The following is a 111,660-nucleotide window of genomic DNA, read 5'->3' on the forward strand; positions in this document are numbered from 1 at the left end:
CGAGGCCGCGTAGCGGTAGTCGAGGCTGACCGGGGTGATGATCCGGCTGACCTCCTCGGCATCGGGCTCCGTCGGTCGGTCGGCAGAAGTCGTGCCGTCGTCGGGCACGAAGACCAGGTCGGTGACCGCGCCGGTGCGCTCGGCCGCCCACCGCGCGCGGACCCGCATCCCGGTCGAGATGTCGTCGGGGGAGGCGACGTCGACGGCGTGGAGCCAGGGGGTGTCGGCCCCGTCGATGGTGATCAGGGCGTACGCGAAGGCGGACTCCGACGGCTGACCGGCGACGGGCTCGCTGACCCAGGTCCACGAGGTCACCGTCCCGGTGTCCGGGAGCTCGACGAACTCGGTCACGGCCTGATGGCTGACCGGGTCGTACTCCGGTGGTGGGACGGCCACTCGACCGTCGCTGAGGCGACCGCCGACGATGGTGGCCTGCTTGAGTCCGGTGAGGAAACGGCCGATCACCGGGCCCGTGGATCTGGTGTAGTCGAAAGCGACTGTCACAGGTGCCTGAAGGGTGCGACTCATGACAGAAAGTGAAACACGTTCTAGTATTGCTCACAACCCGTACATGGCGACGACATGGCGACGAAGGAGTCGATGAGAGTGAAGTTGGGGCTACAGCTGGGCTACTGGGGAGCACAGCCGCCGAGCGGGGTCGGCGAGCTCGTCGCCGCCGCCGAGGAGGCAGGGTTCGACGCGATCTTCACCGCCGAGGCGTGGGGGAGCGATGCGTTCACGCCCCTGGCCTGGTGGGGCAAGGAGACCTCCCGGGTACGTCTCGGCACCTCGATCGTGCAGATGTCGGGGCGCGCCCCGACCTCGATCGCGATGCACGCGCTGACCCTCGACCACCTCTCCGGCGGCCGGTTCGTCCTCGGCCTCGGCGTGAGCGGGCCGCAGGTCGTCGAGGGCTGGTACGGCCAGCCGTTCGGCAAGCCGCTGGCCCGCACCCGTGAGGTCGTCTCGATCATCCGGAAGGTGCTCGCCCGCGAGGCGCCGGTGACCAACGACGGCCCGCACTACCCGCTGCCGTTCACCGGTGAAGGCTCGGTCGGCCTCGGCAAGCCGCTCAGGCCGATTGTGCACCCGCTGCGCTCCGACATCCCGATCTGGCTCGGCGCGGAGGGTCCGAAGAACGTCGCTCAGACCGCTGAGATCGCCGACGGCTGGATCCCGATCTTCTACACCCCCAGGTCCGCCCCGATGTACGCGGAGTGGCTGGCCGAGGGCTTCGCGCGACCGGGCGCGCGGCGTACCGCCGACGACTTCGAGATCGCCGCGACCTGCCACCTGCAGATCGTCGCGAACGCCGCGGAGAAGCAGGCGGCGCTCGATGCGATGAAGCCGTTCGCGGCGCTCTACATGGGTGGCATGGGGGCCAAGGAGCAGAACTTCCACAACCAGGTCTTCGAGCGGATGGGCTACGCCGAGCTCGCCGGGCAGGTCCAGGCGCTCTACCTGACCGGCGAGAAGGAGAAGGCGACTGCGCTCATCCCCGACGAGCTCGTCGACGACCTGCACATCATCGGCACCGAGGACGAGGTGCGCGACAAGGTCGCCCAGTGGGAGGAGACCGGCGTGACCACGCTGCTCCTCAGCCTCGGCTCGGCCGCCGACGTGCACCGCATCGCCGAGGTCGTCGGCACGAGCGGGGCTCGCTGATGGGCGTCTACGCCGTGACCGGCTCCGCCTCCGGGATGGGCGCCGCCGTGGTGCAGCGCCTGATCGACGCCGGCCACCGGGTCATCACCGTCGACATCGCGCAGGCCGACGTCGTCGCCGACCTCTCCACCGCGGGCGGCCGCCGCGACGCCGCCGAGAAGGTGCTCGCCGCCTGCGGCGGGCGCCTCGACGGCGCGGTGCTCGCGGCCGGGCTCGGCCCCTCACCGGGCCGTGACCGCCCCCGGCTGATCACCCAGGTCAACTACTTCGGTGTCGTCGACCTGCTCGAGGGCTGGCGCGAGGCGCTCGCGGCAACCGGGAACGCCAAGGTCGTGGTCTTCTCCAGCAACTCCACGACGACCATGCCGATGGTCCCGAACCGGGCGATCGCCGCGCTGCTCGACGGCGACGCGGAGCGGGCGCTGAGGGCGTACCGGCCGTTCGCGAAGATGGCGCCGACCATGGCCTACGGCGCCTCGAAGGTCGCGGTCACCCACTGGATGCGCCGCCGTTCGGTGGAGCCGGAGTGGGTGAGGGCCGGGATCCGGCTCAACGCGATCGCGCCCGGCGCGGTGCTGACCCCGCTCCTGGAGAAGCAGCTGGCCACGCCGGGGGAGGCGAGAGCGATCAAGTCGTTCCCGGTGCCCGCCGGCGGCTACGGCGACGCGGGGCTGCTCGCCGACTGGGTCGTCCACATGCTCGGGCCGGCCGCCGACTTCATGGTCGGCAGCGTCGTGATCGTCGACGGCGGCAGCGACGCCTGGTTCCGCGCCGACGACTGGCCCCGCCCCGTCCCCGGCCGCCGGCTGGTGGGCTACCTACGCAGGATGCGAGAGTTCAAGAAGGTGCGTTCATGACAGGCTCGACGACCGACCCGCTCGCCCCCGTCACGCTCGGACCGGTGACGCTGCGCAACCGGGTGATCAAGGCCGCCACCTTCGAGGGCGCCTCACCCGGCGCGCTCGTCTCGGACCGGCTGATCGACTACCATCTCGCTGTCGCCGAGGGCGGCGTCGGGATGACCACGGTCGCCTACCTCGCGGTCGCCCCGGAGGGACGTACGCACTCCGACTGCATCTACTGGCGCCCCGAGGCCCTGCCCGGGCTGAGGCGGCTGACCGAGGAGGTGCACCGCACCGGCGCAAAGGTCTCGGCCCAGATCGGCCACGCCGGCCCGGTCGCCAACGCCAAGTCCAACGGCGCTCCCTCGCTGGCGCCGGCGCGCTCGTTCAACGCGCTCGGGATGGCCTTCAACAAGGCCGCGACGGCGGAGGACCTCGCCCGGGTCGTCGAGCAGCACGCGGCCGCGGCCCGGATGGCGGTCGAGTCGGGCTTCGACGCGATCGAGGTCCACCTCGGCCACAACTACCTCCCGAGCTCGTTCCTCAGCCCGAGGCTCAACACCCGCAAGGACGAGTTCGGCGGCTCGCTGGCCAACCGCTCGGCGTTCCCGCGCCGGCTCCTCGAGGCGGTGCGCGGTGCGGTCGGTGACCAGGTCGCGGTGCTCGCGAAGATGAACATGCGCGACGGCTACCGCGGCGGTTTCGACATGCCCGAGTCGGTCGAGTTCGCCCGGCTGCTGGAGTCCGACGGCCATCTCGACGCGCTCGAGCTCACCGGCGGCTCCTCGTTCATGAACCCGATGTACCTCTTCCGCGGCGACGCCCCCTACAAGGAGATGGCCGCCAGGATGCCGCTGCACCCGGTGATCCGGATGGGGATGAGGATGGTGGGGAAGGGCTTCTTCAAGCAGTACCCCTACAAGCCGCTCTACTTCCTCGACAACGCCCGCGAGTTCCGCCGCGCCCTGAAGATGCCGCTGGTGCTCCTCGGCGGGGTCACCGACCTCGCCGGGATGCGCACCGCGATGGACGAGGGCTTCGAGTACGTCGCGATGGCCCGCGCGCTGCTGCGCGAGCCCGACCTGATCAACCGCCTGCAGGACGACCCGTCGACCCTGTCGCAGTGCATCCACTGCAACCTGTGCATGTCGACCATCTACCCGGGGACCCACTGCCACCTCGACACCGAGCACGTCTACGGTGAGGCTCATCCGATCCTCGCCGGTCCCGCACCGGCCGACACACCTGAGACGAGGACATGAATGTCCATGCACTACGGCCGCGCGCGTGACCTCGAGACCCCGCCCGGCTACGTCCACGACGAGCTCACCGCGGCCGAGGTCGCCGAGCGCGAGGCCTCGCTGGTGCCGCTGACCGACTCGGTCCGTGGCCTCGTCGACGCCGTGGTGCGCACCCAGGTCGAGGCCAAGGAGCTCGAGAGCGTACGCGACCTGGTCGACGAGCTGACCCAGCGGCTGCTCGCCGACGCCCTGCCCGGACCGCACGGCGTGCGCTTCGGCAGCGACGGCGGCTACCGCAACTACGGCAACCCGGTCGTCGGCCGCGGCAACGCTTTCGCGCCGCCGCTCGACGTGCAGCGCGAGGACGGCGGAGTCTGGGCCGAGTTCGAGCTCGGTCCGGCGTACGAAGGCCCTCCCGGTCTGGTCCACGGCGGCGTCTCGGCGATGGTGCTCGACCAGCTCCTCGGCGAGGCCGCCTCGGCCGGCGGCAAGCCGGGGATGACCGGCACCCTGACCGTCCGCTACCGCCAGGGCACCCCGCTCGGGCCGCTGCGCGGCGAAGCCAAGCTCCACTCCGAGGAGGGCGTGAAGTCGATCATCCGTGGTCGGCTGCTCACCCGCCCGAGTGACGGCTCCGACCCGCAGGTCTGCGTCGAGGCCGAGGGCATCTTCATCCTGCCCCGCTGGGCGCGCCAGCAGGTCGACCAGGGGAACAGGGAGCACGTCGGCGACGCCTGAGCCGTCTTCTGTCCACACCCTGCACCCCCTAGAACACGTTCTAGTTTCGCGGTAGGGTGCGGACATGGATACCAGCCGCATCGGTCCCCACAACGGTCATCTGATGGTCTCGGCGCTGGAGCGCCACAAGGACCGTCCGATCCTCCATCTCGGCTCGAGCTCAGACGAGCTGGTCAGCCTGACCGGGGGAGAGGTGGCCGCCCGGATCAGCCAGTACATCCAGGCGTTCGAGGAGCTCGGCGCCGGCACCGGCACGGCGACCGCGCTGCTCGCGCTCAACCGGCCCGAGGTGCTCTTCATCCTCGGCGCCGGCCAGACCCAGGGCTTCCAGCGCACCTCGCTGCACCCGCTGGGGAGCGCCGAGGACCAGGCGTACGTCATCAACGATGCCGGCATCACCGGGCTGGTCATCGACCCCTACTTCGCCGACCGTGCCGTCGAGCTGCTCGAGCTGTGCCCCAAGCTCGAGCGGGTGCTCACCATCGGTCCGGTCCCGCCGCAGCTGGCCGAGGTCGGGGTCGACCTGGTCGCCGCGGCGGAGACCTACGACGTCCAGCCGCTCCAGGCGCGGCTGCTGCCGCCCGACCACATCACCTCGATCACCTACACCGGCGGCACGACCGGGAAGCCGAAGGGCGTGATCGGGCAGGCCGGCTCGTTCGCGACCATGACCCAGGTGCAGCTCTCCGAGTGGGAGTGGCCCGAGTCGCCGCGCTTCTTGATGTGCACGCCGCTCTCGCACGCCGGCGCCGCCTTCTTCGTGCCGGTCGTGATCAAGGGCGGCACCCTGTTCGTGCTGCCGAAGTTCGACCCGGCCGCCGTCCTGGAGACCATCGAGCGCGAGCGGATCTCCTCGCTGATGCTGGTGCCGACGATGCTCTACGCGCTCATGGACCACCCCGACTCCCACACCCGCGACCTGTCCTCGCTCGAGACGGTCTACTACGGGGCCTCCGCGATCAACCCGGTACGGCTGGCGGAGGCGATCGAGCGGTTCGGCCCGATCTTCGCGCAGTACTACGGCCAGTCCGAGGCGCCGATGGCGATCACCTACTTCGCCAAGGGCGACCACGTCGACGCCGATGGCAAGCCGCTCACCCACCGCCTGACCTCCTGCGGGCGCCCGTCCGCGCTGGTGCGTACCGCCCTGCTCGACACCGACGGCAACCCGGTCGCCCCCGGCGAGGCCGGCGAGATCTGTGTCGCCGGCCCGCTGCTCTCGGGCGGCTACTGGCAGCTGCCCGAGGTCACCGCGGAGACCTTCCGAGACGGCTGGATGCACACCGGCGACGTGGCACGCCAGGACGAGGACGGCTTCTGGTACATCGTCGACCGCACCAAGGACATGATCGTCACCGGCGGATTCAACGTCTTCCCGCGCGAGGTCGAGGACGTCGTCGCGACGCATCCAGCCGTCGCCCAGGTGGCGGTCATCGGCACGCCGCACGAGAAGTTCGGCGAGGCGGTGACGGCCGTCGTGGTCGTACGTCCCGACACCACCCTCTCCGACGAAGTCATCGCCGAGATCCAGGCCCTGGTCAAGGAGAAGAAGGGCTCGGTGCAGGCGCCGAAGTCGGTCATCGAGGTCGACTCGATCCCGATGACCGCCCTCGGCAAGCCCGACAAGAAGGCGCTGCGCGCACGCTTCTCGGGCTGAGGCACCTGTTGGGCGATCATCGGTCGTCGAGCCAGTCGAAGATCCTTCCCCGCCCCGCCCGAGGCCCTGGCCGTGGCGGTCGTCGGGACCGGTGACGTACCCGCCCAGCGTCATGGACATGGTCAGCCGGACGGGTGTGCGGGTGGTGGCTGCGGTGCCGGACATGGTTCCACCTGGTGGTGGCGCCACCGGCGGCGACGCTCACCAGTGCCACGAACGGCTGTGTCCCGATCCGACAACCGCTCGGCGCGCTAGGCTCGCCTGTCATGTCAGGCACGCCGGCGAACGGCTACGGAGGCGTCGCCAAGACGCTGCACTGGTCGACCGTGGCCGCGTTCGTGCTCCAGCTCGTGGTCGGCTATGTGATGTCGGCCGATGCCGACTGCGACCCGCCGGGGGAGGACCGCAGCGGTGGCGACACCTCGGAGGCGGAGGAGGAGCGCTTCGAGCGGCTCGAGGACGTCTGCGAGGCGCAGGCGGAGGAGGGCGGCGCGCTGGCGACCGCCTGGGACGACCTGTGGGACGGCCGGATCGGCCTCGACGGCGTCACCCTCCCCGAGCTGCACCTCCTGCTCGGCCTGACGATCCTGCTGCTCGGCGGCCTCCGGGTCGCACGACGACTGATCGCGTCGCTGCCGCCGTGGGACCCACGGCTGACCGCGACCGATCGACGGGTGGCCCACGTGACCGAGCGGACGCTGCTCATGCTGATGTTCGTCGTCCCGCTCACCGGCCTCGCGCTGGTGGCGGTCTCCGACGACCTCGTTCCGCTCCATGTGGCGGCCCACATCGCGTTCTACGTGTCGCTGGCAGCACACGTACTGCTGGTGCTTCGTCGGGGCCTGCTTCCGCGGATGCTGCCCGGCACGCGGGCGGGCCGCCCCTCCGACTAGCGGCCCTGGAACTCCGGCTTGCGCTTCTCCAGGAACGCCTTGGGCCCTTCCTTGGCGTCCTCGGAGGCGAAGACGGCGGCGCCGACCTTGGCGTCGTCGGCCCAGCAGTCCTCCTCGTGCTTGCCCTCGGAGTCGCGCATCGTGCGGAGGATGGCCTGGACGGCGAGCGGGCCGTTGGCCGCGATCATGTCGGCGAGCTCGTGGGCCTTCTCCAAGGCGGTGCCGTCGGGGACGACGTGGCCGATCAGACCGAGCTCCTTGGCCTCGGGGGCCTTCAGCGTACGTCCGGTCAGCAGGAGCTCGGCGGCGACGGTGTAGGGGATCTGGCGGGGGAGCCGGACCGCGGAACCGCCCATCGGGTAGAGCGACCAGCGGGCCTCGGCGACGCCGAACTTCGCCGACTCGCCGGCGACCCGGATGTCGGTGCCCTGCAGGATCTCGGTGCCGCCGGCGATGGCGGGCCCCTCGACGGCGGCGATGAGCGGCTTGGTGAGCCGGAAGCCCTTGAGGAGCCCCTTGATCACCGACGGGTCGAAGCCCTCGTCGAAGGACTCCGAGGGCGGCTTCTCGTCGGCCTTCTTCAGGTCCATCCCGGCACAGAAGTAGCCACCGGCTCCGGTGAGGATGCACACCCGGATCGCCGGGTCGGAGTTCACCCGGTCCCAGGCGTCCTCCATGATCCGCATCATCTCGGCGGAGAGCGCGTTACGGCGCTCGGGACGGTTCAGCGTGACGATGAGCTTGTGGCCGTCCTGCTCGACGATCGCGTGCGGCGCGGCCTCGGGCTCGGCAGCGGATCCGGAAGTTTCTGTGATCGGCATAACACCAGACCCTAGCGGAAAACTGAAACGTGTTCTAGTCTCGCAGTCATGGCGCTGAACCTTGCTGACCTCTTCGAACACGCCGTCGACGCCGCGCCCGAGAAGGTGTCCGTCCAAGTCGGCGACCGCAAAGTGACCTACGCAGAGCTGGAGCGTGAGTCCAACAAGCTGGCCCACTACCTGGCCGGCCAAGGTCTCGGGAAGGGCGACCACGTCGGCCTCTACTCCAAGAACTCCGTGGAGCACGTCGTCGCTCTGCTCGCGATCCTCAAGATCCGGGCGGTCGCGATCAACGTGAACTATCGCTACGTCGCCGGCGAGCTCGAGTACCTCTTCGAGAACGCGGACCTCAAGGCGCTGGTCCACGACCGCGTGTACGCACCGCTGGTCGCCGAGGTCGCGCCGAAGCTGCCGGGCCTGAAGACGTTCGTCTCGGTGCCCGACCCGCTCGACCCGGGTGACGAGTCCGACCTGAGCCCGTTCGGCGGGATCACGCTCGAGGAGGCGCTCTCGGGACAGTCGGACGCCCGCGACTTCGGTGAGCGCAGCGCCGACGACATCCACGTCATCTACACCGGTGGCACGACCGGCTTCCCGAAGGGCGTGATGTGGCGCCACGAGGACTTCTGGCGCGTGCTCGGCGGTGGCATCGACTTCATGACCGGCGAGCCGCTGGAGGAGTACGACCAGTCCAAGCAGGCCGCGGGCGACGGGCTGATCACGCTCCCGCTCAGCCCGCTGATGCACGGCGGCGCGCAGGCCTCGCTGCTCATGCACCTCTTCGCGGGCCAGATCACGATCCTGGAGCCGAAGTTCGACCCGGTACGCACCTGGGAGATCGTCGACCGCGAGAAGGTCCAGATGATGTTCATGACCGGCGACGCGATGGCGGTGCCGCTCATCGACGCCTACGAGGCCGGGCCCGGCGACGGCAACAGCTTCGACGGACAGTCGCTCTTCGCCATCGCCTCCAGCGCCGCGATCTTCTCCAAGTCGGTCAAGGAGCGCTGGATGAGCCACTTCCCGAACGCGGTCTTCACCGACTCGGTCGGCTCGACCGAGACCGGCTTCCAGGGCACCGGTCTCCAGGACGCCTCCGCGCTCTCGACCGACGGCCCGGTGGTCACCGCCGGCGCCCACACCGCGGTCATCGGCGACGACGGCCACCCGCTCGACCTCACCACCGACGTCGGCAAAATCGGCCGCACCGCCCGCAAGGGCCACGTCCCGGTCGGCTACTACAAGGACCCGGAGAAGTCGGCGAAGACCTTCGTCGAGATCGACGGCGAGCGCTACGCGATCCCCGGCGACTACGCCCGCATCGAGACCGACAACCGCCTCACCCTTCTGGGACGAGGCTCCAACTGCATCAACACCGGCGGCGAGAAGGTCTACCCCGAGGAGGTGGAGGCCGCCATCAAGGCCCACCCCGACGTCTACGACACGCTCGTCGTCGGCATCCCGGACGAGCGCTACGGCCAGGCCGTCGCGGCGGTCGTCGAGCCCCGACCGGGCGCGACCGTCGAGCTCGAGGGGCTGCGTACGTTCCTGCGGGCCCACCTGTCCGGCTACAAGCTGCCGCGCGCGCTGACCATCGTCGACGAGGTGCCCCGCAACGCCACGGGCAAGGCCCAGTACCCCAAGGCCAAGGAGATCGCCCTGGCCACCCAGACCACCGCGACCGAGCAGGACTCTGAAGGAGCAAAGGCATGATCCGTACGGCACTGTGCGAGGCATTCGGGATCGACTACCCGATCTTCGCGTTCACCCCCAGCGAGCACGTGGCCGCCGAGGTCTCCAAGGCCGGTGGCCTCGGCGTGCTGGGCTGCGTACGCTTCAACGACGCCGAAGAGCTCGACCGCACCCTGACCTGGATGGACGAGAACACCGACGGCAAGCCGTACGGCGTCGACGTGGTGATGCCGATGAAGGTGCCCACCGAGGGCACCTCGACCGACCTGTCGTCCTACATCCCCGCCGAGCACACCGAGTGGGTCGACAAGACGCTGCTCGCCATGGGGGTGCCGCCGCTGCCGGAGGGGGAGGGGCGCGAAGGCGTCCTCGGCTGGCTGCACTCCACCGCTCGCTCCCACGTCGACGTCGCGCTGCAGCACCGCCCGGTGCTGATCGCCAACGCGCTCGGCACCCCGCCCAACGACGTCATCGCCAAGGCTCACGAGCACGGCGTCAAGGTCGCGGCTCTCGCGGGCGCCCCGAAGCACGCGGTCTCGCACGTCTCCAACGGCGTCGACATCATCGTCGCCCAGGGCTACGAGGCCGGCGGCCACACCGGTGAGATCGCCTCGATGGTGCTCCAGCCCGACATCGTCGACGCGGTCGGCCCCGACGTACCTGTGCTCGGTGCCGGCGGGATCGGCTCCGGCCGGCAGATCGCCGCCTCGCTCGCGCTCGGTGCCCAGGGCGTCTGGACCGGTTCCATCTGGCTCGGCACATCGGAGTACCGCAACCTCAACACCCACGCCGGCTGGGAGCAGGCCTTCACCCGCGCCACCTCCGCCGACACCCGCCGGATGCGCATCTACACCGGCAAGCCGGCCCGCCTGCTGAAGTCGAAGTGGACCGACGCCTGGGAGGCCGACGGCTCCCCGGCCCCGCTGCCGATGCCGCTGCAGAACCTGCTCGTCTCCGACGCCCACAACCGCATCAACGCCGCCGGCGACCCCGATGTCGTCGCCATGCCAGTGGGACAGATCGTCGGCCGGATGAACCAGGTACGCCCCGTCGCCGAGGTCATGGCCGACCTGATCGCCGAGTTCGAGGCGACCGTCAAGAAGCTGGACGCCATCGCCGAGGGATAGCCCTCACTCTCCGGAGGTCGAGCTCGTCGAGACCCCCGCTCGGGAACACCGAGCGGGGGTTTCTCATGCCTCGGTCTCCGCCGCACCTACCGCGTTGCGCTATCGCACACCGTGGTCGCCGACGCCGCTATCGCACAGGACAACCGCCACGAAGGGGCGCGGGACTGACAGGATGGGCGCGTGACGATCTCGAGCTACGTACGTGACGGACTGACCTTCGACGTGATCGACACCGGCCCCGCCGACGGCGACCCGGTGGTGCTGCTGCACGGTTTCCCGGAGCGGGCGACGTGCTGGCGCGAGGTGTCGCCGATCCTGCACGATGCCGGGCTCCGGACGATCGCCCCGGACCAGCGGGGCTACTCGCCGGGCGCGCGGCCGCGTACCCGCTTCGGCTACGGCGCGCGTGACCTGATCGAGGACGTGGTGGCGCTCATCGACGAGGTCGGCCGGCCGGTGCACCTGGCCGGCCACGACTGGGGGAGCGCGGTCGGCTGGGGAGTGGCGGCGAAGCGCCCCGACCTGGTGCGCAGCTGGACGGCGATGTCGGTGCCGCACCCGGTGCCGTTCGCGCGCTCGATGAAGGGGCCGCAGCGGAAGAAGTCGACCTACATGGCGCTCTTCAACATCCCGCTCCTGCCCGAGCTCGTCGCCGGACCGAACGGCCGGATGGAGCGGATGATGCGGGGGAGCGGCTGGAAGGACGCGGACGTCCAGCGTTTCCGCGAGGAGATCGTCGAGTACGGAGCGCTGCCGGGCGGCCTCGGGTGGTACCGCGCCCTCATGCTCGCTCCCAAGGTCGGCCGGGTCTCGGTCCCGACCACCATGCTCTGGAGCAACCGCGACGTCGCCATCGGCCGCACCGCGTTCGAGGGCATCGAGGACTTCGTGACCGGTCCGTTCGAGTTCATCGAGCTCGACGGCGTCAGCCACTGGATCCCCACCAAGGCGCCCGAGGCCGCCGCCTCGGCGATCCTCGGCACCATCGCCAAGGCCGCCTGAGGCACCCGGCAGCGTCAGCCGACGCTGGGGGAGCTGGCCCGAGACGCCGTGTCGCGTGCGGCGATCGCCGCACGCACGTCGCTGATCGCGGTGCTGATCATGTCTCCGTACGCCCCTGATGGGAGCGCCGCCGTGTGCTCCTCGGCAGCGGTGATGTGCTCGGCTGCGGTCTCGAACGCGCCGAGGCGCCGGAGGTCGTCGGCGAGGTTGAGGTGCAGGCTCGGATAGAAGCCTGCGACCTGGAGGCTCGCGTGGTGCTCCTGTGCCCGCTGGTCGGTGAGCGCCACGGCGGCGTCGAGGGCGCGTACGTCCCAGACCAGCGCCGCCGCTGGGTCGGCGTAGAGATCGGCGAGGTGGTGGGCGAGCGTGCACCGGCGGAGCGGGTCTCCGAGCACGCCGATGTCGGCCCAGATCGCGAGCAGGTCCTCGCGTGCTCGAGCGACGTCACCGTCGCGGCCGCGGGTCACGGCGGTAGTGATGGCGGTCATGGTCGGGTCGGTGGCAGGTGTCGTGGGCACGTTCCGAGCCTCGGGCTTCGCCCGGCCTGAAGGTCAAGGTTGAGTACGCAGGCTCATCACGCCGCGCTCCCGCGCCGCAAGACTCGTACGCATGCTCGCTCCCCGCCGCGCGCCCCTGAACCGCTGGCTCCCCGTCATCCCCGTCCTGACCTCGTGCACGGCGCTGCTCGCCATCGCGATCCTGGTCTCGAACTGGCTGGAGGTCTACCTGGTCTTCTTCGGTGAGCAGCCGAAGATCCGCCCCGGCAACATCACCACGTATCGGGTCTGGGCAGCGGTCGCGATCGCAGCCGTCCTAGGAGGAGCCACCACCCATCTCCTCACCGGCAACCGTCGGATCATCGGCACCATCTGGCAGACGTTTCTCGCCCTCGCTGTCGCCGCCTTCGTAGCGCTCGCCTACATCCCCGGCGCCGTCGACCTGCCCACGCCTGGTCCGGCGGGGGACCGGCCGCACGCGCCGCCCTGCTATTCCGGTGGCGACAGCGAGGGGTGTCCGGGCGGATGACGGCCCCAGGGATACCCGGTCGACCGGGTATCCCTGGACTTGACGGGCACTGAAACACCCATCAAGTCCACAAAGTGCCCGTCAAGCAGGCGGAGACATCTCACATGCTGAGCGTCAACCGCCTTGTCGGGAACAGATAGCCCTACGCACTATCGCACAGCCTAGTTGCTCGCCGCGATACTGCACGAACACCAGCCACGACGAGAGGGGCTCCAGCGGAAACCGGAGCCCCTCAGATGTCGGCTGAGGTCAGGAGGCGGCGAGAGCCCGGCCGATACGCAGCGCCTGCTCGCTGGCGCCTCCGAGGACGAACTCGAAGCGCTTCGCGGCGGTGAAGTAGCGGTGCGCCTCTCCGTCGAGGTCGATGCCGACGCCGCCGTGGACGTGGACGGTGGTGTGGGCGAGACGGTGAGCCGCATCGGCTGCCCAAAGCTTGGCGACGGCGACCTGGTCGGCGGCGGGAAGGCCGGAGGAGACCCGCCAGACCGCCTGCCAGAGGGTCAGGCGCTGGGCGAGTACGTCGATGAACCCGTCGGCCAGGCGCTGGGACACCGCCTGGAAGGTGCCGATCGCGCGGCCGAACTGCTCGCGGGTCTTCGCGTACGACGAGGTCAGCGACAGGGCTCCTTCCGTGACGCCGAGGAGCTCCGCCGCCGCGGCGACCGTGAGCAGCTCACCGAAGCGAGCAGCGGTCGCCGCGCCCCCGAGACGCAGCGCCGGCGCGGACGAGAACGTGACCAGCGCGGTGACGTCGCCGTCGCTGGTGTGCTGTGCGCGCCGGTCTACGCCGGACGCGTCGGCCTCGACCAGGTAGACGCCGGCTTCGCCGTCAGGGCCGGACGCGGTCACCAGCAAGGCGTCGGCGATCATCCCGGCCCTGACCAGCGTCTTCACCCCGGTGATCGTCTCGCCGTCAGCGGTGACGGTGGGGGAGTCGGGCAGGTGGGAGTGCTCTTCGGCGGCTGCCGCGGCCAGCAGCCGAGAGCCGTCGGCGACGCCGCTCAGCGCCGACGGGCCGGCCTCGGCAAGCAGCAGCCCGCACGGCCCGTGCACCGCGAGCGGCACCGGCGCCACGCGCCGGCCGGCCTCGACGAGCACGCGGCACAGCTCGACGAGACCGAGCCCGGCGCCGTCGTGCTCCTCGGGGAGATGGAGACCGAGCAGTCCGGCCTCGCCGAGCGCAGACCACAGCGTAGCGTCGAAACGTCCGCGGTCGCCCGCCTCCGCCTCGACCGTACGCAGCCGCTCGACCGAGGTCGCATCGCCGATGATCTTCGCCGCGAGCTCGGCGGCGTCGTCGGATTCGGTGGTGAAGGAGAAGTCCATGAGGTGTCCTCGAGTCGTTGGTCAGCGCTTGGCGGCGGGGAGGCCGAGGCCCACGTAGCCGATGATGTCTCGTTGGATCTCGTTGGTGCCGCCGCCGAACGTCATCACCAGCGAGGAGCGGTGGAACCGCTCGAGCCGGCCGGCGAGCACGGCGCCGGGGGAGTCGGCGGTCACGCCGGCGTGCGGGCCGACGATCTCCATCAGCGTCCGGTAGACCTCGGTGGCGAGCTCGGAGCCGTAGACCTTGGTCGCCGACGCCTCGGCCGGCGAGAGCGCGACCCCGTGGTCGGCGTCGGAGGCCAGCTTCCAGTTGACCAGCGAGAGCGCCTCGATGCGTGCGTGCGCCCGCCCGAGGGCGAGCTGGACCCACTCGGTGTCGATGACGCGGCCACCGCCGGGCACCTCGGTCGCACGTGCCCACTCTGTCACCATCCCGAGCGAGTGCACCAGCGGCGCCGCCGAGGTGAGCGCGACCCGCTCGTGGTTGAGCTGGTTGGTCATCAGCGCCCAGCCGCCGCCGCGCTCGGAGACGAGATTGGAGGCCGGCACGCGCACGTCGGTGTAGTAGGTGGCCGACGTACCGACCCCGGCCACGGTCTGGACCGGTGTGTAGGCGAATCCCGACGCCGACGTCGGCACCAGGATCATCGAGAGACCCTTGTGGCGCGACGCGTCCGGCTCCGTCCGGCAGGCGAGCCAGATCCAGTCCGCATACTGGATCAGTGAGGTCCACATCTTCTGGCCGTTGATGACCCATTCGCCAGCGCCTTCGTCGAGCACCGCTTTCGTCTGCAGCGAGGCCAGATCCGTGCCCGAGCCGGGCTCGGAGTAGCCGATCGAGAAGTGCAGCTCGCCCGCGAGGATCTTCGGCAGGAAGTACGCCTTCTGCTCCTCGGTCCCGAACCGCATGATCGTCGGCCCGACCGTGTTGAGCGTGAGATACGGGATCGGCACCCCGGCCACGGCGGCGGCGTCGGTGAAGATCAGCTGCTCCACCACGGAGCGGTCCTGGCCGCCGTACTCCTTCGGCCACCCGATCCCGAGCCAGCCGTCCGCACCGATCTGCCGGATGGTCGAGAGGTAGACCTCCTTGTCCTCCTCGTCGCCGAACTCGCCGGATGCCCGCGCGAGCGCCGCGCGGCGCTCGGGCGTGACCAACTCGGCGAAATAGGCGTTGAGCTCTGAGCGGAGTTGCTCCTGGGCTGGTGTCAAGGCCACATGCATGTGATAAAACTAGAACAGGTTCTACGTTTTGAACAGGCTCATACCAGCGGAAGGTACGACCATGGCCGACCCCACCACCCAGACCCGCACGCTCGACCACGGCACGCAGCCGGAGCGCTTCGCGCGCGGTTGGCACTGTCTGGGTCTGGCCCGCGACTTCAAGGACGGCAAGCCCCACGCGGTCGAGGCGTTCGGCGGCAAGCTCGTCGTCTGGGAGAACACCAAGGGCGAGCTGGGCGTGCTCGACGGCTACTGCCGCCACATGGGCGGCGATCTCACCCAGGGCACCGTGAAGGGCGACGAGGTCGGCTGCCCGTTCCACGACTGGCGCTGGGGCGCCGACGGCCGCTGCAAGCAGATCCCGTACGCCCGCCGCGTCCCGCTGCGCGCCCGCACCAAGGCGTACGAGACCGTGATCCGCAACGACTCGCTGCTGATCTGGCACGATCCGGAGGGGTCGAAGGCCGACTACGACATCCTGCCGCCGGAGCTGCCCGACGTCAGCAACCGCGAGATCTACACCGACTGGATCTGGAACACGGTCCCGATCAAGGGCAGCCACTGCCGCGAGCTGATCGACAACGTGGTCGACATGGCGCACTTCTACTACGTGCACTTCGCCTTCCCGACCGACTTCCGCAACGTCTTCGAGGACCACACCGCGACGCAGTACATGGCGTCGAAGGGCCGCCCGGACGTCGCCGGCGGCTACGGTGACGCCGACATGTTCCTCAAGTCGGAGGCGACCTACTACGGCCCGGCGTACATGATCAACTGGCTCGAGGTCGACTACAAGGGCTTCATCACCGAGGTGATCCTGATCAACTGCCACATCCCGACGGGCCCCGACTCGTTCCTGCTGCAGTACGGCATCACCGTCAAGAAGCCCGAGGGCCTCGACGACAAGACCGCCAACTTCATCGGCAAGAAGTACGCCGACATGTTCGGCGACGGGTTCCTCCAGGACGTGGCGATCTGGGAGAACAAGGCGCCGGTGCAGAACCCGCTGCTGTGCGAGGAGGACGGCCCGGTCTACCAGCTGCGCCGCTGGTACGAGCAGTTCTACGTCGACGTCGCCGACATCGAGCCCGAGATGCGTGCCCGCTTCGAGTTCGAGGTCGACACCACCAAGGCCAACGAGTTCTGGCAGGAGGAGGTCGCCGACAACCTCCGCCGGATCGAGGCCGAGAAGGAGGCATCGGTGGTCGAGCCTGTCGAGACCTCCGAGGGAGCCAGTTGATGGCCTCCTTCGTCCCCCGCTCCCCGGAGACGCTCGAGGACCAGCGCCTCTACACACAGGCCCGCCTGGTCGAGGTGGAGTGTCTCGACTGCCTCGCCCGCGTCGGAGTGAAGAAGAACAGCGAGCACCAGACCTCCGTCCAGTGGACGGCCGAGGCGCAGGCCCAGTGCCCCGACCTCGTACGCCGCAAGGCGGCCGCCGACGGCGCCCGCCTCGTCCACGCCCGCTGCCCTCGTCTGGCCGCGTCCATCGAAGCAGCCGTCGCCGACGGCCGGATCCAGATCGGAGCCGAGGATGGCTACTGACTCCTTCCTGCTGCCCGTCAGCGACGTGGTCGAGGAGACCGCGGAGGCGCACTCGATCGTCTTCGACCTCCCCGACGACCTGAAGGACGCCTTTCAGCCCAAGCCCGGTCAGTTCCTCACCGTGGCCGTGCCGAGCGACCGCGACGGGCTGGCGGCTCGCTGCTACTCGCTCTCCAGTGCTCCCGGTGACCCGCTCACGGTCACCGTCAAGCGCACCGCCGACGGCTACGCGTCCAACTGGATCTGCGACAACCTGCGTCCGGGCGACACGCTCCGCGTGCTCCCGCCCAGCGGGATCTTCACCCCTGCCGACATCGACGCCGACCTGCTGCTCTTCGCTGGCGGGTCGGGAGTCACCCCGATCATCTCGATCGCCCGCACCGCCCTGCGGGAGGGCAAGGGCAGGATCGTGGTCTTCTACGCCAACCGCGACGAGCGGTCGGTGATCTTCGCCGAGGAGTGGGCGCGGCTCGCCGCCGAGCACCCCGACCGGCTCCAGGTGGTCCACTGGCTCGAGTCGGTCCAGGGGCTGCCGACCCCGGAGCAGCTCAAGGCGTTCGCGGCCGACCGGCTCACGTACGACGCGTTCGTGTGCGGTCCGGCGCCGTTCATGAAGGCGACCGTCGCGGCGCTCAAGGAGCTGGAGTTCCCGCGGGCGCGGCGCCACCAGGAGAAGTTCGCCTCGCTCGGCGGCAACCCGTTCGGCGAGATCGCTCCGGTCGAGGAGGCCGAGGCGGAGGTCGTCGAGGCGCCCGAGGGAGTCGCGAGACAGCCGGTCGAGCTGGAGATCGAGCTCGACGGCACCACCAGCACCTTCGACGACTGGGACCCGGGCACGCCGATGCTCGAGTTCCTCGAGGCGAAGGGTGTCAAAGCGCCGTACTCGTGCCGGGAAGGTGAGTGCTCGGCATGCGCTTTCCGGCTGCTCGAGGGCGAGGTCAAGATGGTCCGCAACGACGTGCTGGAGCAGGAGGATCTCGACGACGGGATCCGGCTCGGCTGCCAGTCGCTGCCGACCACCGACACCGTCCGCGGCACCTACTCCTGAGGGACTCGCAAGAGATACAGATCACCAACCGGTTACCGGGTCACTCGGCCCGGCGCGATACAGTCGCCGCTGCCCGAACCACATCCCGCCGGGTCGCTCGACGTCGACGTACGTCGGTCGCCGGGTGGGCCCAAGCGAGGTTTCCCCCAACGTGTTCAATCGCAACTTCTACGCCGCCCAGGACGACCGACGCTTCGTCGTCGGCTATGCCCTCGACCTCGGATTCCGCGTCTTCGACGCCTACTCCGCCCCTGGCCAGCCGTTGAGCGAGATCACCACGACGGCATCGGCCTCGCTGCTCGCGGCACGGCCGGCGTTCAAGCTCTACGCACCCAACACCGGCCCCGAGCCCGTGATCACCCGGGTCGAGCTGGACGAGGCCGAGTTCGGCCCCTCGGCCTACGAGTACCAGTGCAATGGCTGGGGCCTGATCGGTCTCAACTTCGGCGGTGTCGTCGGTCTCGGCGGCCTCGGCTGGAGCACCCTCAACACGATGGCCGAGGCCCGCGCCGCCCGCTGGCACGCCGTCGAGCCGATCGGCGCCGCTCCCTCCGAGTGGAACTGGCCGGCCGTCGACGAGGCCGCCGCGAAGATGTTCGAGGCGATCGTCTCGATGGCCGGCTCCGCCGTCGGTGACAGCCCGATCCTCGCCGCCGCGGGCCAGCTCATCAAGGACAAGGGCCTGCTCTACGAGTCCGGTGGCGGTCTGCACGCGCGTCCGGGTCTCGGCTGACCCGTCTTCCCTGCCGGCGGACTCGCCGCTGCCGTACGCCACCGGTCGTCTCTCGACGGTTTAACTTTGCGTCGTGACGAACACGAGCGAGCAGGGCCGCGGCGTCGAACGCGCCGTGGCGAAGCTGGACGAGCGGCTGCGTACGACCCAGGCGGTGGGCGGGATCATCCTGCTCGTCGTCTCGTTGACCGCGCCCGTGCTGGTCAGCGTCGACGACTCGGCGGGCAACGACCGCCGCGAAGTCAGGGCGATCTGGGCGGCGCTGTCGTACGGCAAGGTCCTGGTCGGCAACCCGGACGCGAGCTTCGGGAGCCGTGCGTCGCACTTCTGGGTCTTCACCGGCCTGGTCGCGACGGTCGTACTCTGCTTCGTGATGGCGCTGGGCGTCCTGTCCGTGCTGGTGCCGCTGACCCCGGGCCCGCGCCGATTCTGGTCGGCCGTCTGCATCGCGACCGCCGTCGCGCCGGTAGTGACGCTGATCGGCCTCGGTCTCTCCTCAGGAGACGCCGAGCTGCAGGCGACCTGGACAACCCTGGCCCCCACCGCCCTGGGTCTCTGGACACTGACAGGCATCACCGGCCCCCAGGACTGACGCAGCCCTCGGGTACGACGGGGAGTTCGGCAGGGGTTACGCGGCGGTAACCCCTGCCGAACTCCCCGTCGTACCTCTTCGACGGCTCCACCACCTCAGCGCGGCGACCGATCGAGGCCGGTCGTGCTGGCTAGACTGTCGGCGATCTCCCGCCTGCCCGAGGAACGAGCCTTGCCTGACCGACCCGAGATCGTCTGCATCTGCGGTTCGACCCGGTTCGCAGAAGAGATGAACGCAGCGAACCGCGACCTGACCTTCTCCGGTGTCATCGTCCTTGCGCCGGGCGTCTTCCTGAGCACCGCGGAGCGCGAGGCCGGCAGGGCGATCCCGCCGGAGCAGAAGGCGGCGCTGGACGCACTTCATCTGCGCAAGATCGACCTGGCCGACCGGGTTCTGGTCGTCAACCCGGGCGGCTACATCGGGGAGTCCACGAGCCGGGAGATCGCCTACGCCCGCGAGAGCGGCAAGCCGGTCGACTTCACCTACGACGGACCAGGTGAGCGCTGACGTCGCTCGGTGGTGGACCGTCGTGGATGCCGAACCGGCCGGGATTGCGTCAGGACGGCGCCTGCGTGAGCACGTCGAAGACGACCTCGTCCTCCTCGCCGGAGGCAAGACGCCAGACGGCGTCGGCGACCTCGTCCGGATCAAGGGTGCGGTACGAGGTGGCGCCGGCGAGCATCTGATGGATGTCGCCGCGCTCGATGAGCCCACCGACGACGAGCGAGCCGACCCGGACTCCGTCATCGGAGGTGGCAGCAGCCAAGGTCCGCACATAGGTGCGCAGGGCGCCGGAGGCGGGGGCGTACGGGCCGAGGAAAGGCAGGGGGACGAGGGCGCTGAGGCCGGATACGAAGATCAGTGAACCGCTGCCGCGGGAGCGCATGGCAGGCAGGACCAGCGAGGCGACCTCGGCGGCCGGCTCGACCACCTCGGCGACCGCCGCGCGCACATCAGAAGGCCCGGTCTCGAGGATGCCGACCGAGGCCGCGGTCAGGTCCTGGGCGCCGGGGCCGTGGTAGACGACGTCGATCGGGCCGAGCTCTTCGGAGATCGCCTCCAGAGCCCGGAGCACCTCGCCGGGAGCGCGAAGGTCCGCGGCGACCGCGGTGGTGCGTACGCCGTTCGCCGACAGGGCTTCCAGGTAGCCCGGGTGACGGTCGGCGCTGCGCGAGACGAGCCCGACGTCGTACCCCTCCTGCGCGAACCGCTGCGCCACCGACATGCCGAGGCCGGGGCCGGCGCCCAGGACTGCGATCGTGCTCATCGACTTCTCCCTCATGGGTAGGTTGCTGGTGTCAGCAACCCTCGCCGCCGCGCGGCGATCGCGGAAGAAGGCACTTCAATGTCAGATGGGAACACCGATGTGCCCCAGCGCCCCACCCACATCGTCGGGATGGCACGCGAGGCCGGGCTGCCGGAGCAGGTGCCGGCGGAGGAGTACGAGGCGTGCCCGGTCACCCGGACGCTGCAGATGCTCGGTGACAAGTGGACGCTGCTGGTCGTGACGATGCTGGCGCAGCGGCCCCACCGCTACAACGAGCTGCGTCGCCGGGTCGACGGGATCAGCCAGCGCATGCTCACCCGCACCCTGCGCACGCTCGAGGAGGAGGGGATCGTGACGCGTACGGTCTTCCCGACGGTCCCGCCGGGCGTCGAGTACGCACTGAGCGAACGGGGGCAGGAGCTGCTGGTGCCGCTCGGTGGGCTCGCGGACTGGGTGGTTCGAGGGACCGCCGCCTAGAACGCGGACCGCCTAGAACCCGCGCGTCCAGACGACCTGCTCGTGCAGCTTGCGCGAGCGCCAGCCGTCCGACGTACGCACGAACGTGTGCCGGTAGAGGCCGCCGACCTCGACGACCCGCTCGCCGCCGGAGCCGTCGGAGATGACCATCGGGTTGTCGAAGTAGGCCACGATCTCGGCCTCGTCGCCGGAGTCGGCGAACGCATAGGAGATCTGGCCGATGGTGTGCAGCCGCTTGCTGGAGAAAGCCGGGAGCATCTCGGCCAACCAGGCCTTGACCTGCGCGTACGCGTCGACGGTGCCGCCCGACTCGGAGTAGTCGATGACGGCGTCGGGGGTGAAGACGGTGTCGAGGGAGTCCCAGTCGCCGGTGTCGACGGCGAGCGTGTAGCGGGTCAGGGCGTCGGCGATCTCGGCGCGGTCGGCAAGGGTCTGGATGTCCATGGAGGGTTCCTTCAGCGGGGTGAGAGGACGATGACCGGGATCTCCCGGTCGGTCCAGGTCTGGTAGGTCTCGAAGTCGGCGTACGTCTCCAGCAGTCGTGGCCACAGCTCGGCCTTCTCCGCGGGGTCGGCGATCCGGGCGCGGACGAGCACGCGCCCGCGGCGCGGGACGCGGACCGCGACCTCGGGTTGAGCGCGCAGGTTGGCGACCCACTGCGGGTCCTTCGGCAGCCCGCCCTGGGAACCGACCACGACCAGATCGGGGCCGGACCGCATGAACAGCAGGGGAGTGGTGAAGGTGCGGCCGGACTTGCGGCCGACGTGCTCCAGGAGCAGCACGGGGGCGGGCTTGCGCCAGCCGGCCATGATCCGCCACTTCCCGCCGATGCGACCGTTGGTCAGCTTGAAGAGCGCGGTGTTGGCGCGGGCTCCGTACTTGATGATCTTTGCGGTCAGGGGTGAGTCGAGGCCAGGCGGGCGTTCGAGCGATGTGGGCATGGTGTCTCCTTCAGGGGTCTCGACAGGCTCGACCTCCGGGGCTTCAGGGGTCTCGACAGGCTCGACCATCGGGGTAGCACAAACATAGAACACGTTCTACTGTTGGGCCATGCGCTTCACCTATGCCGAGGCAATGACGCAGGCCGACTACTACGCGCCGCTGGCGCAGGCTGCCGAGCGAGCCGGTTATACGAGCATGACCGTCGCCGACAGCCTGATCTACCCGGAGGAGTCCGACTCCACCTACCCCTACACCGACACCGGCGACCGCGAGTTCCTGCAGGGCAAGGACTTCATCGAGGCGTTCATCCTGTGTGCCCACCTCTTCGCGGTGACCGAGACGCTGCGGCTGACGCCGTTCGTGGTGAAGCTGCCGGTGCGTCCGCCGGTGCTGGCCGCCAAGCAGGCCTCGAGCCTCGCCTACCTCTCCGGCAACCGGCTCGGGCTCGGTGTTGGTCTCTCCCCGTGGCCGGAGGACTTCGCCGCCCTCGGTGTCGACTGGAAGCGCCGCGGCAAGCGGATGGACGAGTGCATGGACATCCTGCGCGGGCTCACCGACCCCGGCGGCGACTTCTTCGGGTACGACGGGGAGTTCTACAGCTTCGAGCCGCTCCAGCAGCGCCCTGCGCCGAGCGAGAAGATCCCGCTGCTCGTCGGCGGCCACGCCGACGCCGCCCTGCGCCGGGCGGTGCGCAAGGGCGACGGCTGGATGCACGCCGGCGGTGACGGCGAGGAGCTCGGCCGGCTCCTGGTCCGCCTGGCCGAGATCCGGCGCGAGGAGGGCGACACCCGCGACGACTTCGAGGTCCACGTGATCAGCTACGACGCGTACGACCTCGACGGGATCAAGCGCCTCGAGGACAAGGGCGTCACCGACTGCATCGTCGGCTTCCGCGACCCCTACGTGAAGGGCGCGGACCCGGAGCCGCTGGAGAAGAAGATCAAGCACCTGGAGTGGTACGCGGAGAACATCATCGCCAAGGCCGCCCAGTGACCGAGCACCCAGTGACCGAGCAGAGCGCGGCGTACGGCCTCACCGAGCCGCTCCAGAAGGCGATCGCGGAGGCGGAGGAGCTGATCGCGAACGCGCCGTTCATCCGCACCGAGGCCGACCGGCTCGAGGGGTACGAGTACCTGTCGGGCCGGATCCGGATGGCGATGCAGACCGCGTTCGACTACGACCTCGAGCAGCCGCTATTCGTGAACCCGACCCACCAGTTCTCCAAGCAGGGCCTCGACAACCCCGATGCGATCTACCTCAACGCCTACCTGCGCGAAGGCGTCGAGTACGTCGTCCGCGGTCGTCGCGGCACCAGCGCCGACCTGTCCTTCCAGGTGATGGGCGGCGCCTACACCGCCGAGTCCGCGGCCACCAGCCTGATGGCGTTCGACGACCGCGAGCTGCAGCTCGACGAGGACGGCGGGTTCGAGTTCACCTATGTCGCCGAGCCGGGCGCGAAGACCATGATCGTGCGCGAGGTCTTCAATGACTGGGACACCGAGACCCGCGGCACGATCACCATCGAGCGCCCCGACACCCTCGGCCGCCCGCGCCGCCCGCTGACCCAGGAGCTGCTCCGGAAGAAGTACGAGGTCGCCGCCCGCACGCTGACCGGCTCGATCCAGACCTGGTTCGCCTTCCCCCAGTTCTTCCAGTACAAGGAACCGGTCAACACCCTCACCGTCCCTGCGCGCACCCCCGGCGGGCTCGAGTCGCAGTTCTCCTCGATCGGCCACTACGAGATCGCCGAGGACGAGGCGCTCGTGGTGGAGGTGCCGCGCTGCGACGACTGCTCCTACCAGGCCATCCAGATCGGCTCGGACTGGTATGCCTCGACCGACTACGAGACGCACCAGACCAGCCTCACCAAGGCCCAGGCCGAGACCGACCCCGACGGCGTGATGCGCTTCGTGATCTCCGAGCGCCCGCCGCTGGGCGGCGCGCCGATCGCGAACTGGCTCGAGACCACCGGCCACCGCACCGGGGCGCTGATGCTGCGCTGGCAGCGGCTCGAGCGCGACCTCACCGCCGCCGACGGGCCGACGGTGCGTCGGGTGCCTCTCGGTGACGTACGCGGCCTGCTCCCGCACACCGAGGAGATGAGCCCCGGGGGGTATGCCGAGAGGATCGCCGCACGTCAACGGGCAGTTGCGCGCCGGATGCTCAGCTGAGGAGCGGGCGAGACGTACGGGCGTAGGGCCCCTATGCTTGCGCCCCATGGCCAGCCCCCACCACGAGCCACCGACGATCCCGGGCTTCCGGTTTCGCCGGCTGATCGGCGCGGGCGGATCCTCCACCGTCTTCCTCTACGAGTGGCCGGACGAGGAGGTCGACGTCGCGGTCAAGGTCTGGAACGACCGGCTCAGCGGCGAGACCCAGGACGTCCTGTCGCGGGAGACCAAGGAGGTCGCCGAGCTCGCCGCCCATCCCCATGTGCTGCCCCTGCACGCCGTCGGCGTCACCGACGACGACCGCAGCTTCGTGGTGATGGACCATCGCGCCGGCGGTGATCTCCAGCAGCGCTGGCAACGTGAGCGGCTGCCGGTCGACGAGGCGCTGAGCATCACGATCAAGATCGCGGGTGCGCTCGACGTCGCCGCCAGGCACGGCATCCTCCACGGCGACGTGAAGCCCGCCAACATCCTGATGACCCGAGGCGGCCAGCCGCAGCTGGTCGGCTTCGGCAACCTCTCCTCGGCCGGACGTCCTGGCGGCACCGGAGCGACCTCGCTGCCGTGGATGGCGCCGGAGATGCTCGCCGACCCGCCCGAGCCGAGCGCCTGGGCGGACATCTGGAGCCTCGCAGCGACCTGCTACACCCTGCTGGCCGGCCACACCCCGTTCGAGGCCGACGGCCCCGACACCTCCGACGCGCTCGCCGAGCGGATCCGGGAGTTCGACCCGCGCGCCATCGACCGTGACGACCTCCCGGGCTCCTTCCAGGAGGCGCTGCGCAAGGCGATGTTCAAGCGCCGGGCGGGGAGGCACTGGAGCGCCGCCGACTTCGCCAAGGCGCTGCAGGGGGTCGAGAAGGAGCTGGGGCTTCCCGTCACGCCGCTGGCGGAGATGGTCGATCCCGATCCCGACGCCGGGCCCACCTCAGAGTCCGACCCGCGGCCCGAGCCAGAGCCGGAGCCAGAGCCAGAGCCCATCACGAAGCCACGGTCCGAGCTGGCTCCCGACCCGGCGCCCATCCCGTCGCCGCCAGAGTCACCGGCGTTCGACACCACGCAGGCCTCGGGGGACACCGCCGAGGTGCCGATCGTCATCGACCCCGTGGTCGCCGTGCCGGAGTGGCCCGACGACGACGAGGACGTGCTCGGCCACCGCGCCGACGTCGACCGGGTGGCGCGCCTGCTCGCCTCCGACCACACCCAGCTGCCGCTCTCGGTGGCGATCCAGGGCCAGCCGGGCAGCGGTCGCTCGACCTTCCTGCGGAAGGTCCAGGAGCGTATCGACTGGCTCGGCGAGCACGACGAGGCCTACTCCGCCCGCACCCGCCAGGTACGCCTCGACGCCCGTCGCTTCGCCGAGGGCGACGTCGCCGGTGCGGTGCTCGACGCGGTTCGCGGCGACGGGCGCAGCACCCCGCCGCCGCTGGTCGCCAAGCACCAGGCCGCGCAGCGGCGCACCGCCGAGCTGCGCGCCGCCCTGGCCGGGCTGCCCGAGGAGGACGGGCCCCGCGGCAAGCGCCGGGGCGCACAGCCGATGACCACCACGATGGCGCTCGCTGCGATGGACCGCGAGGTCGCCGCCTACGAGGCCGCCCTGCGCGCAGCCCCACCGGGACCACCGCCGAGCTCGCCGGTGCTGCGCACCATCGTCTACGTCGACGACCTCGACCGGTGCGACCCGGCGACCGCGGCCGGGGTGCTGCGGGCGATCGACGAGCTGGGCACGCAGGAGGGTGTCGCCGTCGTCGCGGCGGTCGACGCTCAGGCGACGCAGCGCTCGATCGCGGGCCGAGTGGCAGAGCCTGCTGCCTACCTGGCGCGCGTCTTCGACGTGCCGTTCGGGCTGCGGGCCTTCGCCGGCGACCCCGCCGTGCGGTTCATGCGCTCGCTGATGCGGCAGGCGGTGCCGTCGTGGCCGTCCGCGCTGGCCGCCGGCGCCGGTGACCAGGGCCCGATCGCCGTCGACAGTCACGAGATGACCCCGGGTGAGGCGCTGTTCATGAGCGAGCTCGCCAGGTTCTGCGCCACGCCCGGAGGCGCGCGCAAGCTGCTGGCGGTCTACCGGCTGGCCCGCACCGCGCCGGTCAAGGGCGGCGCCGACCCGGCCGGCCACCACGCCCTCGGGATCCTGATGGCGATCCTGGTGGGCGCGCCGGCGCAGTCGGTCCACGTGCTCGGGGCGGTCGTCGAGGCGCTCGCCGCGGGCGAGGACGGCGGCACCTTCCGCAAGCTCCTCGAGAAGGTCGCGCGCGAGCACACCGCCGAGTGCGGCCGCGCGACCTGCGGACCGTGCGCCGACTGGTCACGGGTGCTCCGCGCCCATGCCGACCTCGTCCGGGTCCAGGAGGTGCCTCAGGAGGTCGGGGCGTACGCGGAATGGGTCGACGAGGTCGCCAGGTTCAGCTTCCCGACCTGACCGCTGCCACCCCTTCCCGAACAGTGAAACACGTTCTAGTCTAGGCGCCATGACTGGACTCCTGGACGGCAAGGTGGTCGTGCTCTCGGGCGTCGGACCCGGGCTCGGACGCTCGCTCGGCGAGCAGGCCGCGCTGATGGGCGCCGACCTCGTGCTCGCCAGCCGCACCGAGAAGCGGCTGCAGAAGATGGCCGGCGTCATCGAGGAGCACGGGCGCCGTGCGCTCGTGGTGCCGACCGACATCACCGACGAGGACGCGCGCCGACACCTGGTCGACGCGGCGCTGGAGAAGTTCGGCCACGTCGACGTGCTCCTCAACAACGCCTTCGGCATCCCGCCCATGGATCCGCTCACCCAGATCCCGCTCGACGCGCTCCGGCTGGCCCAGGAGTCCAACGTCTACGCCCCGCTGCGGCTCTCCGCGCTCTTCGCCGACGCGCTGGCAGCAACACCCGAGAAGCCCGGCGGCTCGATCGTGATGATCAACTCCGCGGTGCTCTACCAGAGCCAGCCCGAGTTCGCCGGCTACAAGCTCTCCAAGGGCGCGCTCGCCCATCTCGCCTCCTCGCTGGCCACCGAGCTCGGCCCCCGCGGGATCCGGGTCAACTCCGTCGCGCCGTCCTACATCTACGAGGACGTCAACAGGGCTTACTTCGACTGGATCGCCTCGGAGTCGGGGCGCACCCACGAGGAGGTCTACGCCGAGAAGGCCGAGCCGACCGACCTCAAGCGGCTCGCGACCCCTGAGGAGGTCGCCCGCGCGGCGCTGTTCCTCGGCAGCGACCTGGCCTCCGCGGTCACCGGCACCGTGCTCAACGTGGACTGCGGGGAGTTCCATGACTGAGGCGCCGCGCGAGCGCGCGGACGTCGGGACCTACGAGGACATCTGTGCCGCAGCCACTCGCACCACCGGGCTGACGGACTTCGGCGGGACCGGTCACGAGGAGGGGCTGCGGCTGCTTGTCGAGGACCTCGCCTCGCCCGAGGCCGGGCTGACCCCTGTCGGCAACTACTTCCACCGCGCGCAGGTGAAGTCGGCCCTCGTCGGGCGGCTGATGACGCACGCCCGGCTCGCCGAGTTCCCCCAGCACCAGGACGTACGCATCGAGCGGCCGATCTTCGTCACCGGCCTCGTCCGCACCGGCACCACCGCCCTGCACCGGTTGCTGGCCGCCGACCCGGCCCACCAGGGCCTCGAGACCTGGCTGACCGAGTTCCCCCAGCCGCGCCCGCCGCGCGAGACCTGGGACGACGACCCGGTCTTCACCGCCCTCCAGAACGCCTACCGCCAGCACCACGTCACCAACCCCGAGTTCATGGGGATCCACTACATGGACGCCACCAGCGTCGAGGAGTGCTGGCGGGTGCTGCGTCAGAGCGGCAAGTCGATCTCCTTCGAGTCGCTCGCCCACGTCCCGCGCTACTCAGCCTGGCTGGCGAAGCAGGACTGGCGCGACGCGTACGAGCTCCATCGCCGTACCCTCCAGCTGATCGGCCTCAACGACACCGACAGGCGCTGGGTGCTCAAGAACCCCTCCCACCTGGTCGCGCTCGACGCGCTGATGGAGGTCTACCCGGACGCGCTCGTCGTCGTCACCCACCGCGACCCGGTGGTCTCGGTCGCCTCGGGCTGCTCGCTGTCCGCCGAGGCGACGGCGGGGATGTCGACGACGTTCGTCGGGGAGACCATCGGCGAGACCCAGCTCGAGATGCTCTCCCGCTCCTGGCGCTCCTTCGGTGAGGCCCGGAAGAAGTACGACCCGGTGCAGTTCCTCGACGTCGACTACCGCTCGTTCGTCAAGGACCCCGTCGGCACCGTCGAAGGGATCTACACCCACTTCGACATCCCGTGGAGCGAGGCCGCGCGTGCCGAGGTCGCCCGGATCGATGCCGAGTCCCGCTCCGGCAGCGCCCGGCCCAAGCACGACTACAGCCTGGCCGACTACGGGCTCACCGAGGCGCAGGTCCGCGAGGCTTTCGAGCTCTGATCCGGGCCGCTGAGTCTGGGGTCACTGTCGCTCGATCCGAAATTGTCGGTGGCCCCGCGTAGCCTGGGTTTCATGCGTCCAGTCACTGATCTCGAGCGCCGCGTCGCCCCGTTCAAGGTGGTCTCCGACTACCAGCCCTCGGGCGACCAGCCGGCAGCGATCGCGGAGATCTCCAAGCGCATCCAGGACGGCGTCGAGGACGTCGTCCTCCTCGGCGCGACCGGCACCGGAAAGACGGCGACCGTCGCCTGGACGGCGGAGCAGCTGCAGCGTCCGATGCTGGTGCTGCAGCCCAACAAGACGCTCGCCGCCCAGTTCGCCAACGAGCTGCGCCAGCTCTTCCCGGAGAACGCGGTCGAATACTTCGTCTCCTACTACGACTACTACCAGCCCGAGGCCTACGTCCCCCAGACGGACACCTACATCGAGAAGGACTCCTCGATCAACGAGGAGGTCGAGCGGCTGCGCCACTCGGCCACCAACTCGCTGCTGACCCGTCGCGACGTCATCGTGGTCTCCACCGTCTCCTGCATCTACGGCCTCGGCACCCCGCAGGAGTACGTCGACCGGATGATCCGGCTGCGCGTGGGGGAGGAGCACGACCGCGACTCGATCCTGCGCCGCCTCGTGGAGATCCAATACACCCGCAACGACCTCTCCTTCACCCGTGGCACGTTCCGGGTGCGCGGCGACACCCTGGAGATCTTCCCGGTCTACGAGGAGCACGCGGTCCGCATCGAGTTCTTCGGTGACGAGATCGAGCGGCTGATGACGCTGCACGCCGTCACCGGCGAGGTGCTCACCGAGGACCAGGAGCTCTACGTCTTCCCGGCGACCCACTACGTCGCCGGCCCCGAGCGCATGGAGCGTGCGATCAACGGCATCGAGGCCGAGCTCGAGCAGCAGCTGAGCGCCTTCGAGAAGCAGGGCAAGATGTTGGAGGCCCAGCGGCTGCGGATGCGCACCACCTACGACATCGAGATGATGCGACAGGTCGGCTCCTGCTCCGGCATCGAGAACTACTCGATGCACATCGACGGTCGTCTTCCCGGTTCGGCGCCCAACTGTCTGCTCGACTACTTCCCCGAGGACTTCGTCCTCGTCGTCGACGAGTCCCACGTCGCGGTCCCGCAGATCGGCGGGATGTACGAGGGCGACATGTCCCGCAAGCGCAACCTGGTCGAGCACGGCTTCCGGCTGCCGAGCGCCCAGGACAACCGCCCACTGAAGTGGGAGGAGTTCCTGGAGCGGATCGGCCAGACCATCTACCTCTCCGCGACCCCGGGCGACTACGAGCTCGACAAGGTCGGCGGCGACACCGTCGAGCAGATCATCCGCCCGACCGGCCTGGTCGACCCCGAGGTGGTCATCAAGCCGACCAAGGGCCAGATCGATGACCTGATCGGCGAGATCAACGACCGGGTGGCGAAGAACGAGCGCGTCCTGGTCACCACGCTCACCAAGAAGATGTCCGAGGACCTCACCGACTACCTCCTCGACGCCGGCATCCGCACCAGATACCTCCACTCCGAGGTCGACACGCTGAAGCGCATCGAGCTCCTCCGCGACCTACGGCTGGGGGAGTACGACGTCCTCGTCGGCATCAACCTGCTCCGTGAGGGTCTCGACCTCCCCGAGGTCTCCCTGGTCTCCATCCTCGACGCCGACAAGGAAGGCTTCCTGCGCTCGGACAAGTCGCTGATCCAGACCATCGGTCGAGCCGCGCGAAACGTCTCCGGCCAGGTGCACATGTACGCCGACAAGATCACGCCCTCCATGGAGTCGGCGATCGAGGAGACCAACCGCCGCCGCGCGATCCAGATCTCCTACAACGAGGCCAACGGCATCGACCCGCAGCCGCTGCGCAAGAAGATCGCCGACATCACCGACATGCTCGCCCGCGAGGACGAGAGCACCCAGGAGCTGCTCAACACCTGGGCCGGCACCGAGGCGAAGGGCCGCGCCGGCAAGACCGCCGCCAAGTCGCCGACCCCGATGCTCGGCGACGCTGCCCAGGAGGCCCGCGAGCGCGGCCTCGTCGGCCTCCCCTCCTCCGACCTCGCCCAGCTCATCGGCGACCTCACCGAGCAGATGAAGGGCGCCGCCGCCGAGCTCCAGTTCGAGGTCGCCGCCCGGTTGCGTGATGAGATCTCCGATCTCAAAAAGGAACTCCGCCAGATGATGGAAGCGACGAAGTGAGGAGGGGGTCGGCGTAAGCCCCCCCCTCTGCGCCGAAGGCGCCTCCAAAGGGCTTACGCCGACTCCCGACGAGCGAGGAGCTGCGCGCGAGCGCAGCGAGCGCGCTGGCGACGAAGTAGTCGCTCAGCGATCGACCAGCCCCGCGCTCCGGCAGCCCCGTCGGTCGAGCCGCGAGCGCCAGCGAGCGTGTCGAGACCAACACAGTCCTATCGGCGCTCGATAGGAACCGTGTTGGTCTCGACACGCTCGGCCGCAGGCGGCCTCCCGCCTCGACCAGCGAGCGGCAGGATTCAACCTCCGAGCATGCCCTCGATCAGCTCAGCCGCCCGACGCGTCCCGCCCTCGGCGACCGCATCAGCCCGCAGCCGAGCCGACCGCTCGACCCGAGCAGGATCGTCGAGCAGCTCCACGAGAGCACGCCGCAGCGTCTCCGCGGAGACCTCCTCGGCATCGAGTCGTCGAGCGACCCCGAGCTCGACCAGCTTGTCGGCGTTCATGAACTGGTCGACGGCCTGCGGCACCGCGATCATGGGTACGCCGGCCATGAGGCCCTCGCTGCTCCCGCCCATCCCGGCATGGGTGAGGAACGCGTCGGCCCGGGCGAGCACGGCGCGCTGCGGCAGCCAGCCGTGGACCTCGACGTTGGCCGGGAGGTTGCCTAATTCGGCCGGGTCGAGCCGGGTGCCGATCGCCATCACCACGTGCCATCCGGGCAGGAACGCGTACGCCTCGACGCAGGCGCGGAAGAAGCCCGCACCGGCCGCATAGGCCGACCCGAGCGAGACCAGCAGAACGTTCTCGGCGCCCTCGGGCCGGGCCCAGGTCTCCTCGGGGTCGAGTGCGAAGCAGGGCCCCACGAAGGTGACGACGTCCTCGTCGACCCGGTCGGCGTGGGGTTGCATCGCGCGCGGGATCAGGGCGAGGGCACGCTTCGGCGCGCCGACGAACTCCTCCGGGTCGAGCGTCGTTGCCCCGCAGGTCTCGAGCCATCGGGCGAGACCGTCCAGGTAACCGCCGTAGCCGGGCAGCTGCCGCACCTGCGCAGCCATCTCCTCGGCGTACCCGTCCCAGGCGACGAACGTGGGGGAGAGCTGTACGAACGGGCGTCCCTGTTGCTCGGCGAGCGCCCTCGCGGCGTACCCGCCGATGTCATAGAGGTAGAGATCGGCCGGGTCGGCGTCGTAGTGGGCGTGCAGGTGCGGGAGCGCCTGGATCGCGTCGTCGCGGAAGATGCTCATCCCGGCGACCGGGTCCTCCGGCCACAGCCGGTCCTCCACGGGCAGCACCGTCGGCACCGGGATCAGCTCGGCCCCCGTCGGCTTGATCGTGTCGAACATCGAGTCGTGGGTGGCGTACGTGACCCGGTGGCCGCGCGCGACCAGCTCCTTGATCAGCTCGATGCTGGGCAGGACGTGGCTGATCGCAGGAGAGGCGATCATGGCGATGTGACGCGGTGTCGAAGTAGTCATCTCCCGAGGGACGCTATCCGGCGCGCCGATGACGGCGCGAACGAGTTTCGGCGCGTCGCGCACACTCGCTCGTAGCGCGCTGTTCACCGCCCGTGATCCCTCGCCGGGGTATCCCGTCAGATCGGCTGGTTACCGTCGAAGGGTGTCTGTAGCTCGGGTCTCCACCTCCCAGTCCACGATCTGCGTCCTGCTCCTCGGCGTGCTGGGCTTCATGATGAGCGCGCAGGTGGCGATCGCGATGCCGGCGCTGTTCAAGGCCGACGAGCGGGCCCACGCGGCGTACGCGGTGGCACTCTCCCAGGGCACGCTGCCGACGATCGACACCGACATCCCCGACGACCCGGTGCGCTACCCGCAGCTGGCCGACAGCCTCTTCGGCGCCGACGAGGCCCACCGTGACATCTGGGTCGCCAACCACCCGCCGCTCTTCTACGTGATGAGCCTGCCTCTGGTCTGGCTGGGGGACGCGGTCGGGTCGCCGGGCGTGACGCTGCTCGGGATGCGGCTGCTCAACGCTCTCGGGTTCGCGCTGACCACGATCATGGTCGGGTTCGTGGCCCGCGAGCTGGTGCCGCGGCGCCCGGTGGTGCCGGTGATCGCCTCGGCGATGGCCCTCGGCTGCGGTGCGATGACCTTCGTCGGCGGCGGGATCTACAACGACGGCTGGTCCTCGGCCGCGGCCTTCCTCACGCTCTACCTCGGCTTCCGGATGGTACGCCGCGGGGTGACCCGCGAACGTCTGGTCGCCGCGACCGCGGTCGGGGTCGCGGCCGCCGGGTTCCGGTCGACGGGCCTGGTGGCGGTGCTGTTCCTCGGCGCCTGCGTGCTGATGGCGATGTGGCTGCGTGAGCCGTCGCTGCGTACGTTCCTGCGCACCACGCTCTGGCGCGCGGTCGGTCTCGCGGCGTGCGTCGGACTGGCGCCGGTGGTGGTCTTCGGCTGGTTCTACCTGCGCAACATCCGCCTCTACGGCAACCCGACCGCGTCGGGCTTCCTCTTCGAGAAGTTCGGTCGCGAGCCCGACGGCACGACCTTCTCCCAGCTGGTCGACCCGGGCTTCTACGGCCACCTGCTCAGCAGCCTGTGGGCCGACGGCAACATCTCGAACGCCTGGGGCCAGGTCGCCGCTGTCGTCCTCACCCTCACTGCCATCGGTCTCGTGATGGAGGTCGTCGCCAGGTCCGGCCCGCCGGGGGCAGGGTTCCTCCAGCGCACCCGGCTCGCTCCGCAGGCCACGGCCGAGCACCGCCAGGACCGGGTGATCTGGACCCTGCTCGGCTGCTACTGCCTGCTGATCCTGGTCAACGTCGCCGGGTTCGTCGCCGGCGGCGGCTGGATCCATGCCCGGTACGCGGTGCCGTTCCTGCCCTTCCTCGCTGCCGGAGCGGCGCTCGCCGCCCTGCGCCTGGGGCGCCTCGTCCCGCAACGCGCACCGGCTGACGACGAGACGCGCGATTTACGGATCGGCCTGGGCGTCTCGCTCGCCTTCATGGTCGTCGGGCTGATGTGCCACCTCGACACCGAGCAGCACGTCGACGGGCCGGTGAGCAGCACCTTCGCGCTGGCCGCGCTGGTGGCGGCCGACCTGGTGATGTTCGCGGTCGCGGCGTACGTCGCCACCCAGCTGCGCCGCCGGATGCAGCCGAGCGAGTTCGACACCGCACCAGCGCCCGTCGCACCTGTGACAGACATCGCGCGCGACCGCCCACAGGACAGCACTGCCGACGCACGTACCTCGAGGCCAACGTAGCCTCTCTATGTGAGCCACGAAGATCCCCAGTCGTCCGCACGCTCATGGCTCGTGTGGGGCATCGCCGTCGCCGTCTACGGTCTGGCCGTCTTCCACCGCAGCAGCCTCGCGGTCGCCGGTCTGGTGGCCACCGAGCGGTTCGACATCGGCGCCAGCCAGCTGGCCGCGTTCACGATGCTGCAGCTGCTGGTCTACGCGGGCATGCAGGTGCCGGTCGGGCTGCTCGTGGACCGGTACGGCTCGCGTACGGTCCTCTGCGCCGGCGCGCTGATCCTGGCGACCGCCCAGGCGGGCTTCGCGTTCGCCGACTCCTACCCGCTGGCGCTGCTCGCGCGCACCTTCGTCGGGATGGGCGACGCGATGACGTTCATCTGCGTGCTGCGGCTGGTGCCCTCGTGGTTCCCGGCCCGGCGGGTCCCGCTGGTCAGCCAGCTGACCGGCACCATCGGCCAGCTCGGTGCGATCGCCGCAGCCGTCCCGATGACCTGGGCGCTCGGCCACCTCGGCTGGTCCCGCGCCTACCTGACCGCCGCGCTCGTCGGCCCAGTGCTCATCGTCCTGCTGCTGCTCTTCGTCCATGACGTCCCCGGCCAGCGCAACCTCCGCGGCACCGCGCTCGAGCCGCGCGAGGTGGGCCGGAGCCTGAAGGCGTCCTGGTACCAGCCGGGCACCCGACTCGGCTTCTGGATCCACTTCTCCACCCCGTTCAGCTCCCACCTGATGGGGCTGCTGTGGGGCTTCCCGTTCCTGGTCACCTCCGAGGGCCTCTCCGACACCCTGGCCGGCACGCTGCTCTCGGTCACCGTCGTCGCCGCCCTGGCCGCGGGCCCGGTGATGGGCATCATCGCCGGTCGCTTCCCGTGGTACCGGTCGACGGTGGCGCTGACGATGATCGCCGTGATCGCCTCGGTGTGGGCAGTCGTGCTCCTCTGGCCGGGCGCGGCGCCGCTGCCGGTCCTGCTGCTCCTGATGTGCGTGGTCGGCATCGGTGGACCGACCTCGATGATCGGCTTCGACGTCGGCCGCACCAGCAACCCGCCCGCCCGGATGGCCAGCGCCAGCGGGATCATCAACCAGGGTGGCTTCGTGGCGGCGCTGCTGGTGATCGTGCTCGTCGGCTGGATCCTCGACTGGCGTACGCCGGGGGCCTCGACCTCCTACACGCCGGAGGCTTTCCACTGGGCGATGTCGGTGCAGTACCTGTTCTGGGGCCTGGGCGCCGTGCAGATCTGGCGCCACCGGCGCGACGTCCGCCGGCGTACGACTCGCGAGCAGGTCGCCTCCGGTTCCTCGATGGTCGCCGACCTCTAGGAGGGGTCTGCGGGCCGGTCCTTCTCGGGCTGCTCTTCCTCGGCGGGGGACTCCAGGATCGGCTCGGACTTCTCAGGAGCGGCCTCGAGCTCGGCCTTGGCGGCTTTCTTCGCCGCCTTCTTCGCGGCCTTCTTCTCCAGGCGCTGCACCTCGCGCTGCACGATCGCCTCACGCCGTACGCCGGTGCCGACCAGGTTCACGACCAGGAACAGCATCGGGTAGATCGGCCACGGGTGACTGCCGGGACCGCCGGTGAACAGCCAGATGCCCCAGGTGATGAGGCTGACCATCAAGAAGGTGGCGAGCGCCTCCTGGAGCTCCTTGCGGTAGGCCGCCGCACCCTGCTCGCGGAAGCTGGGGGAGGAGGGCAGCCGGGTCTCGAGCTCCGCGGACGGCGGCTCGACGGCGACGAGATCGTCGACGAGCGCGGGCAGCTCACCGAGCGTACGAGCCTCCAGCAGCGTCGAGATGCGCTCGTCGTGCTCCTCGCGGGTCAGGCGTCCGTCGGCGAAGGCGTCGGCGAGGACGGTGCGGACGACCTCCCGATCGGCGTCGGAGGCGCGCATGCGTGCATTGTCGGCCTGTCTCGGGTCCAGACGGAACCGGCTCCAGAATCCCTCCACGCCACCAGCCTAGACGCCATGCCTGACCACCGTCCGTGGAAGCGGCTGCATTAGAGTGGCGCGTGCTGGCTACCTGCTAGTATAGAACACGTTCTAGTTTTTGCTTTTCTGCAGTTTTCGAGGGAGGTGGCGGATGCGGATCGCTCTGCTGTCGTATCGCAGCAAGCCGCACGTCGGCGGTCAAGGCGTCTATATCCGCCATCTGAGCAGGGAGCTCGCCAAGCTCGGGCACACCGTGGAGGTCTTCTCCGGCCAGCCCTACCCGGAGCTCGACCTCGAGGGTGAGGGCGTGACCCTCACCAAGGTGCCGAGCCTGGGTCTCTACGAGGAGCCGAACCCGTTCGGCAACCCCAAGCTCTCCGAGATCCGCGATCTCGTCGACGTCGAGGAGTGGGCGCGGATGCGCACTGGTGCGTTCCCCGAGCCGCTGACCTTCGCCAAGCGCGTCATGAAGGTCCTGAAGGAACGCAAGGACGACTTCGACATCGTCCACGACAACCAGACGCTGGCCACTCCGCTGCTGCGCCTCGAGTCCGGCCTCGGCCTGCCGCTGGTGACCACGATCCACCATCCGATCTCGTTCGACCGCCGCATCGAGCTGGAGAGCGCGAAGGGCTGGAAGAAGAAGTTCGGCGTCTGGCGCTGGTACTCCTTCGTCACGATGCAGGCCAAGGTCGCCGCACAGCTGCGCCACGTGATCACGCCCTCGGACAACTCCAAGCGCGACATCCTCACCGACTTCAACGTCCCCTCCGACCGGGTGGAGACCGTCCACCTCGGCGTGCCCGAGGAGTTCGTCCCGCCGACCGGCCCCCGCGTCCGTGGCCGCATCCTCGCCATGGCCAGCGCCGACGCCCCGCTGAAGGGCATCTCCTTCCTTCTCGAGGCGTTCGCCAAGCTGCGTACCGAGCGCGATCTCGAGCTCGTGCTCGTCTCGAAGCCCAAGAAGGGCGGTCCGACCGAGGAGCTCATCGAGAAGCTCGCGATCGAGGACCACGTACGTTTCGTCAACGGCATCTCCGACGCCGAGCTCGTCGAGCTGATGGGGTCGGCGGAGATCGCCTGCGTGCCCTCGCTCTACGAGGGCTTCTCGCTGCCGACCGCCGAGCTGATGGCCTGCGGCACCCCGCTCGTCGTCTCCCGCGCCGGCGCGATCCCCGAGGTCGTCGGCCCCGACGACCTCTGTGCCACCCAGGTCACCCCCGGCGAGACCGAGGAGCTCGAGCGAGCCATCGCTGCCCTGCTCGACGACCCCGACCGCCGCGCCCGCTACTCGGCCGCCGGGCGAGCCCGCGTCGAGGAGCACTTCTCGTGGCACGCCGTCGCCGAGCGGATGACCGCGCTCTACCAGGACACCATCGACGAGTTCCGGGTCTCGACAGGCTCGACCACCGGATCGACCATCAGCTCGACCAGCTCCATCAGCGAAAGGAAGTGAGCCGTGCTCACCGTTGACTTCGACCGCCTCGGCCTGCAGGCCGGAGAGCGCGTGCTCGACATGGGCGCCGGCGGTGGCCGGCACGCCTTCGAGATGTACCGCCGTGGCGCGGACGTGATCGCGTTCGACCAGGACGCGGAGGAGCTGGCCAAGGTCAGCGAGTGGTTCTTCGCGATGCGCGAGGAGGTCCCGGCCGGGGCCAACGCCGAGGTCAAGGAGGGCGACGCGCTCTCCCTGCCCTTCGCCGACGGCGAGTTCGACCGAGTCGTGGCCGCCGAGGTGCTCGAGCACATCCACCACGACGTCGACGCGATCAAGGAGCTCGTCCGCGTGCTCCGCCCGGGCGGCACCATGGCCATCTCGGTGCCCCGCTGGCTGCCCGAGGTCGTCAACTGGAAGCTCTCCGCCGACTACCACAACACCACCGGCGGCCACATCCGCATCTACACCGACCACGAGCTCATCGACAAGGTCACCAAGGCAGGCCGTCCCAACGACGGCACCCCGGGCGAGGAGATGATCTTCGAGGGCAAGTCCTACGCCCACGGCCTGCACGCGCCCTACTGGTGGCTGAAGTCGGCCGTCGGCGTCGAGAACGACAAGCACCCGCTGGTGAAGGCCTACCACCAGGTCCTGGTCTGGGAGATCATGAAGAACCCGCTCCCGCTGCGCCTGGCCGGCAAGGTCCTCGACCCGGTCATCGGCAAGAGCATGGTCCTCTACTTCCGCAAGCCGGGCCGCGTCGCCTCCGACCCCACCGCGACCGATTGATCCTCGGATGAGAGTGGAGATCCCGTACGTCGACGGGGTGCTGACCCCTGCCCAGATCGCTGCCACGGCCGGGTCGATCGCCCGCGCCCAGGAGTCCTCCGGGGCGATCCCGTGGGTGCCCGGTCAGCACACCGACATCTGGAACCACGTCGAGGCCGCCATGGGCCTGCTCGTCGGTGGTCTGGTCGAGGAGGCCGAGGCCGCCTACGACTGGATCCCGTCGCTGCAGAACGCCGACGGCTCCTGGCCGATGAAGATCGTCGACGGGGTCGCGGTCGAGACGATCGGCGAGTCCAACATGTCGGCCTACTTCGCGGTCGGCCTGTGGCACCACTGGCTGATCCGCCGCGACCGCGCGTTCGTGGAGCGGCTGTGGCCCTCCGTACGCGCCGGGCTCGACTTCGTCGTCGGCCTGCAGCTGCCCTTCGGCGGGATCGCCTGGACCCCGCGCGACCCGTTTGCCCTGCTCACCGGCTCGTCCTCGATCTACCAGGCGCTGCGCGCCGGTGTCGCCCTCGCCGACCTGATCGACGACCCGCAGCCCGAGTGGGAGATCGTCGGCGGCCGGCTCGGCCACGCGCTGCGCCACCACCGCGACGCCTTCGAGGACAAGTCCCACCACTCCATGGACTGGTACTACCCGGTCCTCGGCGGTGCCGTCGTCGGCGCCGCCGGCCACGAGCTGATCGCGTCGCGCTGGGACCACTTCGTACGTCCCGGCCTCGGCGCTCTCTGCGTCGACACCAACCCGTGGGTGACCGGCGCGGAGACCTGCGAGCTGGTGATGGCGCTCGACAACATCGGCGACCATCGTCGCGGACTCCAGCTGCTGACCGAGATGCAGTACATGCGCGCCGAGGACGGCGGCTACTGGACCGGCTGGGTCTACGAGTCGCCCGAATACCCGAACCCCAACCCGAACGCGTTCTGGCCCGAGGAGCACTCCACCTTCACCGCCGCCGCCGTCATCCTGGCCGCGGACGCCCTGGGGGAGCGCTACGGCGGCTCCACCCCGGGGTCGGGGATCATGCGCGGCACCTCGCTCGCGGCTCCGTTCGAGGAGCTGGCGCTGGAGTGCGGCTGCGAGACCTCAGAGGCGTCGCAGCACGCGTAGCGAGCCGACCGCGTCGATCTCCTCGAACTGCTTCGAGGCGAGCGCGGGAAGGTAGATCTCCTCGTACGGCGGCCGGCCGCCGTCGGCCGGGTCCGGGAAGACGTCGTGGACCAGCAGCAGGCCGCCGGGCATCACCTTCGGGGCCCAGCCGCGGTAGTCCTGCCGCGCCGGCTCGACGCCGTGGCCGCCGTCGATGAAAAGGAACGAGACCGGGGTCGTCCACCACCGGCTCACGGTCGTCGAGGCGCCGATCACGGCGACGACCTCGTTCTCGAGGCCGGCCTGCTCGATGGTGCGGCGGAAGGTCGGCAGCGTGTCAAGCCGCCCGGTGCGCTCGTCGACCAGGCTGGTGTCGTGGTGCTCCCACCCCGCCTGGTTCTCCTCGCTGCCGTGGTGGTGGTCGACGGTGAACACCGTGCCGCCGGTCAGCTTCGCGGCCGCACCCAGGTAGACCGAGGACTTCCCGCAGTACGTCCCGATCTCCACCGCCGGCCCGTGCGGCAGCCGCTCCACCGCGTACTCGAACAGCGCGCGACCCTCCTCGGGCGGCATGAACCCGGTGGCATCGAGCGCGTGCTTGAGCAGGTCGGCGGGCATCTCAGGCGTGGACACCCGGGCACCCTAGCCGAGCCGTCAGAAATCGACGCCGAGAGGTCGGATTCTGACGCCGAGACGTCGAAAACCGAGACCGAGACGTCGAATACCCGGTTGCGAGCCGGTGCCCGGGTTCGGTGAGAATCGCACCATGACGACCATCGCCGAGGCGCTGCCCATGCTCGGCCTGCGGATCAATGCTGGGCCGCTGGAAATGCGCGGGATCACCGACGGCCTCCTCGGGCCGCTGGCAGACATCGTCGTGGCGGGGATCCACGACCCCGACGCGATGCCGTTCTACGTGCCCTGGTCGATCGCGCCCGCCGACGGTGAGACCGGCGCCTGGCTGGGGCGTGCGCACCAGGGCAGAGGGATCGGGGCCGCGATGCGACAGGTGCTCTGTGCGTTCGCCTTCGACCACCTCGACGCGACCGAGGTGACCTCCGGTGCCTTCACGGACAACCCCGCCGCGCTCGGCGTCAGCCGCAAGGTCGGCTACCACGACAACGGCCGCGACCGGGTCGAGCGGCGAGAGGGCGAGCTCGCCGTGGTGCAGAAGCTCGCGCTCACGCCGGAGGAGCTCGTCCGTTTCGGGCACCCGCCCGGAATCGACGGCCTGGGCAACTTCCGACGCTCCATCGGCCTGGTGGAGGCGTGAGCCGCGGCCACTCGGTGCTCGTCGTCCCGGTGCCCGAGCTGGAGACGTACGTCCTGGAGCGGACGCACCACTACGACGCCTCGTTCGTCTCGACCGACCCGGCGTTCGTGCACGCGCACATCACTCTGCTCGCGCCGTTCCTGGACGCGCCGACGACGGCGGATCTGGAGCTCGTCGAGAAGATCGCGACAGCGACGGCGGCGTTCGACTTCGTGCTCGAGGACGTACGCGTCTTCGCGGGCGGGACGATCTATCTGCATCCCGAGCCTTCTGGGCCGTTCGCGGCGCTGACCGCCGCCTTGAGCGCGGCGTTCCCGCACTGCCCGCCCTATGCGGGGACGTTCGAGCCGGTGCCGCACCTGACCGTCGACCACACCGCCGGGGGAGTCGACCTGGGCTCGACGCGTACCTCTCTGGCTCCGTTCCTGCCTGCTCGATGTCGTGCCGACCGGATCAGCCTGCAGTGGTACGTCAACGACGACTGCCACGTGATCGCCGAGTGGGCCCTGGGCGGGTGACCCGGACAGGCCGTTGCCGGCCGTGGTGAGGCCACGGCCGGCAACGGGTTGGTTGGTCAGGAACGACGGCGCCGGCGCATGCCGAGCGCCGCGCCGAAGGCGACCATCGCGCCTCCGGCGGTGATCGCGATCCCGAGGCCGGGGAGGCTCTCGTCGATCGGTGCAGGCGCCGAAGCGGCCGCCTGGATGGTGTCGACCGTCTCGACCTGACCGGGATCGGCGATCAGCTCGGCGGTCGTCTTCGCCTCGCTACGTCGTCCCTCGCCCTGGGGTGCGGTGTTCATGCCGGCCGCCTCGAAGACGAGCTCCGGTGCGAAGGCAGTCGCTGCCGCCGACCGCGGGCCGGCGAGCACCGGGCTGGTCGCCACGGGGCCGGCGTCGGAAGGCGTACCGACGCTGTTGCCGCCGAGGGCGACCGGCGCCGCCTCGGTCTGGGGTGCCGCCTCACCGGTCGGGCCGCCACCGGTCTCGGCGTCGTTGCCCGTCTCGGTGTCGGTCTCGATGCCCGTCTCAGCGCCGTTCTCAGCACCCTCGCCGTCCGAACCAGACCCGGTCTCGGACTGCCCGCCAGCCTCAGGCTCAACCTCAGCCTGAGAGTTCCCGTCGGTGGCGGGCGCCTCTTCCGCCGGCGCCGCGACCGTGAAGGTCACGGTCGTCTCGTTGCCGAGGCCGTCGTAGGCCACGAGGGTGTTCTCCCCGGCCTGGACGCCCCACCAGTTGCCGAGCCGGAGGTCGTTGACGTCGGACCAACGGTTCTCCGAGAGCGGGAAGTCCTTCCCGTTGACCCGAACGCCGGCGACCTTCGAGCCGAGCACTCCGTCGTCGAGCTTGAACGAGCGGTTGGTCTCCGAGGAGCCCGGCTTCTCGGTGATCGCCGGGCCGGTGGTGTCGAGGACGAACTCGACCGCCTCGGAGGCGTTACCCGCCTCGTCGTAGGCGATCAGGGTGTTCTTGCCCTCCACGGCGCCGAAGCGGCCGGGCTTCACGTCGTTGACGTCGGACCACGTGTTGTTGGTCAGGTCCTTGACGACGCCGTTGATGGTGACCTTGTCGACGTTGAAGCGGTCGTACAGCTTGAAGGACTTCGACCTCGAGATCGCCGGGGCCTCATCCTTCACCGTGACGGTCGGGCCGGTCTGGTCCAGGATGAACGTGATCTCGGTGGTGTTGCCGAGCTCGTCGTAGGCGACCAGGGTGTTCTCGCCCTCGACCGCGCCGTAGCGTCCCGGCTTGATGTCGTTGACGTCCGACCACACGTTGTTGGTGAGGTCCTTGGTCACGCCGTTGATGGTGACCTTGTCGACACGGCGCGGGTCGTGGAGCTTGAACGACTTGCTCTGTCCGGCCTTGCCGGCGGCGCCCTTGTCGGTGATCTCCGGCCCGGTGGTGTCGAGGATGAACTCGACGGGCGCCGAGGCGTTGCCGGCCTCGTCGTAAGCGACGAGCGTGTTCTTGCCCTCCACGGCGCCGTAGCGGCCGGGCCTGATGTCGTTGATGTCGGACCACACGCTGTTGGTGAGGTCCTTGGTGACCCCGTTGATGGTGACCTTGTCGACGCGGCGGGCGTCGAACAGCTTGAAGGACTTCGACTGCGCCGCCGCACCGGCGGTGCCCTTGTCGGTGACGGTCGGAGCGGTCCCGTCGACCACGAAGTCGTACGTCGAGGTGGTGGCCACGTTGCCGACCGAGTCGAGCCCGTTGTAGCGCAGCGTGTAGGCGCCGTCAGGCAGGTTCGCCGGCACCGAGAGCGAACCACCAGCAGACTGGAACGACTTGAACAGCGCGCCGTCGCGGTAGATGTTGCCGACGGTCTTCGCCACCGCGTGGTCGTCGGTCGTCTGCAGGTCGAAGACGAACCCGGGGCGCACCAGCGGCGTCGGGTTGAGCAGGGTGGTGACCGGCTTGACGAAGTCGCAGACGTAGGCCTCGGGCACGTCGGTGATCGTGCGGGTGTCGACCTTCGTGGGCCAGCCGGTGGGGGCGTACCGCACCCAGGCGGCGTCCTCGGCGCTCGTCGACCCGGCAGGCTTGCCGGTGTAGTAGACGACGGTGTCGGGCTCGTCGTAGGCGGCGACGTCGACGACCTCCTCGTCGTAGGCCGCCTTGTCGACGACGGTGATCATCTTGTCGAGCGAGGGCGTACGGAACCAGCCCTTACCGGGGTTCCAGCTCTCGGAGTCCTTGAACTCGACCTTCCCGGTGGAGCGCTGGGTGAAGGCGTACCCACCCGGCGCCACCTCCTCGTGGGTCTCGGCCTCGTGGTGCACGACGCGGGTGACCGCATCGTGGTGAGCGCCGGGGACGGTCTTGGCGTATCGCGACTCGGTGTGGGTGACCGCGGCGATCGTCTCGACGAGCTTCGGCGAGACGGCGGTGCACTCCGCGGTCGCCGCGTAGCCGGGCGAGAACGCGCTGCCGACGCCGACGATGGCGGTGGTGGAGAGTCCGAGCGCGGCGATGCGCACGATGTGTTGCTTCATGGGCGAGTTCTTCTCTACTGACGACTGGGTCGCAGGCGCACGGTGAGCTTCTTCCCCCGTGTCGAACGCCTGCGGGCCGTCGCCAATGTGAGGTAGAGACCCGCCATGCCGGTTTTACATGCCGGAGCCATCCCTTCTATTGGGGATGCGCCCGATTTCGCCCGCGGAGGGCTCGGTCAGGGTGTTGGAGCCGAGATTCGCTGCATCACGTAGCCGATGACGACCAGCATCGTCAGGCTGCTGATGGCGAGGCCGGCGACCGCGGCCCAGCGGCCGCGACGCTTGTCGTCGGCGGTGCGCGCCAACCCGAAGATGCCGAGGACGAACCCCAGCGGGCTGCACATCAGCACGCTCGCGATCAGCGATGCGACCGATACGCCGTCGAGCGGCACCGAGTAGAGCGACCAGGCGTTGGCCTGTTTCTCGCTCGATGAGGCCGGCTGCTGCTTCGGCGGGGTCTGGGTGCTCTGCTGCTGGGGCACGGACTGGGCAGGAGCGCGCTGAGCGGGAGCGGGCTTGGGCGCGGAGGCCTGCGGTGCAGCCGGCTGAGCGGGAGACGCTGCTGGAGCCGCGGGAGGCGGCTTCGGCGCGCCGCCGCGCTGACGGGAGGACAACGCGGGATTCGCCGCGAGCGTCTGTCGAGCGGCCTGGCGCAGCCGGCTGGCCGAGGGACGTACGCGAGAAGGTGGCGGCACCGAGCCAGGACTGCTGCTGCCGGCCGGAGGGGTGGCCCAGGGCGAGGTCGTGCCCCACTCCGCGCGCCAGCGCCGGTCGCGGCTCAGCGGGGGAGTGCCCGAAGGCGACTCCGGGGCGCTGCCCACGGGCTCGCCGGGGCCGGCCTCGCGGCGGCGCCGGGCGAGCTCTTCGTCGAGGGTCGCCCTGGCGGCCGGGTCGAGCAGGACGTCGCGAGCCCGGTTGATGCGCATCATCAGCTCACCGTCGGCGGCCATACCACCCCGATCCGGGTGATACTGCTTCGCCAGCTCACGATGACGGGCGCGCACGGCCGCGTCGTCCGCGTCCGGTCCGATCTGGAGCACGGCGTAGGCGTCGATGAACTTTCCGCTCACTCAGCGCCCCCCACGCACAGTCCTTCGGTTGTCACCATCTCCACCTGGCGTCCACGCCAGGTGACCAAGAAATCCTAGAGCAGATGCGCCGAGATGATGGCTTCGCCACGGAACAATTCGACTCAGAACGAGTCGAGGGCCGCCCTGAAGGGCGGCCCTCGAAAGTGGAGCGGACGACGAGGCTCGAACTCGCGACCTCAACCTTGGCAAGGTTGCGCTCTACCAACTGAGCTACGTCCGCTTGCGAGAAGAACAGTAGCGGATGTTGCTCGTTCACCTCCAACTGGGGGTACCGCGTGTCACGAACCCTCTTCAGGGGCCTCGGCCGGAGGCGTACGTCGCTCGATCTGCTCCAGCAGCTGAGCGACCTGGGCCTGGTGGGCGGTCTTGAGATCCTCGAGGCGTTCGCGCGCGTGGGCGCGCTCGCGCTCCAGCTCGGCGCGGGTGGCGTCCCGGTCCGCCTTGGCGGCTGCCTCGCTGCCGCGCAGGTCGGCGACCTGCTCCCGAAGCGCATCGATCTGCTCGTCGGCAGAGGCCAGCTGCGTACGCAGCTCGGTGATCGTCGACTCGGCGCCGGCTGCCGCCTTCTCGGCTGCCTTCTTCTCAGCGGACAGCTGCTCCTGCAGCCGGGCCGTCGCCTTCTCGGCGTGGTCGGCGCGGGCAGTCTCGCTGCGGCGGCGCTGCACCGCCGCGTCGCGCTCGGCCTTCGTCTTCTCCAGGGCCTCCGTCAGCGCTGCTCGAGAGGTCGTGATCTCCGCGACCTGCTTCTCGAGTCTCGCGACGGTCGCTTCGGCCCGTTCGGCCGCCGCCGACGCCTCGGCCTGGACCATCTCCAGCTCTGCCTGCGCGGCCTGGCGGGACTCATCGGCCGCCGCGGTCGCCGCCAGCGCCTCCCGCAGCACCTCGGCCGAGCGCTCCGACTCCTCCAATGCCTCCGCGGCAGCGGCATCGGCCTCGTCACGCTCCGCCTCGGCGGCGCGCTGCGCCTGCTCGGCACGCACCGCCCGGGCGCTCGCGGCCGCGATCTGCTCCTGCGCCTCGCTCTGAACGGTGGCGATCTGAGCCTCAGCGGCGGTCAGGTCGCCGAGCGTACGCAGCTCCTCCAGCGCCTTCGGGAGCTGGTCGAGGAACCTGTCGGCGAGCTGGGTCAGCTGGGTCGTGATCTCCGTGGCCCGCTGTTGGGCTGCCTGCACCGGGCGCGACGTCTCCTCGGGGGAGCGGCTCACTGCGAGGCGCTGCAGACGCTTCCGCTCGCGCCACGCCGCTGCGCGGTTGTGGGTGGGGTCGTCGCAGTACTCCGGCGGGCGCCCGCTCCCGTTCTCCGAGGACGCTGCGGGCAGGGGACAGCCAGGGAACCGGCAGGGCTTCTCTTCGGAGGCAACCGTCTGAGTCATTACGTCATCATAGCGTGACGAAAGACGAAACACAGACGGAAAAGATCCCGGAAAGTGATCCCGTCGCGGGCACAACATAACTGGCATTATGATGTGTGCTCGTGAGCGCCATCGAGCACCGTCCCCAGAGCCCCGGCCCGGCCCTCGCGGTGACGGAATCCGTCCGCGAGCTCTTCCTCGAAGACCTGGGGGAGCTACCCCACGAGAAGAGGGCCGAAGCGCTCGCCCGACGGTTCCTGCTGTCGTACGCAGGACACACCCGCGCCGCCTACGGCCGCGACCTCGCCGACTGGTTCGGCTGGTGCGCCGCCCTCGAGATCGACCCCCTCGCCGCGAACCGGGCGATGGTGGACGGTTATGCCCGCCACCTGGAGACCCGCCGGAGCCCCGCCACGATCGCCCGCCGCCTCTCCGCCATCGCCGGGTTCTACCGCTACGGCGTGGCGGAAGGCGTGCTGAGCACCTCCCCGGCCGAGCACGTCAAGCGCCCCAAGACCAGCAACGACTCCCAGACGCTGGGCATGGACAGGGGAGAGGCCAAGGCCTTCCTCGCCGCCGCGCGCGACCACTCCAGCAGGGCGGCCGCTCTGGTCACCCTCCTGCTCCACGACGGTCTGCGCATCTCCGAGGCCCTCGGCGCCGACGTGACCGACCTCAGCCACTCCCGCGGCCATCGCATCCTGACGATCACCCGCAAGGGCGGTGCCCGTCGCGACGTCGTCCTCAACCCGGCCACCTCGCAGGCTCTCGACACCTACCTCGACGCCCGCGCCGACGGCCCCGTCTTCGTGACGAGCACCGGCAACCGCTGGCACCGCTCCGAGGCCTTCCGCCTCATTCGCAAGCTCGGCGCCGCGGCTGGCATCGAGCACAGCGACAAACTCTCCCCGCACAGCCTGCGCCACACGTTCGTCACGCTCGCCCGCGAGGCCGGCGTACCTCTCGAAGACGTCCAGGACGCCGCCGGCCACGCCGACCCTCGCACCACCCGCCGCTATGACCGCGGCCGCCACAACCTGGACCGCCACCCCGCATACGCCCTAGGAGCCTTCCTGTCCGACTGACCCACCCACCGAAACGTCAGAAATCGACGCCGAAACGTCAGAAATCGACCGCGAGACGGCACAAACCGTGACCACTCGCCGTCGATTTCTGACGTCTCGGCCGCAATAACTGACGTCTCGGCGGTAGCCTCGAAAGCCCGGTCCGCGTGGCGAAGGAGATTCGGTCATGAGTCAGGAATTCACCAGCGACTACGTGGTGGTCGGGGCGGGATCGGCGGGGGCCGTGGTCGCGGCGCGGCTGAGCGAGGATCCGAGCGTTCACGTGACGCTCCTCGAGGCCGGGCCTCGCGACAAGAGCATGAAAATCAGCGTCCCGGCGGCGTTCTCGAAGCTCTTCCGCACCGAGCTCGACTGGGACTACCACACCGAGCCGCAGCCGGAGCTCGGTGGCCGACGGATCTACTGGCCCCGTGGCCGGATGCTCGGTGGATGCTCCTCGATGAACGCGATGATGTGGGTCAAGGGGCTCCAGGCCGACTACGAGGAGTGGGGCGTGGCGGCAGGGCCCGAGTGGGGCTGGGATGCGGTCAAGCAGGCCTATCTCGCGCTCGAGGACGTCGAGAACCCCACCGGCCTGGACGGCACCGGCGGCCCGATGCGAGTGGAGCAGCAGCGCAGCCCGCGGCCCTACACCGAGTCCTTCCTCGAGGCCGCCGCACAGGCCGGCTATCCGCGCGGGCGGGCCAACGGCCCCAACCCCGAGGCGTACGTGGAGACGATGGTCACCCAGCGGCGAGGTGCCCGCTGGAGCACTGCCTCTGCCTACCTCAAGCCCGCAGCGAGGCGCGCGAACCTGAAGGTCGTCACCGACGCCCTGGTCTCCCGGGTGGCCTTCGACGGCGACCGTGCCACCGGAGTCGAGGCCGTCGTCGACGGCGAGAAGACCACGATCACGGCGCGCCGCGAGGTGATCCTCTCGGGTGGTGCGATCAACACGCCACAGGTGCTGATGCTCTCCGGGATCGGCCCGGCCGCCCACCTGAGGGAGCACGGCATCGACGTCGTCCGTGACTCCGCCGAGGTCGGCGAGAACCTCGCCGACCACCTCGTCGCCGGCATCGGCTGGGAGGTCGAGCAGGGCTCGCTCGCGACTGCTGAGGCGCCCCGTCACCTGGTCAACTACCTGCTGCGCCGGCGGGGCATGCTCACCTCCAACGTCGGCGAGGCCTACGGCTTCCTCCGTTCGCGGCCCGGGCTGAAGGCCGCCGACATCGAGATGATCTTCGCCCCGGTCGGCTTCTTCGACGAAGGACTGGTGCCGTTCGCCGGCGAGGCCGTCGTCGCCGGTCCGATCCTGGTCGATCCGGCCAGCCGCGGCCGGGTCACGCTCGCCTCGACCGACCCGGCCGACAAGGCGATCATCGACCCGCGCTATCTCACCGACCCCGAGGGGAAGGACCGCGCCGCGCTCGTCGAGGGCGTCCGGGTCGCGCTCGACATCGCCTCCCAGCCGGCGCTCAAGCCGATCCTCGGCCGGATGCTGCGCCCTGACCTCCCCGACGGTGCGACCGCCGAGGAGGTCGCCACCGCGCTCCTCGAGCGACACACGCACACCCTCTACCACCCGACCGGCACCTGCCGGATGGGCACCGACGAGGCGAGCGTGGTCGACCCTCAGCTGCGGGTACGCGGCGTGGAGAACCTCCGCGTCGCCGACGCCTCCGTCATGCCCCGGATCGTGCGCGGCCACACCAACGCACCCGCCATCCTGATCGGTGAGCGCGCAGCGGAGATCATCGCCAAGGCCTGAGCCCGGCAGACACCCGGCCAGACCCTTGGACCCATGCGTGACTCAGGTCACACTGGACCCATGACGGATTCCTACGCCGCAGGCGAGACGACCACCCCCCTGCTCGAGGAGACGATCGGCGCGAGCTTCGACCGCACCGTCTCCCGCTTCGGCGACCGCGAGGCGCTGGTCGAGGTGGCGACCGGCCGCCGCTGGACGTACGCCGAGTTGAGCCGTGACGTCGACGCCCTGGCCGTCGGCCTGCGCAGGGCCGGGATCCAGAAGGGCGACCGGGTCGGCATCTGGGCGCCCAACTGCGCCGAGTGGACCCTGACCCAGTTGGCGACGGCGAAGATCGGCGCGATCCTGGTCAACATCAACCCGGCCTACCGCACCCACGAGCTGGCCTACGCGCTGACCAAGTCGAGCATCAGGCTGCTGATCTCGGCGCAGGAGTTCAAGACCTCCGACTACCGCGCGATGGTGGCCGAGGTGTGCGGCGACTGCCCCGACCTCGAGCAGACCGTCTTCATCGGCGACCCGGAGTGGACCGCCCTTCTCGAGGCCGGCGCCGGCGAGAGCCTGGCCGACCACGTCACCGAGGAGCTGAGCTCGGAGGACCCGATCAACATCCAGTACACCTCGGGCACCACCGGCTACCCCAAGGGCGCCACCCTGAGCCATCGCAACATCCTCAACAACGGCTACTTCACCACCGAGACGATCGGCCTCACCGAGCAGGATCGGCTGGCGATCCCGGTGCCCTTCTACCACTGCTTCGGCATGGTGATGGGCAACCTCGGCTGCATCACCCACGGAGCCACGATGGTCATCCCGGGGCCGGCCTTCGACCCGGCCACCACGCTGAGGACCGTCCAGGACGAGCGCTGCACGGCGGTCTACGGCGTACCGACGATGTTCATCGCCATGCAGAACCACCCCGACTTCGCCACCTTCGACCTGAGCACGCTGCGCACCGGGATCATGGCCGGCAGCCCGTGCCCGGTCGAAGTGATGAAAAGGTGCGTCAACGAGATGCACATGAGCGAGGTCTCGATCGCCTACGGCATGACCGAGACCTCGCCGGTCTCCACCCAGACCCGGATGGACGACGACCTCGAGCACCGCACCGCGACCGTCGGCCGGGTCCACCCGCACGTCGAGGTGCGCGTCGTCGACCCCACCACCGGCGAGATCCTGCCGCGCGGGGAGGCCGGTGAGCTGCAGACCCGCGGCTACTCGGTGATGCTCGGCTACTGGGACGACGAGGAGAAGACCCGCGCCGCGATCGACGACGAGGGCTGGATGCACACCGGCGACCTCGCCGTCATGAACGACGACGGCTACTGCAACATCGTCGGCCGCATCAAGGACATGGTGATCCGAGGCGGCGAGAACATCTACCCGCGCGAGATCGAGGAGTTCCTCTACACCCACCCCGACATCGAGGACGTCCAGGTGATCGGCGTCCCCGACGAGAAGTACGGCGAAGAGCTCTGCGCCTGGGTCCGGCTGCGCCCCGGCGCCGAGCGGATGACGGCCGAGAGTCTCAGGACGTACGCCACGGGCAAGCTCGCCCACTACAAGATCCCGCGCTACGTCCTGGTCGTCGAGGAGTTCCCGATGACCGTGACCGGCAAGGTCCGCAAGGTCGAGATGCGGGAGAAGACCGTCTCCGAGCTCGGGCTGTGACTGTCAGGTCAACGACGCCGCCGCGACCGCGGTGCCGTCGTCGTCCAGGGTGATCTCGACCCGCTCGACATCGGTGATCGGCACGGCGGAGGAGGCGTCCAGACCGAGCGTCTCGCCGCCGGCCCACGTCCACGACCCGGCGACGGTGCGAGAGCCGTCGCGACCGACCAGCACCAGGTCGTACTTGACCGGCTCGCCCTGGTAGTCGGCTGAAGACGGCGGGCTCTGCCCGGGCTTGGGCGGGTAGTGGCAGCTCCAGGTGAGCTTGGTGCCCCACGACGTCGGGGTGACGACGAGCTGGGCCCACATGTCGACGCTGCCCACGGGGCGCAGGTCGACGGTGCGTACGTTCGGGTCGGCGGGGGTCGAGGAGGTCGGCGTCGCCGTCGGCTCGGTGCCGTCGCGGTCCAGCAGCAGCCCGCCGATCGCGGTGCCACCGGCCAGGAGCACGACGGCAGCTGCCGCGGCGAGCACCCGGCGGCGCAGCCGCGACCTGCGTACGGCCCCGGCGAGCTCGGCCACCGGCGGCACCGGGACCTCGGCGGCAGGACCCTCGAGCAGCTCCTCGGCCTCAGAGCGCGGAAGCGCCCCGAGCAGACCGGGCATCCCGGCCAGCTCGGCAACGGCGTCGCGGCACGCGCCGCAGCTGCTCAGGTGTCGCTCGTAGGCCCGCCGGTCGCTCGGGCTCAGCGCGCCGAGGACGTAGGACGCGTCCCACTCGGCGAACGTCTCGTGTGCGGAGGCGTCCAGGTCGTCGTTCATGAGGTGACCCCCTTCTCTTGCAGGGCGAGACGCAGGGCTCGCAGACCGTAGTGCAACCGAGACTTGACCGTGCCGGGCGGGATCTCGAGCTCGCGGGCGAGCTCGTTGACCGACCGGCCGCCGTAGTAGGCACCGACGACCACCGCCCGGTGGTCGGGGGAGAGCGCGAGCAGCGCGTCGGCGACGACCCAGGAGTCCAGGACGGCCTGGGTCTGGTCGGCGCGCGTCTGGTCGGCCCGGCTGTGCTCGGGCGGCGACTCCGTGGCGTACTCCCGCTTGCGGCGGGCGCTGCGCAGGTCGTCGATGACGAGGTTGCGGGCGGTGGTGAACAGCCAGGCGCGTACGCCCTCGTCGGAGCGTTGCAGCACCGCCGGGTTGCGCCAGGCGCGCAGCAGCGTCTCCTGCACCACGTCGCGTGCCTCCTCGGCGTCGCCGGTGCGGCGGGCGACGTAGCGGTAGAGCGCCTCCGAATGGGCGTCGTGCACCGCTACCAGCAGCTCGTCCTCCGCGCCCATGTCACCTCCTCGCACGACCCAAGCGTCCCAGACCTCCAGACCGCCCCGCTCAGCCCTTGACCAGGGCGAGCGAGAACTCGACGCTGCCGGACTCCTCGACCCGCACGAAGCCGAGATCGGGCGCGTCCACGTCGAAGTCGGAGAAGACGATCGGTACGCTGCCGACGACCTGGAGCTCGCGGGCGCCGTCGCCGCCGACCTCCGCGTCGACCGTGACCGTCTTGGTCTCGCCGTGCACGGTGAGGTCGCCGACGAGCTCGACCGCGGTGGCGCCGTCGGCGAGGGCAGCAGGTTCGGTCAGCTCGAAGGTGGCGGTGGGGAACTCCTCGGCCTCGATCGCGTTCTCGCGGAAGTAACCGTCGCGGTTGCCGGAGTCGGTGGCGATCGTGGCGACCTTCACCTCGATGCTCGCCTCGGTGACCTCGCCCTCGGCGAGGGTGACCTCCCCGGTCACGTCCTCGGTGCGGCCGGTGACGGTGACGTCCTTGCCCCGCAGCACCTCGTCGACGCGGTAGCCGGCGTAGGAGCCGTCGGCGACGGTCCAGGTGCCGCTGCTCTCGCCGGCCACCGCCGGGGCCGCCGATGCGCTGAGGCTGGGTTCGTCCGCCGCTGCCTTCTCGGCCCGGTCCGCGTACCAGCCCGGCCCGAAGATCACTGCGACTCCGCCGACCACGACCACTGCCGCACCGACCCCGATGGCTGCTTTCGTACGTGTCCGCACGCCGTTTCCTCTCGCCTGGAGGCCGACCCGATGACGGCCTTCACCTCTACTACGGGGCGCCGGGGTGAACGGTTCAGACGACTTTCCGAGACGGGTGACACAATCGGCAGCGCGCCCGATCGACCCCAAGGAGACTCCCCATGCCCCAGACCCCGCTCGAGCTCTTCGGCACCGAGGCCCTCATCGGCGAGGAGGACCGCGCGATCCGCGACACGGTGCGATCCTTCGCGGAGAAAGAGATCCAGCCCCACCTCGCCGACTGGTTCGAGGCCGGCGACGTCCCGGTCCGCGAGCTGGCCCCTGAGCTCGGCAAGCTGGGCGTGCTCGGGATGCATCTGGAGGGCTACGGCTGTGCGGGCACCTCGGCCACGGCGTACGGCCTGGCCTGCATGGAGCTCGAGGCCGCCGACTCCGGGATCCGCTCGCTGGTCTCGGTGCAGGGCTCGCTGGCGATGTTCGCGATCTGGAAGTGGGGGAGCGAGGAGCAGAAGCAGGAGTGGCTGCCGAAGATGGCGGCGGGTGAGGCGATCGGCTGCTTCGGGCTGACCGAGCCCGACTTCGGTTCCAACCCGGCCGGGATGCGCACGCGCGCCCGTCGTGATGGTGCGGGAGAGGGTGCCGACTGGATCCTCTCCGGCACCAAGATGTGGATCACCAACGCCCCGGTCGCCGACGTCGCCGTCGTGTGGGCGCAGACCGACGAAGGCCCGGACGGCAAGGGCGTGCGCGGCTTCGTGGTCCCCACCGACACCCCCGGTTTCTCGGCCCCGGTGATCAAGCAGAAGCTCTCCCTGCGCGCCTCGGTGACCGGCGAGATCGTGCTCGACGAGGTACGCCTCCCCGCCTCAGCCGCATTTCCCGAGGTCAGGGGGCTGAAGGGTCCGCTGTCGTGCCTCAACGAGGCCCGCTTCGGCATCGTCTTCGGCGCCGTCGGCGCTGCCCGCGACTGCCTCGAGTCCGCCATCGCGTACGCCGCCTCCCGCGAGATCTACGACAAGCCGCTCTCCGGCTTCCAGATCACCCAGACCAAGCTCGCCGACATGAGCCTCGAGCTCGGCAAGTCGATGCTCCTGGCCCTCCAGCTGGGGCGCCTCAAGGACGAGGGCACTCTCCGCCCCGAGCAGATCTCCCTCGGCAAGCTCAACAACGTCCGCGAGGCCATCGCCATCGCCCGCGAGTGCCGCACCATCCTCGCCGCCGCCGGCGTCACGCTCGAATACCCGATCCTGCGCCACGCCAACAACCTCGAGTCCGTCCTGACCTACGAGGGCACCAGCGAGGTCCACCAGCTCATCATCGGTCAGGCGCTGACCGGGGAGTCCGCCTTCCGCTGAGGACTGGACCGGTGAGCAGTGCGAACGAAAATTCGTCCGTACGAGACGGACGTTCGCCGTCGTGCAGTCAGCGCACCAGCATGAGGATCGCCGCGCCGATCCCGACGACGACGATGAGCGAGCGCAGGACGGTGGCGGGGAGACGGCGGCCGATGTGGGAGCCGACGTAGCCGCCGATGACCGAGCCTGCGGCGAGGAGGCCGACGGCCCGCCAGTCGAGGTCGGCGATGGCCAGGAAGATGATGGTCGCGACGACGTTGGAGGCCATCACCGCGAAGGTCTTCAGCGCGTTGACGGTGCGGAACTCGAGGTCGGTGCCGAGGCCGAGGACGGCCATCATCATCACGCCTGAGCCCGCGCCGAAGTAGCCGCCGTAAAGACCGGTCAGGGTGGCGAAGACGCCCGTGCCGGGGGAGACCCGCAGTCGTGGCTCGCTGTGGCCGGTGTGCTCGCGGACGAAGCGGCTCAGCCGGGGCTGTACGCCGACGAGCACGCAGGTGCCGAGGATCAGCCACGGGACGACCGACTCGAAGACGGATCCCGGGAGCCACAGGAGCAGCAGGGACCCGGCGATGCTGCCGGTGCCGGCGGTGATCAGCACGGCGGCGGTGACGCCGGGATGCTCGGCGAGCTCCCGCCGGTAGCCGAAGGAGCCGCTGAGCCCGGCCGGCGTCATCCCGACGGTGTTGGAGGTGTTCGCGACCACCGGTGGGAGGCCGACGGCGACCAGGACGGGAAAGCTGAGCAGGGAGGCGACGCCGACGGTGGAGGTCAGGATGCCTGCACCCAGGCCCGCGGCCAGCACCGCGAGCTGGTCGAGCCCCGTCATGCATCCCCGCGCAGCAGCGCGACGTCGCTGACCAGCATCACGTGGCCGTGCATCGCGGCCGCGGCGGCCTCGGCGTCACCGGCGGAGATCGCGTCGGCGATCTTCTGGTGGCCGGCCAGTGAGGAGCGGGGCCGGTCGGGCTGGGAGAGCGACTCGATCCGGGTCTCGCGGATGAGCTCGCTGATCTCGGTCATCATCTGCTCGAGCAAGGGGGAGTGGGCGGCCTCGGTGACGGCACGGTGGAACAGCTCATCACCCTGGACGCCGCGTCCGCCGGCCTCGATGTCGCGCTCCATCGCCTTCAGGGCGGCGGCGATGCGTTCGAGATCCTGCTGCGTACGCCGCTGGGCGGCCAGCGCGGCGATCTTGGTCTCCAGCGCGTCCCGTGCCTCGATGACGTCGGGGATCCGCTCGGCGTGGGCGCGGATGGCGTCGGTGATCCGCTCGGCCCGCGGCTTGTCGGTGAGCACGGTCCCGTCGCCGTGACGCACGGCGACGACGCCGATCACCTCCAGCGCGACGAGCGCCTGGCTGAGGGTCGCGCGGCTGACCCCGAGGCTGGTGGCGAGCTGCCTCTCCGGCGGCAGGCGGTCGCCCGCCTTCAGGTCGTTCTCCGAGATCCAGGCGGTGATCTGCTCGGCGACCTGCTCGTAGAGGCGGGTTCGCTGGAGCGGGCGTGGAAAGCGCGCGGACTCACTCATGGCTACAGGGTATTGACGTTCCGCCGATTGTCCTATTGGCTAGGCCACTGAGCCGTCTGTGATCCGAGTCACACAGGCGCCGGTTGGGGGCCAACAGGAGGAGAAGTCCGATGGGACCTGAATGGGTGGCGATCATCGCGCTGGTCGCCTTGTTCGTGGCCGGCACGCTGCTGCCGATCAACATGGGAGCCCTGGCGTACGTCGCGGCATGGCTCGTCGGGATGTTCGCGCTGAATCTCGACGAGAAGGAGATCCTGGCCGGCGTCAGCGCCGACCTGATCCTGACGCTGATAGGTGTCACCTATCTGTTCGCGATCGCTCGCAACAACGGCACGGTCGACCTGATCGTCAGCAAAGCGGTGCAAGCGGTGGGCGGCAGGGTCGCCCTCATCCCGTGGGTGATGTTCGGCGTGACGGCCCTGCTGACCGCGATGGGCGCCGCCAGCCCGGCAGCCTGCGCGATCATCGGCCCGGTCGCGCTCGGCTTCGCGGGCCGCTACAAGATCAACCCGCTGATGATGGGCATGTTCGTCGTCCACGGCGCCCAGGGCGGCGGCTTCTCGCCGATCAGCATCTACGGCACCATCACCAACTCGGTCATGGTCGACAACGGCCTGCCGGCCAGCGAGATGACGGTCTTCCTGACCAGCCTGGCGGTCAACCTGATCATGGCGACGATCCTCTTCTTCGCCCTCGGCGGGCGGAGCCTGATGAGCATGCGCCTCGACCCCGACGAGGCACGCAACGCCGCCGCCGGCGTACCCGAGGAGCTGAACGAGGGCGGCGTGACCGTCCCGGCCCGTGGGTACGGCACGGTCGCGCCGACCGGGACCAAGCCGGGCATCCGCACCGAGCAGGTCCTGACCCTGGCCGCCTTCGTGATCGTGGCCGCCGTCGCGCTCTTCTTCGACAAGAACATCGGCTTCGCCTCGATCACCGCGGCGACCGTCCTGGCAGCTCTCTCGCCGAGCCAGCACAAGGACGCGATCCGCCAGATCGCCTGGCCGACCGTGCTGCTGGTCGCCGGCGTCTCGACGTACGCCACGATCCTCAACACCGCCGGGTCGCCGGAGTTCGTGGGTGGCTGGGCAGCCGGCCTGGGCGTCGCCGCCATCGGCGCGCTCGTGCTCTGCTACGTCGGCGGGGTCGTCTCGGCCTTCGCCTCCTCGACCGCGCTGCTCCCGATCATCATCCCGATCTCGGTGCCGCTGATCGCCGAGGGCGGGATCTCGGCTGCCATGTTCGTGGCGGCGCTGGCGATCTCCTCGACGATCGTCGACGTGAGCCCGTTCTCCACCAACGGTGCGCTGATGCTGGCCAACCGGCCCGAGACGATCACCGAGGAGCGCTACTACAAGCAGATCCTCGGCTACAGCGTCATCGTCGTGCTCGTCGGTCCGCTCCTCGTCTGGGCCACCATGGTCCTCCCGGGCTGGTGACACGTATGCGTGGACCGCTCGACGACGTGACCGTCCTCGACCTCTCCCGGGCCCTGGCCGGACCGCACGCCGCGATGATGATGGGCGACCTCGGCGCCCGGGTCATCAAGGTGGAGGCGCCCGGCCACGGCGACGACACCCGCGGCTGGGGCCCGCCGTTCGTGGGGGAGGAGGGGCAGCGGGAGGCGACGTACTTCCTCTCCGCCAACCGCAACAAGGAGTCGATCACCCTCGACCTCAAGGACGCCGCCGACAAGGAGGTGCTGCTGGGCCTCGTCGACCGTGCCGACGTGCTCATCGAGAACTTCCGCACCGGCGTCCTGGAGCGGCTCGGCCTCGGCATCGGCGAGCTCCAGGCTCGCAACCCGCGGCTCGTGGTGCTCTCGATCACCGGTTTCGGCCACGACGGACCGGAGGGCGGACGCTCCGGCTACGACCAGATCGCCCAGGGCGAGGCCGGCCTGATGTCGATCACCGGCTCCGGCCCCGATGACCCCCAGCGGGTCGGCACCCCCATAGCCGACCTGCTGGCCGGGATGTACGGCGCCTACGGCCTGCTCGCTGCTCTCCACGAGCGCGACCGCACCGGCCGTGGCACCGTCGTCCGCACCTCGCTGCTCTCGGCCGTCGTCGGGGTGCACGGCTTCCAGGGCACCCGTTGGACGGTGGCCGGTGAGGTCGGCCGGGCGCAGGGCAACCACCACCCGAGCATCTCGCCGTACGGCCTGTTCCGCTGCGCCGACGGCACCGTGCAGATCGCGGTCGGGAGCGAGGGACTGTGGCGGCGCTTCTGCACCGCCTTCGACATCTCGCCCGACCTGGAGGGGATGGCCACCAACCCCGAGCGGGCCGCCAACCGGGAGAAGGTCGTCGAGCTCGTCGAGAGCCTCTTCGCACCGTGGCCGGCCGAGGAGCTGCTGGCGAAGCTGGCCGACGCCGGGGTCCCGGCCGGCAAGGTGCGGTCCCTCGACGAGGTGTACGCCTGGGAGCAGACCGCCAGCCAGGGACTGCTGATCGATGTCGACCACGCGACCCTCGGCCACCTCACCCTGCCCGGACCGCCGCTACGGTTCTTCGCCGAGGGCGAGGACGTCACCCCGTCCGGCCACGCGGCGCCACCGACGCTCGACCAGCACGGCACCGATCTGCGTACGTGGGTGGCCGACGGCTCCTGAGCCCGGAGCACGGGGGCGCCCGGCTGGGATACTGCTGGCAGCGCCCCCTCCGGAAGGAGCACGACCATGGCTGACGAGCCGGGCGACGGCCATCTTCGGCTGGGCACCGCACGCGGACGATGGGTGCTCGCGACCACGGTCCTGGGGTCGGGTCTGGCGATGCTCGACTCGACCGTGGTCAACGTCGCCCTCGGCCGGATCGGGGAGGATCTCGACGCGGGCTTCTCCGGGCTGCAGTGGACGGTCAACGCCTATACGCTGAGCCTCGCCGCGCTCATCCTCCTCGGCGGCTCGCTCGGTGACCGCTTCGGTCGCCGCCGGGTCTTCCTCGTCGGCGTGGTCTGGTTCGCCGCCGCGTCGCTGCTGTGCGGGCTCGCTCCCGACATCGGGCTGCTGATCGCGGCGCGCGGCCTGCAAGGGGTCGGCGGCGCGCTGCTGACGCCGGGGAGCCTGGCGATCATCGCGGCGTCCTTCCATCCCGAGGACCGGTCCGCCGCGGTCGGCGCCTGGTCGGGTCTCAGCGGGATCGCGGCGGCGGTCGGCCCGCTGGTCGGCGGTTGGCTGGTCGAGCTCGACTGGCGGCTGGTCTTCCTCGTCAACGTCCCCGTCGCGGTGCTCATCGTCGTCGTCGCGACCCGGCACGTACCGGAGAGCCGCGACCCGGAAGCCGGCGATCGCCTCGACCTGACCGGCACCGTGCTCGCGGCGGCCGCGCTCGGCGCGCTGACCTTCGGCCTGACCCGCGCCGGCGAGGTGGGCTTCGCCGGCGCAGCGGCCGCGACGGTTGCCGTCGGGGTCGCGGGTCTGGTCGCCTTCGTGGTCGTCGAGGGCCGCTCGACCCACCCGCTGGTGCCGCTCGAGCTCTTCCGCAACCCGCAGTTCAGCGCGGCGAATGCCGTGACCCTGCTCGTGTACGCCGCCCTCGGTGTGATCTTCGTGCTGCTCGTCCTCCAGCTTCAGGTCGTCAGTGGCTGGACACCTCTGGCGGCGGGTTCGGCGCTGCTGCCGGTGACCGTGGTGATGCTGCTCTTCTCGGCGCGAGCGGGCGCGCTCGCGCAGCGCATCGGCCCGCGGCTGCCGATGACCGTCGGACCGCTGCTCGCCGCCGGCGGCGCACTCTGGATGGGCCGGATCGGTGTGGACGCGTCGTACGTGCCCGACGTCCTCGCGCCCGTGCTGCTCTTCGCCGTCGGCCTCACCCTGCTGGTCTCGCCGCTCACCGCGACCGTGCTCGACGCCGCCGACGACCGCCACGCCGGCATCGCCTCCGGCGTGAACAACGCGATCGCCCGGACCGCCGGGCTGCTGGCCGTCGCGGTCGTCCCCGCTGCGGTCGGCATCGCCGGCGACGACTACACGGACCCGAGCACCTTCGACGACGGCTTCGGCGCGGCGATGATCATCAACGCGAGCCTGCTGGTCCTCGGCGCGGTGCTCGCCGTGCTCTTCGTTCGCCGCCCGCTCGCCGCCGCGACCTCGCCGGACGAGCATCGGATGCACATCGAGACGTGCCCGCACTGCGGCGTGAGCGGCACCCAGCTGCACCCGGCCGACCACGACCACTGAGCTCATCGCTGCCGGTAGGTCACCCGCCGCACCAGCGTCTCGAAGGGTCCACGGAGACGGGCGCGGCTCATCCATCCGGCCAGGCCGACGGTCGCCAGCCAGGTGACGAGGGCGAGGGGTGCGGTCGTGGTCACGGTGAGCTCGTCGGAGAGATCGAGCAGGAACGGCGTGAAGGTCACCGCCCACACCGGTGACTGGATGAGATAGCAGGTCATCGACCGCTGGCCCGTGGCCGCGAGCGAGTCCACGACCACACCACGCCGAGGACCCATCCGCTCGGCCAGGAGCGCGATGAGCGCTGCGTACCCGAACCCACCGAGCACGCCGGTGGCGGTGTGCAGCGCGCCGATGCCGGCGAGGGCGTCGGCCCCGGGCACCTCGATCGCCCCGGCGACCGCCAGTGCGAGCGGCTGCGCGCCGACGACCGCGGCCGCGATCCCGACGGCGGCGGTCGTAATGAGAAGCGCCCGGTGGGCGGCGGGCTGCTCGAGGACGCGGCGGCGCCCGACCCAGAGTCCGACCAGGAACGGGCAGGCGAACCCGAGCGGGCCGAGGAGCGCGACGAACGCGACGCCGGCGATCCGGTCGGTGAGCATCGCCGCAGGATCGGCCGGCAGCATCGCACTGTCCGGCCCCAGCGTGGAGAAGGCGTCCGCGCTCGGCAGCGAGGTCAGCACGAAGAACAGGACCGCCCCCACCAGCAGCCAGCGGTCACGCCAGAAGACCGCCCAGGCGCCCAGCAGCAACAAGATGCCGTACATCGCGAGGAGGTCGCCGACGTAGAAGAGGAAGCCGTCGATCACCCCGATGAGGATCAGGACCCCACTGCGCCGCCACAGCAGCCGCCGCACCGCCGGCCGGCCCGCGCCCAACGGGGTCGGCTCGTGCTCGAGGGTCGCCATGTCTTGATCCAAGCGATCCTCGAGTCTCACCGCATCCGTCCAGAGACTCGTTCGACCCCGACTTCGGTATCGGACATGGAGCCCCACGGCGGCGACGGGTCTCGAGGGCATGACCGGCGTGATCCACGGTTACCGAGTTCGGGTGGATGCACCATGGTGGCGTGAGGCCGTGACCTACCAGATCTATCCGCGCTCGTTCGCCGACGCGGACGGTGACGGCACCGGTGACCTCGCCGGAATCACCTCGCGGGTCGACTATCTGGCGGACCTGGGAGTCGACGCGATCTGGCTGTCGCCGTTCTATCCTTCACCCCAGCACGACTACGGCTACGACGTGTCCGACCCGCGCGGCGTCGACCCGCTCTTCGGCACGGTCTCCGACGCCGAGGAGCTGTTGGAGACGGCGCACGAGGCGGGGCTGAAGGTGATCATCGACCTGATCCCCAACCACACCTCGTCAGCGCACCCGTGGTTCGTCGAGGCGCTGCGGGCGAGCCCGGGCTCACCGGAGCGCGAGCGCTACATCTTCCGTGATGGACGAGGTCGAGACGGCGAGGAGCCACCGACGAACTGGCAGTCGGTCTTCGGTCAGCCTGCATGGACCCGCGTCGACGACGGGCAGTGGTACCTCCACATGTTCGACCGGGAGGAGCCCGACCTCAACTGGCGCCACCCCGAGGTGGCCGAGGAGTTCCGCTCGGTGCTGAGGTTCTGGCTCGACCGGGGTGTCGACGGCTTCCGGGTCGACGTCGCCCACGGCCTGGTCAAGGCGCTGCGCGACCAGGAGGTGCCCGAGGGCACAGCGCCGAACTCCGACCCCGCGGTGATGTACGACATCGGTGTCGAGGACGACCCGATGTGGAACCATCCCGAGGTCCACGACGTCTACCGTGACTGGCACGAGGTCGTCTCCGCCTATCCGGGCGACCGGATGCTCGTCGCCGAGGCGTGGACCAAGGGGCCCTCCGACCTGCGGGGTTACCTGCGCACCGACGAGTTCGAGCAGGCGTTCAACTTCAGGTGGCTGCAGTCGCACTGGTCGGCGCAGGAGTTCAACGAGGCGATCCTGTCGACGCTGAAGGCACTGAGCCCTTCGCGCGCCTGGCCGACCTGGGTCCTCTCCAACCACGACGCGGTACGCCACCGCACCCGTTACGGCGACGGCGCCCAGGCGCTGGCCCGGGCCCGGGCGGCGACCTTGACGATGCTTGCGCTCCCGGGGGCTGCGTACCTCTATCAGGGGGAGGAGCTCGGGCTGCCGCACGTCCAGCTGCCGCCGGAGCACCAGCGCGACCCATGGGCCGAGGGCGGGAACGGCCGCGACGGCTGCCGGGTGCCGCTGCCGTGGAGCGGCGACGCCCCACCGTTCGGCTTCGGCCCCGGCGACGAGCAGCCCTGGCTGCCGCAGCCGACCCAGTGGGCGGACCTGACCGTGGCCGCGCAGACCGGCCAGGAGGGCTCGACGCTGGAGTTCTACCGGGCCGCGCTCGCCGCTCGCCGCCGCTACGCCCGCGGAGACAGCGAGATGTGGTTCCTCGACGCCCCCGCGGACGTCATCTCGTTCCGGCGTGGCCGGCTGGTCGTCGTGCTCAACTGTGGGTCGACTCCGACGCCGCTGCCTGACGGCGAGCTCGTGATGTGCAGCGGCGAGAAGCTCGGCTCCGACCTCCCGCCCGACACCGCCGCCTGGCTGCTCGCCGACGGCTGAGCGCCTCCGCCCACCGGCGTCAGCGGCGGTAGACGCGCGCCTCCCACGGCGCCAGCACCGGCCCGCCCTCGGCTCCGAGGGCGACCTCGCCGCGGCACTCCTGAGCGAGATCGCCCAGCTCTGCCTCCTCGCTGCTGAAGTTCGCGAGCACCACCAGCTCGCCGCTCTCGTGACGCCGTCGAAACGCGAAGAGCTGCGGATGGACGTCGTCGAGGAGCGTGAAGTCGCCGTCGACGACCACCGGGTCCTCGTGGCGCAGCCGGATGAGCCTGCGGTAGTGGGAGAGCACCGAGTCTGGGTCGTCCTTCTGCGCGGCGACGTTGATCTCGGTGTGGTTCGGGTTGATCGCGAGCCAGGGATCGCCGGTGGTGAAGCCGGCACCCGGGCCGTCGTCCCACTGCATCGGCGTGCGGCCGTTGTCGCGACACATCGCCCGCAGCGACCGCATCACGTCCTCGGGGTCCTCACCCGCGGCGACCGCCTCGTGGTAGTAGTTCACGCCCTCCACGTCGTCGACCTCGTCGATCGAGACGAACGGGTAGTTCGTCATCCCGATCTCGTCGCCCTGGTAGACGAACGGGGTCCCGCGCTGGAGATGGAGCACGGTCGCGAGCAGCTTGGCCGACTCGGTCCGCCAGCGGCCGTCGTCACCGTAGCGGGAGACGATCCTCGGCTGGTCGTGGTTGTCCCAGTAGAGGCTGTTCCACCCCGCGTCGGCGAGCCCGGTCTGCCAAGCCGCGAGGCGTTCGCGGAGGCGGCCGAGGTCGAACGGGCGTACGTCCCACTTGAAGGCGCCGTGGTCGATCTCGACGTGCTCGTAGTGGAGCACCATGTCGAGCTCGCGTCGGTCCGGATCGGTGTACTTGCGCCCCTCCTCGACCGTCGTCTCACCGGTCTCGCCGACCAGCAGCAGGTCGCGGTCGTACTTGTCGAAGACCTCCCGGTGCATCTCCGCCAGATACTCGTGCACCCGCGGGCCGTCGATCACCGACTGGCGCATGTTGCCGTACTTCTGCCCCGGCATCACCGGTGCCTCCGGCAGCTCCGGGTCCTTGGAGATCAGGTTGATCACATCCATGCGGAAGCCGTCGACGCCGCGGTCCAGCCACCAGCGCAGGATGTCGTAGACCGCATGCCGCACCTCGGGGTTCTCCCAGTTCAGGTCCGGCTGCTTCTTGGCGAACAGGTGCATGTAGTAGGCCGCCCGGCCCTCGCAGTAGGTCCAGGCCGGGCCGGAGAAGAACGAGCCCCAGTTGTTGGGCTCGTCGCGCCACCAGTACCAGTCACGCTTCTCGCTCTCCGGGCTCGAGCTGGAGTCGATGAACCACGGATGCTCGTCGGAGGTGTGGTTGGCGACCAGATCCATGACCAGCTTCATCCCGCGCTCGTGCAGGTCGGCGATCAGCCCGTCGAGCTCCTCGAGCGTCCCGTACGTCGGGTCCACGTCGTGATAGTCGCTGACGTCGTACCCGTTGTCGGCCATCGGCGAGGGGTAGACGGGGGAGATCCACAGCACGTCGACCCCGAGCCACTGCAGGTGGTCGAGGCGGTCCCGGATCCCGCGGAGATCGCCGATGCCGTCACCGTTCCCGTCGGCGAAGCTGCGCGGATAGACCTGGTAGACGACGGCGGAACGCCACCACCCCGGGCCGGTGCGCCGAGCGGGTGCGGTCGGGATCGAGGTCATGCTGGCTCCTGTCTCGCTGTCAAGAGGTCGTCCCCGTGGTCGGTAACCGAGTGGGAGGCCACGCATACACGCTGGGTGGCGGCCGCTACCGTGGCGCCCATGGCGCTGACCCACGACTACACGGTCTCGGTGGAATGGACGGGCAACCGGGGCACAGGGACGAGCGGCTACCGCGACTACACCCGGGACCACGTCGTACGCATCGACGGACTGCCCGACATCCTCGGCTCCGCCGACCGCACCTTTCGCGGCGACGCCGGCCGACACAACCCCGAACAACTGCTGCTCACCTCGCTGGCGCAGTGCCACATGCTCTCCTACCTCCACCAGGCGGTGAAGGTGGGCGTCGTCGTGGTCGACTATCACGACGACGCGACCGCGACCATGCAGACGGAGGGCACCGGCGGCCGCTTCACCCGCGCTGTGCTCCACCCGGTCGTCACCGTCACCGAGGAGTCGATGATCGAGGCCGCCACCTCCGCCCACCACCAGGCACACCTCGACTGCTTCATCGCCAACAGCGTGAACTTCCCGGTCGACGTCGAGCCGACGGTGATCCTCGGGGGACTGGAACGGCCCTAGTCCCCTCCTTCCGGGGGTATGTCCGCCCCCGGACTCGTGGTGATGATGACCGCCATGACTGGTTCGACCGCGACCGACGCCCTGCTCGCCGCCCGGGACGCGCTGATCGCGCAGCGTCTCGACTACACCGAGGCGGTCGAGACGTTCGGCTGGCCCGACGTGGGGGAGAGCTTCAACTTCGCCCACGACTGGTTCGACCCGATGGCGCGGGGCAACGACGCGGCCGGTCTGGTGATCTCGGAGGCGGACGGGTCGCGCGCTGCGTACTCCTTCGACGAGCTGGCGCGGCGCTCCGACGCGGTCGGACGCCACCTACGCCGCCTCGGGGTGGAGCGGGGCGACAGCGTCATCGTCATGCTCGGCAACCAGGTCGAACTATGGGAGACGATGCTCGGTGCGATGAAGATCGGTGCCGTGCTGACGCCGACCACCACCGCTGTCGGGACCGCCGAGCTGGTCGACCGCCTCGAGCGTGGCCGGGCGCGGGCGGTGGTCTGCAACGCCGCCGACGCGGGCAAGTTCGACGGCGTTCCGGGCGACTACGTCCGGATCAGCGTGGGGGAGCACCCCGGCTGGAACGAGTACGCAGCGGCGACCGCCGAGAGCCAGGACCCGCTCGACCATCCCGGCAACGCCACCAGCGACACGCTGCTGCTCTACTTCACCAGTGGCACCACCAGCCGCCCAAAGCTGGTCGAGCACACCCACTACACCTACCCGGTCGGTCACCTCTCCACGATGTACTGGCTCGGGCTGCGCCCCGGCGACGTGCACATGAACATCTCCAGCCCCGGCTGGGCCAAGCACGCCTGGTCGAACTTCTTCGCGCCCTGGCTCGCCGGGGCGACCGTCTACGTCCTCAACTACTCCCGCTTCGACGCGGCGACCCTGCTGCAGCGGGTCCGCGAGGAGCACGTGACCAGCATCTGCGCGCCGCCGACCGTGTGGCGGATGCTCATCCAGGCCGACCTCAGCGGCGGCTGCGGGTTGCTGCGCGAGGCGATCAGCGCCGGCGAGCCGCTCAACCCCGAGGTGATCAGCCAGGTCCACAACGCCTGGGGACTGACCATCCGCGACGGCTTCGGGCAGACCGAGATGACCGCGACGATCGCCAACAGCCCCGGCCAGCCGGTCCGGCCCGGGTCGATGGGGCGACCGCTGCCGGGTGTCCCGGTCGCGCTGGTCGACCCGGTCGAAGGGACCGTGATCGAGGGCCCCGGGGAGGGCGAGCTCTGCCTCGACCTCTCTCAGCAGCCGGCGACCCTGATGACCGCCTACCGCGACGACGAACGGCGCACCGCCGAGGCCATGCGCGACGGCTTCTTCCACACCGGTGACGTCGCCACCCGCGACGCGGAGGGCTACATCACCTACGTCGGGCGCACCGACGACGTCTTCAAGGCCTCCGACTACAAGGTCTCGCCGTTCGAGCTGGAGTCGGTGCTGATCGAGCATCCCGCGGTGGCCGAGGCGGCCGTCGTCCCCGCACCGGACCCGGTGCGGCTGGCCGTACCCAAGGCGTACGTCTCGCTCGCGCCCGGTCACGAGCCGACCGCGGAGACCGCCCGCGAGATCCTCGAGTTCGCGCGCGACCACCTGCCGCCCTACCTGCGGGTGCGACGCCTGGAGTTCTTCGACCTGCCCAAGACGATCTCCGGGAAGATCCGCCGCGTGGAGCTGCGGTCTCGCGAGCAGGACGTGGTGGATCAGCGTCCGGCGAGCGAGCACCGCTACGAGGACTTCTTCACCCGCAGCTGAGACCCCAGGCCGTCCGCCTCCTCAGGGGCCTCAGGGGCGGACGGTCAGGATCTGCGTGCTCACCCCGAACACGCCGCGCTCGTCGTGGAGCACGGTCGTGGTCACGCCCGCGCCCGTGGGGCCGAAGGAGACCGTCGTGTCGAGCCCCAGCCAGCCCTCTTCGGGCGTGCGGAAGAGGTGGGCGGTCAGGTCGAGGTTGGGGAAGCTGACCTTCTCGGGATCGACCCGGACCGCGACGCCGTTGGTGATGTCCAGCAGCCCGGCGACCTGGGAGAGCCGGCTGACCGGCTCATCGGCCACGATCGGGTGAGGCGTACGCACCCAGGAGCGCGCGCGGCCCGGGCCGAGGTCCTCGCGGCGCACCTCCACGGAGGCGATGAAGCCACCCGGCCACAGGCTCGTCATGTCCCACGCCGGCACGTCCTCGACCGGCGGCATCGGCTGGTGGCGGGTGCCGTCGATCTGGTCCGTCGGATAGTCGGCCGTGAGCCAGGCGCGCAGCAGCACCACCGGCCTGCCGCCGTGGCAGGCCCGCGCCTCGACGAGCTCGATGGTGCGGCCGGGCCGGAGCACGCTGACCTCCACCGAGACCGGCTCGATCGGGATCGTGCCGAGGATGTCGTAGCTCATCCGACTCACCTGCAGCCCGTCGTCGCGGCGGGCGTCACGGCCCAGCTCGACCTCGTGGGCCATCACCCCGAGCAAGGTGGCGATGTGCTGGGTCTCGAGGTCCCAGGCACCGCCGACGTGCTCGGTCGGGGTGAAGGTGTGCGGACCTGTGCGGTGCCAGTACGTCATCGGCGACTCACAGACCGAGCAGCGCGATGCTCTGCTCGCGCATGTCGATCTTGCGGATCTTCCCGGTCACGGTCATCGGGAACTCCTCGACGAGCAGGACGTAGCGCGGAACCTTGTAGTGGGCGAGCTTTCCATGAGCAAAGGCTCGCACAGCCTCGGCGTCCAACGGCTCGGCCCCCGGGCGCATCCGGATCCAGGCGCACAGCTCCTCGCCGTACCTCTCGTCGGGAACCCCGACGATCTGGGCCTCGGCGATGTCGGGGTGGGTGAAGAGGAACTCCTCGATCTCGCGTGGATAGATGTTCTCGCCGCCTCGGATGACCATGTCCTTGATGCGCCCCACGACCACGCAGTAGCCGTCCTCGCGCATGACGGCGAGGTCGCCGGTGTGCATCCAGCCGTCGGCGTCGATCGCCTCGGCGGTCTTGGTGTCGTCGTCCCAGTAGCCGAGCATCACCGAGTAGCCACGTGTGCAGAACTCACCGGCCGTGCCTCGCGGAACCACCTCACCGGTGGCCGGGTCGACGATCTTGATCTCGACGTGCGGTGCGGCCCGGCCGATGGTCTCGGTGCGCCGCTCGAGGTCGTCGTCGGTGCGGGTCTGGCAGGAGACCGGCGAGGTCTCGGTCATGCCGTACGCGATGGCGACCTCGCTCATGTGCATCTCGTTGACGCAGCGCTTCATGACCTCGATCGGGCACAGCGCGCCGGCCATGATGCCCGTACGCAGCGTCGAGAGGTCGTAGGAGGCGAACTCCGGATCGTCCTGCATCGCGATGAACATCGTCGGCACCCCGTACAGCGCCGTGCACTGCTCCTCCTGGACCGTCCGCAGCGTCGTGGCCGGGTCGAACCCGGGGCCCGGGATGATCATCGCGGCGCCGTGGGTGGTGCAGCCGAGGTTGGCCATCACCATGCCGAAGCAGTGATAGAAGGGCACCGGGATGCAGAGCCGGTCCTGCTCGGTGAAGTGGATCGTCTCGGTGACGAAGAACCCGTTGTTCAGGATGTTGCGATGGCTCAGCGTGGCGCCCTTCGGGAACCCCGTGGTCCCGGAGGTGTACTGGATGTTGATCGGGTCGTTCGGGTCGAGCGGGTAGTCGACATGGTCGCTCAGCTGCTCACCACGGCCGGCGGCCAGCAGCGCGTCCCACTCCGGCGTACCCAGGAAGACCGTCCGTTCCAGCGTCCCGCAGTCACCCTCGACCTCGGCGACCAGCGCGGCGTAGTCACTGGTCTTGAACGAGGTCGCGCTGAGCAGAAGCCGTACGCCCGACTGGTTGAGCGCGTAGGCGAGCTCGTGGGTCCGGTAGGCGGGGTTGATGTTCACCAGGATCGCGCCGATCTTGGCGGTGGCGAACTGGGTCATCGTCCATTCCGCGCAGTTCGGGGCCCAGATGCCGACCCGGTCGCCCTTGCCGATACCGGCTTCGCGCAGGCCCACCGCGAGCGCGTTCACGTCGGCGTCGAGCTCGGCGTAGGTCCAGCGGCGGCCGGTGGCGATCTCCACCAGCGCCTCACGCTCGCCGTGCAGGGCGACGGTCCGTTCGAAGTTCGCGCCGATCGTCTCTTCGAGCAGCGGGACGTCGATGTCGCCTCGGGCCGACGAGGCGATGGTGGATGAGGTCTCGGTCATGTCGCGATCTTGACCGAGACCGGGGTCACACTCACACCCCCCAACGGGGGTGGATCGCGTACATTTCTTCGGCGGATGCCCTCGAAGGAGGGTGCCCGCCAGTTGTTGCTTGTGATGACGGTCACTTACCCTCGTCATCATGAGCAGCAGCGTGATCGCCGCCGAGGCGCCCTACGACGGCTCCCGGATCGCCCAGACGCTCGCCTCGTTCCGCGCGGCGTCCGGGCTCGACCTCGCCTTCGGCGGTCCCGTACGCGGTGACGGCAGCATCATGGACATCACCGCGACCTGCGGCGCCAAAGGGAGCGCGCTGCGCGGCCTCCGGATCTTCAGCGGGGAGGGGCTCGGCGGGAAGACGCTGCAGACCCTGCAGCCCGGCGCGGTCGACCACTACTACACCGCGCGCGGCATCACCCACCGCTACGACACGGTCGTACGCCAGGAGCAGCTCGAGACCGTCGCAGCCCTGCCGATCCTGGTCGACCGGACGCCGCGGATGCTGATCTACCTGGCCTCGCGCTCGCGGATCGGCCTCGGACCGGTCTGGTACGACTCCCTGCGGCCGATGATCCGTGCCCTCGAGCGCGAGATCCTGATCGACGACGAGGTCCGCAACCGGCTCTCCCGCCTCGCGCCCGCTCCGACCCCGCCGGTCACGGTTCGTCCCGCCGAGCCCGCCGCGCGCCAGGATCTTGCCGAGCGCCGCGAGATGGCCGCCGAGCTCACCTCCCTAGCCGGCCAGGTGGCCGACGCCGAGGTCCGGGCGCGCCTCGAGGCGATGGTCCTGCGGCTCACAGCGGCGCCGGGGGAGCGGAGCGCAGCGCTACCGGCCCCAGCCGCTCCTGCCGTACGCCTCGCCGCTCGCGAGATCGACGTGCTGCGCCAGGTCGCCCTCGGCCACAGCAATAGAGAAGCCGCCGACGCCCTCGGCATCGTGGAGAGCACGGTGAAGTCCTACCTGAAGAGCGCCACCCGCAAGCTCAACGCCAACAACCGCGTCCACGCCGTCCGGATGGCACGCGAGGCCGGCCTGATCGACTGACCGCCCTGATCTGCACTATGACCGAGGGTCTGACCTTGTGAATCTTTCACGAGCTCAGACCCTCGGTCATAGTCCCGGGGGTCCCGTACGCTCCCCGCATGGCCACGATCGGAGTCATCGCAAGCGCCGCCGGCGGCGTCGACCAGCTGTGCGACGAGCTGGTGATGCCGCTGGTCGACGCCGGCCATCAGGTGCCGGTCACCCTGACCCCCACGGCGTTCACCTGGCTCAGCGAGAACGGAGAGGCCGCCCGCATCGAGGCGGCCACCGGCTTCGAGGTGCGCGGCACAAGCCGCCTCCCGTGGGAGCCCCGCACCCACCCAGCCCATCTCGACGTCATCGTGGTCGCCCCAGCCACCTTCAGCACCACCGCCAAGATCGCCTTAGGTCTCGCCGACAACCAAGCGCTCACGGTGGTCACCGAGAACCTCGCGACCACGCCCGTCGTGCTCTTCCCTCTCATCAACGCCGCTCACGCCCAGCACTCCGCGTGGCCCTCCCACATGGCAGCCCTTCGCAGCGCCGGCGTACACCTCATCGAAGGCCCCGACCTCTGGCCCCTCCACCCGCCGCGCCAGACCCCACCGGACCAAGCTCTGCCGTGGCAAGCGATCCTCGACTCCGCTCTTCGAGCGGCGGGCTGAGAACGAGAAGAACCCCGCCGACCAGGCATCTAGCCTGGCGGGCGGGGTTCTTGGTGGTGGACGATACTGGGTTTGAACCAGTGACCTCTTCCGTGTCAATCGAGTTGGGCAGCCGGGGCGCGATTCGCGTCGCTAGGTCAACTGTCCGTGAACGTCCGCGAATGTCGGCAGTTGGCTAGCGTCATTGTCAGGCAGATTGTCAGGCAGACTCCTCGGCAGGAACGCCCCGTGGTGTGGCCCCTAGGGTCATGCGCCGCGCGCACCGATCGTTTTGACGACGTCTAATGCATCGCGAAGCAGCGCGGCTACATCTTGGCCGCTCAGCGCCGACTGGTCGGCTGCGCCAGCACCTCCAGCACCAGCGGCGAACGCGCGTTCGACAAACGCTTGCTTGACACCTTGCAGGACGGCCGGGTCTTGCACGTCTGCGAAGAACGGTCCAATTGCCCTCAACTCGAGTTCCATACGTTTGTTGGCACTGGACTCAGAAAGGAACTGCCCACCTAGGCGAAAAGCAACCGCGGAGGCGCCAACAATCGTCACAGTTGCGCCGATCTTAAGGACAGCATACTGCCAACTGATCGAGTCGTCAGCACCTATGGAACGCAAAGCGAGTATGAGGAAGACGACGCCAGCGATCAGCGCAGCGAGTCCAACTATGCTCGCGCCGATTCCCCAAGCCCAGCGTTGCTTTGAGTGCTCGGCGAATTTTCCGGCGAGAATGTCCGCAGCCGCGAGTCCAGACACCTTCTCTGTGTCGTGGCGAAGTTGATCAATCGCAGCGAAAGCTTCGTTTGCGTCAGTTTCGAGTTCTTGCATGTGTTGCAGTCTCCCGGCGACGATCTCTTCAAGCCTTGATGCCTGGTTATCCAATGCTTCTCGGAATCGATCCTCGCGTTCAGTCTGCTTTGCGGTGAATACCTCGTTATTCCTGGTCAGTGCTTCGTCGAGTCGGGTCTCGTCACTGGTGATCTGAGCTCGAAAGGCATCCAGCTGAGTGTGGACGTCTCGGACATGCTGATCCATCACAGCCTGCTGTTCAGCGATTCGCTGCTGCAAGTCCTGTGACTGCTTCGTGAGTTCTGCGATCGTTTGATCGGCAAGGTCGCGATACTCGTTGAATGTCTGCGTCGCCTGCTTGGCAGCCCCTCCTCGCAAGGCTCCGACGGGCAGGGACCCTAGATGGTGGAGTGCCCCATCAGCGTGACCACCAGCGTTTCCCAGATGGGCGCGGTTACCGTTTGACACGTAGTTTCGGACCTCTTGCTCGACCGCAGCCAGTTGGTTGTTTACTGTGTCGAGGGAGGCTCGTGCATACGGCGATGTATCGGTCGGATGAGCGTGTGACCGAACGGCCGACAAGACGTATCTGAGTTGCTGAAGGAGATCGACCGAATCAGGGTCGGCTCGGTTTGCTGCCTCGGTTAAGAAAGCAGTAAGGCGATCAGCCGTGGACCAGATGGGATGCTGCTCGAACGAGATCTGATCCAATGGGATACCGCCCTTCTTTCTTTAGCCCAACCCAACTCACTGGATGTCACTCTCATCCACTCTCCCGGAGATTGGCTCGCCGATGAGACTCTGTCGAATCATCGCCCTCAGCGAGTTCCAATGCCTGGCGTTTGCGGGCGTCTCGTCAACTTGTACCTAATACTGGGTATGTAGGTACGGCACACGATGTCCGTCGCTGCTGCTCCATTGGCTCGTCAGTCGAGTAGCGAGGTTTCCCGGAGAAACTCTTGCTTCCGCCCGGAACATGCACCGTGAACTCCATATGGTGCCCAGCCCGCGAGTTCTGGGCCGTACCGACGGTCGTTCCGTGCAGACTTGGCCATATGGCATTGCGGAAGCTCCCCGACCTCACCCCCGAGCGCGTGGTCCAACTCCAAGACGCGTTGCTGGCCAACGCGGATGCCCTCCTGACCTCCGCCCTAGCTGTCCTGGACCTGGGCCACGTCGCGCTGGCTAGGTCACTGGCCATCCTGGGCATGGAGGAGTCCGGGAAAGCCATAGCGGTCCATGAACGCCGAGTGGAGATGACGTCAGAGCGAGAAGGCGAGCCCTTCAGTTGTTTGTGGCTGGACGAACTATGGGCCAGCCATCAGAAGAAACTGGAGAAGGTCCACGGCTTCCTTGTCGAGGAGCAATACTGGTTCGGCACGGAGCCCGCCGACCCGGCGGCGAACGCCGCGACCCTAGGAGCCATCAAGGCATGGTCACGCCGCCATGACCGTTCCAAGCAACGGGGCTTCTATGTTGATCTCGGAAAGACTGGAAACGTGCTGGCGCCGACAGACGTCGCCGATGAGCAAGCACTGCGCGAGGTGGTCGCCTACGTCCACCAAATCGGCTGGCAGCTTCGCTTAGGCGAGCACATCGAGGGAAAGCGGCAAGACAAGCAAGAGGCGGGCATGGCTCCACTCACGGAGGACGACCTGGGCTGGATGAGAAGCCGCGACCGCGACGACCTGCCTTCGGAGGTTCGGCGAGCCTTCGATTCCGTGGAGAAGACCATGAAGGCAGGCATCCCCGGTGTACCGCTGAAGAACGCGGCATACCGCTTCAACCTGCCCGACGCGGACCCGAACCCATTCCGAAACTTGGGCAAGCCCGGTTACGAAGCCGAGACGCGAGAGTTGTTGTGGATGAAGGAGGACCTTGACCGGGGGGATGCCCAGAGGGACCAAGAGCATGACACCGGCACTGGCCCTTTGTAGCCGCCGGCGTCGATGGTCGGGCCTGCGGCTGTGCGTCGGGGGACTTTTCGCAGTTCGGTTTAGAACCGCTCGAGTCGGGGTAGAAGGTACGTATGAGGAAGCCTGTGGTCGAGTTCCCGCCGGAACTGTTGGACGATCCGTCGCTGCCGTTGCCGGAGCGGGTGGATCGGATGACGGCTCGGAGCGATCTGGAGTGGGCGGCGTGGCAGGAGGCGTACGGGAACGTACTCGAGTTGCCGTTCGGGATGCCAGTGTTGCCGGTCGATGTGGATGAGCCGGGTTGGTCGACGCCTGGAGAGTGAGCGTTTGGTCTACGGGCTGAGCGCTCCTCTATATTTGCGCGGCGCCTAGGGGACCGGGTACCAGGCCGCACGCTCTCACCCGGAGCGCCTTGAGTCACCAGGGAGGAGGTCTCACGCACCCTGCCTTGGGTGTTGGACAATGAGCATCAGGGGAGAGGGCATACCGGGTACTCGAAGCGCGGAGACGTCAGGAAAGAGACGGCCGGTGCGACATCACTTCGCCGACGCTGCGACTGGCTTTTAGGGGAGATTTGTCTCGTGCAATACGTCCGTTCAGTCTTTCCGGAGATTCGGATTACCCCCCGTGGCTCATCCTGCAGTAGGACGATTTCGTCCTCCGACTCTTTGAGGACGTATCCGACGTAGGTGTCAGTCTTGGTCTCCACGCTTTCCAGCGGAATCCAGACGGGCGAAAATCCAAGCACGAACAGTAATGTGGCGAGCGTCACGACCATCAGGGTGAATTGCTGCACCTTAAATAGCCTGAGCATCAATGAGTTCTGGCGGTCGTGAGACTCTTCTAGTGCGCGAACGAGGGCTCTGAAATCCTCTCGGGCGGCGCGAACGTCGCTTGAGCGCAACCCGTCGATCCGGGTGGATACTGCATGCAATCTGGCAGGTACGCGTAGCCACCTCTTGGGTGAGTTCGAATCGATGTCCGCTGCGATATCTCGAAGTTCATAAAAAATGTCGAGTCCCGGAGCGGTGCGATAGTCGGCGAGTCGATCAAGGAGGTCTTCCAGACCCTGAGTGACGCGTTTGGTTCGGTCTGCGGATTTCTGTGGAGCAGTGGCGTCCGGAGCTCTCTGAGCATCGCGCCGTGTGCGTATCCGAAACAGCTTTCGAATGGCGAACAAGAAAGCCTTCTTGCTCTGCCTAATCTTGGTCTTCCACTTTGGCCAGGCCGTCGATTTCCAGCCTGGCCAACGGCGGATGATTCCGACGCTAGTTATTCCTAGAGTCAAGATCATGATGAACGCGATTCCGATGGTCCATGGAGTTACGAGCAATGTAAGGGCGACGATCACTAGGTAGAATCCAGCGTCAAACATTCCAAAATTTCGGCCCTCATGGCCGGACCATATTATCCAGGCGTGAGCTGCAATTATCGGAATCACGGCCGCTATTGTTATGAGTGCTGCCGCCAGAACCGGACCCGAGCCCTGTAGTTGGAGTACCGAGGCGGCGGTTTCCCAGGATCCGCCAGAAATGACCACGAGTCGGACAGTGACGAACAAGATGCCTGCGACACTCGCAACGAGCCCGACGTGCTCGGTAAGAATTTTCACTATCTCTAACTTCCCGCCGGATCGTCATTGACGGTCGTTCGGAGCGTCCCATGCACTTATCGCGACGCTGAGGTGATGGAACTGTGGATGACAGGTCCATCGACATACCGTAGTGCAAATGTGAACCGTGCGTAGCCCTACCGAAGCATCGCGCCACTGGGTGCTCGCGCGGGTCAGGCGGCCCGCGCTCCAGGGAGCCGGGTAGCCAAGGCGGGGATGGCGTCGAGGAACCCGACCCACGCGAAACCGAACGCGTGTTCGATATCCTTGAGTATGTCCGCCAACCCTCCGAAGAATGACGCCTGGCCCGACCCGAAAGCCTGGCTGCATGTCTGGGTGCATAGGCAGCGGCGAAACTATCCGCCGCCGATGCCCGGCTTGGTGCTCAAGTGGGAGCTACACAAGGGCCGATGGCGCGCTTGGGTCATCTGGGTCGACACGGTCTATCCCCAGCCCGAGATACGGCACGCTTGGCTTCCGGTGGATCAAATCCGGCCAGCCAAGAGCGACATCAATGTATGGAGCGACCGCCACCGTCGCTAGGCCACTCATTCAAGTGGGGTAGTAGCGTCGGGGCGACATGCTGCACGTAGGGACCGTCTAGAACCGCTTGCGAGAGCGCTCTGCGTTCCAAGAGCCAATGGCCTCCGGCCGCCAAAGCGCTGTGCGGCCAACGTGCTTCCCTGGGCTGGGCATCTGGCCACGAGCCGCGTATGCGCGAATCGTGGACGTCGCGACATTGAGGTGTTTCGCCACGTCCTCGGTCGTCCACCAGTCCAGGTCAGTCTCGTGGGTTGCCACTCCGTGTTCGAGGTAGGCCATCCGCGCTTCGCGACGCGCATCGATCGCTGCCTGAACTCGACGACCGAGGCGGGGGATCAGTAGGTTCGGCAGCTCGGAGTCAGGGAAGTAGGCGTACCTCTCCAACTCGTCAGGAGGGAGTTCGATCGCGTCGCGTTCTGGCTGCGAGAGCGTTCCGCCATCGAAGACGAAGAGGATCTTGTCGCCTTCCTTCTCCGAAGGCGCCCAGTCGGCAACGAGGAGTTTGGTGATCTGGCGATCCAGGCCCAACTCTTCCTTGACTTCGCGCTGGCATGCACCGATGGGTGTCTCGCCGGGCTCGACATATCCGCCAGGGATCTCCCACCCCTCCTTGTATGTGGGCTTGACGAGCAGCACGTGGTCCGTGGCATCGAAGAACAGGGCGCCAGCGGCGACGCGGGGCTTGGCCATCGGCGGGGTCGTCATGCATCCACCCTAGAAGTAATCACCATCACTCAGGTCACGCGGAGTCGATCCGCGAGTCCCTTCAACTGATGGCTCGGCTTGCCCTTCTGGGTCCGGACCCAGGTCTGCACCAGGTGGCGGCTGAGGAAGTGGTAGCGAACCTGTTCCGGGGCAAGCTGTTCGGCCCCTAGGACCTCGGCCAGCGCCTCCTCGCGGCGATTTGCGGTGCTCAGCGCTCGCGCGACCTCAAGCGCATGACGTACGCGTCGCTCGGTCGTGGCCCCCGAAGTGTCTAGGGCTGGCCCCAGGTTCAGGGCTTGCTGGACGTCGCCGAGCTCCATCGCGGTTGAGACGCGGTGCATTCCGACGTTGGTAGGCCCGAATGCCGTCCAGAGGTAGTTGGCATCACGTCCGAGCCGTGTCGCCGTGCGTTCGGCCACGTCGAGAAATTCACGCGCAGTCGAACGGTCGTCGTTACGCGCCGCTGCCATCGAACCGGCGAGGAGGCCGGTGCCGTACACCGACAACAGTGTTGCCCCTGGTTTCACAAGGTGAGGCTCCAGGAACTCAGCAGCATGGTTCGTCAGGTTGACCGCCTCCGCGTAGGAGCCCGTCGACAGAAGTGAGTGTGCGACGGATCGCATCAGCGAGCCGATGACCACCGGATTCTCACTCTGGTGAGCCGCTTCGATACCCCGATTGGAGGCGTTCCACGCAAGGTCGGCTTCACCGAGCTTGGTGAGCACCGTGGCGGCAAGCTGATAGGCCAAGGCGAGTCGTCCCGACGCGGTGCGGCGAGCGTCGCCGCTCTGAGTGCTTACCGAGTAGCGCGCCTCCGGAATAAAGTCGACCAGGCGGCTGACGACGTACCCGAACTTGGCTCGCTGGTAGCCGTCCCAGAGGTCGTCCAGCGCGTATTTGAGACTATCCAGGCTCATCGGTTCGTGGTCGCGCTCCGTACCGATGTTCATGCCGGTGACATGTCGGTAGTCCATGAGGACCGAACGCAGAGCCGGGACCGTCTGTTGGCCGCTGCCCTCGGTCCACTCCATCAAGCGCGGCTCGTCGATCAAGTCGGCTAGCGAGACGTCGAGCGCCTCGGCCAGCGCGCTAAGCACCGAGAGCCGGTCCAGATCCATTCGGCCGTTCTCGATCTTGCTGAGCCAATCGACCGTTCGACCGACGCGGCCGGCGATGACTTCCTGCGTGAGGCCTCGACGCTGGCGGTACCAGGCAATCCGTTCTCCGAGTGTGAGCTGTGTCGTCATTCCTCGCATGGCCTCAACCCTCGCCTCCCGAGAGGTATCGACCCCGGAATTTTCCTCCGGGCTGTCGGGCGAAACCGCTCCTAGCGTCTATATCGAGCAAGAACCGCCGCCGAACTGAGGGTAGCGGGCTAGACATTACAGCGCAACGCTGTATTGTGTTCGATTGAGAGGACCTAGCGATGTTGGAGCGCGAACCCACGCTCGACGAACTGGCAGCGATCGAGGCCGAGATGCCTTCAATCACGGCTGGTGTCGAACTGGTCGACGCGGAGTGCCGCGTCCTGACTAATCCGGGAGATGTGCTCGCTCGACGGGCTCACCGTCGGGCGATGAGCGCCCTGCTGTCCCTACTGGTCCAGCAGGCCAACCACGACGCGGCGATTGGTGTCGCGCCTGCCCATGCAATGACCACCCCTGGCTCGGCTCTCCCGGTCGAGGCTGCCTGATTCTCGGAAGGAACCAGATCAATGATCACCGCACCTTTGTTCATCATCTTTCTGCTCGTCGCCTTCGGCATGGTCAAGTGGGGTGGCACCCATCCCGGTGTCCTTGCGTTCGGCGCGGTCCTCGGCCTCTCGCTGGCCTCGACCACGCTCGGTGGCCCGATCCTGGACGGGATTGAGACGGGCATGTCGGCGGCTCTCTCGGCTGCTGCGAACATCGCTGGGGGTGCCCGATGAGCGCCGCGAAGTCCTGGGACCTGACCTGGGTCGCGACCATGCTCGAAGGTCTCCCCAACGTCGAGCTCCACGGAATCTCCGTCGACGTCGAGCCGACCCTGCCCAGCGTCGCACTCAAGGCTGACGCTTCTGATGAGCGTCGCCCGGCGGTGCGCCTGTCGATCCGCCCGGCCGGCTATACCGCCGCAGCCACGCTCGCTGAGTCCCTGCATCTGTCGGAGCACATGACCGCTGACACCGAGGACGGTTACGGCCTGCTGGTGCGCCACACCTGGGCTGGGTGGGAGCCCGCCGCCTCGAGCGAGGTCGATGTGTGGGTGGAGATCACCACGACCCAGCGGGTCTGGTCCGAGGCGGTGGCCTGATGGGCACCGCACTCCTGGCCATCGCCGTCATCTACTTCATCGCCGACGTCATCTTCAAGCACAAGGACTAGGCACAGATCTGAGGAGTCCCCGTGAGCGAGCACAAGAACCGCGCCAACCGTCGGCGTCGGCCTCCCTCGATGAACGAGCTGAACAAGATCGTGGCCACCAACCAGGCCATGACCAACGGCGACGACGTCGTCAACGTCCTGACCGCACAGGGCATCGACACCGAAGACCCGACCGTGCGCCGTCGCCTGCGAAAGGCCAAGCGCACCATCCGGAAGCTGAACAAGCGACTCTCGAAGGGCTGGTTCTGATCATGACGACCACCTCGAACCACGAGACCACCGAGATCGGGGTCTACGACCTCGACGCCGCACGACGCGCCCGCGAGGCCGCGCCGGAAACCGGCTCCGAGGCAGGCTCGCCGGCCACTCAGGCTGCCTCTGAGCGCGCTCAGGACGCTCAGGACACCACAACCGCCGACGAGGAGTCCGAGGCCGTAGAGACCGTTGACGGTCAGGTGCTGGCCGTAGTCGACGAGCGCCCGAAGTCGGCCCAGCGCGCCGCCGCTCCGCACCGGGAAATCCTGCCCGCCTGGGCGAAGGACCGGGAGTCGGCCAAGTCCGCGGCGCTGTGGGCAGCCAAGCACTACGGGAACACCACGACCTATCACGGTGTGCGGCTGCCGGCGTACTACGCCAAGCTCGCCGCCCGCTCGCCGCTCGGTCTGGGGCGCGTGCTGGCTGGGTGCTGGGGGTGGATCTTCGACACCGCCGACCGGGACAACCGGCTCGCGGTGCGCGGCAACACCACCGACGCATCGGCCTACCTGCGGCTGCAGGAGGCGCACCGCAACCAGATCCGCGCCCGCCTGTGCCTAGCGTTCCTGGCCCTGCTGGGCGTCGCCAGCCTGGCCGCGTTCGTCGTCTTCGGGATCGACTCTGCTCTGATCCAGGTCGGTCTGGCGGCTGCGGCTCTGGCTGGTCTGGGCGTTCTGGGTCGCAACCCGGACAAGCCGATCACCGGCCGTGCCGTGGAGACCGCTAAAGAACCGCGGCTGACCTCGGAGCTGATCATCAACGCCCTGTCCTCCCTGGGTCTGGCGCGGCTGAACCAGGCGATCAGCAAGGAGGGGTCGAAGGCGATCGCGTTCGTCTCCCCGATCATGCGCGACGGTGCCGGGTTCCGTGCCGAGCTCGACCTGCCCCCGGGTGTGACTGCTTCGGAGGTGATCGAGCAGCGTGACCGGCTCGCGTCTGGTCTGCGCCGGTCGCTGGGGAAGGTGTGGCCCGAGACCGACCCCGAGGTCCACGTGGGCCGCCTAGTCCTCTACGTCGCGGACAAGTCGCTAGCGCAGTCCAAGCCCGCCCCCTGGCCGCTCGCGAAGGCCGGGAAGGTCAACGTGTTCGAGCCGATCCCGATCGGTGTCGACCAGCGCGGCCGCCCTGTGACCGTGACGCTGATGTTCGCGGCGGGTCTGATCGGTGCGCTGCCGCGGATGGGTAAGACCTTCACCCTGCGCCTGCTGTGCCTGGCCGCCGGTCTGGATCCGCGGGTCGAGTTGCACACCTACAACCTCAAGGGCGGCTCCGATCTGACCCCGCTCGACGCGGTCGCGCACGCGAACCGGTCGGGTGATGACCCCGAGGACATGGACTACCTGATCCGTGACCTGCGGGCGGGTGCGATCGAGATGCGTCGTCGCTACAAGGCGATCAAGAATCTGCCCCGTGAGGTGTGCCCGGAGTCGAAGGTCACCGACGCACTCGCTAGCGATAAGTCTCTGGGGCTGCACCCGATCTTCTGGGCTTTCGATGAGACCCAGGTGATGTTCGAGCACCCCACCTACGGTGCTGAGATCACCGAGATCGTCACCGACCTGGTCAAGCGCGGCCCCGCCGTGGGGATCATGGTCTGGTGCGCCACCCAGCGCCCTGATGCCAAGTCCATCCCCACCGGCATTAGCGCGAACGCGGTCCTGCGGCTGTGCCTGAAGGTGATGGGTCAGACCGAGAACGACATGGTCCTCGGTACCTCGATGTACAAGGCCGGCATCCGCGCCACCACCTTCGGCCGCAAAGACCTCGGTATTGCCTACCTCGTCGGCGAGGGCGACGACCCGGTCATCGTCCGCTCCTCCTTCGTCGACGCCCCCGCCGCCGAGGCCATCGCCGCCCGAGCCCGCGCCGCCCGCATCGCCGCGGGTCGCCTGACCGGGATGGCGGCAGGCGAAGAGCTGCCCGACGACGAGACCGGCTCGATCCTCGACCACCTCCTCGCGGTGTGGCCCGAGCACGACCCGGAGTGGCCCAACGGCAAGGTCTGGTGCGACGAGCTCGCCAACCGCCTCGCCGAGCACAAGGGCTCGCTCTATGCCGGGTGGACCGGCGCGCAGGTCACCGCCGCGGTCAAGCCCCACGGCATCCGCACCGTCCAGGTCAAGCGCAACCTCGACGGCGAGCAGACCAACAAGCGCGGCCTGGTCCGCCGCGACCTCACCGACACCCTCGGCCACACCGAAACCGAGACCCACGAAGACGACGCCGGGAGGACCGAATGAGCCCTCGAAACAGCCCAGATTGGTAGCCGTAGCGGCTGCTACCCGTAGCACCCCTGCTACTACCCAAACTGCTACCTGACCTGCGGCGTAGCACAGTAGAACCCCTGCTCGCACGCCTGTTCGAACCCGGATCTGGGCCGATCCGGACCCCTCCAGCACCCGCTACCGCTACCCACCACACCCGCCACCAGAACCGGTAGCGGAGAAACCCTCCGAAACACGCTCGATGGCCCACGTCCCTACCTCTCCCATGCCTGAAACAGCCCGACTCCAGCTCGAACTCAGCCCTGATGAGGAGCACTCACCGTCATGAACGCGCACACCAGCTACACCGAGGGCCGTCCGCACGGCCACACACCCACCAGAACCCGTCTCTCGGGTCTCGCGGCCGTCGGCTACGGCATGACCGCCGTCGGATTCGTCCAGGTCGCGGTCACCATCGCACCCCAGGTCGCCCAGATGATCCCCGCCGCCGGCTCCGCAGCCCCCGCCGTCGGTGTCGCCGTCGCGCTCGCCGCTGACGTCGTGTGGGCGGCACTGGGGCACACCACGATTCATGCCTACAAGTCCGGCCAGCGGGCCGCCGCCTACGGGTTCGGCGCCGCCACCGCGATCGCCGTGGCCATCTCCACCGTCCTGCTGGCCGCCGTCGGGCACATGGGCCCCTGGTCCGCGATCCCGGCGCTCGCGGCGCTGTTGTTGGTCGCTGACGGGGTCCGCGATCAGGTGACCGTCTCTCCGGAGACGGCCGAGATCATCCGCGCCCGTACCGCTGAGATCCGCGACCAGCGCGCTCTCGCCACTATCGAGGCTCGCCACGAGGCCCACATGGAGACCATCACCGGCTACCGCGAGTCGGCTCGTCTCGCCGCCCGCACCCACGCCCTGGCCGAGATCAAGGTGACCGTCGAACGCGCCGAGAACAAGGCCGCCAAACGCCTCACCACCTCCGCCGAGAAGCACTCAGCCGGCGCCACCGCCTACCGCGAACTCCTCGGCCGCCAGGCCGCTGCCACCCCTGACACAGCACCTGACATGCGGGCTGACATCGAGGGTGACACCGCCCCCGAGCACGAGCCCGAAGCGACCATGGCCTCGCCGGTTGCTGTCACCCCGGATGTCAGCGCCACACCGGTCCTGACCGTCATCCCTGACACCCACCACACCGAGTCCGTCGAAGGCGACCAGGACCACTTGGGCGAGGTCGAGACCGGGCTCTGCGCCATCTGCGACACCGACCTGGGCGAGGACGACGGCAACCACGTCCACCCCGCCTGCGCCGCCCTCGAGCTGCGACGAGTGATGAGCGTGCCCGAGGTGGCCGAGCTGCTCGGGGTCACCGAGCGCACCGTCTACCGCTGGACCAAGGAGGCGAACCGCGATGACGTCGCCTGACACCACCCCGGTGCTTCGCACCGTGTCACCCGGTGACCTGCCGGGGGCGCTGTGCCCGCAGACCGACCCCGAGCTCTTCTTCCCCGAGATCGGCGCCAGCCCCCAGGCAGCGAAGAAGGTCTGCGCCACCTGCGAGGTCCGCCCCGACTGTCTCGCATTGGCGCTCTCCCTTGGCGCGGTCATGGGCGTGTGGGGCGGCACCACCGAGAACGAACGCCGCGACCTCAAGCGCGCCGCCCGCGCCACGGGGCTGCAGCAGATCTGCCGCGGCTGTGAGGAGCCGTTCACCGCCACCGCCCCGAACGCCGTCTACTGCGGCGACCTGTGCCGGCAGAAGGCCCGCCGCGCGACCAAGGCCGCCTCCGATGCCCGCCGGACCCGCACGAGCTCGAGGAGGGCCGCCTGATGTACCCCGCACCCCAGACCCGCCCGATGCTCGCCGGAGCGCTAGCCGCCGCTGCCCGTGGCTGGCACGTCTTCCCCCTCCTTCCGAACACCAAGCGCCCCGCACGCCCCGACCACCGCGCCGCCGACTGCAACCGCACCGACCCGCGCTGCCGCAACGGCCACATCGGCTGGGACGCCCGCGCCACCACCAACACCGACCGGATCAAGCGCGCCTGGGCCAACGACGCCCCCACCTACGGACTCGGGATCGCCACCGGCCCCTCCGGCCTGGTCGTGGTCGACCTGGACACCGCCAAGCCCGACACCGTGATCCCGGAACCGTGGAACCGGTTCGGGATCACCACCGGGGCCGAGGTCCTCGACCACATCGCCGGAGCCCGCGGCGGCACCATCACACCGACCTTCACGGTGCGCACGCCCTCCGGCGGCACCCACCTCTACTACCAAGCACCGGAGGGTGCTCGATTCGGGAACACAGCTGGCACGATCGGTTGGTTGGTCGACACCCGGGCACAGGGTGGCTACGTCGTCGCCCCTCCGACGATCATCGCGACCAGCACAGGCGCGAGCTGTTACGCCGTGGTTGAGGATCGGCCGCCGGCTCCGCTGCCACTGTTCCTGCTCGACCTCCTCAGCCCGCAGCGTCACGCCGCGCCCACCATGGCTCCGAAGCGTCTCGATGCCAGCGCCGAGCGTGTCCCGGCCTACGTCGCCGCTGCCGTCAACGGCGAGGCCCGCAAGGTGACCGAGGCGATGCCGGGCCAGCACAACCACACTCTGTTCTGTGCCGCGGTCGCCCTCGGTCAGCTCGTGGCTGGTGGCGCTCTGGCCGAGGCCACCGCCTACGACGCGCTCGCCGACGCCGCCCACGTCCTGATGACTGGTGGCTGCAACTGCACCCCCGGCGAGGTCGACTCCACCATCCGCTCCGGGTTCGCCACCGGCGCCCGCAACCCCCGCACCCCACATAGCCAGCGCGACAACTCCCGTACCGACCCGAGGAAGGCTGCCTGATGACGCTGACCGCTGTTGACTACTTCTGTGGCATGGGCGGCTCCTCGAGCGGCCTGGTCGAGGCCGGGTTCGAGGTCAAGGTCGCGGCCAACCACTGGACGCGGGCGATCGAGACCCACTCCGCGAATCACCCGAACACCGAGCATCTGTGCGCCGATATCCAGCAGGTCGACGTCCGGTATCTGCCCAAGGCCGACCTTCTGTGGGCTAGCCCGATCTGCACCGAGCTGTCCCAGGCTGGCGGCCGCAGGAAGCCCCGTGACCCGGACCAGCCCGGGCTGTGGGAGGAGCACGGCCACGTCCCTGTCAAAGCGTTCGAACGCACAAGGGTGACGTTCTGGGAGGTGCTGCGCTACGCCGAGGTCCACAACCCGGCCGTGGTCTTGGTCGAGAACGTGGTCGAGGCCGCCGACTGGCACCTGATCGGCACCTGGCTGCACGGCTGGACCACCCTCGGCTACGACGTCCAGCTCGTGTGCGTCTCCGCCGCCCACGTCGGCGGCGAGGACAACGCCCCGGCTGCGCAGTGGCGTGACCGAATCTACTTCGGGATCACCCGCTCCGACGTGCCCCTGCTCGACCTGGAGCCCCGCCCGGCGGCGTGGTGCGAGAAATGCGGCCACGACGTCGAGGCCCGCCAGTGGTGGAAACCGAAGACGAAGCGGATCAACGGGATGCCGGTCGGGAAGTACGGGCCGCAATACATCTACGTGTGCCCCGAAGGCGACCACGGACCCGTCGAGCCCTACGTCGCACCCGCCGCGACAGTGATCGACTGGACCGACCTCGGCGTCCGCATCGGCGACCGCGAAGCCCACGGACTGCGCGACCTCGGGCCGAAGACGATGGCTCGGATCAAGCTTGGTCTTCAGACGATCGCCGACCCGGTCCTCATCGGTGCCGGCGGGAACACCTGGGACGCCGCCAGCGGTGCGAAGAACTCCTACCTGCGCGCATGGCCGCTGCTCGGGTCGCCGACCCCGGCGCAGGTGACCGCGATCCAGAACGGGATCGCGATGAGCGAGCCGTTCGTGACGATGAGCCGCAAGCATGGCCGCAACCACCCCGTCGCCGCCGGCCCCATTCCGACGCTGGCGGCCGGTGGACGTCACCACGGCCTCACCATCCCGCCCGGCGCGTTCGTCTCGGCCCACCACGGCGGCTACGCCACCGCCGACCCCTCGATGAACAAACCCGTCACCGAGCCATTGCGCACCCAGACCGCCCAGGTCAACAAGTCCCTGGTGATCCCGTACCGCAAGGGTGCCAATCCCTACTCGGCCACCGCTGACGCGCTCTCCACCCTCGCGACCAGGGAGCAGCACGCGCTGCTTCAAGCCGCGGTCGAGGTCGAGGACTGCTACTTCCGGATGCTCAAGCCTCGTGAGGCTGCCTGGGCCCAGCGGTTCGGCCGGGAGTATGTGATCACCGGCAACCAGGGCGAGCAGCAGATGCAGGCCGGCAATGCCGTCGCCGTCAACGTCGCCGCCTGGCTCGGCCGTCGCGTCGCTGACGCCCTCGGCTGGGGCACGGCCCGCCGCACCCACCAGAACGCCGCCTGAACACGACCACGGGAGGTCACCAGATGAGTGAGCACACCATCGAACAGCACGAGCACCGAGCAAACCGCCCCGCGCTGCGGTCACTGTCGGAGGACGGACGGCCGCGTGTGAAGGTCGGTTCCGACCCGGCCTCCATCAAGGCGCTGTCTGAGGCGCTGGACCAGAGGCTGCTCTCTGCCACCTACGTCCGCGACGGATCACCCGTCGTGTTGGAGGAGGTCTCCGGTGCGGCCGAGCTGGTCGCCGGTGACGAGGATGCGCCGCCGCCCCTGCGCTCCACCGAGCTCCGCCCCCCGCTGCTGGCCCGACTGCTAGCCGAGCAGGCCGAGGTCTACCGCACCCGCCAACGCGCCAACGGCGGTGCCACCTATGACGAGGAGATCACCCCACCCCGCCACGTCCTCGAATCCGTCCTCACACGCACCTCGTGGCCCGGCCTGCCCGTGCTGCACAAGGTCATCACCACCCCCGTCCTGCGACCCGACGGCACCCTGTTGCAGACCCCCGGATACGACGAGGCGACCGGCTACTACCTCGCCGGACGCGTCACCCACGACCCCATCCCCGAGCACCCCACCGCCGAACAGGTCAGCGAAGCCCGCGACTTCCTCCTCGGAAAGTTCCTGCGCGACTTCCCCTGGCTCGCCCCGGCCGACAAAGCCAACTACCTCGCCCTGCTCGCCACGCCGATCCTGCATCCCTTCACCAGAGCCCTGAGCCCGTTCGGTGTCGTAGAGGCCACCATGCCCGGATCCGGCAAAACCATCCTCACCAGCTGCATCGGGCTCATGGTCGGACAAAGCGTGCTGACCTGGACCGACTCCGACGAAGAACTCCGCAAGTCGATCACGACCGTTCTGGCCGACCAGGTAGGCGTGATCGTGTGGGACAACCTGGAAGAAGGCCAGGTCATCAACTCCGCCGTCCTGGCCCGCCTGGTCACCGAACACAAGTGGACCGACCGCCGCCTCGGCACCAACTCCGCCGCATCCTTCCCCAACGACCGGCTCTGGCTGGCCACCGGCAACAACCTCCGCACCGGCGGCGACATGGCCTCCCGAACCGTGTGGGTACGCCTCGACCCCGACTGCCCCGACCCCTCCGAACGCACCGGATTCGGGATACCCGACCTCGACACCTGGATCCTCGACCCCGCCAACCAAGCCATCGTCCTGCGTCACCTGCTGGTGCTCATCCTGGACTGGACCCGCGCCGGCGCACCCGTATCCAAGAAGGTGCCGCAAATGCGGCAGTTCTCCCGCTGGGCGCGCTACCTCGGCGGCTTCCTCGAGCACCACCAAGTGCCCGCGTTCCTCGCCAACCACGCCGAGGCCCGCGACCTAGACGACGACTACGCCGAATGGCGCGCGTTCCTGCTGCGCTGGCACCACCTCACCGGCGAACGCCGCATGACTGCCGCCGAGCTCCGCGCCAGCGCCGAACCCGACCCCGGCATGCCCGACAGGTGGGAAGGCACCTTCCCCACCACCAACAACGGCCGCCTGCTCTCACCCAAAAGCCTCGGCCGCATCCTCACCGGACAGATCGGCCGCTGGCGCGGCACCGTCGTCCTCCGAGCCGAGACCGACACCCACACCAAAGCCCGCGCCTACTACGTCGAACGACGCCCCGAGAAGACCCAGCCGAAGACCTCAAGAGCGGCTGGACCAGGGGCAGGAGCGGCACCTGTCGAGACCGGTCTGTTCCCGAACCCCGAATCAAACCCGCAAATACCGCAAACACCGCAAAACCCCCACCTGACCAGGGAAAACAGCATGCGGTATTTGGAACCGGGGTGATCCCGCCAAATACCGCAAACCCCGCAAATCTGCGGTGTTTGCGGTATTTAGAACAAGCCGCAGATTCTAAATACCGCACCTGTTTTCGCAGGTCAGACCCCATTTGCGGTATTTGCGGGGTTTGCGGCATCACTTCCCGCCCCCATGGTCCAGCAACTCACCCCAGCACCGCCCCAACCACCAACCACAGGAGAACAGATCCCAATGTCTCGGAACCCATCGAGCAGCACCAGCACCCGCCGACCCAAGCCGCAACCAGACCGCCGAGCAGGCCAACCGGTGACCGACCTGAAGCGGGAGATCCCGCCCATCCTCTACCGCGTCGAGGAAGCCGCCGAGGCACTACGAATGAGCCGATCCGTCGTCTACGAGCTGATCCGCTCCGGCCGCCTCCGAACGGTCAAGGAAGGACGCCGCCGCCTCGTGCCCGTCACCGCATTGACCGAGTACGTAGCCGAACTGATCGAGGAGAACGCAGCATGACCAAAGACAAGAAGCGCCGCGGACGCGGTGAAGGCGGTGTCCGCTGGGACGAGCGCCGACAGCGGTACATCGCCGAGACCACGGTTGACTACAACGCCAACGGCAAGCGCATCGTCCGCAGCGGTTCCGGCAAGAGCGAGACCGAAGCACTCCGCAACATGCGCGCTGCGGTGGACAAGTACCGCAAGGGTCTGGTGCCGGAGGCCCGTCACTACACCGTACGGAAGGCTGTCGAGAACTGGCTGCAGTACGGACAGGGGAGTCGAGCGGGGGAGAAGACCCGGGAGAAGAACCGGATCATCTGCGAAACCCACATCATCCCGTTCATCGGCGGTCAGAAGCTCCAGCGCCTGACAGTTCAGCACCTGGACGAGTGGCTCGCCGGGAGAGCCGAGGTGCTCGCCACGGACAGCCTCCGCCAGGTTCGCCGGCTACTGCGCCAAGCGATCCGACGAGCGATGATCCACGGCATGGTCGAGAAGAACGTTGCGGACCTAGTCGACCTTCCGAGAGGTCGGGCCGGCCGCCCGTCCAAGTCGCTCACGCTCGCTCAGGCAAAGGCGATTCTGACCGCGACAGAGGGAGACACGATGCACCCATACATCGTGGTGTCGCTGCTCACCGGCGCGCGCACAGAGGAAGTCCGTGCGCTCCGCTGGGATCACGTGAACCTCGACGGCGATCCTGACGCGGATCCGCCGATGCCGCCGCACATGTTCGTGTGGCGCTCCGACCGAGAGGGAGGAGAGACCAAGACCCGGAAGTCCAAGCGGACTCTTGCCCTGCCGAGGCAGGTTGCCGCTGTGCTCCAGGATCACCGGGTCCGGCAAGCCAGATGGAAGCGCCTCGCCGGATCCGAATGGATCGAGAACGACTACGTGTTCACGACGACGATCGGGACCGCCTTGGACGCCGCGAATGTCCGCCGCAGCTTCAGGCGCGCTCTCACGAAGGTCGAGGGAATCGAGCCGAAGGAGTGGACCCCGCGCGAGCTGCGGCACTCGTTCGTCTCGCTGCTCTCCGAGTACGGGGTATCGGTCGAGGAGATCGCCCGCCTGGTTGGTCATACCGGAGGAAGCAAGGTCACCGAACTGATCTACCGTCACGAGCTGCGCCCGGTGATGGAAACCGGCGCTCAGGCGATGGACGCCGTATTCGGCAAGCCGGATAAGGAAAATCGTCCGGAAGCCAGTTAGTCAGGCACTTTGTCAGGCACTGTCGAACGCTCTTTCGAATCTCTGAAATCGAACCGGCCCCTGGTCAGCGTTTCCGCTGGTCAGGGGCCGATTTCTATGGTGGACGATACTGGGTTTGAACCAGTGACCTCTTCCGTGTCAAGGAAGCGCGCTACCGCTGCGCCAATCGTCCGTGGTTATTCAGTTTATATCAGGGTGGTGCTTCGAGGTGGGTACGGGATTTGAACCCGTGTACACGGATTTGCAGTCCGTTGCCTCGCCTCTCGGCCAACCCACCGCTGGAGGCATTGCCTCCGGTGGAGACCTACTCCGAGCGGACGACGAGGCTCGAACTCGCGACCTCAACCTTGGCAAGGTTGCGCTCTACCAACTGAGCTACGTCCGCTTGTTGCTTCAGGCCCGGTTTCCCGTGCCCTCGGCGACGAGAAGAACATTAACGGAGCCGCTCCCGGCGTACAAATCGGGGGTCACCTGCGTGTCATTCGCAGGGGATCGAGCGAATCGCCGGAGCGGCCATTCCTGGCTCTGACCAGGGACGTCATAGAGTTGTCGTATGCGCGCGTGGATCGATGGTCACTTTCTCGACAACTCGGCCGCCCCGGCGGTCTCCATCCATGACCACGGTCTGGTCGTCGGCGACGGCGTCTTCGAGACGCTGAAGGTGATCGAGGACCAGCCGTTCGCGCTCGCGCTCCATCTCGACCGCCTCGAGCGGTCCGCGAGCGGGCTGGGGCTTCCGCCGCTCGACCGCGCGTTCATCACCAAGGGCGTCGAGGCTGTCCTGGGGGCGGAGCCGACGGCGTACGGACGGCTGCGGATCACCGTCACGGGCGGGCCGGCGCCGTTCGGGTCCGGGCGGGCGGAGGTCGAGCCCACGGTCATCGTGGGCCTGGAGGACACCGAGCCGACCCCGGTCGAGACCAAGGTCGTCAGCGTTCCGTGGCGCCGCAACGAGCGTGGGGCGACGACCGGCCTGAAGACGACGTCGTACGCCGAGAACGTCATCGCGCTCGCCGAGGCCCACAGGCACGGGGCGAGCGAGGCGATCTTCGCCAACACGATCGGTGACCTGTGCGAAGGCACCGGGAGCAACGTCTTCTACGTGCTCGACGACGTGCTGAAGACCCCGAAGCTCTCCAGCGGGCCGCTGGCCGGGATCACCCGCGCGCTGGTGCTGGAGTGGTTCGGGGCGGAGGAGGCCGACGAGCCGCTCGCCGAGGTCGAGGAGTGCGCCACGGAGGTCTTCCTCACCTCCAGCCTGCGGGACGTGCAGGCCGTGACCCAGTGGGGCGAGCGCACCCTCCCGCGCGGCCCGGTCACCCAGGCCGCGCAGGAGGCGTGGCGCAAGAACGAGCCGAGCCTGCTCGGCCTCTGACCGGAGCCGACCGGCTCAGCCGGTGAACAGCTGCGCCGCCCGGCGCAGCGTCTCGATGACCCCGTAGGCCAGCGGGGTGCCGACCAACGCCCAGGCACCTGCGATCTTCGGGTTCATGCTGCGCTCCTCTCGGCGCCGGCCGGGTCGGTGGCGGGCTCGTGGTACTTCTCGTTCACCTTCTGGACGAGGAGGTTGGCGACCAGACCGACCGCGAGCACGCCGACCATGGTCAGCAGCGCCGGGCGGTAGGCGGCCGCGGTGAGGGTCCCCGGCTCGCCCTGGGCGTCGAGGAAGGCGTTGATGATGAGCGGTCCGGCGACTCCTGCGGCCGACCACGCGGTGAGCAGGCGGCCGTGGATGGCGCCGACCTGGTACGTACCGAAGAGGTCTCGCAGGTAGGCCGGGACGGTCGCGAAGCCGCCGCCGTAGAAGGACAGGATCACCACGGCGAGAAGCACGAAGAGGGCCATCGAGGCGTCGCCGACGGTCGCCAGCAGCAGGTAGAGGATGAGGCCGACGCCCAGGTAGATCATGTAGATGGGCTTGCGGCCGATGACGTCGGAGGTCGAGGACCAGACGAAGCGGCCGCCCATGTTGGCGATCGAGAGCAGGCCGACGAAGCCGCCGGCCGCGACGGCGCTGACGGACGAGACACCGTCGGTGCGGAAGAAGTCCTGGATCATCGGCGCGGCCTGCTCGAGGATGCCGATGCCCGCGGTGACGTTGCAGAAGAGCACGATCCAGACCAGCCAGAAGGCACGCGTCCTGATCGCGTTGTTCGCCGAGACGCTCGCGGTGGTGACGAGCTTCTTCTCCTTGACGCTGGCCGGGTCCCAGCCCTGCGGGGTCCAGCCCTCGGGTGGCACCCGGACGGTGGCCGCGCCGAAGGACATGAAGACCAGGTAGACGACCCCGAGAGTGAGGAAGAGCAGCATCACCGCGTGACCGTCGGGCACTGTGCTCGCGTCGCCGGTGTAGGAGGGGTCGTAGAGCGAGAGGAGCCGGCCGCTGAGCGGGCTGGCGATCATCGCACCACCGCCGAAGCCCATGATCGCCATGCCGGTGGCGAGGCCGGGGCGGTCCGGGAACCACTTGATCAGCGTGGAGACGGGGGAGATGTAGCCGATCCCGAGACCGATGCCGCCGACGAACCCGTAGCCGAGGTAGACCAGCCACAGCTGACCGGTCCCGATGCCGAGGGCGCCGATGAAGAAGCCGGAGGCCCAGAAGACGGCGGCCGCGGTCATCGCGGCGCGCGGCCCGTTGCGGTCGACCCAGGTGCCCATGACGGCGGCGGAGAGACCGAGCATCACGATGGCGATCGAGAAGATCACGCCGATCGCGGTCTGGCTGGTGTCGAAGTGCTCGACGAGAGCGGTCTTGTAGACGCTGGTGGCGTACACCTGGCCGATGCAGAGGTGCACGGCGAGCGCGGCGGGCGGGATGAGCCAGCGGCTGTAGCCGGGGCCGGCCACCGTTCGCTCACGAGACAGGAAAGCTGGCAGCACATTGACCTCCGAGATGGAGTGGGGGTGATGCACATCACTACCACAGTTGATCTGGCAACCGCGAGGGGTGACTTCCGGCGAGCGAAAAGCACGAACCCTCCCGCCCCGGACATCCGGGATCGGGAGGGTTCAGACGAATGAGGAGGCGGGCGGGTGCCTACTCGGCGTCGGTGGAGGTGCCCAGCAGGTCCGCGACGAGGGCGTCGAGGTCGAGGTGCTGGCCCTCGGAGCCGACCGGGACGGCCGAGAAGGTCTTGCCGAGGAACGTCTGCACCTCGCGGGAGTCGGCGGTCGCGATCAGGCGGCCGTCGGGGGAGCTGAAGTCGAGCACGGCGACGGCCCTGGCGTCCTCGTCGATGCTCGGGTAGATCTTCACGTCACCCTCGCCGGCCGGCGCGGCCAGGCCCTGCAACATCAGGGTTCGGGAGACGACCCACTCGACGTCACCGGAGCCGGAATGGAAGGTCAGGCTGACCGCGTACGGGTCGCTCTCGCGGTAGCCGAAGGTGGTGGGCACGTTGACCGTGCGGCCCCACGGGTCCAGGCACGAGATCTTGATGTCCTGCTGCACTACCGGGTGCTTGATGTCGCTCATTCGTCCGCTCCTTGTTGGTTGTCTTGCCAAGGAGACGGACCAGTACCCGTCGGATGACGTGGATTCTCCGAATTTTCTGTGCGAGTTTTCTGGAGCGGTCCAAGAGGGCTCGTCAGCGCTGCTCGAGAGCGGCTTCGAGGCGCGCGACCGGCGAGCTGAGGTTGTACGTCTCGGCGAGCTCGTGCAGCCGGTCGGCGTCGGCCGGGGCGCTGGGCAGCGCCGTACGGCTGCGGTCCAGCGGGAGGTCGCGGGCGACCGCCACGACCTTGGGTGCGAGGGCCAGATATCCGGCCGCGTCGATGAACTTCTGCCGCTGCGTCTTGGTCAGCGCGCTGGTGGGGTCGGCGACCGCGCCGATGATCCCCTCCAGGTCGCCGAACTGCTCCAGCAGCTTGGCCGCGGTCTTCTCGCCCACGCCCTTCACCCCCGGCAGGCCGTCGGAGGCGTCGCCGCGCATGGTGGCGAAGTCGGCGTACTGGTCGGCTCGGATGCCGTACTTGGTCTGCACCCACTTCTCGTCGACCAGGTCCGGGTCGCTCCCGCCGCGGGTCGGGTAGAGGATGCGTACGCCGGCGGCGTCGTCGACCAGCTGGAAGAGATCGCGGTCGCCGGTGACGACGTCGACGGGCATGCCGGCGTCGGTCGCGAGGGTGCCGATCACGTCGTCGGCCTCGTAGCCGTCGGCGCCGATGACGCAGATCCCGGCAGCGGCCAGCACCTCCCGGATGATCGGCACCTGGACCTGCAGCGGGTCCGGGACCTCCTCGACGTCAGGGGCGGTCTCGACCTCCTCGACCACCCGGTGGGCCTTGTAGGAGGGGATCAGGTCGACCCGCCACTGCGGACGCCAGTCGTTGTCCCAGCAGCAGACCAGGTCGGTGGGGGAGTAGTCGTTGACCAACCGGGAGATGAACTCCAGCAGGCCGCGTACGGCGTTGACCGGGGTGCCATCGTCCGCCTTGATCTCGGGGACGCCGAAGAAGGCCCGGAAGTAGAGCGAAGCGGTGTCCAGCAGGAGCATTCGAGGTTCAGCCACAGGAGCAGCCTAATGAATGGTCGAGCCGGCGGCGGCCGGAAATCTTTCGACACAGACCACATGTCTGGACGTTGAGGCGGAGATATTGCTGCAGTGGGTACGCTGTCGCCGTGACTGCACCTGAGATCGAGGCCACGGACCGTAAAATCCTTCAGCTGCTCGCTGAGGACGGTCGGATGTCCTACACCGACCTGGGCAAGGCGACCGGCCTGTCGACCTCGGCGGTGCACCAGCGCGTCAAGCGGCTCGAGCAGCGTGGGCTGATCACCGGCTACGGCGCCACCGTCAACTACGCCGCGATCGGCGTCCCGCTGACCGCCTTCGTCGCGGTGCAGCCGATGGACCCCTCCCAGCCCGACGACACCCCCGAGCGCATCGCCGACCTCCACGAGGTCGAGGCGTGCTGGTCGATCGCCGGCGAGGACTCCTACATGCTCAAGGTGCGGGTGGCCACCCCCGAGGCGCTCGAGGAGCTGCTCGGCCGGATCCGCTCGGCGGCCAACGTCTCCACGCGCACCACCATCGCGATGTACACCTACTACGAGAACCGGCCGACCCTGCGCCACGGATGAGCGAGGGCCGGCCGGCAGGTCGGCCTCAGGCGTGCTGGTGCTCGCGCCACCACTGCTGGCCCGACTCAGGCAGCGTGTGGATCGGGTCGTAGTACTCGTAGGTCCGCGTCAGTGCCTCGGGGTCCGAGGCCTCGATCGAGGTGCGGTAGTTCTTGGTCCAGTAGGAGATGCCGCGCTCGGTGTCGTAGTCGGCGATCTGGTGGACCCAGCGCTTGCCGACGAAAGGTACGTCGCAGACGATGCGCGGGGTGGCGAACCCGGGCAGGTAGCCCATCAGGTCGTGCTGCATCCGCTGCGCGTCGGCGACCGAGACCCGCCAGTGCTCGCTGAACGGGATCATGTCGCACATGTAGAAGTAGTAGGGCATGATCTGCGCGCCGTCGAGGAGGCGGAAGCACAGGTCGAGCAGGCTGTGGGTGTCGGCGTTCACGCCGGCGAGCAGCACTCCCTGGTTGCGTACGTCCCGCACGCCTGCGTCCAGCAGGGCGCGCGTCGCCTCGGCGACCAGCGGCGTGACCGAGTTGGCGTGGTTGGCGTGGGTGTGGATCGCCAGTGAGACACCGCGCTCGCGGGCGATCGTGGTGACCCGGTTCATCCCCTCCAGCAGCGGCTCCTGGAGCCAGTGCTGGGGGAGGCCGACCAGACCCTTGGTGGCCAGCCGGATGTCGCGGATGTTGTCGATCTCCATCAGCTTGGTGAGGAAGTCCTCCAGCCGCGGCCAGGGCAGGTTGGCCACGTCGCCGCCGGAGACGACCACGTCGCGCACCTGCGGGGTGTTGCGGAGGTACTCCAGCATCGCCTCGTGGCGGTCGACCGGCTTGCCGGTGAGCTTGAGCTTGTCGATGACCGGGGTCGAGTTGCCGACCAGGTCCATCCGGGTGCAGTGGCCGCAGTACTGCGGGCAGGTCGAGAGCAGCTCGGCCAGCACCTTGGTCGGGTAGCGGTGGGTCAGGCCCTCGGCGACCCACATGTCGTGCTCGTGGAGCGAGTCGCGGCTCGCCTGCGGGTGGGAGGGCCAGTCGGTGCGCCGGTCGGAGAAGACCGGGATCATGTAGTGGCGCAGCGGGTCGGCGTAGAAGGCGTCGGTGAACTCCTGGCCGGCCGCGGCACCGGAGGGCACCATCGTGTTGATCATCTGCGGCGGCACCAGCATCGACATGGTCGCGCGCTCGGTCTGGTCGCGCTCGAGGTCGGCGTAGAACCGGTCGTCGAGGAGATCGCCCATCAGCGCGCGGAGCTGGCGGATGTTCTTGATGCAGTTGACGCGCTGCCACTGCACGTCTCGCCACTGCTCCTCGGTCACGTCGGCCCAGCCGGGGAAACGGGTCCAGTCGGGTTCGACCAGCTCGACGCGCTGGTAGGCGTAGGGCTGTCCGTCTCGACTGTGCTGGTCGCCTCGGGCTTCGCTTCGGCGGTTGGGCTCGATGGTTGCCGTCATGTTTTCCACCATAGCGGGAGATCCTCCGGCATTTGCAAGCATCGGCCGCAATTCTTACGCGCTCCGCTGGTAGGGTCCGCCGTGAGATGCACGCAAGGAGGCGTACGACGATGACCACATCCGACCCGACCGGCCTGCACCGGGTGCTCGACGAACCGGTGGGCGGCTCGCTGCCGCTGCCCCAGGCGGCCAGACGACTCGACACCCGATCGGAGCTGTGGCCCGACGAGGTGCGGATCCGGGTGGAGCGGCTCAACCTCGACGCCGCCTCCTTTCGCCAGCTCGAGGCCGCCCACGACGGCGACGGTGATGCCGTACGCCGCGAGGTGCTCGACATCGTCGCCGAGCGCGGCAAGATGCAGAACCCGGTCACCGGCTCGGGCGGGATGCTCGTCGGTGTGGTCGAAGAGGTCGGGCCCGACTCGCCCCTCGGCGTGAAGGCGGGCGACCGCGTCGCGACCCTGGTCTCGCTGACCCTGACCCCCTTGGTGATCGAGGACGGCCTCGCCGGCTGGGGCGGCGACTCCGAGCAGGTGCCCTGCGACGGCTACGCCATCCTCTTCGGCCGCTCGATCGCCGCCGTCCTCCCCGACGACCTCGCCCCCGAGCTCGCGCTGTCGGTCATGGACGTCTGCGGCGCCCCGGCGCTGACCCGCCGGGTCGTCTCCGAGCGCTACGCCGGGGGCGTCGTCGCGGTGATCGGTGGTGGCGGAAAGTCCGGCTCGCTCTCCCTGGCCGCCGCGAGGGACGCCGGAGCCGGCCACCTCATCGGCATCGTCCCGACCGACGCCGAGGCCGATCGCCTCCGCGAGGCGGGTCTGGCCGACGAGGTCGTGGTCGCCGACGCCCGCAACCCGGTGGCGCTGCGCGACGCCGTCACCAAGAGCGGTGGCCCCGCCGACGTGACCGTCGTCTGCGTCGACGTCCCCGGCTGCGAGGGCGGAGCCATCCTCGCCACCGCGGAGCAAGGCACCGTCATCTTCTTCTCCATGGCCACCTCTTTCTCCGCCGCCGCGCTCGGCGCTGAGGGGCTCGCCGCCGACGTGACGATGCTCGTCGGCAACGGCTACGTCCCCGGCCATGCCGCCTACGCCCTGGATCTGCTCCGCGCGAACGCCGGGGTCCGAGCACTCTTCGAAGGGAGACTGGCCCAGTGAGACTCGACCTGGACCCGGCGACCATCGCCCGCGCCCGCAACCTGGCCGCCCGCGCCGGTGAGCCGATCGTGGAGATGGCCAAGCGCCACACCACGGTCGCCGTCGAGCGCGCCACCCTGCGGCTGGCCGGCCTCGGCGGCGCCGACCCCGACGGCACCCCGTGGGTGAACCACCTCGTCGACGCGGTCCGCGCCGACATCGGCCTCGAGCACGGCGTGGCCCTGCCGGTCTGGCACGCGCTCGCCGGCTACGACAACGACCTCGCACGACTGGCCGAGGAGGCCGCCGCCGGGCAGGTGAGCTTCCGGCTGCCGGAGGGCGCCGACGCCGACCTGGCTGCGAAGCGCTCCCGGGAGGCGGTCGGGGCCGGCATCGCCCGGCTCGACGCGAGCAGGATCGCCCGAGACCGGATGATCAGCGAGATCGGCGACGCGCCCCGCAAGCCCTGGATCTACCTGATCGTCGCCACCGGCGACATCTACGAGGACATCCCGCAGGCCCAGGCGGCCGCCCGCGAAGGCGCCGACATCATCGCGGTCATCCGCTCGACCGGCCAGTCGCTCCTCGACTACGTGCCCGAGGGCGCGACGCGGGAAGGGTTCGCCGGGACGTACGCGACGCAGGAGAACTTCCGGCTGATGCGGGCGGCGCTCGACGAGACCAGCCGCGAGCTGGGCCGCTACGTACGCCTGACCAACTACGCCAGCGGGCTGTGCATGCCCGAGATCGCGGCACTGGCGGGCATGGAGCGTCTGGACATGATGCTCAACGACTCGATGTACGGGATCCTGTTCCGCGACATCAACCCGGTGCGTACGTTCGTCGACCAGCGGCTCTCCCGCCAGATCCACGCGCGGGCGGGGATCATCATCAACACCGGCGAGGACAACTATCTCACCACCGCGGACGCCGTCGAGGCGGCGCACACGGTGACGACCTCCCAGCTCCTCAACGAGTACTTCGCCAAGGAGGCCGGCCTCGAGGACTGGCAGCTCGGTCTGGGCCACGCCTTCGAGATCAACCCGGACGTGCCCGACTCGTTCCGCCTCGAGCTCGCGCACGCGCTGCTGGCGAAGACGATCTTCCCCGATGCCCCGCTCAAGTGGATGCCGCCGACGCGGCACATGACCGGCGACATCTTCAAGGGCTACCTGCTCGACGGGTTCTTCAACCTCGCCGGCGCGATGACCGACCAGGGCATCCTCCTGGTGGGCATGATGACCGAGGCCGTGGTGACGCCGTGGATCTCCGACCGCGACCTGGCGCTGCAGAACGTCCGCTACGTCATGGACGCCGCCGGCCGCCTCGGGGAGGACTTCCACCCGGCTCCCGACGGCTTCATCGCCAACCGCGCGCGTGAGGTGCTGGGGGAGTCGATCGACCTGCTCGGCAAGATCATCGACGAGCCGAACGGGCTCCTGGACGCGATCGCGGACGGCACCTTCGGCCTGATGAAGCGTCCTGCCGACGCGGGCAAGGGGCTGGAAGGCGTGGCCGAGAAGTCCGAGGCCTACTACAACCCGGCCAGCTCGATCTTGGAGGGCGAGGAAGAGGAATGAGCATCATCAGGCCGTACGGAGACACCACCGGCGATGGGATGGTGCAGGTCTCCTTCACACTGCCGATCAAGCACAGCAAGGTCGCCGACGGTGCCGCGCTGCAGCTGGCCAACAAGATGGGCATGGAGCCGGCGATGGTCGTCCACTCCAAGCCGATGGGCGACGACTTCACCTTCTTCGTCGTCTACGGACAGGTGAACCATCTGGTCGACACCGACAAGGTGCAGGTCGTCGAGCGCGACTTCCCGCTGCTGACCCCCAAGGAGGCCAACGCGGTCATCAAGGAGACGCTGCGCCGCCCGCTCGTCGTCGTGGGCGCCTGCATCGGCACCGACGCCCACACCGTCGGCATCGACGCGATCCTCAACATCAAGGGGTTCGCGGGGGAGAAGGGCCTGGAGTACTACAAGGAGATCGAGGTGGTGAACCTCGGCGCCCAGGTCTCCGTGCCCGCCCTCGTCGAGGCCGCGGTGACCCACCGGGCCGACGCCGTGCTCGTCTCCCAGGTCGTCACCCAGCGCGACGCTCACCTGCTCAACACCCGGGAGATGTCGGCGGCCTTCCGTGAGGCCTACCCGGCGGGGGAGCGGCCGCTGCTGATCGCCGGCGGTCCGCGCTTCGACGAGTCGATGACCGCCGAGCTCGGCGTCGACCGCATCTTCGGCCGGGGCACCACCCCGGCCGAGGTCGCCTCCTATCTCGTCCACCGCACCACCGCGAAGGAGCCCGCAGCATGACCGAGCCCGTCCGCTCGCCCGAGGTCGGCACCAAGGTGGTCCACCGCCGCTACGTGCCCTACTCCCACGCCCACTACGCCGGGAACCTTGTCGACGGGGCCTACAGCCTCGGTCTCTTCGGTGACGTCGCGACGGAGATGTGCATCCTCACCGACGGCGACGAGGGGCTCTTCGCCTCCTACGACGACGTGCAGTTCAAGGCGCCCGTCCGGGCCGGCGACGTCCTGGAGATCACCTGCGAACTGGTCAGGGCGGGCACCCGGTCGCGGGTGATGGTGTTCGCCGTGCACGTGGTGGCTCGCGGGGCCGCGACCGAGGACCGCCCGGGGGCCGCCGACATGCTGGACGAGCCCATCCTGGCGACCTCCGCACGCGGTACCGTGGTCGTTCCCTGAACCCGGTGACGGTACGCGGATACGACACGCCCGTGACGCAGGGGAATTTGTTGCTTTTTGCGGGTCGGCCAGGCTGTTGCTGACCTGCGAAAACTTATGTTTCTGCAGGTCAGCGCCGTGTTGACTTACGCCGAACGATCGGGTGATGGTGACAGCGTTCGCCCATGCAGATCGTGGTAGGCGGATCGGCGCTCGACGGATCGGGTCGGGGGGTGTCGCGCCAGGCATACCTTCGACTCGTTTTCGCGGGCGCGGTGAGCGCCGCGAGGGCAACGTGGGAGGGCCAAGGTGCCCTTAGACAACGACCGTCTCCCGGTCGCCAGCCGGGATCGGAACGGCCCGAAGGTCGTCTTGGACCTCCCGCGCATCTGCTGACTGGCATTCGGGCAACTGACCAGCGGCCGGATATCCTGTGATCTCCACCCCATTCCTCGACAAGGCCGGCGTACGTGACGAACGAGCAGCTTCCACCCTGGACCGAGATCGGCCGGGCGGTGATGGTCATCCCGACCTACAACGAGGCGGACAACCTCGCCTGGATCGTCGGCCGGCTGCGCAAGGCGCAGCCGCGCGTCGACGTCCTTGTGGTCGATGACGGTTCCCCGGACGGCACCGGCACCATCGCCAACGAGCTGGCCGACAACGACGACCAGATCCATGTGCTGCACCGCACCGAGAAGGCCGGTCTCGGGGCTGCGTACCTGGCCGGGTTCGCGTGGGCCATCGAGCAGGGCTACGACGTGGTGGGGGAGATGGACGCCGACGGCTCCCACCAGCCCGAGGAGCTCCACCTCCTGCTCGACGCGCTCACCTCGGCCGATCTGGTGATCGGTGCCCGCTGGGTCCGTGGCGGCTCCGTGGTCAACTGGCCGCTCTCGCGCCGGCTGCTGTCGGTGGGCGGCAACTTCTACGTCCGGCTCCTGCTCGGCATCGGCGTGCACGACGCCACCGCCGGCTTCCGCCTCTTCCGCCGCACCACCCTGGAGAAGCTCCAGCTGAGCAGTGTGGAGTCGACCGGCTATGTCTTCCAGACCGAGATGGTGACGCGTACGCTGCGGGCCGGCCTGACGGTCAAGGAGGTCCCGATCCAGTTCATCGAGCGGGTCCGGGGCGAGTCGAAGATGAGCCCGGCAGTGGCCGCCGAGTCGATGCGCAGGGTCACCCGCTGGGGCCTGGCCGAGCGCCGTGAGCAGCTGATCCGGCTCATGCGCCGCTTCGGGCTCGAGCGCCTCGTGGGAGCCCGGCGATGACCACTCGCCGCCGTCGGCTCTCCTGGGTGCTGGTGCTGCTGTTCCTGGTGATGCCGCTGGCAGAGCTCTTCGTGCTCATCCAGGTCGGGCAGGTCATCGGCGTGTGGTGGACGATCCTGCTGCTCGTCGCCGACTCGATCTTCGGTGCCTGGCTGATGCGACGCGAAGGCGCGCGCGCCTGGAACGCTCTGACGACGGCCCTCTCCAGCGGCAAGCTGCCGTCCAACGAGATCGCCGACGGTGCCCTGATCGTGCTCGGCGGCGCCTTGATGCTGAGCCCGGGCTTCGTGAGCGACGTCTTCGGCATCGTGCTGATCCTGCCGTTCACCCGGCCGATCTTCCGCCGCGTGCTATCGACGGTCGTCCAGAAGCGGATCGTCGTCTCCGCGATGCCCTCGGGCTTCGGCCCTGCGACGCAGCGCCCGCGCAACGACGACATCGTGACCGGCGAGGTCATCGACAAGGACGAGCCCGCCTAGAGCCGTCGAAAGGTCAGAAAACGAGATCGAGTGGTCGCCGTAGCGACCACTCGATCTCGTTTTCTGACGTCTCGGCGTGAGACTGGGTCAGGCGTTGGCCTTCTTCTTGCCCGGGCCCTTGCGGTGCAGATGGGCCGGGCCGATCTCGCCACCGCGAAGCAGGTCGAGGCGCTCCTTGAGGATGTCCTCGAGCTCCTTCTCCGAGCGCCGCTCCAGGAGCATGTCCCAGTGCGTACGCGCCGGCTTCTCGGCCTTCTCCTCCGGCTTGGCACCGGAGAGGTTGAGAGCCTCCATGCCGCAGCGCGGGCACTCCCAGATCGCCGGCACCTCGGCCTCGTCCGACATCGTGATCTCGAAGTCGTGGCCCTGCGGGCAGCGGTATGCCACCTGCTGACGTCCCGCGAACTCGATGCCGCGTTCGTCCTCAAAACTCTGTCCGCCCAGTCGGGCGCCGCGCAGCGTGCGCTCGGCCATGAAGCACCTCCTGAGTCGATCGTCCCCCGTTGAATGAGCTGAAGAGCAAATCGATCTGCGGACTCATGACGCAGACCGGTCAGGCCTCTTCACATCGTCAACGGTACAGAGGAGGTGATGATTCCGTGAATTATCGGGATCGTCGCCGTGTTGTTCGACACGCATCCCGCCTGACCTGCGGAACTCGCTGAGAAAGTCCTGAGCGGGGCGTGTCTCGAATCCGCCAGCCAGGGCGCCACGCTGTGCTCTCGGTCTCAGACGCGTTCCGGCACCTGGTTGCCCGCCTGCTCGACGCCCTTGGTGGTGTTCACCAGCGCGAGCAGCACACCGCCGACCAGGAAGAACGCGATCAGCGCGAGGATCGCCGGACGGTAGGAGTCGGTGAGCTGGTAGACGAGGCCGAAGACGAGGGTGCCGAGCCAGGAGGTGCCACGGCCCATGGCGTGGTAGAGGCTGAAGTACTCCGCCTCCTTGCCCGCCGGGATGAACAGCGAGAAGTAGGAGCGCGCCAGCGCCTGGGTGCCGCCCATGACCAGCCCGATGCCGACCGCCACGACCAGCAGCGGCAGCAGCGTACGCTCCGGCACGAAGTAGGCGATGATCACGATGATCATCCAGCCGCCCAGCCCGCCGAGGATGACCCGCTTGGCACCGAAGCTCTTCGCGAGGCGGCCGAAGAAGATCGCGCCGCCCACGGCGACGAACTGCACCAGCAGGTAGATGCCGAGCATCGTGCCGGTCTCGAAGCCGAGCTCCTCGACGCCGTAGGTCGATGCCGAGCTGATCACGGTCGAGATGCCGTCGTTGAAGAAGAGGTACGCCAGCAGGAAGGTCAGTGCGACCGGATACTGCGGAAGCTCCTTGATCGTCACGAACAGCTGACCGAAGGAGCGCGCCACCACGCCGCCGGAGACGTCTTCGACGTCGGCCGGCTCGTGACGGCGGATGCGGCGCCACGGGATGATGATGAAGCCCGCCCACCACAGGCCGGCCGAGAGCATCGAGATCCGCACCGCGAGCGCGGTGCCGAGCCCGAGCGGATCGGCGAAGGTGACCACGAGGAAGTTGACCGCGAGCAGCAGCCCGCCGCCTGCGTACCCATAGGCCCAGCCCACCGAGGAGACCCGGTCACGCTCGTTCTCGGTCGAGATCAGCGGCAGGATCGAGTCGCTGACCACCACCGCCGCGCCCGCGCACAGGTTGGCGATGATGAACATGAGCGACCCGAACAGCCAGTTGTCGCCGCTCATGAAGAACATCAGCGCCGCGCAGAGCGCACCGGCCCAGGCGAAGCCGGCCATCAGGTCGGGCTTGCGGGAGGTGCGGTCGGCGATCGCGCCGACGAGCGGGTAGATGAGTGCCGAGAGGATGGTGGAGAACGTGATGACGTACGACGGCAGCGCACCGGGCGCGACCGAGAGCCCGAGCACGTCGATGCGGTTGTCGACGGCCGCCGCCTTGGCGATCTCGATCAGGTAGGGCGCGAACAGCACCCCGGCGACCGTCGTCTGGAACGCGGAGACGGCCCAGTCGGTGAAGTACCAGCCCTTCTGCTCCCGCGCCCGCTCAACCGGCCTGAAATCGCCGATCCCGGCTGATGTGCTCACTTCTCGGGCTCCTCGCCATGGTCAACGGAGTTGGTCTCTTCGGTGGACTCGACCCGAGACGGTGCAGCCTCCCACAGGCCGCGTTCCTCGAGGAACGATTTCAGCAGGTCGGTGCGGTCGGTCATCAGCCCGTCGACGTCGCGCCTGATGAGCCGCTCCATCTCGACCGGGTCGTCGACGGTCCACACATGGACCTCCTTGCCGACCTTGTGAGCCCGGCGGACCAGCGCACGCGAGGCCACCCGGATCGAGAGCGGGCCGGCGAGACGCTGATGGTGGGGGATCTGGAAGGCGTCGAACTGCGAACCGACGAGCCGCTTGGCGATCCCGGTGGTCGGCGCCAGCAGGTAGGCCACCACCTCGCGGGGGTGGGCCGAGGTGCGTACGCGTCCTTCGGTCAGCTGACGGAACCTCTTCAGCCGGCGCGCGGAGAACGAGCCGACGATGACCCTGTCCTCGCGGTCGGTGGCGGCGAGCAGCTCGGCCAGCGCCGTCACCGCCCCGTCGGACTTCAGGTCGATGTTGAAGGTGACGTCCGGGAAGGCCGCGAAGAGCTCGGCCAGGGTCGGCACACCGTGGAGGCCGCCGATCCTGGCTGCCTGCACCTCGGCGTACGTCATCTCGGCGATCAGCCCGCTGACGTCGGTCACCCGGTCGAGCGCCTCGTCGTGGAAGGCGAGCAGGACCCCGTCACGGGTGACGTGGACGTCGGTCTCGAGATGGGTGTAGCCGAGCGCCACCGCATGGCGGAACGCCTCCATGGTGTTCTCCATCCCGACCAGGTCGGGATGGAGCGCTCCACCACGGTGCGCATAGGCGCGTACGCGTCGTCGCTGGTGCTTCACGGGGAGCATTAGACCACCCTCGCGAGTCTCACAGTATGGGAAGCGCCGGGGGACTTGACGGGCACTTTGTGGACTTGACGGGCACTGGAACACCCGTCAAGTCCAGGGATACCCGGTCGACCGGGTATCCCTGGACACGCAACGACCTCAGATGTCGCGGAACGCCGTGATGTTGGCGCCGAGCTGGTTGAGCCGCTCGGCGAGGTCCTCGTAGCCGCGGGCGATGACGTAGGTCGAACGGAGCACCGAGGTGCCCTTCGAGGCGAGCATCGCGAGCAGCACGACCACGGCGGGGCGCAGCGCCGGCGGGCAGACGATCTCGGTGCCGGAGAAGTGGGTCGGGCCCTCGATCATGACCCGGTGCGGGTCCATGAGGGTGACGTTGCCGCCGAGCTTGTTGAGCTCGGTCAGGTAGATCGCCCGGTTCTCGTAGACCCAGTCGTGCAGCAGCGTCTGACCCTGCGCGACCGCGGCGATGGCGGCGAAGAACGGCAGGTTGTCGATGTTGAGGCCGGGGAAGGGGAGCGGGTGGATCTTGTCCAGCGGCGCGTGCAGGATCGAGTGCAAGGTGTTGATGTCCACCAGGCGGGTCTTGCCGTTGAGCGCCAGGTACTCCTCGGAGAGGGTGTAGTTGAAGCCCATCTCCTCGAGCGTGGCGAGCTCGATCTCCATGAACTCGATCGGCACCCGCTTGATGGTGATCTCGGAGTCGGTGACGATCGCGGCGGTCAGCAGCGACATCGCCTCGATCGGGTCCTCGCTCGGCGCGTAGTCGACGTCGACGTCGATGACCTCGCGGCCGGTCACGCGCAGCGTGGTGGTGCCGACGCCCTCGACCTCGACGCCCAGCTTCTGCAGGTAGAAACAGAGGTCCTGGACCATGTAGTTGGACGAGGCGTTGCGGATCACGGTGGTGCCGGGGTGCAGCGCGGCCGCCATCAGCGCGTTCTCGGTGACGGTGTCGCCGCGCTCGGTCAGCACGATCGGGCGGCCCGGCTGGATGTCCCGGTTGACGCTGGCGTGGTAGGCGCCGTCGGTGGCCTTGACCTCGAGGCCGAAGGGGCGCAGCGCCGACATGTGCGGCTCGACCGTGCGGGTGCCGAGGTTGCAGCCGCCGGCGTAGGGAAGCTCGAAGGTGTCGAGGCGGTGCAGCAGCGGACCGAGGAACATGATGACCGAGCGCGTACGGCGGGCGGCGGCCTCGTCGACGGCGTCCAGGCGCAGCTCCTTGGGCGGCACGATCTCGAGGTCGTTGTCCTCGTTGAGCCAGCGGGTCTGCACACCGATCGAGTTGAGCACCTCGATGATGCGGTTGACCTCTTCGATGCGGGCGACCTTGCGCAGCGTGGTGCGGCCCCGGTTGAGGAGCGAGCCGACCAGCAGCGCGACGCCGGCGTTCTTCGAGGTCTTGACCGTGATCTCACCGGAGAGGGTGGTCGGGCCGGTGACGCGCAGGTGCGTGGGCCCCGCCCCGATGTCGACCAGGGAGGAGTCGAGCGCAGCCCCGACGCGAGCGATCATCTCGAGGGAGAGGTTCTGCTGTCCCTGCTCGATGCGGTTGATCGCGCTCTGGCTGGTGTTGAGAAGGTCGGCGAGCTGTGCCTGGGTGAGGCCCTTGTGCTTGCGCGCATCGCGAATCAGATTCCCGATACGACCTTTGTATCCGTCGGTCATGGTGCACCACCGTAACTCATATATGAGATAAGCCTGGATTCCCCGCGAAGTGTCGGCGATTCGTTTCAAGCCTGTTGCCGCGCCCGAGAGGGGACTCCGTGTGCAACATCACGTACGCCGGGTGACAGGATGCCATCATGCGCGCGACGACGATCCACGGGGTGGGCGACATCCGCACCACCGAGGTACCCGATCCGGTCCTGAAGAAGACCTCCGACGCGATCGTACGCGTCGTGGCCTCCTGCATCTGCGGCTCCGACCTGTGGAACTACCGCGGCGCCAACGGAGAGATCGAGGAGCCTCGAACCATCGGGCACGAGTGCATCGGCGTGGTCGAGGAGGTCGGTGCCGACGTACGCGACTTCCGGGCCGGCGACTTCGTGATCGTCCCCTTCGACCACTGCGACAACACCTGCCCGCACTGCCTGGCCGGTGTCCAGTCGGTCTGCGAGAACCTCGGCTTCACCGTCAGCGGCCAGAGCGAGTACGCCCTGGTCACCCAGGCCGACGGCTCGCTGGTCAAGCTCGACGAGACGCCCGACCCGGCCAGCCACCCCGACCTGCTGGCCCTCACCGATGTGATGGCCACCGGCTGGCACGCCGCGGTCATGTCGGGCCTCGGCGGCGAGCCGAAGGGCGGCACCGCGGTCGTGGTCGGCGATGGTGCGGTCGGTCTGTGCGGCGTCCTCGCGGCTGCTCAGCTCGGCGCCGAGCGCGTGGTGGCGATGTCGCGCCACCAGTCGCGCCAGGAGATCGCCAAGCAGTTCGGCGCCACCGACATCGTCGCGGCCCGCGGCAAGGAGGGCGAGGCGGCCGTACGCGAGCTGACCGGCGGCGTCGGCGCCGACTACGTCCTCGAGTGCGTGGGCACCGACCAATCCTTCAAGACCGCCTCGAAGGTCGCCCGCCCCGGCGCGACCGTCGGGTTCGTGGGCGTGCCCCACGACGTCAACCTCCCTGTCAACGCGCTCTTCCGCACCAACGTCGGGCTCAAGGGCGGGATGGCGCCGGTACGCCGCTATCTGCCCGACCTGCTGCGCCTGACTCTCGACGGCACGATCAGCCCCGGTCTGGTCTTCGACAAGGCGCTGCCGTTCACCGAGGCGGCCGAGGGTTACCGCCTGATGGACGAGCGGCTGGCGACGAAGGTGCAGCTCACCTACTGACCCGGCCGACGGGGGCGCTTCGGCGCGTCTGAGAGGATGAACTGATGCCTCGTACCGACACCATGCGCCTGCGCCCGCTGTCACTCGGTGACGAGCACGTCTTCACCGAGTGGGCACGCGATGAGGAGTTCCGGGCGGCCAACGGCTGGCCGGAACGTGACCACGACGGCCATCTCCGCCACTGGCGGCGGCTGATCGAGGCTCCGCCGCCCGAGCTGATCCGGCTCGCGGTGGAGGTCGACGAGGAGGTCGTCGGCTACGCCGACCTGCACGGTCTCGCCCCCGACACCCGCGAGCTCGGCATCGCGATCGGTCCGAGCTCCCGCTGGGGCCAGGGCCTGGGGCAGCGCGCGATCAAGACCGCGCTCACCTATGGCTTCTCCGTCCTCGACCTGAGCCGCATCTGGGCCGAGACCCACGAGACCAACGCCCGCGCGAAGAAGCTCTTCGACGCGACCGGCTTCATCGAGACCGGCCGCCACGGCACCGACACCTACCGCGGCGAGGAAGTCAGCCTCGTCCAGTACGCCGTCGAACGCCCCTACTAGTCGGCGATCTTCACCGGCTTCGTCTTCGGGTAGCCCTCCGGGAGCATCATCGTCCCGTCCTGGTGGCGGTAGAGGACCTGCCAGTGCCAATACAGGTCGTAGGCGACCTCGGACCGCTTCATCTGCCGCGCGTAGGTGCTGACGGCCGCCACGTAGCGGTCGGAATGGTTGTAGGACCACAGCGCACCCGCCATGTCGCGAGGCGCGCCGTTGCTGGCGAGCATGCGACCCGCAGCCATGATGGCGTCCGCGGGGTCGTTGATGTCGCCGCCGGCGCCGTACTGGGCGAAGGTCGAGGGCAGGAACTGCATCGGGCCCTGGGCGCCGGCGGTGCTGGTGCCGCGGATGCGTCCCATCCGGGTCTCGACCAGATGGATGGCGGCGAGATAGTGCCAGGGCGTGCCGGTCTCGCGCTGCGCCCGGTGGTAGAGCGGCTTCAGCTCCTCCGGCTTCGGCGGTGTCAGGATCCGCCACTGCGGCAGCTTCGGCTGAGGGTCGGTCATCACCATCAGCTCGCGCGCCGCCGCGATGTCCGCCTCGAGCTGGGTGCGGTCGGCGCCGCCGAGCGCACCCAGCACGTCTGCCCGTTCGGCCTTCGGCTTCCGGGCCAGGTCGCGGGCGGCGGTCTGCTCGAAGAGAGCCGCCTCCCGCACCTCGGCGGACCCCGCAGGAGCGGAGGAGACCACCTTCAGCGCATGGGTGAGGCGCTCGGCCAGCGGCACCGACTCGTCATCGAGCCCTACGCTCGACGAAGACTCCGACGGCGTCGGGGCCGCCAGCGTCGAGGGCGAGGTGAATGGCGTCCGGACCGGCTCAGAGGACGGCTCGCTGCCGCAGCCGGCGGTGAGCGCCGCCAGGGCCGTGACGGCGCTCGAGACTGCCAGCCGGGTGCGCACGCACCCGACGCTACCCGACGCTGCGGAGGATGATCTCCGCGAGCTCGGCCGGCTTGGAGAGCTGCGGCCAGTGACCTGTCGGGAGGTCCACGAAGCTGGCCTCGGTGTGCTTCGGGATGGCGGCGGTCGGCTCGGCACCCTCCGCGATCCACCCCTTGAGGTCGGCGGCGGTGTATTCAGGGCACACGAACAAGGCCGGGACCGCGTAGCGGCGCTCGTCGCCGAGCTCGAACGGCTCGGTGGTCAGGCTGGCGGGGGAGGGCCGCAGGAACGACTCGAAGGTGGCTCGGTCGAGGTCGCGTACGTCGGCCTCGTCGAACTCCTCCCACGGCACCGGCGGCATGTCGGCGCCGTCGGTCGAGAAGTTCTTGGCCGGGATCATGCCCGGCTCGGCGGGCCAGCCGCCCACGTAGACCACCTTCGCGACCTTGTCGATGCGGGCGTCGAGCGCCGCGCCCGCGACCGCGCAGCCCATCGAGTGTCCGACGAGGAGCACCGGCCCGTCCGACTCGTCGATGGCGGCCACCACCGCGGCGACCTGGTCGGCGACGTGCACGTCGGACCGGTCCGTCTCGGCCGACTCGGGGCCGGGAAGGGTGAGCGGGCGCACGGTGTGGCCTGCGGCGGTCAGGCGGGGGACGACGAGGTCCCATGATGATGCGTCCAGCCAGAGGCCGGGTACCAGAACGATGTCCATGGCCCGATCTTCGACCTGGTTGCGGACGATCCGCTTCCGTGAACTCGAGATTCTCCCGACAAAAGAACAGGTGACCACCGCAGCGCGGTGGTCACCTCATCCGGACGTCCCTGAAACCGGACGTCGAGGTCGTTCAGCGGGCGCCGGCGACCTCCAGTAGCTCCGCGACCTCGTGGGCGCGGCAGTCGCAGTCGGCATCACACGGCAAGAAGCGATGACGTGCGTGCCCGCAGTCGCGGCACGGCATGTCGTGAGAAAGCGTGAAGCTCTGCACCTCAACGGTGTCCCACATTATCTATTCATCCCCCAGAGAATGGTGATTGATGTTTATCGGTGAAGCTGTCTGATATGTAACACGATAATCCTCGGCTTTGGAAGGCCTTGGACAACACGCCGAGACATTGTTTTCCCTGGTCAGTCGACCGATATGATTATTCGGTCGACCGATAGATAAACTCATAAGGGGCACCTGTGGATGCCGTGTGGATGTTCGATTTACTGCGCGCTCGAAGGCGCTCCGGCGTGTTGACGGATTGAAAGAAGAACGCATACCGGCCTGTCACCACCGACAAGGTGGTGACTGTTCCGGCGCGGTTCCGGAGGGCAGAACACCCAGGGGCGAAGGTCCCGGCTCGTCCGGCCCGTCGGGCTGGACCGCTCGAGGGTCCGGTTCGCGGGAATCCCGTCGGGCCGTTGAGAGTTCCACTACTCGTGAAGAACATCGGATTCTTGTCTTTCGGACACTGGACACCGTCGCCCTACTCGCAGACGCGCTCGGCTCGCGACGCTCTGGTCCAGGGGATCGAGCTCGCGGTCGCGGCCGAGGAGCTGGGGGTCGACGGCGCGTACTTCCGGGTCCACCACTTCGCCCGCCAGTACGCCTCGCCGTTCCCGCTGCTCTCCGCCATCGGCGCGCGCACCTCGAAGATCGAGATCGGCACCGGTGTCATCGACATGCGTTACGAGAACCCGCTCTACATGGCGGAGGACTCCGCGGCCGCCGACCTGATCTCCGGCGAGCGGCTGCAGCTCGGCATCAGCCGCGGCTCACCCGAGCAGGTCATCGAGGGATGGCGCTACTTCGGCTACGACCCCGGCGAGAAGGCGACCGACGCCGACATGGCGCGCGCCCACACCGAGACGTACCTGAAGATCATCGAGGGTGCGCAGTTCGCCGAGCCGAACCCGCGGCCCATGTTCCCCAACCCGCCGGGCAAGCTCCGCGTCGAGCCCTACTCCGAGACCCTGCGCGACCGGATCTGGTGGGGCTCGAGCTCGCTGGCGACCGCTCGCTGGGCCGCGACGCTGGGGATGAACCTGCAGAGCTCGACGCTGAAGAACGACGAGAACGGCAAGCCGTTCCACATCCAGCAGCGCGAGCAGATCGAGGCCTACCGGGAGGCATGGAAGGAGGCCGGCCACGAGCGTGAGCCGCGCGTCTCGGTCTCCCGGTCCATCTTCGCCCTGGTCGACGAGGAGGACCGTCGCTACTTCGGTCTCGACCGGCAGACCTCCGACCAGATCGGCAACATCGACGACCAGACCCGGGCGATCTTCGGCCGCTCCTACGCCGCCGAGCCGGACGTCCTGATCGAGGAGCTCGCCGAGGACGAGGCGATCCAGGCCGCCGACACGCTGCTGCTCACGGTGCCGAACCAGCTCGGCGTCGACTACAACGCGCACGTCCTGGAGAGCATCCTGACCCACGTCGCGCCGGGGCTCGGCTGGCGGTAGAGCGGGCGGACCGCCGAGCTGGAGAGTTACAAAAGGGCGCATAATCGTTGTCATCCACCCCACGTGGCTCTTCAAATTGGCTACCGTGCACCGCGACCGTTGATCTAGGGGGAACCTGTTGGCTACCTACGCTGAGCTGCTCGATGCCTATCTACGCGAACCTGCTCCGGAGCCGCTGAGGGCATTGCGCGAGGCCATCCTCGAGGCGCCCAACTTCCGGCCCGACCTGGAGATCACCGAGATGATCGCCCCGATGATGGCGGCCGGTGACTACGCCGGCGCGGTGTCGGCGATCCACGGGCTGATGCCCGGGGCGATCTTCAGCCCCTCGGCCCATGCCGCCCTCGCCGACGCGCAGCGCGGTCTCGGCAACCAGGAGCAGGCCCAGCGGGAGTCGATCCTGGCCCAGGCGGCCCTGGACAGCATCATCAGCACCGGCGAGGGCACCGAGGCGGCTCCGTGGTCGGTGCTGCGCACCAGCGACGCCTACGACGTGGTGCTCGCCTCGGGCAAGACGCCGCGCTCGCAGGTCGCGGTCGGCAAGCTCGACCGGATCGTGTGCACCGACTCGACGGTCTGGTTCTTTGACACCAGCGCCGAGTTCGCGGGGGCCTGACCCACACCGTGCCCAGATCCGTACTCATCACCGGCGCAGCCGCCGGCATCGGCCGCGCGACCGCGCTCCGCTTCGCCCGTGAGGGCTGGCTGGTCGGCGCCTTCGACATCGACGTGGACGGCCTGGCCTCCCTGGCCACGGCGGTCGAGCCGCTGCCGGGGACGCTGGTCACGGGCACCCTCGACGTCCGTGACGCGACCTCCTGGCAGACCGCGCTGGACGGCTTCGCCGCCGAGACCGGCGGCAGCCTCGACGTGCTCGTCAACAACGCCGGCATCATCCAGATCGGCAGCTTCTCCGACCTTCCGCTGGAGCGCCAGCAGGCGGTCGTCGACGTCAACGTCAAGGGTGTCGTCAACGGCTGCCATCTCGCGCGGCCCTACCTGCAGCCGGGCTCCCACGTCGTCAACCTCGCCTCCGCCTCGGCGATCTACGGCCAGCCGGGGATGGCGATCTACTCCGCCACCAAGTTCGCCGTACGCGGCCTCTCCGAGGCGCTCGACCTGGAGTGGTCGCGCGAAGGGATCACCGTGACCGCCCTGTGGCCGCTGTTCGCCGACACCTCCATGGTGTGGGGCCACGACTTCCCGGCGCTGCGCCGGCTCAAGGTGTCGCTGACCCCCGACGACGTGGCCGAGTCCGTCTACGCCGCCGCGACCAGCGGCCACGGACTCCTCGGTGGCATCCACCGTGGTGTCGGCACCAAGGCGCGCACCCTGCTCGCCCTCTCCGGCGTCACGCCGAGCTGGGCCAACCGCATGCTGAACAGGCTGATCTCGACCTGAGCCGCTCCGTAGAGTCGGCTCCATGTCGACCTACACCCACGGTCATCACGAGTCGGTGCTGCGCTCGCACAGGTGGCGGACGGCGGAGAACTCCGCTGCGTACCTGTTGCCGGAGCTGAGCCCGCAACAGCGGCTTC

The 111,660-nt window shown here is 68.9% G+C and carries 108 protein-coding genes and 4 tRNA genes (2 of these 112 cut by a window edge); 70 read left to right on the forward strand and 42 right to left on the reverse strand.

Annotated features, from left to right (window positions below; genetic code table 11):
• Positions 1 to 528: the 5' portion of a Zn-ribbon domain-containing OB-fold protein gene (locus tag IEY81_RS01610; RefSeq protein ID WP_189116680.1), read on the reverse strand. The gene continues 426 nt to the left of window position 1, outside the view; 528 of the gene's 954 nt are visible here — the first part of the coding sequence; the start codon lies at positions 526 to 528; its stop codon lies beyond the left edge, outside the window.
• Positions 529 to 600: 72 nt separating this feature from the next.
• Between IEY81_RS01610 and IEY81_RS01615 the strand changes: the two genes are divergently transcribed.
• The 6 genes from IEY81_RS01615 to IEY81_RS01640 all read left to right on the forward strand — a co-directional run bounded on the left by IEY81_RS01615 (position 601) and on the right by IEY81_RS01640 (position 7,036).
• A complete protein-coding gene (locus tag IEY81_RS01615; protein ID WP_229787178.1) occupies positions 601 to 1,665 on the forward strand; it encodes an LLM class F420-dependent oxidoreductase in 1,065 nt (354 codons plus the stop codon).
• Complete coding sequence (locus IEY81_RS01620) at positions 1,665 to 2,522, forward strand: SDR family oxidoreductase (protein WP_189116681.1); 858 nt, start codon at positions 1,665 to 1,667, stop codon at positions 2,520 to 2,522. The genes IEY81_RS01615 and IEY81_RS01620 overlap by 1 nt, the downstream gene beginning before the upstream one ends.
• Positions 2,519 to 3,769 (forward strand): NADH:flavin oxidoreductase, encoded by a 1,251-nt coding sequence (locus tag IEY81_RS01625; RefSeq protein ID WP_189116682.1) that lies wholly within the window; start codon positions 2,519 to 2,521, stop codon positions 3,767 to 3,769. The genes IEY81_RS01620 and IEY81_RS01625 overlap by 4 nt, the downstream gene beginning before the upstream one ends.
• Entirely contained in the window at positions 3,770 to 4,486 is a 717-nt protein-coding gene (locus IEY81_RS01630) for a PaaI family thioesterase (protein WP_189116683.1), read from the forward strand.
• 64 nt (positions 4,487 to 4,550) lie between these two features.
• A complete protein-coding gene (gene fadD8 / locus IEY81_RS01635; protein ID WP_189116684.1) occupies positions 4,551 to 6,143 on the forward strand; it encodes a fatty-acid--CoA ligase FadD8 in 1,593 nt (530 codons plus the stop codon).
• A 266-nt stretch (positions 6,144 to 6,409) separates the two neighbouring features.
• Entirely contained in the window at positions 6,410 to 7,036 is a 627-nt protein-coding gene (locus IEY81_RS01640) for a cytochrome b/b6 domain-containing protein (RefSeq protein ID WP_189116685.1), read from the forward strand.
• On the opposite strand, the gene IEY81_RS01645 is transcribed toward IEY81_RS01640, so the two are convergent.
• Positions 7,033 to 7,857 carry a crotonase/enoyl-CoA hydratase family protein gene (locus IEY81_RS01645; RefSeq protein WP_189116686.1) on the reverse strand — a complete coding sequence of 275 codons (825 nt, stop codon included), beginning with the start codon at positions 7,855 to 7,857 and terminating at the stop codon, positions 7,033 to 7,035. The genes IEY81_RS01640 and IEY81_RS01645 overlap by 4 nt on opposite strands.
• Before the next feature lie 48 nt (positions 7,858 to 7,905).
• On the opposite strand from IEY81_RS01645, the gene IEY81_RS01650 reads away from it, so the two are divergent.
• From IEY81_RS01650 to IEY81_RS01660, 3 genes are all read left to right on the forward strand, one after another.
• Complete coding sequence (locus tag IEY81_RS01650) at positions 7,906 to 9,570, forward strand: acyl-CoA synthetase (RefSeq protein WP_189116687.1); 1,665 nt, start codon at positions 7,906 to 7,908, stop codon at positions 9,568 to 9,570.
• The gene (locus tag IEY81_RS01655) at positions 9,567 to 10,676 is read left to right on the forward strand and encodes an NAD(P)H-dependent flavin oxidoreductase (protein WP_229787180.1); all 1,110 of its coding nucleotides are present in this window, start codon (positions 9,567 to 9,569) and stop codon (positions 10,674 to 10,676) included. The genes IEY81_RS01650 and IEY81_RS01655 overlap by 4 nt, the downstream gene beginning before the upstream one ends.
• 180 nt (positions 10,677 to 10,856) lie before the next feature.
• The gene (locus IEY81_RS01660) at positions 10,857 to 11,678 is read left to right on the forward strand and encodes an alpha/beta fold hydrolase (RefSeq protein ID WP_189116688.1); all 822 of its coding nucleotides are present in this window, start codon (positions 10,857 to 10,859) and stop codon (positions 11,676 to 11,678) included.
• 14 nt (positions 11,679 to 11,692) lie between these two features.
• Here IEY81_RS01660 and IEY81_RS01665 read toward each other — a convergent pair whose 3' ends face one another.
• Positions 11,693 to 12,196, reverse strand: a complete 504-nt coding sequence (locus IEY81_RS01665; protein WP_189116689.1) for a hypothetical protein — start codon at positions 12,194 to 12,196, stop codon at positions 11,693 to 11,695.
• A gap of 91 nt (positions 12,197 to 12,287) precedes the next feature.
• Between IEY81_RS01665 and IEY81_RS01670 the strand changes: the two genes are divergently transcribed.
• Positions 12,288 to 12,704 carry a DUF6234 family protein gene (locus IEY81_RS01670; RefSeq protein WP_189116690.1) on the forward strand — a complete coding sequence of 139 codons (417 nt, stop codon included), beginning with the start codon at positions 12,288 to 12,290 and terminating at the stop codon, positions 12,702 to 12,704.
• 249 nt (positions 12,705 to 12,953) lie between these two features.
• Here the strand turns inward: IEY81_RS01670 and IEY81_RS01675 are convergent, their stop codons facing one another.
• On the reverse strand, positions 12,954 to 14,030 hold the full coding sequence (locus IEY81_RS01675) for an acyl-CoA dehydrogenase family protein (protein WP_189116691.1): 1,077 nt from the start codon (positions 14,028 to 14,030) through the stop codon (positions 12,954 to 12,956).
• A 21-nt stretch (positions 14,031 to 14,051) separates the two neighbouring features.
• Positions 14,052 to 15,254: an acyl-CoA dehydrogenase family protein gene (locus IEY81_RS01680; RefSeq protein ID WP_189116692.1), complete on the reverse strand. Its 1,203-nt coding sequence runs from the start codon at positions 15,252 to 15,254 to the stop codon at positions 14,052 to 14,054.
• A gap of 61 nt (positions 15,255 to 15,315) precedes the next feature.
• Here IEY81_RS01680 and IEY81_RS01685 point away from each other — a divergent pair, with 61 nt between their 5' ends.
• The 6 genes from IEY81_RS01685 (at position 15,316) to IEY81_RS01710 (ending at position 19,679) form a co-directional block, all read left to right on the forward strand.
• Positions 15,316 to 16,494, forward strand: coding sequence for a 3-ketosteroid-9-alpha-monooxygenase, oxygenase component (locus IEY81_RS01685; protein ID WP_189116693.1), 1,179 nt, complete (start codon positions 15,316 to 15,318; stop codon positions 16,492 to 16,494).
• On the forward strand, positions 16,494 to 16,799 hold the full coding sequence (locus tag IEY81_RS01690) for a hypothetical protein (protein WP_189116694.1): 306 nt from the start codon (positions 16,494 to 16,496) through the stop codon (positions 16,797 to 16,799). The genes IEY81_RS01685 and IEY81_RS01690 overlap by 1 nt, the downstream gene beginning before the upstream one ends.
• On the forward strand, positions 16,789 to 17,847 hold the full coding sequence (locus IEY81_RS01695) for a ferredoxin--NADP reductase (RefSeq protein ID WP_189116695.1): 1,059 nt from the start codon (positions 16,789 to 16,791) through the stop codon (positions 17,845 to 17,847). The genes IEY81_RS01690 and IEY81_RS01695 overlap by 11 nt, the downstream gene beginning before the upstream one ends.
• A gap of 151 nt (positions 17,848 to 17,998) precedes the next feature.
• The gene (locus IEY81_RS01700; protein ID WP_189116696.1) at positions 17,999 to 18,580 is read left to right on the forward strand and encodes a hypothetical protein; all 582 of its coding nucleotides are present in this window, start codon (positions 17,999 to 18,001) and stop codon (positions 18,578 to 18,580) included.
• A 73-nt stretch (positions 18,581 to 18,653) separates the two neighbouring features.
• Positions 18,654 to 19,172, forward strand: a complete 519-nt coding sequence (locus IEY81_RS01705; protein WP_189116697.1) for a hypothetical protein — start codon at positions 18,654 to 18,656, stop codon at positions 19,170 to 19,172.
• Between the two features lie 171 nt (positions 19,173 to 19,343).
• A complete protein-coding gene (locus IEY81_RS01710) occupies positions 19,344 to 19,679 on the forward strand; it encodes a hypothetical protein (protein ID WP_189116698.1) in 336 nt (111 codons plus the stop codon).
• Positions 19,680 to 19,728: 49 nt separating this feature from the next.
• Here IEY81_RS01710 and IEY81_RS01715 read toward each other — a convergent pair whose 3' ends face one another.
• Positions 19,729 to 20,439, reverse strand: a complete 711-nt coding sequence (locus IEY81_RS01715) for an SDR family NAD(P)-dependent oxidoreductase (protein WP_189116699.1) — start codon at positions 20,437 to 20,439, stop codon at positions 19,729 to 19,731.
• A gap of 78 nt (positions 20,440 to 20,517) precedes the next feature.
• On the opposite strand from IEY81_RS01715, the gene IEY81_RS01720 reads away from it, so the two are divergent.
• Positions 20,518 to 20,916 carry a winged helix-turn-helix transcriptional regulator gene (locus IEY81_RS01720; RefSeq protein ID WP_189116700.1) on the forward strand — a complete coding sequence of 133 codons (399 nt, stop codon included), beginning with the start codon at positions 20,518 to 20,520 and terminating at the stop codon, positions 20,914 to 20,916.
• Between the two features lie 12 nt (positions 20,917 to 20,928).
• On the opposite strand, the gene IEY81_RS01725 is transcribed toward IEY81_RS01720, so the two are convergent.
• Positions 20,929 to 21,360: a nuclear transport factor 2 family protein gene (locus IEY81_RS01725; RefSeq protein WP_189116701.1), complete on the reverse strand. Its 432-nt coding sequence runs from the start codon at positions 21,358 to 21,360 to the stop codon at positions 20,929 to 20,931.
• A gap of 11 nt (positions 21,361 to 21,371) precedes the next feature.
• Positions 21,372 to 21,857: a nitroreductase/quinone reductase family protein gene (locus tag IEY81_RS01730; protein WP_189116702.1), complete on the reverse strand. Its 486-nt coding sequence runs from the start codon at positions 21,855 to 21,857 to the stop codon at positions 21,372 to 21,374.
• 109 nt (positions 21,858 to 21,966) lie between these two features.
• Here IEY81_RS01730 and IEY81_RS01735 point away from each other — a divergent pair, with 109 nt between their 5' ends.
• From IEY81_RS01735 to uvrB, 6 genes are all read left to right on the forward strand, one after another.
• Positions 21,967 to 22,851, forward strand: a complete 885-nt coding sequence (locus IEY81_RS01735; protein WP_189116703.1) for a TIGR03619 family F420-dependent LLM class oxidoreductase — start codon at positions 21,967 to 21,969, stop codon at positions 22,849 to 22,851.
• Positions 22,848 to 24,029, forward strand: a complete 1,182-nt coding sequence (locus IEY81_RS01740) for a hypothetical protein (protein ID WP_229787182.1) — start codon at positions 22,848 to 22,850, stop codon at positions 24,027 to 24,029. The genes IEY81_RS01735 and IEY81_RS01740 overlap by 4 nt, the downstream gene beginning before the upstream one ends.
• 46 nt (positions 24,030 to 24,075) lie before the next feature.
• Positions 24,076 to 26,448: a serine/threonine-protein kinase gene (locus IEY81_RS01745; RefSeq protein ID WP_189116704.1), complete on the forward strand. Its 2,373-nt coding sequence runs from the start codon at positions 24,076 to 24,078 to the stop codon at positions 26,446 to 26,448.
• A 49-nt stretch (positions 26,449 to 26,497) separates the two neighbouring features.
• Positions 26,498 to 27,292, forward strand: coding sequence for an SDR family oxidoreductase (locus IEY81_RS01750; RefSeq protein WP_189116705.1), 795 nt, complete (start codon positions 26,498 to 26,500; stop codon positions 27,290 to 27,292).
• The gene (locus IEY81_RS01755) at positions 27,285 to 28,436 is read left to right on the forward strand and encodes a sulfotransferase family protein (RefSeq protein WP_189116706.1); all 1,152 of its coding nucleotides are present in this window, start codon (positions 27,285 to 27,287) and stop codon (positions 28,434 to 28,436) included. Before IEY81_RS01750 ends, IEY81_RS01755 begins: the two co-directional genes overlap by 8 nt.
• 72 nt (positions 28,437 to 28,508) lie before the next feature.
• Positions 28,509 to 30,635, forward strand: coding sequence for an excinuclease ABC subunit UvrB (gene uvrB, locus IEY81_RS01760; protein ID WP_189116707.1), 2,127 nt, complete (start codon positions 28,509 to 28,511; stop codon positions 30,633 to 30,635).
• A 290-nt stretch (positions 30,636 to 30,925) separates the two neighbouring features.
• Here the strand turns inward: uvrB and IEY81_RS01765 are convergent, their stop codons facing one another.
• On the reverse strand, positions 30,926 to 32,104 hold the full coding sequence (locus IEY81_RS01765) for a macrolide family glycosyltransferase (RefSeq protein ID WP_229787184.1): 1,179 nt from the start codon (positions 32,102 to 32,104) through the stop codon (positions 30,926 to 30,928).
• Positions 32,105 to 32,246: 142 nt separating this feature from the next.
• On the opposite strand from IEY81_RS01765, the gene IEY81_RS01770 reads away from it, so the two are divergent.
• Both IEY81_RS01770 and IEY81_RS01775 read left to right on the forward strand, forming a co-directional pair.
• Positions 32,247 to 33,854 (forward strand): ArnT family glycosyltransferase, encoded by a 1,608-nt coding sequence (locus IEY81_RS01770; protein WP_189116708.1) that lies wholly within the window; start codon positions 32,247 to 32,249, stop codon positions 33,852 to 33,854.
• Between the two features lie 9 nt (positions 33,855 to 33,863).
• Positions 33,864 to 35,165 carry an MFS transporter gene (locus tag IEY81_RS01775; protein ID WP_229787186.1) on the forward strand — a complete coding sequence of 434 codons (1,302 nt, stop codon included), beginning with the start codon at positions 33,864 to 33,866 and terminating at the stop codon, positions 35,163 to 35,165.
• Here IEY81_RS01775 and IEY81_RS01780 read toward each other — a convergent pair.
• Positions 35,162 to 35,731, reverse strand: coding sequence for a DUF1707 domain-containing protein (locus IEY81_RS01780; protein ID WP_189116709.1), 570 nt, complete (start codon positions 35,729 to 35,731; stop codon positions 35,162 to 35,164). The two genes, IEY81_RS01775 and IEY81_RS01780, sit on opposite strands and share 4 nt — an antisense overlap.
• A 190-nt stretch (positions 35,732 to 35,921) precedes the next feature.
• Here IEY81_RS01780 and IEY81_RS01785 point away from each other — a divergent pair, with 190 nt between their 5' ends.
• From IEY81_RS01785 to IEY81_RS01795, 3 genes are read left to right on the forward strand one after another with little or no spacing between them, the layout of a single operon-like run.
• A complete protein-coding gene (locus tag IEY81_RS01785; RefSeq protein ID WP_189116710.1) occupies positions 35,922 to 37,226 on the forward strand; it encodes a glycosyltransferase family 4 protein in 1,305 nt (434 codons plus the stop codon).
• Between the two features lie 3 nt (positions 37,227 to 37,229).
• A complete protein-coding gene (locus tag IEY81_RS01790; protein ID WP_189116711.1) occupies positions 37,230 to 37,997 on the forward strand; it encodes a class I SAM-dependent methyltransferase in 768 nt (255 codons plus the stop codon).
• Positions 37,998 to 38,004: 7 nt separating this feature from the next.
• Complete coding sequence (locus tag IEY81_RS01795; protein ID WP_189116712.1) at positions 38,005 to 39,111, forward strand: prenyltransferase/squalene oxidase repeat-containing protein; 1,107 nt, start codon at positions 38,005 to 38,007, stop codon at positions 39,109 to 39,111.
• Here IEY81_RS01795 and IEY81_RS01800 read toward each other — a convergent pair.
• Positions 39,088 to 39,723, reverse strand: a complete 636-nt coding sequence (locus IEY81_RS01800) for a class I SAM-dependent methyltransferase (protein WP_229787188.1) — start codon at positions 39,721 to 39,723, stop codon at positions 39,088 to 39,090. The genes IEY81_RS01795 and IEY81_RS01800 overlap by 24 nt on opposite strands.
• Positions 39,724 to 39,856: 133 nt before the next feature.
• Between IEY81_RS01800 and IEY81_RS01805 the strand changes: the two genes are divergently transcribed.
• Entirely contained in the window at positions 39,857 to 40,363 is a 507-nt protein-coding gene (locus tag IEY81_RS01805; protein WP_189116713.1) for a GNAT family N-acetyltransferase, read from the forward strand.
• Positions 40,360 to 40,881, forward strand: coding sequence for a 2'-5' RNA ligase family protein (locus IEY81_RS01810; protein ID WP_189116714.1), 522 nt, complete (start codon positions 40,360 to 40,362; stop codon positions 40,879 to 40,881). Before IEY81_RS01805 ends, IEY81_RS01810 begins: the two co-directional genes overlap by 4 nt.
• 56 nt (positions 40,882 to 40,937) lie before the next feature.
• Here IEY81_RS01810 and IEY81_RS01815 read toward each other — a convergent pair whose 3' ends face one another.
• The 4 genes from IEY81_RS01815 to IEY81_RS01830 all read right to left on the reverse strand — a co-directional run bounded on the left by IEY81_RS01815 (position 40,938) and on the right by IEY81_RS01830 (position 45,825).
• The gene (locus IEY81_RS01815) at positions 40,938 to 43,361 is read right to left on the reverse strand and encodes an Ig-like domain-containing protein (RefSeq protein ID WP_189116715.1); all 2,424 of its coding nucleotides are present in this window, start codon (positions 43,359 to 43,361) and stop codon (positions 40,938 to 40,940) included.
• 176 nt (positions 43,362 to 43,537) lie between these two features.
• Entirely contained in the window at positions 43,538 to 44,431 is an 894-nt protein-coding gene (locus tag IEY81_RS01820) for a DnaJ domain-containing protein (RefSeq protein WP_189116716.1), read from the reverse strand.
• A 165-nt stretch (positions 44,432 to 44,596) separates the two neighbouring features.
• A tRNA-Gly gene (locus tag IEY81_RS01825) sits at positions 44,597 to 44,672 on the reverse strand.
• A 58-nt stretch (positions 44,673 to 44,730) separates the two neighbouring features.
• The gene (locus IEY81_RS01830; RefSeq protein ID WP_189116717.1) at positions 44,731 to 45,825 is read right to left on the reverse strand and encodes a coiled-coil domain-containing protein; all 1,095 of its coding nucleotides are present in this window, start codon (positions 45,823 to 45,825) and stop codon (positions 44,731 to 44,733) included.
• A gap of 101 nt (positions 45,826 to 45,926) precedes the next feature.
• Between IEY81_RS01830 and IEY81_RS01835 the strand changes: the two genes are divergently transcribed.
• The 3 genes from IEY81_RS01835 to IEY81_RS01845 all read left to right on the forward strand — a co-directional run bounded on the left by IEY81_RS01835 (position 45,927) and on the right by IEY81_RS01845 (position 50,310).
• The gene (locus IEY81_RS01835; RefSeq protein WP_229787190.1) at positions 45,927 to 46,889 is read left to right on the forward strand and encodes a tyrosine-type recombinase/integrase; all 963 of its coding nucleotides are present in this window, start codon (positions 45,927 to 45,929) and stop codon (positions 46,887 to 46,889) included.
• A 166-nt stretch (positions 46,890 to 47,055) separates the two neighbouring features.
• The gene (locus IEY81_RS01840) at positions 47,056 to 48,639 is read left to right on the forward strand and encodes a GMC family oxidoreductase (RefSeq protein ID WP_189116718.1); all 1,584 of its coding nucleotides are present in this window, start codon (positions 47,056 to 47,058) and stop codon (positions 48,637 to 48,639) included.
• 60 nt (positions 48,640 to 48,699) lie between these two features.
• Positions 48,700 to 50,310 (forward strand): AMP-binding protein, encoded by a 1,611-nt coding sequence (locus IEY81_RS01845; RefSeq protein WP_189116719.1) that lies wholly within the window; start codon positions 48,700 to 48,702, stop codon positions 50,308 to 50,310.
• 3 nt (positions 50,311 to 50,313) lie between these two features.
• Here the strand turns inward: IEY81_RS01845 and IEY81_RS01850 are convergent, their stop codons facing one another.
• Genes IEY81_RS01850 through IEY81_RS01860 form a run of 3 tightly spaced genes read right to left on the reverse strand, consistent with a single transcriptional unit; the run spans position 50,314 to position 52,308 of the window.
• The gene (locus tag IEY81_RS01850; protein ID WP_189116720.1) at positions 50,314 to 51,072 is read right to left on the reverse strand and encodes an anti-sigma factor family protein; all 759 of its coding nucleotides are present in this window, start codon (positions 51,070 to 51,072) and stop codon (positions 50,314 to 50,316) included.
• Positions 51,069 to 51,602: a sigma-70 family RNA polymerase sigma factor gene (locus IEY81_RS01855; RefSeq protein ID WP_268244481.1), complete on the reverse strand. Its 534-nt coding sequence runs from the start codon at positions 51,600 to 51,602 to the stop codon at positions 51,069 to 51,071. Before IEY81_RS01855 ends, IEY81_RS01850 begins: the two co-directional genes overlap by 4 nt.
• A gap of 34 nt (positions 51,603 to 51,636) precedes the next feature.
• On the reverse strand, positions 51,637 to 52,308 hold the full coding sequence (locus tag IEY81_RS01860) for a YceI family protein (RefSeq protein WP_189116722.1): 672 nt from the start codon (positions 52,306 to 52,308) through the stop codon (positions 51,637 to 51,639).
• Between the two features lie 140 nt (positions 52,309 to 52,448).
• Between IEY81_RS01860 and IEY81_RS01865 the strand changes: the two genes are divergently transcribed.
• Entirely contained in the window at positions 52,449 to 53,642 is a 1,194-nt protein-coding gene (locus IEY81_RS01865) for an acyl-CoA dehydrogenase family protein (RefSeq protein WP_189116723.1), read from the forward strand.
• Positions 53,643 to 53,709: 67 nt separating this feature from the next.
• Here IEY81_RS01865 and IEY81_RS01870 read toward each other — a convergent pair whose 3' ends face one another.
• Together IEY81_RS01870 and IEY81_RS01875 are read right to left on the reverse strand one after the other, a co-directional pair.
• Positions 53,710 to 54,471, reverse strand: a complete 762-nt coding sequence (locus tag IEY81_RS01870; RefSeq protein ID WP_189116724.1) for a sulfite exporter TauE/SafE family protein — start codon at positions 54,469 to 54,471, stop codon at positions 53,710 to 53,712.
• Positions 54,468 to 55,172 (reverse strand): FadR/GntR family transcriptional regulator, encoded by a 705-nt coding sequence (locus IEY81_RS01875; RefSeq protein WP_189116725.1) that lies wholly within the window; start codon positions 55,170 to 55,172, stop codon positions 54,468 to 54,470. The genes IEY81_RS01870 and IEY81_RS01875 overlap by 4 nt, the downstream gene beginning before the upstream one ends.
• A 110-nt stretch (positions 55,173 to 55,282) precedes the next feature.
• On the opposite strand from IEY81_RS01875, the gene IEY81_RS01880 reads away from it, so the two are divergent.
• The 3 genes from IEY81_RS01880 (at position 55,283) to IEY81_RS01890 (ending at position 59,352) form a co-directional block, all read left to right on the forward strand.
• A complete protein-coding gene (locus IEY81_RS01880; RefSeq protein WP_189116726.1) occupies positions 55,283 to 56,611 on the forward strand; it encodes an SLC13 family permease in 1,329 nt (442 codons plus the stop codon).
• A 5-nt stretch (positions 56,612 to 56,616) separates the two neighbouring features.
• Entirely contained in the window at positions 56,617 to 57,786 is a 1,170-nt protein-coding gene (locus IEY81_RS01885) for a CaiB/BaiF CoA transferase family protein (protein ID WP_189116727.1), read from the forward strand.
• Between the two features lie 66 nt (positions 57,787 to 57,852).
• A complete protein-coding gene (locus IEY81_RS01890; RefSeq protein WP_189116728.1) occupies positions 57,853 to 59,352 on the forward strand; it encodes an MFS transporter in 1,500 nt (499 codons plus the stop codon).
• A gap of 2 nt (positions 59,353 to 59,354) precedes the next feature.
• On the opposite strand, the gene IEY81_RS01895 is transcribed toward IEY81_RS01890, so the two are convergent.
• Positions 59,355 to 60,254, reverse strand: coding sequence for a DUF418 domain-containing protein (locus IEY81_RS01895; RefSeq protein ID WP_229787192.1), 900 nt, complete (start codon positions 60,252 to 60,254; stop codon positions 59,355 to 59,357).
• A 109-nt stretch (positions 60,255 to 60,363) separates the two neighbouring features.
• Here IEY81_RS01895 and IEY81_RS01900 point away from each other — a divergent pair, with 109 nt between their 5' ends.
• The gene (locus IEY81_RS01900; protein ID WP_189116730.1) at positions 60,364 to 61,962 is read left to right on the forward strand and encodes a glycoside hydrolase family 13 protein; all 1,599 of its coding nucleotides are present in this window, start codon (positions 60,364 to 60,366) and stop codon (positions 61,960 to 61,962) included.
• A 19-nt stretch (positions 61,963 to 61,981) separates the two neighbouring features.
• On the opposite strand, the gene IEY81_RS01905 is transcribed toward IEY81_RS01900, so the two are convergent.
• Positions 61,982 to 63,649: an alpha-glucosidase gene (locus IEY81_RS01905; RefSeq protein ID WP_189116731.1), complete on the reverse strand. Its 1,668-nt coding sequence runs from the start codon at positions 63,647 to 63,649 to the stop codon at positions 61,982 to 61,984.
• A gap of 99 nt (positions 63,650 to 63,748) precedes the next feature.
• Between IEY81_RS01905 and IEY81_RS01910 the strand changes: the two genes are divergently transcribed.
• Positions 63,749 to 64,231, forward strand: a complete 483-nt coding sequence (locus tag IEY81_RS01910) for an OsmC family protein (RefSeq protein WP_189116732.1) — start codon at positions 63,749 to 63,751, stop codon at positions 64,229 to 64,231.
• 54 nt (positions 64,232 to 64,285) lie between these two features.
• Positions 64,286 to 65,989, forward strand: a complete 1,704-nt coding sequence (locus IEY81_RS01915; protein WP_189116733.1) for an AMP-binding protein — start codon at positions 64,286 to 64,288, stop codon at positions 65,987 to 65,989.
• A 30-nt stretch (positions 65,990 to 66,019) separates the two neighbouring features.
• Here IEY81_RS01915 and IEY81_RS01920 read toward each other — a convergent pair whose 3' ends face one another.
• Both IEY81_RS01920 and IEY81_RS01925 read right to left on the reverse strand, forming a co-directional pair.
• Positions 66,020 to 66,787: a thioesterase family protein gene (locus IEY81_RS01920; protein ID WP_189116734.1), complete on the reverse strand. Its 768-nt coding sequence runs from the start codon at positions 66,785 to 66,787 to the stop codon at positions 66,020 to 66,022.
• Positions 66,788 to 66,794: 7 nt separating this feature from the next.
• Positions 66,795 to 68,423 carry an AMP-binding protein gene (locus IEY81_RS01925; RefSeq protein ID WP_189116735.1) on the reverse strand — a complete coding sequence of 543 codons (1,629 nt, stop codon included), beginning with the start codon at positions 68,421 to 68,423 and terminating at the stop codon, positions 66,795 to 66,797.
• 139 nt (positions 68,424 to 68,562) lie between these two features.
• Between IEY81_RS01925 and IEY81_RS01930 the strand changes: the two genes are divergently transcribed.
• Both IEY81_RS01930 and IEY81_RS01935 read left to right on the forward strand, forming a co-directional pair.
• Entirely contained in the window at positions 68,563 to 69,465 is a 903-nt protein-coding gene (locus IEY81_RS01930; RefSeq protein ID WP_189116736.1) for a response regulator transcription factor, read from the forward strand.
• 98 nt (positions 69,466 to 69,563) lie between these two features.
• Positions 69,564 to 70,109 carry a flavoprotein gene (locus IEY81_RS01935; protein WP_189116737.1) on the forward strand — a complete coding sequence of 182 codons (546 nt, stop codon included), beginning with the start codon at positions 69,564 to 69,566 and terminating at the stop codon, positions 70,107 to 70,109.
• 246 nt (positions 70,110 to 70,355) lie between these two features.
• Here the strand turns inward: IEY81_RS01935 and IEY81_RS01940 are convergent, their stop codons facing one another.
• Positions 70,356 to 71,600, reverse strand: coding sequence for an AAA family ATPase (locus tag IEY81_RS01940; protein WP_189116738.1), 1,245 nt, complete (start codon positions 71,598 to 71,600; stop codon positions 70,356 to 70,358).
• 344 nt (positions 71,601 to 71,944) lie between these two features.
• Between IEY81_RS01940 and IEY81_RS01945 the strand changes: the two genes are divergently transcribed.
• Both IEY81_RS01945 and IEY81_RS01950 read left to right on the forward strand, forming a co-directional pair.
• On the forward strand, positions 71,945 to 72,826 hold the full coding sequence (locus IEY81_RS01945) for an AbiV family abortive infection protein (protein ID WP_189116739.1): 882 nt from the start codon (positions 71,945 to 71,947) through the stop codon (positions 72,824 to 72,826).
• Positions 72,827 to 72,918: 92 nt separating this feature from the next.
• Positions 72,919 to 73,128, forward strand: coding sequence for a hypothetical protein (locus IEY81_RS01950; RefSeq protein WP_189116740.1), 210 nt, complete (start codon positions 72,919 to 72,921; stop codon positions 73,126 to 73,128).
• A 146-nt stretch (positions 73,129 to 73,274) separates the two neighbouring features.
• Here IEY81_RS01950 and IEY81_RS01955 read toward each other — a convergent pair whose 3' ends face one another.
• From IEY81_RS01955 to IEY81_RS01965, 3 genes are all read right to left on the reverse strand, one after another.
• Positions 73,275 to 74,417: a hypothetical protein gene (locus tag IEY81_RS01955; RefSeq protein ID WP_189116741.1), complete on the reverse strand. Its 1,143-nt coding sequence runs from the start codon at positions 74,415 to 74,417 to the stop codon at positions 73,275 to 73,277.
• A gap of 600 nt (positions 74,418 to 75,017) precedes the next feature.
• On the reverse strand, positions 75,018 to 75,665 hold the full coding sequence (locus tag IEY81_RS01960; RefSeq protein ID WP_229787197.1) for an NUDIX domain-containing protein: 648 nt from the start codon (positions 75,663 to 75,665) through the stop codon (positions 75,018 to 75,020).
• 29 nt (positions 75,666 to 75,694) lie between these two features.
• Positions 75,695 to 76,912 (reverse strand): helix-turn-helix domain-containing protein, encoded by a 1,218-nt coding sequence (locus tag IEY81_RS01965; RefSeq protein ID WP_229787199.1) that lies wholly within the window; start codon positions 76,910 to 76,912, stop codon positions 75,695 to 75,697.
• Between the two features lie 179 nt (positions 76,913 to 77,091).
• Here IEY81_RS01965 and IEY81_RS01970 point away from each other — a divergent pair, with 179 nt between their 5' ends.
• The 12 genes from IEY81_RS01970 (at position 77,092) to IEY81_RS02025 (ending at position 88,380) form a co-directional block, all read left to right on the forward strand.
• Positions 77,092 to 77,358 carry a DUF6284 family protein gene (locus IEY81_RS01970; RefSeq protein ID WP_189116743.1) on the forward strand — a complete coding sequence of 89 codons (267 nt, stop codon included), beginning with the start codon at positions 77,092 to 77,094 and terminating at the stop codon, positions 77,356 to 77,358.
• 21 nt (positions 77,359 to 77,379) lie between these two features.
• Positions 77,380 to 77,592, forward strand: a complete 213-nt coding sequence (locus tag IEY81_RS01975) for a hypothetical protein (protein ID WP_189116744.1) — start codon at positions 77,380 to 77,382, stop codon at positions 77,590 to 77,592.
• The gene (locus tag IEY81_RS01980; protein WP_189116745.1) at positions 77,589 to 77,957 is read left to right on the forward strand and encodes a hypothetical protein; all 369 of its coding nucleotides are present in this window, start codon (positions 77,589 to 77,591) and stop codon (positions 77,955 to 77,957) included. The genes IEY81_RS01975 and IEY81_RS01980 overlap by 4 nt, the downstream gene beginning before the upstream one ends.
• Positions 77,958 to 78,049: 92 nt before the next feature.
• Positions 78,050 to 78,277, forward strand: coding sequence for a hypothetical protein (locus IEY81_RS01985; protein ID WP_189116746.1), 228 nt, complete (start codon positions 78,050 to 78,052; stop codon positions 78,275 to 78,277).
• A gap of 2 nt (positions 78,278 to 78,279) precedes the next feature.
• A complete protein-coding gene (locus IEY81_RS01990) occupies positions 78,280 to 80,523 on the forward strand; it encodes a P-loop NTPase family protein (RefSeq protein ID WP_189116747.1) in 2,244 nt (747 codons plus the stop codon).
• A gap of 309 nt (positions 80,524 to 80,832) precedes the next feature.
• Positions 80,833 to 81,918, forward strand: a complete 1,086-nt coding sequence (locus IEY81_RS01995) for a helix-turn-helix domain-containing protein (RefSeq protein ID WP_189116748.1) — start codon at positions 80,833 to 80,835, stop codon at positions 81,916 to 81,918.
• On the forward strand, positions 81,905 to 82,324 hold the full coding sequence (locus IEY81_RS24590; RefSeq protein WP_189116749.1) for a WhiB family transcriptional regulator: 420 nt from the start codon (positions 81,905 to 81,907) through the stop codon (positions 82,322 to 82,324). Before IEY81_RS01995 ends, IEY81_RS24590 begins: the two co-directional genes overlap by 14 nt.
• Positions 82,324 to 83,340 carry a bifunctional DNA primase/polymerase gene (locus tag IEY81_RS02005; protein ID WP_229787201.1) on the forward strand — a complete coding sequence of 339 codons (1,017 nt, stop codon included), beginning with the start codon at positions 82,324 to 82,326 and terminating at the stop codon, positions 83,338 to 83,340. The genes IEY81_RS24590 and IEY81_RS02005 overlap by 1 nt, the downstream gene beginning before the upstream one ends.
• Positions 83,340 to 84,902: a DNA cytosine methyltransferase gene (locus IEY81_RS02010; protein WP_189116750.1), complete on the forward strand. Its 1,563-nt coding sequence runs from the start codon at positions 83,340 to 83,342 to the stop codon at positions 84,900 to 84,902. Before IEY81_RS02005 ends, IEY81_RS02010 begins: the two co-directional genes overlap by 1 nt.
• A 23-nt stretch (positions 84,903 to 84,925) precedes the next feature.
• The gene (locus IEY81_RS02015) at positions 84,926 to 86,701 is read left to right on the forward strand and encodes a hypothetical protein (protein WP_229787203.1); all 1,776 of its coding nucleotides are present in this window, start codon (positions 84,926 to 84,928) and stop codon (positions 86,699 to 86,701) included.
• A gap of 279 nt (positions 86,702 to 86,980) precedes the next feature.
• The gene (locus IEY81_RS02020; protein WP_229787205.1) at positions 86,981 to 87,184 is read left to right on the forward strand and encodes a helix-turn-helix domain-containing protein; all 204 of its coding nucleotides are present in this window, start codon (positions 86,981 to 86,983) and stop codon (positions 87,182 to 87,184) included.
• Positions 87,181 to 88,380 carry a site-specific integrase gene (locus IEY81_RS02025; protein WP_189116752.1) on the forward strand — a complete coding sequence of 400 codons (1,200 nt, stop codon included), beginning with the start codon at positions 87,181 to 87,183 and terminating at the stop codon, positions 88,378 to 88,380. The genes IEY81_RS02020 and IEY81_RS02025 overlap by 4 nt, the downstream gene beginning before the upstream one ends.
• A 97-nt stretch (positions 88,381 to 88,477) precedes the next feature.
• On the opposite strand, the gene IEY81_RS02030 is transcribed toward IEY81_RS02025, so the two are convergent.
• The 3 genes from IEY81_RS02030 to IEY81_RS02040 all read right to left on the reverse strand — a co-directional run bounded on the left by IEY81_RS02030 (position 88,478) and on the right by IEY81_RS02040 (position 88,765).
• Positions 88,478 to 88,552: transfer RNA gene (locus IEY81_RS02030), tRNA-Val, on the reverse strand.
• Positions 88,553 to 88,586: 34 nt separating this feature from the next.
• Positions 88,587 to 88,657 (reverse strand) — tRNA-Cys (locus tag IEY81_RS02035).
• Between the two features lie 35 nt (positions 88,658 to 88,692).
• Positions 88,693 to 88,765, reverse strand: a tRNA-Gly gene (locus IEY81_RS02040).
• A 168-nt stretch (positions 88,766 to 88,933) separates the two neighbouring features.
• Here IEY81_RS02040 and IEY81_RS02045 point away from each other — a divergent pair.
• The gene (locus tag IEY81_RS02045) at positions 88,934 to 89,755 is read left to right on the forward strand and encodes an aminotransferase class IV (protein WP_189116753.1); all 822 of its coding nucleotides are present in this window, start codon (positions 88,934 to 88,936) and stop codon (positions 89,753 to 89,755) included.
• A 15-nt stretch (positions 89,756 to 89,770) separates the two neighbouring features.
• On the opposite strand, the gene IEY81_RS24640 is transcribed toward IEY81_RS02045, so the two are convergent.
• From IEY81_RS24640 to IEY81_RS02060, 4 genes are all read right to left on the reverse strand, one after another.
• On the reverse strand, positions 89,771 to 89,872 hold the full coding sequence (locus IEY81_RS24640; RefSeq protein ID WP_444544142.1) for an MFS transporter small subunit: 102 nt from the start codon (positions 89,870 to 89,872) through the stop codon (positions 89,771 to 89,773).
• Complete coding sequence (locus tag IEY81_RS02050; protein ID WP_189116754.1) at positions 89,869 to 91,263, reverse strand: OFA family MFS transporter; 1,395 nt, start codon at positions 91,261 to 91,263, stop codon at positions 89,869 to 89,871. The genes IEY81_RS24640 and IEY81_RS02050 overlap by 4 nt, the downstream gene beginning before the upstream one ends.
• 157 nt (positions 91,264 to 91,420) lie before the next feature.
• The gene (locus IEY81_RS02055; RefSeq protein ID WP_189116755.1) at positions 91,421 to 91,858 is read right to left on the reverse strand and encodes an SsgA family sporulation/cell division regulator; all 438 of its coding nucleotides are present in this window, start codon (positions 91,856 to 91,858) and stop codon (positions 91,421 to 91,423) included.
• Positions 91,859 to 91,970: 112 nt separating this feature from the next.
• Positions 91,971 to 92,879, reverse strand: a complete 909-nt coding sequence (locus tag IEY81_RS02060; protein WP_189116872.1) for a 5'-3' exonuclease — start codon at positions 92,877 to 92,879, stop codon at positions 91,971 to 91,973.
• A gap of 125 nt (positions 92,880 to 93,004) precedes the next feature.
• Between IEY81_RS02060 and IEY81_RS02065 the strand changes: the two genes are divergently transcribed.
• A complete protein-coding gene (locus IEY81_RS02065; protein WP_268244482.1) occupies positions 93,005 to 93,466 on the forward strand; it encodes an Lrp/AsnC family transcriptional regulator in 462 nt (153 codons plus the stop codon).
• Between the two features lie 25 nt (positions 93,467 to 93,491).
• Here IEY81_RS02065 and IEY81_RS02070 read toward each other — a convergent pair whose 3' ends face one another.
• A complete protein-coding gene (locus tag IEY81_RS02070; protein WP_229787207.1) occupies positions 93,492 to 94,904 on the reverse strand; it encodes a KamA family radical SAM protein in 1,413 nt (470 codons plus the stop codon).
• 110 nt (positions 94,905 to 95,014) lie between these two features.
• On the opposite strand from IEY81_RS02070, the gene kdd reads away from it, so the two are divergent.
• The 6 genes from kdd (at position 95,015) to IEY81_RS02100 (ending at position 100,481) form a co-directional block, all read left to right on the forward strand.
• Positions 95,015 to 96,061, forward strand: a complete 1,047-nt coding sequence (gene kdd / locus IEY81_RS02075) for an L-erythro-3,5-diaminohexanoate dehydrogenase (protein ID WP_189116756.1) — start codon at positions 95,015 to 95,017, stop codon at positions 96,059 to 96,061.
• Positions 96,058 to 97,620 carry a lysine 5,6-aminomutase subunit alpha gene (kamD, locus tag IEY81_RS02080; RefSeq protein ID WP_189116757.1) on the forward strand — a complete coding sequence of 521 codons (1,563 nt, stop codon included), beginning with the start codon at positions 96,058 to 96,060 and terminating at the stop codon, positions 97,618 to 97,620. The genes kdd and kamD overlap by 4 nt, the downstream gene beginning before the upstream one ends.
• Positions 97,617 to 98,357, forward strand: coding sequence for a lysine 5,6-aminomutase subunit beta (kamE, locus tag IEY81_RS02085; RefSeq protein ID WP_189116758.1), 741 nt, complete (start codon positions 97,617 to 97,619; stop codon positions 98,355 to 98,357). Before kamD ends, kamE begins: the two co-directional genes overlap by 4 nt.
• Positions 98,354 to 98,752, forward strand: a complete 399-nt coding sequence (gene kal / locus IEY81_RS02090; RefSeq protein ID WP_189116759.1) for a 3-aminobutyryl-CoA ammonia lyase — start codon at positions 98,354 to 98,356, stop codon at positions 98,750 to 98,752. The genes kamE and kal overlap by 4 nt, the downstream gene beginning before the upstream one ends.
• Positions 98,753 to 99,201: 449 nt before the next feature.
• Positions 99,202 to 100,002 carry a polyprenol monophosphomannose synthase gene (locus IEY81_RS02095; RefSeq protein ID WP_229787209.1) on the forward strand — a complete coding sequence of 267 codons (801 nt, stop codon included), beginning with the start codon at positions 99,202 to 99,204 and terminating at the stop codon, positions 100,000 to 100,002.
• On the forward strand, positions 99,999 to 100,481 hold the full coding sequence (locus tag IEY81_RS02100) for an FxsA family protein (protein WP_189116760.1): 483 nt from the start codon (positions 99,999 to 100,001) through the stop codon (positions 100,479 to 100,481). Before IEY81_RS02095 ends, IEY81_RS02100 begins: the two co-directional genes overlap by 4 nt.
• Before the next feature lie 87 nt (positions 100,482 to 100,568).
• Here the strand turns inward: IEY81_RS02100 and IEY81_RS02105 are convergent, their stop codons facing one another.
• From IEY81_RS02105 to IEY81_RS02120, 4 genes are all read right to left on the reverse strand, one after another.
• The gene (locus IEY81_RS02105) at positions 100,569 to 100,955 is read right to left on the reverse strand and encodes an RNA polymerase-binding protein RbpA (RefSeq protein ID WP_008359714.1); all 387 of its coding nucleotides are present in this window, start codon (positions 100,953 to 100,955) and stop codon (positions 100,569 to 100,571) included.
• A 254-nt stretch (positions 100,956 to 101,209) separates the two neighbouring features.
• A complete protein-coding gene (locus tag IEY81_RS02110) occupies positions 101,210 to 102,562 on the reverse strand; it encodes an MFS transporter (protein WP_189116761.1) in 1,353 nt (450 codons plus the stop codon).
• Entirely contained in the window at positions 102,559 to 103,407 is an 849-nt protein-coding gene (locus IEY81_RS02115; protein WP_229787211.1) for a glycerophosphodiester phosphodiesterase family protein, read from the reverse strand. The genes IEY81_RS02110 and IEY81_RS02115 overlap by 4 nt, the downstream gene beginning before the upstream one ends.
• Before the next feature lie 147 nt (positions 103,408 to 103,554).
• Complete coding sequence (locus tag IEY81_RS02120) at positions 103,555 to 105,081, reverse strand: UDP-N-acetylglucosamine 1-carboxyvinyltransferase (protein ID WP_189116763.1); 1,527 nt, start codon at positions 105,079 to 105,081, stop codon at positions 103,555 to 103,557.
• Positions 105,082 to 105,218: 137 nt separating this feature from the next.
• Between IEY81_RS02120 and IEY81_RS02125 the strand changes: the two genes are divergently transcribed.
• Complete coding sequence (locus IEY81_RS02125; protein ID WP_189116764.1) at positions 105,219 to 106,247, forward strand: zinc-dependent alcohol dehydrogenase family protein; 1,029 nt, start codon at positions 105,219 to 105,221, stop codon at positions 106,245 to 106,247.
• 44 nt (positions 106,248 to 106,291) lie between these two features.
• A complete protein-coding gene (locus tag IEY81_RS02130) occupies positions 106,292 to 106,795 on the forward strand; it encodes a GNAT family N-acetyltransferase (protein ID WP_189116765.1) in 504 nt (167 codons plus the stop codon).
• On the opposite strand, the gene IEY81_RS02135 is transcribed toward IEY81_RS02130, so the two are convergent.
• Positions 106,792 to 107,691: a lytic transglycosylase domain-containing protein gene (locus IEY81_RS02135; protein WP_189116766.1), complete on the reverse strand. Its 900-nt coding sequence runs from the start codon at positions 107,689 to 107,691 to the stop codon at positions 106,792 to 106,794. The two genes, IEY81_RS02130 and IEY81_RS02135, sit on opposite strands and share 4 nt — an antisense overlap.
• A 10-nt stretch (positions 107,692 to 107,701) precedes the next feature.
• Positions 107,702 to 108,388, reverse strand: coding sequence for an alpha/beta fold hydrolase (locus IEY81_RS02140; protein ID WP_189116767.1), 687 nt, complete (start codon positions 108,386 to 108,388; stop codon positions 107,702 to 107,704).
• 729 nt (positions 108,389 to 109,117) lie between these two features.
• On the opposite strand from IEY81_RS02140, the gene IEY81_RS02145 reads away from it, so the two are divergent.
• The 4 genes from IEY81_RS02145 to IEY81_RS02160 form a co-directional block, all read left to right on the forward strand.
• Positions 109,118 to 110,122 carry an LLM class flavin-dependent oxidoreductase gene (locus IEY81_RS02145; protein WP_229787213.1) on the forward strand — a complete coding sequence of 335 codons (1,005 nt, stop codon included), beginning with the start codon at positions 109,118 to 109,120 and terminating at the stop codon, positions 110,120 to 110,122.
• 118 nt (positions 110,123 to 110,240) lie between these two features.
• Complete coding sequence (locus tag IEY81_RS02150; RefSeq protein ID WP_189116769.1) at positions 110,241 to 110,738, forward strand: DUF4919 domain-containing protein; 498 nt, start codon at positions 110,241 to 110,243, stop codon at positions 110,736 to 110,738.
• A gap of 8 nt (positions 110,739 to 110,746) precedes the next feature.
• Positions 110,747 to 111,523, forward strand: coding sequence for an SDR family oxidoreductase (locus IEY81_RS02155; RefSeq protein WP_189116770.1), 777 nt, complete (start codon positions 110,747 to 110,749; stop codon positions 111,521 to 111,523).
• Between the two features lie 22 nt (positions 111,524 to 111,545).
• A protein-coding gene (locus IEY81_RS02160; RefSeq protein WP_189116771.1) for a class I SAM-dependent methyltransferase crosses the window boundary here: on the forward strand, positions 111,546 to 111,660 show its start. It continues 677 nt past the right edge of the window; 115 of the gene's 792 nt are visible here — the first part of the coding sequence; the start codon lies at positions 111,546 to 111,548; the stop codon falls past the right edge of the window.

Origin of the sequence: Nocardioides luteus (assembly GCF_014648595.1) — a bacterium.
In the GTDB taxonomy this organism is placed as follows: domain Bacteria; phylum Actinomycetota; class Actinomycetes; order Propionibacteriales; family Nocardioidaceae; genus Nocardioides; species Nocardioides luteus.

Bases quoted from the DNA above. Each gene is read 5' to 3' on its own strand.
- IEY81_RS01670 (WP_189116690.1), top strand. From the start codon at position 12,288: ATGCTCGCTCCCCGCCGCGCGCCCCTGAACCGCTGGCTCCCCGTCATC.
- IEY81_RS01925 (WP_189116735.1), bottom strand. From the start codon at position 68,423: ATGACCGAGACCTCATCCACCATCGCCTCGTCGGCCCGAGGCGACATC.
- IEY81_RS01890 (WP_189116728.1), top strand. From the start codon at position 57,853: ATGGCTGACGAGCCGGGCGACGGCCATCTTCGGCTGGGCACCGCACGC.
- IEY81_RS01725 (WP_189116701.1), bottom strand. From the start codon at position 21,360: ATGGACATCCAGACCCTTGCCGACCGCGCCGAGATCGCCGACGCCCTG.
- IEY81_RS01965 (WP_229787199.1), bottom strand. From the start codon at position 76,912: ATGACGACACAGCTCACACTCGGAGAACGGATTGCCTGGTACCGCCAG.
- IEY81_RS02025 (WP_189116752.1), top strand. From the start codon at position 87,181: ATGACCAAAGACAAGAAGCGCCGCGGACGCGGTGAAGGCGGTGTCCGC.
- IEY81_RS01845 (WP_189116719.1), top strand. From the start codon at position 48,700: ATGACGGATTCCTACGCCGCAGGCGAGACGACCACCCCCCTGCTCGAG.
- IEY81_RS01620 (WP_189116681.1), top strand. From the start codon at position 1,665: ATGGGCGTCTACGCCGTGACCGGCTCCGCCTCCGGGATGGGCGCCGCC.
- uvrB (WP_189116707.1), top strand. From the start codon at position 28,509: ATGCGTCCAGTCACTGATCTCGAGCGCCGCGTCGCCCCGTTCAAGGTG.
- IEY81_RS02010 (WP_189116750.1), top strand. From the start codon at position 83,340: ATGACGCTGACCGCTGTTGACTACTTCTGTGGCATGGGCGGCTCCTCG.
- IEY81_RS01650 (WP_189116687.1), top strand. From the start codon at position 7,906: ATGGCGCTGAACCTTGCTGACCTCTTCGAACACGCCGTCGACGCCGCG.
- IEY81_RS01920 (WP_189116734.1), bottom strand. From the start codon at position 66,787: ATGACGTACTGGCACCGCACAGGTCCGCACACCTTCACCCCGACCGAG.
- IEY81_RS02120 (WP_189116763.1), bottom strand. From the start codon at position 105,081: ATGACCGACGGATACAAAGGTCGTATCGGGAATCTGATTCGCGATGCG.
- IEY81_RS02070 (WP_229787207.1), bottom strand. From the start codon at position 94,904: ATGACGGCAACCATCGAGCCCAACCGCCGAAGCGAAGCCCGAGGCGAC.
- IEY81_RS01840 (WP_189116718.1), top strand. From the start codon at position 47,056: ATGAGTCAGGAATTCACCAGCGACTACGTGGTGGTCGGGGCGGGATCG.
- IEY81_RS01730 (WP_189116702.1), bottom strand. From the start codon at position 21,857: ATGCCCACATCGCTCGAACGCCCGCCTGGCCTCGACTCACCCCTGACC.
- IEY81_RS01930 (WP_189116736.1), top strand. From the start codon at position 68,563: ATGAGCAGCAGCGTGATCGCCGCCGAGGCGCCCTACGACGGCTCCCGG.
- IEY81_RS01780 (WP_189116709.1), bottom strand. From the start codon at position 35,731: ATGCGCGCCTCCGACGCCGATCGGGAGGTCGTCCGCACCGTCCTCGCC.
- IEY81_RS01690 (WP_189116694.1), top strand. From the start codon at position 16,494: ATGGCCTCCTTCGTCCCCCGCTCCCCGGAGACGCTCGAGGACCAGCGC.
- IEY81_RS01875 (WP_189116725.1), bottom strand. From the start codon at position 55,172: ATGAGTGAGTCCGCGCGCTTTCCACGCCCGCTCCAGCGAACCCGCCTC.
- IEY81_RS01785 (WP_189116710.1), top strand. From the start codon at position 35,922: ATGCGGATCGCTCTGCTGTCGTATCGCAGCAAGCCGCACGTCGGCGGT.
- IEY81_RS02045 (WP_189116753.1), top strand. From the start codon at position 88,934: ATGCGCGCGTGGATCGATGGTCACTTTCTCGACAACTCGGCCGCCCCG.
- IEY81_RS01625 (WP_189116682.1), top strand. From the start codon at position 2,519: ATGACAGGCTCGACGACCGACCCGCTCGCCCCCGTCACGCTCGGACCG.
- fadD8 (WP_189116684.1), top strand. From the start codon at position 4,551: ATGGATACCAGCCGCATCGGTCCCCACAACGGTCATCTGATGGTCTCG.
- IEY81_RS01720 (WP_189116700.1), top strand. From the start codon at position 20,518: ATGTCAGATGGGAACACCGATGTGCCCCAGCGCCCCACCCACATCGTC.
- IEY81_RS01815 (WP_189116715.1), bottom strand. From the start codon at position 43,361: ATGAAGCAACACATCGTGCGCATCGCCGCGCTCGGACTCTCCACCACC.
- IEY81_RS01950 (WP_189116740.1), top strand. From the start codon at position 72,919: ATGAGGAAGCCTGTGGTCGAGTTCCCGCCGGAACTGTTGGACGATCCG.
- kdd (WP_189116756.1), top strand. From the start codon at position 95,015: ATGACCACATCCGACCCGACCGGCCTGCACCGGGTGCTCGACGAACCG.
- IEY81_RS02130 (WP_189116765.1), top strand. From the start codon at position 106,292: ATGCCTCGTACCGACACCATGCGCCTGCGCCCGCTGTCACTCGGTGAC.
- IEY81_RS01830 (WP_189116717.1), bottom strand. From the start codon at position 45,825: ATGACTCAGACGGTTGCCTCCGAAGAGAAGCCCTGCCGGTTCCCTGGC.
- IEY81_RS02125 (WP_189116764.1), top strand. From the start codon at position 105,219: ATGCGCGCGACGACGATCCACGGGGTGGGCGACATCCGCACCACCGAG.
- IEY81_RS01980 (WP_189116745.1), top strand. From the start codon at position 77,589: ATGAGCGCCGCGAAGTCCTGGGACCTGACCTGGGTCGCGACCATGCTC.
- IEY81_RS01735 (WP_189116703.1), top strand. From the start codon at position 21,967: ATGCGCTTCACCTATGCCGAGGCAATGACGCAGGCCGACTACTACGCG.
- IEY81_RS01880 (WP_189116726.1), top strand. From the start codon at position 55,283: ATGGGACCTGAATGGGTGGCGATCATCGCGCTGGTCGCCTTGTTCGTG.
- IEY81_RS01995 (WP_189116748.1), top strand. From the start codon at position 80,833: ATGAACGCGCACACCAGCTACACCGAGGGCCGTCCGCACGGCCACACA.
- IEY81_RS01905 (WP_189116731.1), bottom strand. From the start codon at position 63,649: ATGACCTCGATCCCGACCGCACCCGCTCGGCGCACCGGCCCGGGGTGG.
- IEY81_RS02105 (WP_008359714.1), bottom strand. From the start codon at position 100,955: ATGGCCGAGCGCACGCTGCGCGGCGCCCGACTGGGCGGACAGAGTTTT.
- IEY81_RS01750 (WP_189116705.1), top strand. From the start codon at position 26,498: ATGACTGGACTCCTGGACGGCAAGGTGGTCGTGCTCTCGGGCGTCGGA.
- IEY81_RS01885 (WP_189116727.1), top strand. From the start codon at position 56,617: ATGCGTGGACCGCTCGACGACGTGACCGTCCTCGACCTCTCCCGGGCC.
- IEY81_RS01715 (WP_189116699.1), bottom strand. From the start codon at position 20,439: ATGAGCACGATCGCAGTCCTGGGCGCCGGCCCCGGCCTCGGCATGTCG.
- IEY81_RS01680 (WP_189116692.1), bottom strand. From the start codon at position 15,254: ATGCATGTGGCCTTGACACCAGCCCAGGAGCAACTCCGCTCAGAGCTC.
- IEY81_RS01745 (WP_189116704.1), top strand. From the start codon at position 24,076: ATGGCCAGCCCCCACCACGAGCCACCGACGATCCCGGGCTTCCGGTTT.
- IEY81_RS01960 (WP_229787197.1), bottom strand. From the start codon at position 75,665: ATGACGACCCCGCCGATGGCCAAGCCCCGCGTCGCCGCTGGCGCCCTG.
- IEY81_RS01640 (WP_189116685.1), top strand. From the start codon at position 6,410: ATGTCAGGCACGCCGGCGAACGGCTACGGAGGCGTCGCCAAGACGCTG.
- IEY81_RS02100 (WP_189116760.1), top strand. From the start codon at position 99,999: ATGACCACTCGCCGCCGTCGGCTCTCCTGGGTGCTGGTGCTGCTGTTC.
- IEY81_RS01975 (WP_189116744.1), top strand. From the start codon at position 77,380: ATGATCACCGCACCTTTGTTCATCATCTTTCTGCTCGTCGCCTTCGGC.
- IEY81_RS01655 (WP_229787180.1), top strand. From the start codon at position 9,567: ATGATCCGTACGGCACTGTGCGAGGCATTCGGGATCGACTACCCGATC.
- IEY81_RS01990 (WP_189116747.1), top strand. From the start codon at position 78,280: ATGACGACCACCTCGAACCACGAGACCACCGAGATCGGGGTCTACGAC.
- IEY81_RS01970 (WP_189116743.1), top strand. From the start codon at position 77,092: ATGTTGGAGCGCGAACCCACGCTCGACGAACTGGCAGCGATCGAGGCC.
- IEY81_RS01910 (WP_189116732.1), top strand. From the start codon at position 63,749: ATGGCGCTGACCCACGACTACACGGTCTCGGTGGAATGGACGGGCAAC.
- IEY81_RS02015 (WP_229787203.1), top strand. From the start codon at position 84,926: ATGAGTGAGCACACCATCGAACAGCACGAGCACCGAGCAAACCGCCCC.
- IEY81_RS01685 (WP_189116693.1), top strand. From the start codon at position 15,316: ATGGCCGACCCCACCACCCAGACCCGCACGCTCGACCACGGCACGCAG.
- IEY81_RS01615 (WP_229787178.1), top strand. From the start codon at position 601: ATGAGAGTGAAGTTGGGGCTACAGCTGGGCTACTGGGGAGCACAGCCG.
- IEY81_RS01755 (WP_189116706.1), top strand. From the start codon at position 27,285: ATGACTGAGGCGCCGCGCGAGCGCGCGGACGTCGGGACCTACGAGGAC.
- IEY81_RS01945 (WP_189116739.1), top strand. From the start codon at position 71,945: ATGGCATTGCGGAAGCTCCCCGACCTCACCCCCGAGCGCGTGGTCCAA.
- kal (WP_189116759.1), top strand. From the start codon at position 98,354: ATGACCGAGCCCGTCCGCTCGCCCGAGGTCGGCACCAAGGTGGTCCAC.
- IEY81_RS01900 (WP_189116730.1), top strand. From the start codon at position 60,364: ATGACCGGCGTGATCCACGGTTACCGAGTTCGGGTGGATGCACCATGG.
- IEY81_RS24640 (WP_444544142.1), bottom strand. From the start codon at position 89,872: ATGAACCCGAAGATCGCAGGTGCCTGGGCGTTGGTCGGCACCCCGCTG.
- IEY81_RS01805 (WP_189116713.1), top strand. From the start codon at position 39,857: ATGACGACCATCGCCGAGGCGCTGCCCATGCTCGGCCTGCGGATCAAT.
- kamE (WP_189116758.1), top strand. From the start codon at position 97,617: ATGAGCATCATCAGGCCGTACGGAGACACCACCGGCGATGGGATGGTG.
- IEY81_RS01870 (WP_189116724.1), bottom strand. From the start codon at position 54,471: ATGACGGGGCTCGACCAGCTCGCGGTGCTGGCCGCGGGCCTGGGTGCA.
- IEY81_RS01865 (WP_189116723.1), top strand. From the start codon at position 52,449: ATGCCCCAGACCCCGCTCGAGCTCTTCGGCACCGAGGCCCTCATCGGC.
- IEY81_RS01935 (WP_189116737.1), top strand. From the start codon at position 69,564: ATGGCCACGATCGGAGTCATCGCAAGCGCCGCCGGCGGCGTCGACCAG.
- IEY81_RS01915 (WP_189116733.1), top strand. From the start codon at position 64,286: ATGACTGGTTCGACCGCGACCGACGCCCTGCTCGCCGCCCGGGACGCG.
- IEY81_RS01765 (WP_229787184.1), bottom strand. From the start codon at position 32,104: ATGACTACTTCGACACCGCGTCACATCGCCATGATCGCCTCTCCTGCG.
- IEY81_RS01695 (WP_189116695.1), top strand. From the start codon at position 16,789: ATGGCTACTGACTCCTTCCTGCTGCCCGTCAGCGACGTGGTCGAGGAG.
- IEY81_RS01895 (WP_229787192.1), bottom strand. From the start codon at position 60,254: ATGGCGACCCTCGAGCACGAGCCGACCCCGTTGGGCGCGGGCCGGCCG.
- IEY81_RS01795 (WP_189116712.1), top strand. From the start codon at position 38,005: ATGAGAGTGGAGATCCCGTACGTCGACGGGGTGCTGACCCCTGCCCAG.
- IEY81_RS02140 (WP_189116767.1), bottom strand. From the start codon at position 108,388: ATGGACATCGTTCTGGTACCCGGCCTCTGGCTGGACGCATCATCATGG.
- IEY81_RS01630 (WP_189116683.1), top strand. From the start codon at position 3,770: ATGTCCATGCACTACGGCCGCGCGCGTGACCTCGAGACCCCGCCCGGC.
- IEY81_RS01850 (WP_189116720.1), bottom strand. From the start codon at position 51,072: ATGAACGACGACCTGGACGCCTCCGCACACGAGACGTTCGCCGAGTGG.
- IEY81_RS02055 (WP_189116755.1), bottom strand. From the start codon at position 91,858: ATGAGCGACATCAAGCACCCGGTAGTGCAGCAGGACATCAAGATCTCG.
- IEY81_RS24590 (WP_189116749.1), top strand. From the start codon at position 81,905: ATGACGTCGCCTGACACCACCCCGGTGCTTCGCACCGTGTCACCCGGT.
- IEY81_RS01645 (WP_189116686.1), bottom strand. From the start codon at position 7,857: ATGCCGATCACAGAAACTTCCGGATCCGCTGCCGAGCCCGAGGCCGCG.
- IEY81_RS02060 (WP_189116872.1), bottom strand. From the start codon at position 92,879: ATGCTCCTGCTGGACACCGCTTCGCTCTACTTCCGGGCCTTCTTCGGC.
- IEY81_RS02005 (WP_229787201.1), top strand. From the start codon at position 82,324: ATGTACCCCGCACCCCAGACCCGCCCGATGCTCGCCGGAGCGCTAGCC.
- IEY81_RS01675 (WP_189116691.1), bottom strand. From the start codon at position 14,030: ATGGACTTCTCCTTCACCACCGAATCCGACGACGCCGCCGAGCTCGCG.